Here is a 110,907-nt window from a genome sequence, read left to right as displayed (position 1 = left end):
TCCTATCCCAAACCGTGGTGCACTGCACTACACCAGCCAACAGGATTTCATCATGAAGCTGCACGAAGCCAAAACTGCAGGTGCCAACCTGTTTACCGCGCACGGCGCGGGCTATGTCGAGATCAACCGTGAACGCCACGAAGGCAGCCTGATCGTGAGCGCCGACAGCATTACGCCGTGGGCGCCGGCCAACTTTGCGGCGCTGGAAGAAGCGCACTTTACCCAGCTGCTGGCACTGCAGCCGGAGCTGGTGATTTTTGGCAGCGGCCCCACGCTGCGCTTCCCGCACCCGCGCCTGAGTGCGGCGCTAACCAACGCCGGTATCGGTGTGGAAGTGATGGACACCAGCGCGGCCTGCCGTACCTACAACATCCTGCTGGCAGAAGACCGCAAAGTCGTGGCCGCCCTGCTGGGCAGCTGATGGATATCGCCCTGCTGGGCAAGTGCCTGCTGGGCGCGCTGGCGGTGCTGCTGATCCAGTGGCTGTCCGGCAGCCGCTATTTCTTTGTGGCCGGGTTGGTACCGCTGTTTCCCACCTTTGCGCTGATTGCACACTACATCGTTGGCCGCAGCCGCAGTGCGGCCAACCTGCAGCAAACCGCTTTGTTCGGGCTATGCGCCCTGCTGCCCTACGCCCTCTACCTGCTGGCCGTATACCTGCTGAGTGTGCGCCTGCCGCTCGCTGCTACCCTGTTGCTGGCCACCCTGTGCTGGCTGGTGGCTGCCGCCCTGCTGCTGTGGGGCTGGCAGCACTGGCATGGCTAGCCCGGCCGGCAGCGCCGCTGGCTAGGCCGCGACTTTTTCCCCACCAAATGTCTCGTAGGCCAGCAGCGCCTCGGCGGCGGTCATCAACGATGGCCCGCCGCCCATATACACCGCCACTTGCAACATCTCCATGAATTCGGCGCGGCTACAGCCCAGCTCCACTAGCGCCTTGGCGTGAAAACCCAGGCAGCCCTGGCAGCGGGCGGCAATGCCGATACCCATGGCGATCAGCTCCTTGTGCTTGGTGCTTAGCGCGCTGTCGGCCAGCGCGGCACGGCTCATCTGGCCAAAGCCTTTCATGGTGTCGGGTATCTCGCGGCGCAGGTCGGCCAGCTTGGTGGACAGGGTGGCGGTAAGGTCTTGGTAGTCGTGCTGCATGCTGGCTCCTGATGATTAAGTGGCTTACGTTTTATATTTTTATATATTGTATGCCACATAGCAAGCATGCGGCCAACTCTGGCGCACAAAAGCGACAAGGCCGCCCATGGGCGGCCTTGTCGCTTTTGCCGGTCACACCCGGCTACAGGTAGCGCTGCAGCAGCAATACCAATAGCAGCAGTGCAATGAGCTTCAACAGGAAGTTCTGCGTTTTTTGTTCGCGCATCAGCTGGATATACCCCTGCACCACCAGCTCGGTCGCCTGGCCAGACAGCGCCTCGCTGAGCTTGCGCGGGATGGCCGGCAGCGTGGTAGCCCACTGCGGGGCCTCATGCTTGAGCGTACGCAGCAGGCCGCGCCAGCCGATCTGCTCGTTCATCCACTTGGTCAGGAAGGGCTTGGCGGTATCCCACAAGTCCAGCTCCGGGTCCAGCTGGCGGCCCAGGCCCTCAATATTCAGCAGGGTTTTCTGCAGCAGCACCAGCTGCGGCTGGATTTCCACATTGAAGCGGCGGCTGGTTTCAAACAGGCGCAGCAGCACCATGCCAAAGCTGATCTGCGACAGCGGCTTGTTGAAGATGGGCTCACACACGGTACGGATGGCCGCTTCCAGCTCCTCGGCCCGCGTGTCTTTGGGCACCCAGCCGGATTCGATATGCGCGGTGGCCACGCGGTGGTAGTCGCGGTTGAAGAAAGCCAGGAAGTTCACCGCCAGATAGTGTTTGTCGGTGTCTGTAAGGCTGCCGACAATACCGAAATCCAGCGCGATGTAGCGGCCATCGGCCGCCACCAGAATGTTGCCCGGGTGCATGTCGGCGTGAAAGAAACCGTGGCGGAACACCTGGGTAAAGAAGATTTCCACGCCAAAGCGGCTGAGCTGTTTCAGGTCCACCCCGGCGGCGCGCAGGCGGTCTATCTGCCCCACCGGGATGCCGTCCATCCACTGCATGGTCATCACCTCGCGCCGGGTATAGTCGTAGTACACCTCGGGCACCAGCAGCATGTCGCTACCGATAAAGTTGCGGTGCAGCTGGCTGGCGTTGCCGGCCTCGTGCATCAGGTCCAGCTCGTCGTGCAGGTGGCGGTCGAATTCGGCCACCACTTCGCGCGGTTTCAGGCGTTTGCCGTCGGGCAAAAAGCGCTCCACCAACCCGGCCAGTACCGCCATCAGCGCCAGGTCCTGCTCGATCACCGGCAAGATGCCGGGGCGCAATACTTTTACCGCCACGTCTTTGCCCGGCTGGCCGTGGCTGCCGTGCAGGCGCGCGCGGTGCACCTGCGCCACCGAGGCGCTGGCCACCGGCACGTTGTCGAACTCGGCGTAAATATCGGCCAGCGGCTGGCCAAAGCTGCGCTCGATCACCTCGCGCGCAATGGCGCTGTCAAACGGCGGCACGCGGTCTTGCAACCGCGCCAGCTCGTCGGCGTAATCGGGCGGCAGCAGGTCACGGCGGGTAGACAGCACCTGGCCAAACTTGATGAAGATCGGCCCCAGATGCTCCAGCGCCAGGCGCACGCGCTGCGGTAGTGGCGCAGCGGTGTCGCGCGGCACAGGCAGCAGGCGGAACAGCTTGGCAAGCAGCCCTACTTTGGGGCGGCCGGCCAGGAAGTCGTCCAGGCCAAAGCGGTAAAACACGGAAACAATCTTGAACAGACGCGCAATACGCATGATGGGCTTTATTGTTATGGTTGGCGAAGGTTGGCCGCACGCGCTTCCAGCAGCGTCAGGCGTTTTTGCAGGCGGTCGGCGTCTTCGCGCAGGGTATCTACCGCGCTGACAAAATCGGCCACGTCGGTTTTCTTGGCCAGCAGCGGCGCTTCTTCGCGCAGGTGCTCTACCCAGGTTTCCATCAGGCGGCCGCCGATTTCACCCTTGATGCCGAACAAGCCGCGCAACCAGCCCTGCACACGGTGGGCGGCCACGTCGCCTACCACACGCGACAGGTCTTCGGTGGCATCCCACTGCAGCTGGCGCACGATGCGGCCAACGCTGGCGGCCAGCTCGGTATCGCCTTCCAGTACGATGTCGCCCATGGCAGGCTCCTGGCCGGATAGCTGCGCCAGCGCCACGCTGTGCTTCAGGCGCAGGCGCGCTTCCGGCTCACCCTCGCAGGCGGCCAGCCAGCCATCGCTGGTCACGACTCCTGCCAGGTCGAATGGTGGCAGGCTGATACCGATACGCCGCCCGGCGTGCTGTGCCAGCTCGGCACGTACCGCCGGGTGCTGGTTCAGCACGTGATTAAACGCTGCAATACGCAAACCCATGTCAGTGCCCCTTGCTGGCCAGACTCAATAAAACAGTGCCAATGATGATGGCCACGATGCCGGCCAACTTCAGCGGCGGCATGCCTTCGCCGTAGTAAAACACACCCACGGCCGCGACAACCGCCATGCCCACGCCACACCAGATGGCGTATACCACGCCCAGATCCAGCCGCTGTACCACCTGTGACAGCAGCCAGAACGCCAGCACGTAGCCCGCCACCACCACCAGCGAGGGCAGCGGGCGGGTGAAGCCGGCGGCCAGCTTCAGCGACGACGTCGCGGCGATCTCTGCCGCTATCGCCGCCGCCAGCATCAGCCAGGCGTTCATGCCTTACTGCACCACCGGCACGATCTGGATTTCCACACGGCGGTTCAGCTGCTTGCCGGCTTCGGTCTTGTTGTCACCACGCGGGCGGCTGGCGCCGTAGCCGGCGGCGCTCATGCGCTCCGGCTGTACGCCCAGGCTGGCCAACTGGCTTTGCACGGCGGCAGCGCGCTGTTCGGACAGCGGCTGGTTGATCTTGTCGTTACCGCTGGCGTCGGTATGGCCTTCGATATCCAGCGTGGTCTTGCCGTAACGCTTCACGATGCTGCCGATGGTGGACAGCGTCGGCAGGAAGGCCTGTTTCAGGCTGGCGGAGTTGGTATCAAACGCGGTGGCCGAGGTCATGGTCACAGTCAGGCTGTGGTCGGCGTTTTTTCTCAGCTCGATGGCGCCAGACTGGATCTGCGGTGCCAGCTGTTTTTCGAAATCCTGCGCTTGTTTATCCATATAAGCGCCCACGCCGGCACCGGCCAGGCCGCCACCGATAGCACCAATCACCGCGCCCTTGTTACGGTTTCCCTTGCCTGCCACGGCTGCGCCCAGTACGGCGCCACCGATGGTGCCTAGTACGGCACCCTTCTGGGTATTGGTGTATTGGTCCAGGTCTACCGAGGCGCAACCACTGGCCAGCAAGGCAGCGGAAACCACGGTCACGATGCCGAGTTTGGAGAGGTGTTTCATGCGGTAAGTCCTTTCGATGTAGGTTGGGTGGCAGGGTCTTGCCAGCACCAGTGCCAGGGCTCGTACAAGTAGCCGCTGGCGTTGTCCCGGCCAAAGCTCATGGCAAAGCCATGGTTGGCCGCATGCTGTTGCAGCCAGGTAAAAGCCGGGGTGGTTTCAAAATCTTCTTCCAGTACCGGCGAACCGGGGGTACCGATATCGATGGCACAGCCGGTGTGGTGCTCGCTGTAGCCGGGGGCAGCGCTCACGGCCAGGATGGTATCCAGGCACTGACCACGCGCCAGCTTGGCGGCCACGATCTCGTGCTGCCGCGCCACACTGCGAAAGGCCGATACCAGAAACAGCGTGACGCCGTCCGCGGCAGCGGCGTCGCGCATGGCCTGCCAGGCTGCGGCAGCGCCGGCTAGCAGGTGGAACTCGCGCCCGGCGTCGTTCACATCAGCCAGCACCAGGCTGGCGGCGTCGGCCTCGGCGTAAGGCTGCAGGCCACGTGCGGCCAACCTTTCGGTATCGATGCCCAGCTCGGCCAGGCGCACGGCCAGCGCGTCCTGCATCAGAACTTGATGCCTTTATGCAGTGCTACCACGCCGCCAGTCATATTGTGGTAGTCCACGCGGCCAAAGCCGGCGTCCAGCATCATCTGCTTCAGGGTTTCCTGATCCGGGTGCATGCGGATGGATTCAGCCAGGTACTGGTAGCTGTCGGCGTCATTGGCCACCAGCTTGCCCATCACCGGCAGCGCCTTGAACGAGTAGAAATCGTAGAACGGCGACAGCGGCTTCCAGACCTTGGAAAATTCCAGCACGAACAGTTTGCCGCCCGGCTTCAGCACGCGGAACATCTCTTTCAGCGCGGCATCTTTATGCGTCATGTTGCGCAGGCCGAAGGCCACCGACACCGCATTGAAGTAGTTGTCTGGGAACGGCAGCTTTTCGGCATCCGCCAGCGACACCGGCAGGATCATGCCCTCGTCCAGCAGGCGGTCGCGGCCAACGGTCAGCATGGAGCTGTTGATGTCGGTGAGCCACACTTCGCCGCTCTTGCCCACACGCTTGGCCCAGCCACGCGCCAGGTCGCCGGTACCGCCGGCGATGTCCAGCACCTTGTCGCCGGCACGCACGCCGGACGTGGTCAGGGTGAAGTGCTTCCATACGCGGTGCAGGCCGCCCGACATCAGGTCGTTCATCACGTCGTACTTTTGCGCTACCGAGTGGAATACCTCGGCCACCTTGCCCGCCTTTTCGCTTTCGTCGACGGTTTTAAAACCAAAATGCGTCTGGTTGTCCATGCTTACTCCCTGCTCGCGCCTGCGGCGGCGAGGCGATTCAGATAATCCTGCCAGTACTGGTCGTGCTTCACGCCCAGCTCGTATAGGTAGGCCCAGCTATACAGGCCGCTGTCGTGGCCATCGTCAAAAACAATCTTCAGCGCATAGTGCCCTACCGGCTCCAGACCGGAAATGGCCACGTGCAGCTTGCCGGTTTGCAGTACCTCGTTGCCCACACCGTGCCCGCGCACCTCGGCAGACGGCGAGTACACACGCAGGTATTCGGCCGGCAGCGTGAAACGCGCGCCGTCGTCAAAGCTGATCTCCAGCTGGCGCGATACAGCGTGCAGGATGATGTCCTGCGGGCTGGCGCTATCGTGAGTCAAACCGCTCATGGGCTTAGTCCTTGCGGGTCAGCAGCATGGCATCGCCATAGCTGAAAAAACGGTATTGCTGCGCCACCGCGTGCGCATAGGCAGCACGCATTTCGGTGTAGCCGGCAAAGGCCGACACCAGCATCAGCAGGGTGGATTTGGGCAGGTGGAAGTTGGTCAGCAGCTTGTCCACCACGTTAAAACGGTAGCCGGGCGTAATAAAGATATCGGTCTCGCCACGGCCCGCTTTCAGCACGCCATCGCCACGGGCGGCAGATTCCAGCGCGCGCATGCTGGTGGTGCCAACGGCCAGCACCTTACGGCCGGCCGCATGCGCGGTGTGAATGGCATCCACGGTAGCTTGCGGAATATCGTAGATCTCGCTGTGCATCTTGTGATCGGCAATATTATCCACCCGCACCGGCTGGAAAGTGCCTGCACCAACATGTAGCGTCACATTGCACAGTTTTACGCCCTTTGCGGCCAACTGCTGCAGCATGTCGTCGGTAAAGTGCAGACCCGCGGTCGGCGCGGCAACCGCGCCTTTTTCGCGCGCATACACCGTCTGGTAACGCTCGTCGTCGTCACCGTCGGTATCGCGCTCGATATAGGGTGGCAGCGGCAGCTTGCCGGAGGCATCCAAAATATCGAATACGTTGGCCGCATCCAGAAAACGCAGGCGGAACAGCTCGCCCACGCGCTCGACCATCTCGGCCTGCCAGCGGCCGGCAAAAACCAGCAGCGTGCCCGGCTTGGGCGACTTGCTGGCGCGCACGTGAGCCAGCACGTGATGTTCGTCCAGTACACGTTCTACCAGCGCCTCGATCTTGCCGCCGCTGGCTTTTTCGCCAAACAGGCGCGCCTTGATCACGCGGGTATCGTTAAACACCATCACGTCGCCGGCCTGCAGGGCGTCGGCAAAAGCGGAAAACTGCGCATCAGCCAGCGTAGTACCGTTGACCAGCAGCAAGCGGCTGGCACCGCGCACGGCCGGCGGGTGCTGCGCGATCAGGTTGTCGGGAAGGTGGTAGTCAAAGTCGGAAACGTGCATGGCGGGTATCTTTTGGAAAACGTGGCGATTATACCTTTCGAGCGCCATCCCGTGGCAGCGTTCCCGGCACACCTTCTGCTTGTGCCAGATCAACAAGCGTTTTATTGCACCTCGCTAAAGTTTACCGGCTGCTTACAATGTGCCGATTTGTTAGTGCTTTCACTCGAAAGCGCAACATTTTTCCAACACGACCGCAACTTAAACACACGTTTGAAATGCGGCAATTGCTGGACATCTTGCTGACAATTGCGGCAAACTCGCGCCCATATCAAAACAGGGACTGACACCTTGACCCGAAAAATCCTCGTGCTGCACGGCCCCAATCTGAACCTACTCGGACTGCGCGAGCCACAGCACTACGGCCGGGACACCCTGGACGACATCAACCAGCGCCTGCGTGCGCAAGCCAGCGATGCCGGCTTTGAGCTGGATGTTCTGCAAAGCAACGCCGAACACGTGCTGATCGACCGCGTCCACGCTTGCCTGACCGACGGCACGGCTTTTGTCATCATCAACCCGGCGGCTTTCACCCATACCAGCGTCGCCCTGCGCGATGCCCTGGCGGGCGTCAAGGTGCCATTCATTGAAGTCCACTTATCCAACGTCCACGCTCGCGAAGCTTTCCGCCACCATTCGTATTTTTCGGATCTGGCGGTAGGTGTGATTTGCGGTCTGGGCGCTGATGGCTACGCCCTGGCACTGGCTCACGCGATGAAGCGTCTGAGCCTGCCGGCATAACACCCGAATACTATCCGAAGGAAGACCATGGACCTGCGCAAACTGAAAAAGCTGATCGATCTCGTCGAGGAATCCGGCATTGCTGAACTCGAAGTGACCGAAGGCGAAGAAAAAGTCCGCATCACCCGCGTATCCGCCAATGCGGCGGTCAACTTCGCACAACCCATGCAGGTACACCTGCCACAGCAGGCCGCCCCGACACCAGCCCCGGTTGCTGCAGCCCCTGCGGCACCCGCCCCGGTAGCCGCTGCAGATAACGCCAACGCGGTGAAATCGCCGATGGTCGGCACCTTCTACCGCCGCCCGAGTCCGGGCTCCAAGCCTTTTGTAGAAGTTGGCCAGCAAGTCAACGTAGGCGACACCCTGTGCATCATCGAAGCGATGAAGCTGATGAACGAAATCGAAGCCGAGCGTAGCGGTGTGGTGAAAGCCATCCTGATCGAAGAAGGCCAGCCGGTAGAGTTCGGCGAGCCGCTGTTCATCATCGAATAAGCAGCGATCTGCCGTGAATTTCAAATGACAGGGCACGCCAGCGTGCCCTGTCGTTTTCGCGTGAATTGAAGGGCTGCCAACAGCCCGAGCCCGATGCCCGCATGACGGCATCCGGGCTGCGGAGAAACCGACATGTTTGAAAAGATCCTGATCGCTAACCGCGGGGAAATTGCCCTGCGTATCCAGCGCGCCTGCCGTGAAATGGGCATCAAGACCGTGGTTGTGCATTCCGAAGCCGACCGCGAGGCCAAGTACGTAAAGCTGGCCGACGAGTCGGTCTGCATTGGCCCGGCATCCTCCGCGCTGAGCTACCTGAACGTACCGGCACTGATTGCTGCCGCAGAAGTCACCGACGCCCAGGCGATTCACCCTGGCTACGGTTTCCTGTCTGAAAACGCTGATTTTGCAGAGCGCGTCGAGCAGTCCGGCTTTGCTTTCATCGGCCCGCGTGCCGAAACCATCCGCCTGATGGGCGACAAAGTATCGGCCAAGCAGGCCATGATCGAAGCCGGTGTACCGACCGTACCCGGCGTGGCGGGTGCACTGCCGGACGACCCGGTGGAAATCACCAAGATTGCCCGCAAGATCGGTTTCCCGGTGATCATCAAAGCCGCTGGCGGTGGTGGTGGCCGTGGCATGCGCGTGGTGCATACCGAAGCCGCGCTGATCAACTCGGTGAACATGACCCGTACCGAAGCCGGTGCCGCTTTTGGCAACCCCACCGTGTACATGGAAAAATTCCTGGAGCAGCCGCGCCACATCGAGATCCAGATTCTGGCCGACCAGCACGGCAACGCCGTATACCTGGGCGAACGTGACTGCTCCATGCAGCGCCGCCACCAGAAGATCATCGAAGAAGCACCGGCACCCGGCATTACCGCCGAGCAGCGCCAGCGTATTGGCGAAGCCTGCGCCGAAGCTTGCCGCCGCATTGGCTACCGCGGCGCCGGCACCTTTGAGTTCCTGTACGAAAATGGCGAGTTCTACTTTATCGAGATGAACACCCGCGTGCAGGTAGAGCACCCGGTTTCCGAGCTGATTACCGGCATCGACATCGTGCAAGAGCAGATCCGCATTGCTTTTGGCGAAAAGCTGCGCTTCACCCAGGAACAGATCGTGTTCAAAGGCCACGCAATGGAATGCCGCATCAACGCGGAAGATCCGTTCAGCTTCATCCCGTCGCCAGGCAAGATCGAGAGCTACCACCCGGCAGGTGGCCCGGGCATCCGCATCGACTCGCACATCTACCAGGGCTACACGGTTCCGCCCCACTACGACTCGATGATTGGTAAACTGATCTCTTATGGTGATACCCGCGAACAGGCAATGGCGCGCATGCGCGTGGCCCTGTCCGAAATGGCCATCACCGGCATCAAAACCAATATCCCGCTGCATCAGGAACTCTTCATGGACAATGCCTTCCGCCAGGGCGGCACCAGCATCCATTATCTGGAAGAGCGCCTGGCACAGCTGAAGAAAGGCAGTTAATTCCATGGCATGGCTGCAAGCCACCATTCACGCTGACTCGGCTATCGCCGAGAAACTGGCCGACGTCCTGATGGACGTTGGCGCCCTGTCCGCCACCATCGAAGATGCGCTGGCGGGTACCGATGAAGAGCAGCCGATCTTCGGCGAACCCGGCGAGCCGGTAGACCAGCTGTGGCACCACAGCCTGATCAACAGCCTGTTTGCCGAGGACGCCGATGTGGCCCTGCTGGTGACTGCTGCGGCCAACCAGTGCCATATCGATGTGCCCAGCTACACCGTATCGCGGGTAGAAGAGCAGGACTGGGTACGCCTGACGCAAAGCCAGTTCGACCCGATCCGCATCTCCGACCGCCTGTGGATTACCCCGACCTGGCACACCTCGCCAGACCCGGCTGCCATCAACCTGCAGCTGGACCCGGGCCTGGCCTTTGGTACAGGTAGCCACCCTACTACCCGCCTCTGCCTGCAGTGGCTGGACCAGCAGATCCAGGGCGGCGAAACGGTACTGGACTACGGTTGCGGCTCCGGCATTCTGGCCATTGCCGCGCTGAAACTGGGCGCTGGCGCGACGCGCGGCATCGATATCGATGCACAAGCGGTGCGCTCCAGTATCGATAATGCCCAGCAAAACAGCGTGAGTGCCGACTTTGGCTTGCCCAATACCCTGCAGCCTGGCGAGTACGACGTCGTCGTGGCCAACATTCTGGCCAACCCGCTGCGCATGCTGGGCGAATTGCTGGCTAGCCACGTGAAAACCGGTGGTAAAATCGTGCTTTCCGGCATTCTTGCCGAGCAGGCCGAAGAACTGTCTGCCATTTACGCCAAATGGTTCGATATGGACGCCGCCGTGTTCGACGAGGGCTGGACCCGACTATCCGGAACCAAACGCCCGTAAAACATGAGCCAAACCACACAGTGCCCCAGCTGCCAGACCAAGTTCAAAGTCTCTGACGCCCATCTCGCCCTTGCCGGCGGCATGGTACGCTGCGGGCGCTGTAGCCATGTTTTCCACGCACCGAGCCATCTGGAAGCCGCCGTACCGGAGGTGCCACAAGCGCCCCCGGCTCCCCCCGCCCCACCCGTGATGTCGCAACCGGCCAGCGCCGCAGAGATGCCGCAGCCTGGCAGCCTCGACGACGATTTCGAGCTGGAGCTACCCGACTTTCAGCCGGCGCCCGCCCAGCCTGCACCCGCCGCGGTGAGCCGCACACCGGCACCAGCGCGACAGGCCACCCCCGTTAATGACGACGATTTTGACCTGCCGGATTTCGACCTGCTGGACAAACAGCGCATCGCTGCCGCCGCCGTCAAACCAGAACCGCCGGCTCCGATAGCCACACCAACGCCAGATATCGCACCCGATTTCCGCGCCGCCGCGGCCGAAGCAGAAGCCAGCCGCCAGGAAATAGCCGCCTTTCAGCAGGCACTGGCAGAGGCACTACGTAGCCCGACCAGCAATAAAAAGCTGTCGGCCTACCAAAGCGAGCCCGAGCCCGAACCTGCAGAACCGGACGAGCCAGTTGCCCCAAGCCCTGCACCAGCCATGGCAACGCGCACAGAACCGGTGTTCACCACCCCGGCTGCAGCGGCCTTGCCCGAGCAGGACGACGCTGCGCCAGAAGAGCCGCCTGCGGCCAACCCTAGCGCGCTGAAAACCACCGTGCAAAGCCTGGTTGCCATTTTGCTAGGCTTGGCACTCCTGGGGCAGATTGCCTTCTTTAACCGCACCCGCATCAGTGCCGAAGCGCCAGAGCTGCGCCCGGCGTTCGAAGCGCTGTGCGCCAGCCTGGGCTGCAGCGTACCGCTGCCGACCGACCGCCAGCTTATCCGTACCGAATGGTCCGAGCTGTCTTTTGTGCCACAGAACGACCATCTGATCCAGCTGAATGCCACGCTGAAAAACCTGGCCAACTACCCGCAAGCCTTCCCGGTAATGGAGCTGACGCTGAAAGATGCCGAGGACAAGGTCGTGGCACGCAAAGCCTTCCGCCCGGAAGACTACGTGCCCGCCAACGAGCTGAAGCTGGGCCAGTTCAACGGCAATAGCGAGCTCAAACTGCAGCTGCGCATGGAAATGACCCAGGGCAAGGCACTCGGCTACAGCCTGCACTTCTACTACCCCTGAGTATTACCTCTGCGTGCCGGGCGCCCTGCTCGCAGCACGCGTCGCAATACCTGCTTGAAATTCCTCCCGGATAAGCCACGATAGTAAAAAGCCGGGAGGATTCGATGGCACTACACCCCTTTATCTATAAAGAAGAAACGCTGGAAGTGGGCGGCAGCTTCCCTGAAGCCGGTCAGACCCTGCCCAGCTTCATGCTGGTAGACGAGCAGCTGCGCGATGTCTCGCTGGAGCGCTATCTGGGCCGCGTGAAGCTGGTCATCACCCTGCTGTCCATCGATGCGGAATCGGCTGGCCTCGCCATGCTGCAAGACCTGCGCCGGGCACTGGAAGCCTGGCCACTGCTGCAGTTTATCGTGGTCACCGTAGACTCACCCTTCAGCCTGCAGCGCGCACGGCGCGAACACGGCTTGCCACAGGTGGTGTTGCTATCTACCCTGCGCGGGCGCGACTTTCACAAACACTATGGCGTGCTGCTGCAGGATATTCCCCTGGCAGGCGTCACCTGCCCGGCACTATGGCTGGCCGATGAGCAGGACACCATCCATTTCGCCCAGCGGCTGGATACCGACGAGCACGAGTTTGATCTGGCCAGCCTGCGCGAAAAACTGGCCTCCGTGTTTGCCCCGCAGCCGGCGCAGGCGGCAGACGAAGACGGCTAAGCCCAGCAGCCCGCCGCGCCAAGCAGCTGCGGCATGACAGCGCGGTTTCATATTGCACCCCATAAAAACAAACCCCTTTCAGCAAGAAAGGGGTTGTGCGGGCAGGATGCGGCCAACCTTGTCAGGCTGTGCCGAACTCCGGCTTGGGCGTACGGCCCAGCAGGCGCTCTACCACACTCTGCGGCTTGGCCTGGTGATACAGCAGCTCGCACACGGCGGCGGTAATCGGCATATCCACTTCCAGCCGTTCGGCCATGCGCAGCACCTCGCGCGCGGTGGGCACGCCTTCAGCCACATGGCCCAGCTCGGCCAGAATGGTGTCCAGCGACTTGCCTTCGGCCAGTTTCAGGCCCACCTGGCGGTTACGCGACAGCGCGCCGGTGCAGGTCAGCAGCAAATCACCCACGCCAGACAAGCCCAGCATGCTTTGCTGGCTGCCACCCAGCGCCACGGCCAGGCGAGTGATTTCGGCCAGGCCACGGGTAATCAGCGCGGCACGAGCGTTCATGCCAAAGCCCAGGCCATCGGCCACGCCGGTGGCAATGGCCATCACGTTTTTCACTGCGCCGCCTACTTCTACCCCCACCAGATCATCGTTGGCATAGATGCGCAGCAAGGGGCTGTGCAGCTCGCGGGCGAAGTCGCGGGCAAAGGCGTAGTTTTCCGAGGCGAGCGTAACGGCTGCCGGCAAGCCCAGCGCCACTTCTTTGGCAAAGCTGGGGCCAGACAACACGCCGACGGTTTTCAGGCGTGGAAACTCTTCGGCCACGACCTGGTGCGGCAGCAGGCTGGAGCCGGCTTCAAAGCCCTTGCAAGCCCACAGGATGGGCGCATCCACTTTCAGGCGGGCCAGCTCTTTCAGGCTGGGGCGCAGGCCGGCTATCGGCGTGACCACCAGTACCAGCTCTACCCCCATCACTGCTTCGGACAAATCTGCAGACAGGTGCAGGTTGTCGGGGAAGGGGCATTCGGGCAGGTAGCGGCGATTGAGGCGGTTGGCCTGCATATCTATCATTTGCGCCGCATCACGCCCCCACAGGGTAACGTGGTGCTGGCGGCTAAATGCCAGTGCCAGCGCCGTACCCCAAGCACCGGCACCAAGAACGGTAATCTTCATCACGGCTTTCTTACAGGCCCCACAGGCCGCTAATACGGGCGTAACCCACGCTGCCGTCACGGTGCTTGACCTTGACCCAGCTGCTTTGCGGTGCTTCCTGCATATCCAGCACCAGGTCTTTTTCGGCCCAGAACAGCAGCTTGGCACTGTCTTGTGCGCTATCGCGTACCGCCAGTTTGTCGCTGGTCACCAGCAGCGTACGGCGCGCAGACAGGGCGGCAGACGGTATCCACGCGATGCCGCCGGTAGCGTCACGCACGCGCGACCAGTCTTTCTGCGCGGCCAGCACTTCTACCGGGTAGTAGCGGCTCACCACAAACAGCTTTTGTGCCGACAGGGTGGGCGCGTCGTACAGGGCCACACCGGTTTCTTTGACCGAGCGGAATTCCAGTGCAAAAGCCGTACCGGCCAGCGAGGCCAGTACGGCAGCAGCAACAATTAGGTGTCGCTTCATGAGGTTCAGGCGTTACCGGCTTCGGCCTGCTCTGCACGTTGCTGCATGTACAGGGCTTCGAAGTTGATCGGGGTCAGCAGTACTGGCGGGAAACCGGCGCGGCCAACCAGGTTGGACACGGTTTCGCGGGCGTACGGGAACAGGATGTTCGGGCAAGCCACACCCAGGATCGGGTCGATGTCTTCTGCGGGTACGTTGCGGATCTGGAAAATACCTGCCTGGCTGACTTCGCACAGGAACATGGTTTTATCGCCCAGTTTGGCGGTCACGGTGATGGTCAGCGACGATTCGAAGAAGCCGTCTTCCAGCTGCTGTGCGCCATTGGCCAGCTGCATGTCGATTTCTGGTTGTTCCTGCTCCAGAAAGATGGCGGGGGCGTTAGGGATTTCCAGCGACAGGTCTTTTACGTAGATTTTTTCGATGGAGAAAACCGGTTGCAGCTCTTGTTGTTCGCTCATTTTTTACGTCTCTATGGCACCAGGCAGGTGCGGGGTTGGAATCAGCTGTCATCATCGCATGAATAGATGACAGCGACGAGATACAGATCAATCTGCCAGCAGTACGTCCAGCTTGCCGGCACCATTCAGTGCCACCAGGTCGTCGCAGCCACCCACATGGGTGTCGCCAACGAAGATTTGCGGCACAGTGCGGCGACCGGTGATGCTCATCATTTTTTCACGCTCGGCCGGGTCCAGGTCGATGCGGATTTCCTTGATATCGCTCACGCCCTTGCTAGCCAGCAGCTGCTTGGCACGAATGCAGTAGGGGCACACTGCGGTGGTATACATGGTAACGGGTTTCATGGCGGTATCCGGTAAGGTTTGGGTCGATTATAAGCGTGTGCCGTGGCGGTGTGCTACCGCTCACGGTGCCAGTAGCAAGCTGGCCTGGTAACGGCGAATCACGTCGCCCACCGCGGCATCCAGCGCCGGGGTCAGCTCGCTGGCACGTGGCGAATTCACCACGGCCACAATCACCAGACGCTGGCCGGTGGGGGCCTGCCAGTAGCCGGCCAGGGCACGGGTATCGTCCAGCGTGCCGGTTTTCATGCGCAAGCTGCCGGCAAAGCTGCCAAGGCGCTTGCGCAGGGTGCCGTCTTCGCCCGCCAGCGGCAGGGTTGCGGCCAGCTCGGGGCCGTAGGGCCCGCGCGCAGCGTCGCGCAGTACCTCGCCCAGCAAGCGCGCACTGATACGCTCGCGCCGCGACAAGCCAGCGCCGTTTTCCAGCACCAGTGTATCTGCGGCCAACCCTTTGCTTTGCAAGAGGCTGCGCACCTGGGCGATGGCATCGTCCAGCGTGTTGCCGCTTTGTGGCTGTTGCACGCCCAAGGCCAGCAACACGCTGCGGGCCATGGTGTTATTGCTGTATTTGTTGACGTCGGCCAGCACATCGGTCAGCGGGTCGGACTCCTGCTGCAACAAAGTGCGCGCCCCCGCCGGTGCCGCGGCGACGCCCACGGCTGACGGCCCCTCCCCCCCCAGCCCGCGCCACAGCGCACGGAAGCTCTGGCTGGCAAAGCTGTTGATATCCAGCACGTTGACGTAGTTGGCCGCACCATCGCAGCCCTGCGGCAGCTTGCCGCTGACACGGATGGTGCGCTCTTCTACCGTCACCCTCACGTGCTGGCGCACGTCACCGCAGCCCGCGGCACTGCTGGCCTGCAGCTGGTTATCCAGCGCAAATTGCGGCAGCGGCGGGTCTAGCTGCACAGCAGGTTTGCCGCCATCAAAGCCATAGCGCAGCCAGGCCACTTTCAGGTTAAGCAAATGGGTATCCGGCGGCACGGTAAACACCCGGTCGGCGTCGCCGGCAAAGCCGTCGGCACTGCCAATATCGCTATAGGCGCGTTTATCCAGCAGCAGGCGGCCTTCTATGCGCTGCACACCGCGCAGGCGCAGCTGACGCAGCATTTCGGCCAGCCGCGGGCTATTCAGGCGCGGGTCGCCGCGGCCAACCCAATAAAGATCGCCGCGCAGCACGCCGTTTTCCAGCGGGGCATCGCTCTTGAACTCGGTTTTCCAGCGGAAGTTTGGCCCCAGGCGGTTTAGCGCGGCCCAGCTGGTAAGCAGCTTCATGGTTGAGGCCGGGTTGACCGGCGTATCGGCACGCCAGGCATCAAATACGCTGTCGTTTTCTACCGGTGCCGCCCAGATGGCCACTTCATTGGCGCGAAAGCCAGCTGGCACGGCGGCCTGGGCGCTGGCTGCGCAGAGCAATAACAGGGTCAGTGTGCGTTTCACTTAGAGCTCCAGTGGGTCGACATCCAGCGACCAGCGTAGCTGGCGCGATGCCTTGCGGGCCAGGGCCTCGATGGTGGGCAGGGCTGCCCGTAACCAGCCGTGCAAAGCTGCACGGGCGGTGGATTCCAGTGTGAGCTGGGCGCGCTCGCGCCCGGCCAGGCGTGCCATCAGTGCCGGGGCCGGGCCAAATGCGCTGATACCGTCCGGCGGCGTACCCAGCTGCAGCAGTACCGCCTGCAAAAACTGCTCGGCGTCGGCGTACAAGGGGGCATCGGCGCGCAGCAGTATCTGGTAGGCCGCAGGCGGGAAGCCTGCCTCGCGCCGCTCGGCCAGCTGGCTGGCGGCAAAACCGTCAAAATCGTGTTGCTGTAGCGCCAGGTAGAGCGGGTGGTCTGGCCACTGGGTCTGAATCACCACGTGGCCAGGCACGCCGGCACGGCCGGCGCGGCCGGCAACCTGCATCAGCTGCGCAAACAGGCGCTCGCTGGCGCGGAAGTCCGCCGAGTACAAACCGCCGTCGCTGCCCAGCACCACCACCAACGATAGCGCGCCGAAATCGTGCCCCTTGGCCAGCATCTGCGTACCCACCAGGATATCCACCTGGCCACTGTGTACGCGCTGGTAAATGCTGTCCCACGCCGCCTTGGTGCTGGTGCTGTCGCGGTCGATGCGCAAGATGCGCGCCTCGGGCAACAAGCGCTGCAGCGCCGCCTCCAGCCTTTGCGTGCCCTCGCCCAGCGGCTTGATATCCGGGTTGCCGCAATCCGGGCACTGCACGGGGATGCGCTGCTGCGCGCCGCAGTGGTGGCAGCGCAGCTGGCGGGCAGTCAGGTGTAGCACCATGCGGGCACTGCAATGACGGCAGGCGGATGTCCAGCCGCAGTCGGTACACGCCAGTACCGGCGAGTAACCGCGACGGTTGATGAACACCAGGCTCATCTCGCCCCGGGCCAGGCGCTGGCGCAGCGCCGCGATCACCTCTGGCGCCAGGCCATCGTCCAGCTTTTGCCGCCGCACGTCCAGCAGGCCGATCTGCGGCAGGCTGGCACCGTCGTGGGCACGCTGGTTCAGTACCAGCTTGCGGTAGCGCCCGGCTTCCACATTGGCCACGGTTTCCAGGCTGGGCGTGGCGCTGCCCAGCAGCACCGGCACCTGCTGCCGGTGCGCACGCCATACCGCCAGGTCGCGCGCGTGGTAACGCAGGCCGTCGTGCTGCTTGAACGAGCCATCGTGTTCCTCGTCCACAATCACCAGGCCCAGCTGCGGCAGCGGGGTAAATACCGCCAGGCGAGTGCCGATGACAATGCCAGCGCGGCCCTGCCAGGCATCCAGCCAGCCTTGCAGGCGCTCGCCATCGGACAGGCCGCTGTGCAGGCAGGCAATGCCGGTAGCGGGAAAGCGCCGGGCAAAGCGGTCGATCAGCTGCGGGGTCAGGTTGATTTCGGGAATGATCACCAGCACCTGGCGGCCTGCGGCCAACACCTGGGCAATCAGCTGCAGGTAGACCTCGGTTTTGCCGCTACCGGTAATGCCGTGCAGCAGAAACGCGGCAAAGCCGCCGAGCGCTGCTGCCACGGCCGCGCGTGCCACCTCTTGCTGGGCATTCAGCGGCAGCGCGCCTTCTATCCGCAGCGCGGCAGGCTGCCATGGCAGCACGGCAATATCGCCGCTAGCCAGGCCGGCTTTGAGGTAACTGCCTGCCTGAGGGTGCAGCTGGCGCAGGGTGTCACGGCTGAGCGGCTGCTGCAAAGCCTGCCATAGCAGGGTTTTGACGGTACTACGCGCTGGCGGCGGGCTGGCCAGCCCCTGCGCGCTGAGCTGGTAATAATGGTGGTCGGCCTGTTTGACCGGCCGAGCCTCGCGCAGGCTGGTAGGCAGGGCAGTAAACAAGGCCTGCCCCACGGGGTGCAGGTAGTAGCGGGCAGCAAACTGCACTTGTTCCAGCAACAAGGCCGGCAGTGGCGGCAGCTCGTCCAGCACCGCCAGTATGGGCTTGAGTTTGTCCGGCGCCACGGCGGGGGGCGGTATGCTGTTGTCGATAACGCCACACATCTCGCGTGGGCCAAAGGCTACTTTTACCCGGGTACCATCCGGCAGCGGGCTGTCATGCAGGTAGCTGAAGGCGGCGCGTAGCGGCACATCCAGCCACACACCCAGTATCACGTGCTCAGTCAAATGAACTCCCGTTTCCCCGCCAGGCCACGCCGGTATTGGCTTGGCGCAAGCTGTGCACAGATGCTGTGGATAACTTTGTGAACAAGCTGTAGTTCAGTACACCCGAAGGCCGCCAAACCGGCCTCTGCGTTAGATTGCACAAAAATTAATCTAAATATTTTATCTTTTAAAATCAGACGCTTACGTTTTTAGCGGTTTTTTTATCGCCAGCGCTTGACAGAAAGCTCACAAACTTATCGAGCGTGTGAATAAGTACAGGAACAACACTGCCCGCAGCTGTCAAGCCCCCTGCGCAAAGGGCGGCCAACAATAAAAAACGGCCACCGCATCATACGATGGCCGCCGGCAAAATGCAGTGTTGTTACAGGTGGTACTGGCGTGACAAACGGTGCACGGCGTCTACCAGCGCACCGGCGTGTGCCGGGTCGGCAAACTGCGAAATACCGTGGCCCAGGTTGAACACATGGCCGCTACCGTGGCCGTAAGCGGCCAGAATGCGCGCGGCTTCCGCCTCGATCGACGCCGGGCTGCCAAACAGCGCGTTCGGGTCGAAGTTACCCTGCAGCGCCACCTGCTCGCCCACGCGGGCACGCGCCAAGCCAATGTCGGTGGTCCAGTCCAGCCCCACGCAATCGGCACCGATACCGGCGATGGCTTCCAGCCACTGGCCGCCACCTTTGGTAAACACGATCACCGGTACGCGGCGGCCATCCACCTCGCGGGTCAGGCCGGCAATGATCTGCTGCATATAGGCCAGTGAGAACTCGCGGTAGGCCGCGTGGCTGAGTGCGCCACCCCAGGTATCAAAAATCTGCACGGCCTGCGCACCAGCAGCAATCTGGGCGTTCAGGTAGGCCGTTACCGACTGCGCAGTAATCTGCAAAATGCGGTGCAGCAGTTCCGGGCGGGCGTACAGCATGGCTTTCACGTGGCGGAAGTCAGCCGAGCCACCGCCTTCGATCATGTAGCAAGCCAGGGTAAACGGGCTGCCGGAGAAGCCGATCAGCGGCACGCGGCCATCCAGCGCACGGCGGATGCTGCTGACGGCATCAAACACATACTGCAGTTTTTCCAGCGGAGCCACTTCCAGCGCCTGGATGGCGGCTTCGTCGCGCAGCGTGCGCTCGAACTTGGGGCCTTCGCCTTCGGCAAAGTACAGGCCGAGGCCCATAGCGTCCGGCACGGTCAGGATGTCGGAAAACAGGATGGCCGCATCCAGCGGGAAGCGCTCCAGTGGCTGCAGAGTGACTTCGGTCGCGTAATCCGGGCTGGTACACAGACCCATGAAACTGCCCGCCTTGGCGCGGGTAGCGCGGTATTCCGGCAGGTAACGGCCAGCCTGGCGCATCATCCAGATCGGGGTGTAGTCAACCGGCTGCTTCAGCAGCGCGCGCAGGAAGGTGTCATTCTTGAGCTGTGTCATGTCGGCCTGAGTGAGTCTGATAAGTTGGCCGCATTATACCGCGCCCGCCCCGCCCCGTGCTTTGACATAAGTCGCCCCGTTGTGGACAAAACGCCGGCAACACCCTGCACCGGATTTATTGCCATTAGTAATGCGCTTGTGAGTGCCCACCCCGTGTGCTTAACTGGAACAGCTGTAATGCCTATTAAACAGACTTTAAAGGAATAGCACATGAATCAGACCGACATTTCGCAGTGGCAACAGGTACTGGGTACGTACGCCATCGACGTAGGCGTAAAACTGCTGGCCGCCATCCTGTTCTGGGTACTGGGCCGCTGGCTGATCGGCGTAGTGGGCAACCTGGTGCAACGCGCGCTGGCACGCCAGCATGTCGACGCTACCATCATGCGTTACATGGGCACCGTCATTAACGTTACCCTCAACATCATGCTGGTGGTCGGCATTCTGGGCTATTTCGGTATCCAGACCACCACCTTTGCCGCGCTGTTTGCCGCTGCCGGCGTGGCCATCGGCATGGCATGGTCCGGCCTGCTGTCCAACTTTGCGGCCGGCGTGTTCCTGATCGTGCTGCGCCCGATGAAGGCCGGTGACTTTGTGACCGCTGGTGGTGTGACCGGTACCGTGCGCGAAATCGGCCTGTTCACCACCGCGCTGAATACCCCGGACAACGTACTGACCATGGTGGGTAACAGCAAAATCCTGGGCGACACCCTGCAAAACTACAGCAGCAACCCGCACCGTCGTGTCGAGCTCAAGGCCCAGCTCTCCGGCCATGCCGATTTCCCGGCTGCCGTCGCCGTGCTGAAACAGCGCATTGCCACCATCCCCAATGTCCTAGCTACCCCAGCGGTAGAGGTGGAAATCCTGGAGTTCAACCTGGTGGGCCCGGTACTGGCAGTACGCCCGTACTGCCATAACGACCACTACTGGCAAGTGTATTTCGACACCAACAAAACCATCCGCGAAGCGCTGGGCGGCCAGGACTTCCCTGCGCCAATGCCGGCACAGCTGGTTTACGTCAAGCAATAAGCTGCAGCAAACCTGCCGGGGGCGCTGCGGCGGCTACCCGGCAGGCCAGCATGGCTTCACAAAACCGGACGGCATGCGCACAATGGTAAAAAACATGCCACCACGCCATGCACGCCCTCTTACGCCCTACCCTCCCCCTGCTGTGCCTGATGCTCGCCTTGTCAGGCTGTGCCCACAACAAGGCACGTGAAGAGGCCAGCCGAGCCACCGTTACCCTCAGCAGTGATGGCAAACGCCTGGTGTACAACGGCAAGATCAAAGCCAGTACGGTAGACGACGCGCTGGCGCTGTACCAGGCGGCCAACCCCAAACCCGACACGCTGGATATCTCCAGCCAGGGCGGCAGCCTGTACGATGGCATCCGCCTGGGCATGCTGGTCTACAAGCAGCAGCTAGACGTGCGCGTGTTTGGTGAATGCGCCTCGTCCTGCGCCAACTATATTTTCCCTGCCGGCAGAAACAAATACCTGCTGCCAAACAGCCGGCTGCTATGGCATGGCGGCATGCTGCAGGCAGACTGGCGTGCACGGATACAGCAACGCTACCCCGATGACGCCCAGGCCCGGCTGCGTGCCATCGAAGAAAACGACTGGATGCAGCAATACGAAGCGGCGTTTTTTCGCCAGATCGGTGTCAACCCGCTGTTAACGGTATGCGGCCAACACCCCGCCTGGCGCCAGCAGTTTCCCGATACGCACGGCTTTGACTACTCGCTGGAAGACCTGGCGCGCTTCGGGGTCAGCCATATCCACATGGTTGGCCGCAGCTGGCGGGCAGCCATTGGTGATAGCACCATCTTCCGCGCCAGCTACTGCGATAGCGCCCCGGCTATCAGCAACGAGCTCATCAAAAACGCCAGCCGTTATGAAGAAGACGACTAGCGCCGGCCAGGCGCCATGCACGCGCAGCGCCCCGGCTATCAGCCACGAGCTCATCAACAATGCCAGCCGTTACGAAGACAACGACTAGCACAGGCCAGGCGCCATGCACGCGCAGCGCCCTGGCCCGGCACGCAAGACAAAGCCACCCGCACGCGGGTGGCTTTGTTGTGGCCGTTACAGCAGGCTAGTCGTGTGCCTGGGCAACCTTTTGCCCGCTCAGCCGCGCCAGCAGGCGGCGGATGCGGCTACGCAGGCCATCCATATACGTGTACACCACCGGCACCACGATCAGCGTCAGCACGGTAGACGTAATCATGCCGCCGATAATGGCGTGCGCCATGGGGCGCTGTGTTTCCGAGCCCGCCCCGCTGGCCAGCGCCAGCGGCAGCATGCCAAAGATCATGGCCAGGCTGGTCATCATGATGGGGCGCAGCCGCACGCGGCCGGCCTCCACGATGGCATCCAGCCGCGACATGCCCTCGCGCCGGCTCTGGTTGATGAAGTCCACCAGCAAGATACCGTTCTTGGACGCCAGGCCCATCAGCATGATGATGCCGATCACCGAGAACATGTTCAGCGTGGAGCCAAACAGCAGCAGGGCCACAAACACGCCGACAAAGGCCAGCGGCAGCGCCACCATGATGGTGATGGGCAGGGTAAAGCTGCGGAACTGCGCCGCCAGAATCATGTAGATAAAGATCACCCCCATGGCCAGCGCCTGCACGGCGTAGCCCAGCGACTCCTGCATATCCTGGCGCTCGCCCTGCTGCGACAGAACCACGCCGGCCGGCAATGTCACCGCCTTCAGCGCCTTGTCGACATCGGCAAACACCTCGCCCGAGCTACGGCCGCTGATGTTGGCCGTGACACTGATCTCGCGCATCAGGTCGGTACGCTCGATCTGGCGCGGGCTAGTGGCCGGCACAATGCTGGCCACCTGCGACAGCGGCACCATCTGCGCCTCACCGGTGTCGGCACGCCGGCCGGGCACCATCAACACGTCCAGTAGCTCGGCGGCGCGTTCATCACGCGGGATCTGCAGCCGCACGCTGTAGTTTTCCCCGTCCGGCGCTTCCCAGGTGGTGGCGGTACTGCCACCCAGCAATACCGACAGCGTATTGCCCACGCGCGCCAGGTCTACCCCCAGCGTAGCGGCTGCGTCGCGGCGCAGCTGCACGTTGAGTGCCGGGTCGGCGTCGTTCAGGCTGGATTCCACATCGCTCACGCCCTTCACCTGCTTGATGGCCGCCATGATGTCGGCCGTGGCGCGCTGCAGGCTTTGCAAGTCGCTGCCGCGCACACCCAGGTTCACCGGTTTGCCCGGCGGGCCGTGCTGGCCGGTTTCCTGTACCGAATCCAGCTGGATGCCCGCTACCGGCTGCGCGGCACTGCGGGCGGCGGCCATCAGGGCAAACAGGTCACGCTCGCGCTCTTGCTTGTCACCGACATCTATCGACAGCTGGGCCTCGTTGCGGCCGGCACCAAAGCTGCCGCCGCCGATCTTGCTATCGATGGATTTCACCTCGGGCACCACGGCACGGATACGCTGCTCCACCTCGCGTGCCTTGCCTTCGGTGTACTCCAGCGTAGAGCCGGCGGCCGTTTTGAAGGTCAGGCGGAACTCGCCCTTGTCGGCGGCCGGCATGAACTCGCCACCGATAACGGGCACCAGCATGAAGCTGCCCACGGTCAGGGCCAGTGCACTGGCTACCACGGTTTTGCGGTGTGCCAGCGACCAGCGGATGGTGGCCACATAGCCATCGCCCAGGCGGTCCAGCGAGGCTTCGAACCAGTCCAGCATGCGGCCAACCGGCCCCTTGTGCTTGTCGCCGTGGCGGTGCGGGTCGTGCCAGATGGACGACAACATCGGGTCCAGCGTAAACGACACCAGCAGCGAAATCAGCACCGCTACCGTCACTGCCAGGCCAAACTGGTGGAAGAACTTGCCGATGATGCCGCCCATAAAGCCCACCGGCAGGAACACCGCCACAATGGTGAGCGTGGTGGCCAGCACCGCCAGACCGATCTCGTTGGTACCGTCCAGCGCCGCCTGAAAGTGCGTTTTACCCAGGTTGGCATGGCGCACGATGTTCTCGCGCACCACGATGGCGTCGTCGATCAGCAGGCCCACCGATAGCGACAGCGCCATCAGTGTCATCATGTTCAGGGTGAAGCCCATGGCCTGGATGGCAAACAGCGTGCCGATCATGGAGATGGGCAGCGTCAGGCCGGTAATCACCGTGCTGCGCCAGCTGCCCAGGAACAGGAACACAATCAGCACGGTGAGCGCTGCGCCTTCCAGCAGGGTTTTTTCTACCTCGTGCAGCGAGCCTTTTACCTCTTCCGACTTGTCGTAAGTCAGGCGCACGCTGGTACCCGCCGGAGCCTGCGGCTGGTATTCCGCCACAATGCGTTTCACGCCGTCGGCCACGCTCACCACATTGGCGCCACGCGCGGCGCGGATATCCAGGCCCACGCCAGGCTTGCCGTCGATCAGCGTAATGCTGTTGCGCTCGGCTTCGGCGTCGTCTACCTCGGCCACGTCGGCCAGGCGGATGTCACGGCCATCGCGGCTGGCAATCACCAGCGCACGGAAATCGTCCATGGTCTTGAGCTTGCCCGCCACCCGCACCGACAGCTCGTTACTCTGCGTGCTGACCTGGCCGGCCGGGTAGTCGCGGTTGGCCGTGGCGATGGCATCCGACACCTCGCTCACCGACAGGCCCAGCGCCTCCAGCCGGTATGGGTCCAGCTGTACGCGTACCTCGCGCTTGCTGCCGCCGACAATCTTCACCTCGCCCACGCCGGCTACGGTTTGCAGGCGCTTTTTCAGCACGTTTTCGGCCCAGGTGGACACGTCTCGCTGGCTGCTCTGCGCCGAGCTGAGCGTGTAGGACATCAGCGGGTCGTCGTTGGGGTTCATCTGCGAAATGGTGGGGGTATCCACTTCGCGCCGCAGGCTGCCCTGCACCGCGCCCACTTTATCGCGCACCTCTTGCAGACCCTGCGCGGCGTCGGTAGACAGCTCGAACTCCACCACCACCACCGAGCTGCCCTCAAACGAATAGGAACGGATGTGCTTGACGCCGTTGATGGTATTGACCGCTTCTTCGATAGGGCGGGTCACATCGCTTTCCACCACCTCGGGCGAGGCGCCCTGGTACGTGGTGGACACCACCGCTACCGGAAAGCGGATATCGGGGAACTCCTCTACCGGCAGGTTGCGCCAGGCAAACAGGCCCAGCACCGTGAGCAGCAACATCAGCACGGCGGCAAAGTAGGGGTTTTGTACACTGACGCGTGTCAGCCACATGGCCGTGTCTCCTTAAGGTTTGGGCAGGGTCACGGCATCTCCGGGCTTCACGCCCAGTAGCGCCGCCGCCAGGATGGTCTGCCCGGGGGCCACGCCTTGTACCGCCAGTACGCGCTCGCTATCCGAGCGCAGCACAATGCGCACCGGCTGTTTTACCAGCCGCCCGCCCTGCACCAGCATCACCCACGGGCTGGCGCTGTCGGCCTGCTGGACTGCGGCTTGCGGCAGGCGCACGGCGTCCAGCACCTCGCGCTGCACAATACCGCCCTTGGCAAACTGCCCGGCTTTCAGGCGGCCATCCTGGTTGGCCACACGCAGGTAAACGCTAAACGTCCGCGTGGCGGTGGCCGCTACCGGGTTGATGCGTACCAGCTCGCCACGGAACTCGCCGGCCAGCCCTTCTACCGTAAAGCGGGCAGCCTGGCCGGGCTGGAGCTTGCCGATGTCACGCGCCGGCATGTTGGCCGCGGCCTCCAGTACCGACAGGTCGGCAATGGCAAACAGCTTCTGGTTCTTGCTGGCTTGCTCGCCCGGCTGGGTACGCCGTGCATACACGGTGCCGGTCATGGGGGCGCGCACCTCGGTTTCACCCAGGCTGGTTTTGGCCCGCGCCAGCTGGCTGCGCCGCGCGGCCAGCTCGCCCACGCGAATCTGGTAGTCGTTGTCTATTTCGTCGAACGCCAGCTTGGAGATAAACCCCTGCTGGTACAGCTCGCGCTGTTTGTCCCGTTTGAGGCGGGCCAGCTTCAGCCGCGCTTCGTCGTTGGCCAGCTGGGCCTGCATTTCCAGGACGTTCTGGCGCAGCGCTTCGGCGTCGATGCGCGCCAGCAGCTGGCCTTTCTGTACGGCTTCGCCCTCGCGCACCAGCACGGCCAGCACGGTGCCTTCGCTTTGCGCGGCCACCTCGGCGCTGTTTAGCGGGTTCAGCGTGGCAGTAAACGGCAGCTGCTCGGCCACCGGCGCTACCGCCGTGACAAGCAAATCGGCCTGCGACAGCGCGCGGGCAGGGGTGGTGGCTGCCGCGGCACTGGCGGCCTTGGCAGCATCGGTATCGCTTTTATTGCAGGCGGTGCCCAGCACGGCCAGGCCCAGCAGCAGCATGGCGGCCCGGGGGCGGAGTGGATAGCTATGCATTACACAGTCCTTCAAGGCAGCTGCACCAGCAGACGCAGCCGGTTTGATCGGGTATTTCAGAGGTTGGCCGCAGGCTGCATGCCCCGCGGCAGCAGCAGCCACAGGCGGCCGCTCTGTTTCATGCGGCCTGCGTACAAGCCGGCTTCAGTACCAAAACCAAAGAAAAAGTCGGCACGGACACCGCCACGAATGGCGCCGCCGGTATCTTGCGCGTGCACCAGGCGGTTGAGCGGCCGGGGCGCACCGTCCAGCGGCCAGGTGGTAGACAGGTACACCGGTGCCCCCAGCGGGATATAGCGCGGGTCGACGGCCACGCTGTAGCCACCCAGCAATGGCACACCCATGGCCCCTAACGGGCCGTTGTTATCTGCCGGCAGCGTTTTGAAAAACACATAGCTGGGGTTGGCATTGAACAGCTCCTGCTTGCGCGCAGGGTTGGCCGCAATCCATTCCTTGATGCTTTGCATGGACACATCAGACAGCTTCATTTGGCCGTTATCCACCAGCCAGCGGCCAATGGACTTGTAACCATGGCCGTTTTGCTCGGCATAACCGGCGCGCACATAGCTGCCGTCTTCCAGCTGGATACGGCCGGAGCCCTGCACCTGCAGGAAAAACAGCTCGGTATCGTCCTCGGCCCAGGCCAGCACCGGCGCGGTGTTGATGCCCTTGCCGGCGTTGATTTCGGCACGAGTGTAATACGGCAGCAGGCGGCCGTTGTCGATACGGCCTTTCAGCGCGCGCGTGCGGCTATCCACCACAAAATCTTTCGGGTTCACCAGCACTTCGCCCGCGTCAGCGCGGGTTTTGCCGGGCACCACCTGCAGGCGGTTGCCAGCGCCCGGGCGGGCTACCAGCACGCTGGCCGCCAGCTGCGCGGCGCTGGCATCCAGCACGCGCAGGTCGGCTGGTACGCCGTACACGGCATAGGGTGTTTGCGCGGAGTACTGGTGGCTACCGGCCAGCAGTGGCTCGAAATAGCCGGTAATCAGGCCGTTGCCAGGCTCCACAATGCGCCACGGGGCAAAGCGCGCCTCATAAAAGCGGGTAATGGCCGGCAGGTTGGCCGCATCCAGCGTGGCGGCCTCGGCGCAGATATCTTTCCAGGCTGCCCTGCCCTGCAGGCTGCGGCAGCTCAGGCGCAGGCCTTCCAGGCTTTGCGACGCCATGCTCTGGCCCCAGTCGGGCAAGTCGGCAAAGCTGGCTGGCTGATAGCGCACGGTACCGCTCGCCGGGGGCGGGGTGGTGCTCAGGGTGGTACAGGCAGACAGGGCCAACAGCGCGGCCAACGGCAAGAGGTGCTTGAGCATGGTGTGGGTATGGGACAGCAGGGTCGGTAAGCGGGTTAGCGGTAGACAGCAGACCGGGCTGTGTCGACGAAGTTCAGATGGTAATGAACCGCCGGTCAGAAAGGCAAATGACAAATACCAGCCTGTCGCACTTTTCGCCCTGTCCGACAGCACAAGGGCCAGGCGATGGCCTGGCCCTTGTGCCGTGAAACGATCCGGGCTTAACGCGGCAGCGCGGCGTTCAGCGCCTTGAGAAACTCTGCCGAGTCCGGCTTGGTCAGCGAGCTGAACGCCGTCACGGTCTTGCCATCGGCCGAAATGATGTACTTGTAGAAGTTCCACTTGGGCGTGGTGCCGCTGGCCTCGGCCAGCGCCTGGTAGAACGGGTGGGCATCGCTGCCGCGCACATGTACCCGGCTGGCCATGGGGAAGCTCACGCCAAAATTGCTCTCGCAAAACTGGGCCACCTCGGCGTCCTTGTCCAGCTCCTGGTTAAAGTCGTCGCTGGGGAAGCCCACCACCACCGCACCCTTGGCCTGGTAGCTCTTCCACACGCTTTGCAGGCCTTTGTATTGCGGGGTAAAGCCGCACTGGCTGGCGGTATTCACCACGACCACGGCCTTGCCGCTGTAATCGCACAGGTTGATCTTGCCGCCCATCAGCGCGGGTACCTGATGGTTCAGCAGTGGCGGGCAGGCAGCCAGTGCGGCCAACGGTGCCGCCAGGCATAACAGGGCAAGGCGTGGTGTCATGGTGCAGCCTTTCAGTCTTGCTGCGCAGCCATCTCGGCGCGCACTTTGTCCATATCCAGGTCGCGGATGGCCTGGATCAGCTGGTCAAACTGGCCAGCCATCATTGCCCCCGCCTGATGAAACACCACGATACCGTCTTTCAGCGCCATCAGCGTGGGGATGGAGCGAATCTGGAAATGCCCGGCCAGCTCGCGCTCGGCTTCGGTATCGATTTTGGCAAACACGATATCCGGGTGCTTTTCGGCGGCAGCCTCGAACACCGGGCCGAACATCTTGCACGGGCCACACCATTCGGCCCAGAAATCCAGCATCACGATACCCTCGCGCTCGGCGTAGTCGTTGAAGGTATCGGCGGTAAGGTTGATATGGCTCATGCTTGTTTCCTGATCGGTTAAACGACGGCACTGCCGTCCACAGCCTGCAAGATGGCTACCTTTGCGGCCGAATACAAGCGCACGGAGATGGTATTTTTTTATCGGCTTGATAGCCAACAAGTGCAATGCTAACGTCCTGAGTCAAATGTTCACTTCACATTACGAACCATTCAGCACATAGCATCTTGACTAGCCGTTAGCGCCAACGAAAAAGCAAGGGAAATCGTCAGCATGATTAAGAAAATCAAACCTATCACATCATTGGTTTTGCTGATGTCTACGCAGGTAATGGCATCTCCTCAGTGCTGGGAGATTCATAACCTCCGAGGCACAGTGGCATTTGCCGATGAAAATTACAAATTCAGTCCTGATGGATTCAAAAACAAAGTCATCAGGGTTGTACTCAACGGGAAGCAGTCAACAATTACTGACTGGGAAGTCAATTGCCTAGAGGTTCCAGGAAATGCGGTGATGTGCATACAAGCCAAAGCAAGCAGCACTGCCATCGAAGTCTGGCGAATTGATCAACTCCGCCAGAAAGCAACTATGTCCAGAATTCGGACAGGCTTTGATATATACGACTCGGCAGGCACCTTCGTCGGCGATATCAAAGCATGTGATTCCTAGAACATCCTTTTGTTAGAGCAAGCATCTACCAAGACGTCCTTACACTTAGCTACTGCGCCCTTCCGATCAAGTTGGCCGCAACGGTCAATCTGCGGTCAACATTACCGTGACAGCTAAGCGTAGCATCAGGCGCGATGGGTGATGCGCCAGCACTGGTGGATTTTCTTGTTGCGGAAGTCTTCCGGCACCGACTGCGCGCTGATGTCGCGCACGGCGTAGTCGGCTACCAGGCGTTCGTCCAGCGTGAAGCTGCGCAGGTTATTGCTGAAGTACAGCACGCCGCCCGGTGCCAGCAGGCGCATGGCGCCGTCTACCAGCTTGAGCTGGTCGCGCTGTACGTCCAGCTCGTCCATCATTTTCTTGCTGTTGGAAAAACTCGGCGGGTCCATCACGATCAGGTCGAACTGCTTGCCGGCTACCCAGGCGTCTTCCAGGTACTGGAACACGTCGTCACGGATCAGCACGTGCTTGGCCAGGTCCAGGCCATTCAGCTCGAAGTTGCGGCGGCTCCAGGCCTGGTAGGTGTTGGACAGGTCGACCGTTTCGCTGGACACCGCACCGCCACTGGCGGCGTAGCAGGTAAAGCTGCCGGTGTAGGCAAACAGGTTGAGAAAGCGCTTGCCGGCGGCCTCGTCACGCACGCGGCGGCGGGTGTTCCGGTGGTCCAGAAACAGGCCGGTGTCCAGGTAGGCATCCAGGTTGACCCAGAAGCGCTGGCCTTGTTCTTCCACAATGAAGTCTTCGCCTTCGCGGCCGGTTTTTTCGTACTGGCTTTCGCCTTTCTGGCGGCGGCGGGTTTTCAGCGAGATCTGCCACAGCGGTACGCCGGTAACGTCGCAGATGGCCTGCTGCACGGCGGCGATCCAGGCCTGGTAGTCGGCGTCTTCGATCTGCCAGCCGGTGTCGTATTCCTGCAGGTGGATGCGGCTACCGTACAGGTCGATGATCAGCGGAAACTGCGGTACGTCACGGTCGTACAGGCGCCAGGCGTCCAGGCCGTTGCGGCGCGCCCATTTGCTGTAGTGCTTGTAATTTTTGGCCAGGCGGCCAGTGAAGGCCGATACGTCTACCATGAAAAACCTCTTTTGAAATGCAGCGCGCCGGAGGGCATCCGGCGCGGGGGAATGCGGGGTGGCCAGGGTTGGCCGCAGGCTAGCCTTGCTGCTGATAGTAGTTCACCAGCTTGCGGTACACCGGCTCGGGTACGTACTGGCGAATCATCTGCTCCCAGCCGGCGGGGCCCATCAGGCCTTTTACCATGGTAGACGATACCTCGGCATATTCACGCGGTGGCAGCAGGAAAATGGTGGTGATGTCGGCGTGCAGGTCAGAGTTGATGTAGCGCATGGTGCGCTCGTATTCGTAATCGCTGGCGGTACGGATGCCGCGCACGATGTAGTTGGCGTCGATGCTTTGCGCGTAGTTCACCAGAAACTGGTTTTCGAACACTTCCACCTTCAGCTTGGAAAAGCCGCGCGTCACGGCGCGCAGCATGTCCAGGCGCTCTTCCACATCGAAAGTGCAGCGCTTTTCCGGGTTCACCCCGATGGCCACCACCAGCTCGTCGAACAGGTCGACGGCTTCGCGGATCATCCACAGATGACCATTGGTGACCGGGTCGAAACTACCGGCGTAGACAGCTCGCTTCAATTGACGCTTTCCTTTGTGGGTATGAGGCATGGCGGAATGTATCCTGCTTGAACAGGGGGGAACAAGGCATTTATTGCTGCACTGCAGTAAAAAAGCGCCGCCGCGGTGTTTTCACCACGGCGGCGCCATTTTAACGCAGGCAGGTCAAGCGTTGATGGTTTCTGCGTGGTGGCAGGCGACTTCGCGCCCCAACAGGGTGCGCAGCTGCGGTACGTCCTGGCTGCACTGCGCCGTGGCATACGGGCAGCGCTTGTGGAAAGCGCAGCCCGTAGGCGGGTTCAGCGGGCTGGGCAGCTCGCCCTGGATCTTGATCTTCACGCGGCGGTCTTCTTCGTGAATGGACGGCGTGGCCGACAGCAGCGCTTGCGTGTACGGGTGCAGCGGCTTGTCGTAGATCGCCTCCTTGGTGCCCACTTCTACTGCGCGGCCCAGGTACATCACCATCAGGTCGTCGGCCACGTGCTCTACCACGGCCAGGTTGTGCGAGATGAACACGTAAGCGGTGTTGAACTCGTCCTGCAGGTCCATGAACAGGTTCAGTACTTGTGCCTGGATGGAGACGTCCAGCGCCGAGGTGGGCTCGTCGGCCACCACGATCTGCGGCTGCAGCATCATGGCGCGGGCGATGGCGATACGCTGGCGCTGGCCACCGGAGAACATATGCGGGTAGCGGTAGTAGTGCTCGGGGCGCAGACCGACGCGCTGCATCATGGCGCGTACTTTTTCCTCACGCTCTTTGGCGCTCAGCTTGGTGTTGATGAGCAGCGGCTCGCCCAGCTGGTCGCCGATTTTCTGGCGCGGGTTCAGCGAGGCGTACGGGTTCTGGAACACCATCTGCACCTTGCTGCGCAGCGCCTTGAGCTCGGCTTTGCTGGCCTTGGCAATATCTACGCCTTCCAGCACCAGGGAACCGGCAGTGGGGGCTTCGATCAGCGTGAGCTGGCGTGCCAGCGTGGACTTGCCGCAGCCGGATTCGCCCACCACGGCCAGCGTTTTGCCGGCTTTCAGTTCGAACGAGACGCCGTTCAGCGCCTTGACCATGGCCTTGGGCTTCAAAAAGCCCTGCGAGACTTCGTAGTGACGGGTCAGGTCGCGAGCCTGCATGACGGTATGGCTCATGAGGCCTCCTTATCGAACAGCGGGTAGAAGCAACGCACGGCGCCGTGCTGGTGCGGGGTAATGGCCGGGCGCTCGTCACGGCAGCGCGGCTGCACGTGCGGGCAACGCGGGCTCAGCAGGCAGCCTTTGGGGCGGTCGTACTGGCCGGGCACAATGCCGGGCAGCGTGGACAGGCGATGCGCACCCTTGCTGTGCTCGGGAATGGACGACAACAGCGCATGGGTGTACGGGTGCACTGGCTGGCGGAACAGCTGCGGCACCACGCCTTCTTCGGCCACCTGGCCGGCGTACATGACGGCCACGCGGTGCGCCACTTCGGCGATGACCGCCAGATCGTGAGTGATCATCAGCAGCGCCATATTGCGCTCTTTTTGCAGGTTCACCAGCAGGTCCATGATCTGGGCCTGGATGGTCACGTCCAGCGCGGTGGTGGGCTCGTCGGCGATCAGCAGCTTGGGGTTACAGGCCAAGGCCACGGCAATCATCACGCGCTGGCTCATACCGCCGGACAGCTGGTGCGGGTAGGCTTCCAGCCGGCTCTTGGGTGCGGGGATTTCTACCAGCTCCATCAGCTCCAGCGCACGGGCTTTCAGCTCGGCGCCGCGCAGGCCCTGGTGGACTTTCAGTACCTCCATGATCTGGTAACCCACGGTGTAGCTGGGGTTGAGCGAGGTCATCGGGTCCTGGAAGATCATGGCAATGTCTTTGCCCACGATCTTGCGGCGCTCTTTGGCACTGATGGTCAGCAGGTTTTTACCGTCGAATTCCAGCTGGTCAGCCACGATGCGGCCCTGGCCTTCCAACAGGCCCATCATGGCCATCATGGTCACCGATTTGCCCGAGCCGGATTCGCCGACAATGCCCACGATCTCGCCCTGGTTGACGGTCAGGTCCAGGCCTTCTACTGCGCGGAAAGGGTTGGCCGCATGGCCAAACTCTACCGACAGGTTCTTGATTTGCAACAGACTCATGATTTCCCCTTACGCCGCGCGCTTCATTTTCGGGTCCAGCGCGTCACGCAGGCCATCACCCATCAGGTTGATCGATAGCACGGCCAGCAGAATGGTGAGGCCAGGCATCAGCACGACCCACCAGGCGCTGGTCATGTAATCCCGTGCGCTGGACAGCATGGTGCCCCACTCCGGGGTAGGCGGCTGTACGCCCATGCCCAGGAAGCCCAGTGCCGAGATTTCCAGAATGGCGGCCGAGAAGCTCATGGTGGCATGCACGATCAGCGGTGCCATGCAGTTGGGCAGCACGGTGACAAACATCAGGCGCAGCAGGCCGGCGCCGGATACCCGGGCAGCGGTCACGTAGTCGCGGTTCAGCTCGGTCATGGCCGAGGCACGTGTCAGGCGCACATAGCCGGGCAGGCCCACCACGGCAATAGCGATCATGGCGTTCACCAGGCCAGGCCCCAGAATGGCCATGATGGCGATGGCCAGCAGCAGCGACGGCAGCGCCATCATGATGTCCATCAGGCGCATGATCAGGCCGCCCATGACTTTGGGGAAAAACGCGGCCAACAGGCCCAGGATCACGCCCGGTACCAGCGACAGCAATACCGAGATCAGGCTGATCAGCAGCGACATCTGCGCACCGTGGAACAGGCGCGCCATGATGTCGCGGCCCAGCTCGTCGGTACCCAGCAGGAACTGGCTGCTGCCACCTTGCGCCCACGATGGCGGGGTCAGCAGGTGGTCGCGGTACTGCTCCAGCGGGTCGTGCGGCGAAATCAGGCCGGCAAACAGTGCACAGAACAGCACGATGGACATAAAGACCAGGCCGGCTACCGCGCCCTTGTTCTGGCTGAAGCTTTGCCAGAATTCCTTGAAGGGCGACGGGTAGGTCAGTGCCGGGTCATCGTTGGCCGCAAGCTGCGGCGATGTATTCACATTAGCCATGTTTCTACCTGCTTATTTGGCGTGACGGATGCGCGGGTTGGCGATGCCGTACAGGATGTCAACGACGAAATTGGTGAGGATCACCAACGTGGCCACAATCAGGATGCCGTTTTGCACCACCGGGTAATCGCGGCGGCCAATGGCCTCAATCAGCCATTTGCCGATGCCCGGCCAGGAGAAAATGGTTTCCGTCAGCACCGCACCACCCATCAGCGTGCCTACTTGCAGGCCGATCACGGTCAGCACCGGAATCAGCGCATTACGCAGGGTGTGGATAAAGATCACGCGGGCTGGCGACAGGCCTTTGGCGCGGGCGGTACGCACGTAGTCTTCGCGCAGCACTTCCAGCATGGACGAGCGCGTCATCCGGGCAATGGTGGCCAGCGGAATGGTACCCAACACGATGGTGGGCAGGATCAGGTGCATCACCGCGTCCTTGAAGGCGCCAGTGTTCAGGTCAGGGTCCAGCGCCTCGGCACGCCAGGCATCAATCAGCATGAAGCCGGTTTGCGGCTGCACGTCAAACATCAGGTCGATACGGCCCGATACCGGTGTCCAACCCAGAAATACCGAGAAGAACATCACGGCCAGCAGGCCCCACACGAAGATCGGCATCGAGAAGCCGGTCAGGGACAAGCCCATTACGCCGTGGTCGAACATGGAACCACGCTTGATGGCGGCCACCACGCCGGCCAGCAGGCCAAAGACCGTGGCAAACACCAGCGCACAGAGCGCCAGCTCCAGCGTAGCGGGGAACAGGGTCGTGAACTCTTTCCATACGCTTTCCTGGGTCTTGAGCGACGCGCCCAGATCACCGTGGAACAGCTTGGAAACGTAGTCGAAATATTGTACGTACAGCGGCTGGTCCAGGCCCAGACGCTTCATGGCCGCGGCGTGCATCACCGGGTCCAGCGTGCGCTCGCCGACCATGACTTCGATGGGGTCACCAGGAATCATGCGGATAAGCGCAAAAGTAATCAGCGTAATGCCGAAGAAGGTGGGGATCAGTACACCCAGCCTGCGCAGAATGAATGAAAACATGTTGAATGAGTCTCCCGTGCATGCCCTTGTGAGGCACGACGCGTACAGCCAGAAAACGCAGACAAACGGGAAACTATCAGCAGAACAGCAGAAAGGAAGGGTGCCGGGCAGCTTGCAACTGAACCACCCACCTATACCAGCAACAAGGCCGCCACGGCAGAACGCACTTTAGCGCTGCCCTGCCCTTGCCACCTTGATACAGATCAACCCACCATAACTAACTATCTCGATAGTTACCGTTTGCATAAACGGCTCGCCAATGAGCAAACAAGGAGGCCGAAGCCTCCTTGTGCCAGACAGGGGCCTAGGCCCCGTCTATTAGCTTACTTAACGCTAACACCCACGAAGGAGTAGTCGCCGAACGGGCTGATCTTGAAGCCGTTCACTTCTTTACGCATTGGCTGGTTCACTGTCGAGTGAGCGATGGTGGACCATGGCAGATCTTTCTTGAAGATCTCCTGGGCTTTCTGGTACAGCGCAGTACGCTCTTTCAGGTCGGTGCTCTTACGTGCTTTCAGCACGGCAGCATCGAAGTCCTTGTTGCAGTAGCGCGCGTAGTTGGAGCCACCTACTGCTTCGCAGGTCAGCAGCACGCCCAGGAAGTTGTCCGGGCTGGCGTAGTCGCCGGTCCAGCCGATCAGGCCGGTGTCGTGCTCGCCGTTTTTCATGCGCTTCAGGTACTCGCCCCACTCGTAAGTGGTGATCTTGGCTTTCACGCCGATTTTGGCCCAGTCAGATTGGATCATTTCGGCCATCAACTTGGCGTTCGGGTTGTACGGGCGCTGTACCGGCATGGCCCACAGAGTGATCTCGAAGCCGTTCGGGTAGCCAGCCTTGGCCAGCAGCGCCTTGGCCTTGGCCACGTCTACCGCCGGGTTACGCAGCTTGTTGTTGTACGACCACAGCGAAGCCGGGAACGGGTTGGCCGCTTCCTGGCCTTGGCCTTGGTATACCGCATCGATGATGGCTTTGCGGTTGATGGCCATGTCCAGTGCCTGGCGTACTTCCAGTTTCTTGAACAGTGGCTTCTCGGTGTTGTACGACAGGTAGCCGATGTTGAAGCCCGGTGCAGTGGTCACTTTCAGTGCCGGGTCGGTTTTCATGCCGGCCAGGTCTTGTGGCTTCGGATACGACATGATGTGGCACTCGCCCGCTTTCAGCTTCTGGGCGCGTACCGAGGCGTCGGTGGTGATGGCGAAAATCAGGTTGTCGACTTTCACGTCGCCCTTTTTCCAGTACTGCTTGTTAGCCTTGTAACGGATCTGGGCGTCTTTCTGGTAGCGCACCAGAATGAACGGGCCAGTACCTACCGGCTGCTGGTTGATCAGGGAGGCTTTGCCTTCTTTTACCAGCTTGTCGGCGTACTCGGCCGACAGGATGGACGCAAACGGCATGGCGACTTTGGCCAGCAGGTCGGCATCCGGGTCTTTCAGGGTGAACTTGACGGTGTTGGCGTCAACTTTCTCTACCTTCACGATGTTGGCGTCCAGGCCGGTGTCGGAAGCGTACGGGAATTCAACCGGGTAGGCTTTGTTGAACGGGTGATTCTTGTCAACCATGCGGCTGAAGCTGAATACCACGTCGTCAGCGGTGAAATCACGGCTAGGGGTGAAGTAGTCGGTGGTGTGGAACTTCACGCCTTTGCGCAGTTTGAAGGTGTATTCCTTGCCATCGGCAGACACGGTCCAGGACTCGGCCAGGCCAGGGACGGTCTTGGTGGAGCCTTTTTCGAATTCAACCAGGCGGTTGAACATGGCGTGGCCAGCAGCATCGAAGGTGGAACCACCGGTGTACTGTGCCGAATCAAAGCCTTCCGGGCTGGCTTCGGAGCAGTAAATCAGGGTGCCGGCAGCGTTAGCGGCAGTGGCAGCGGCGGTCAGGCCGGCTGCAAACAGCAAATGTTTGGCAACTCGCATGGTTTCTCTATTCCCTATTTCTACTTTGATGGAAGTGATGCTTGGGCATCGCACGTCATGACAATGCAAACGCCGTGCCGGTTTATCGTTAGCCCCCGGCGTATACATTATGCAAGGCAATAAAACGCCAACAAGGCTTGCTTGTTATTTTTCACTACAAAACCAGGTGCTGGCAGCGCGCTTGTTGTGTTTTTGGCGCTTTATTGATGCAAAACACATTTATGCATGACGTGTTGTTGCACCAAGTGTAGACAAGCTGCAGCCCAGGCTGTCAGACAGTGTCCCTGTCCGATCGCGGCTGAGTATTTCACAGCACGGATATCACATCCACTGAGGAAAATTGATGTTCTATGTGATTTTGTTATAGCCTAGGTATCTATCGCCATCTGCGGCCAACCTTGACCCACCCAAACAAAAATGATTCGTTTTCGACAGATAGAGGCATTTCGTTGCCTGATGAGCTGCGGCACCACAGTAGCGGCCGCGCGGCGCATGCACATTACCCAGCCCGCCATCAGCCGGCTGATCGCCGACCTGGAAGACGACCTGGGCTTTCGGCTGTTCAACCGTGCCAAAGGCCGGCTGGAGCCCACCACGGCGGGTATCCGCTTTCAGCGGGCGGTAGAAGAAAACTTTCTGGGGCTGGAGCGCCTGCGGCAAGCCGCAGAAACCATCCGCGCCGAGGAAAACGAAGGCCTGGCCATCGCCTGCATGCCGGTGCTGTCTACCAGCCTGCTACCGCAAATCCTGAACGAATTTTTCAAGCTGCGGCCCGATGTACCGGTACGCATCGACACGGTCGGCAATGCCGAAGTAACGGTCAAACTGCAAGACCTGAAAGTGGACGTGGCGATTAGTCTGGCGTTTCCCGCCATTGCCGGCATCGAGGTAGAGCCGCTGCTGGAAGCCGACGTGCTGTGCGCGCTGCCAGCTGGCCACCCACTGGCCGAGCGCGACTTCATCACCCCACAGGACCTGGCCGAAGAGACAGTGATTGGCTGGATGCCCAACTACCCGCTGAGCCAGAATCAGGAGCAAAAGTATTTTGGCCATGCCGGGGTGTCGCCACGTTACAACATTCGCACCCATACCTCACACACGCGTTACGCCATGGTGGCCAACGGCTTTGGCGTGTCCATCGTGGAGCCGTTTGCGTCCGACTTCTGGGCAACCCAGGGCGTGGTCACCCGCCCGTTCATGACACCGGCCAAACACGAATACGTGATCGCCTACCCGTCTAGCGGCAGCCGCTCGGCGATCTTGCAGGACTTCCGCCTGGCTACCCTGCGGGTGGTCAATAACCCAGAACTAGTGCCGTGGGGCCGCGCACTGACACAGGAATAGAAAAAGGCGCCCATAGGCGCCTTTTTGATACCTGCGGCCAACCATAGGCCTTAGCGTTTGCGCAGAATCACCGAGCCTACCGAGTAGCCGGCGCCGAACGACGACAGCACACCGATATCGCCGCTTTGCAGGTCGGCGTGGTGCAGGTGCAGGGCAATCACGCTACCGGCGGAGCTGGTATTGGCGTAGCTGTCCAGAATCACCGGCGCTTCGCTGCCTTCGGCATCGCGGCCCAGCACGCGGCGGGCGATCAGCTGGTTCATCGACAGGTTGGCCTGGTGCAGCCAGAAGCGCTTCACGCCCTGTGGCTCGATACCATTAGCTTGCAAATGGGCCACGATATGCTCGCCCACCATCGGGCACACTTCCTTGAATACCTTGCGGCCTTGCTGCACGAACAGCTTGTCCAGCTGGCCGATGCCGCTTTCGTCGCAGCGGTTCAGGAAGCCGAAGTTGTTGCGGATATTGTTGGAGAACACGGTAGCCAGCTTGCAGCCCAGTACCTCGAACACGTTGGCCGCGGTGGCGGTGTCGGCCGCCTCCAGTACCACGGCGGTGCAGGCATCGCCAAAGATAAAGTGGCTGTCGCGGTCGCGGAAGTTCAGGTGGGCGGAGCAGATTTCCGGGTTCAGCATCAGCACGGCGCGCGCCTGGCCGGCGGCAATGGCGTTGACGGCGGTCTGGATGCCGAAGGTAGCCGACGAGCAGGCCACGTTCATATCAAAAGCGTAACCGTTGATACCCAGTGCCTGCTGTACCTCGATGGACACTGCCGGGTAGGGGCGCTGCAGATTGGAGCAGGCCACAATCACCATATCGATGTCGGCAGCGGTCTTGCCGGCGTTGGCCAGCGCCTCGGTGGCGGCGGCCACGGCCATCTCGGCCTGCACCGACAGCGCGTCATTACTGCGCTCCGGCAAATAGGGTGCCATGCGCGCCGGGTCCAGCACGCCGCTGGCGTTCATCAGATAGCGCTGCTTGATGCCGGAGGCTTTTTCGATGAACTCGGCGCTGGATTCGGCCAATGCGGCCAACTCGCCACGGGCGATGGCATCCTGGTTGTCTGTATTGAATGCGGCAACGTAGCTGTTAAAAGCCACCACAAGCTGCTCATTGCTCACCGCATGCGGCGGGGTAAACAGGCCGGTACCGCTGATCACCACTTTATTCATGGCTGTTCCTTCTGTCTGGGCAGCACAGCTGCCCGCAATTCAAACAAGTGTTTGCGCGAATCATACACCAAGGCTACCTGGCATGCCGGTTTTCACCCGCATATCCAGCCCCGAAACGGGCAAAAAACCCTGTCAAACTAGGTAAATACAGGTAAAATCGTTGGCCTCTCAAGTGGGCATGGCCCACTGTCTGCACCCCACCGCTTTATTTGCTTTTACCCGGAACTTCCTGCTGGCAATACTTGACCAAATTACTCGGGATTGAGTTATAATCCGGTCAACCACTCAGGGAGCCCAAACACATGCGCTTAACCACCAAAGGCCGCTTTGCCGTCACTGCCATGCTGGACCTCGCCCTGCGCGAAGCCAATGGCCCCGTTACGCTGGCCGGTATCAGCGAACGCCAGGGTATCTCCCTGTCTTACCTGGAGCAGCTTTTCGGTAAACTGCGCCGCGCACAGCTGGTAGACAGTGTACGCGGCCCCGGCGGTGGCTACACCCTGGCCCGCACCATCGAAGAGATTTCTGTTGCCGATATTATTGTTGCCGTGGATGAACCCGTCGACGCCACCCAGTGCGCCGGCCGTGAAAACTGCCACGACAACCACCGCTGCATGACCCACGACCTGTGGACTGACCTGAACGTGACCATCTTCGACTACCTGTCCAAGATCAGCCTGGCCAGCCTGGTCGTAAAGCAGCGCGCCAAAGAAACCACCGTAGTACAAGATCAAAGAACCCTGCGTCGCAACAGTACCTGTAGCGAGGCTGTCGCTGGCAACCCTGTGTAAGCGACACCTGGAGAACCCGATATGAGCGAGCTGAAGCAACCGATCTACCTCGACTATTCCGCCACAACGCCGATCGACCCGCGCGTGGCCGAAGCGATGATCCCTTACCTGACCGAGCTGTTCGGCAACCCGGCCAGCCGCAGCCACAGCTACGGCTGGACTGCCGAAGAAGCCGTAGAAAACGCCCGGGCCAATGTGGCCCAGCTGGTGAACTGCGACCCGAAAGAAATCGTGTGGACCTCGGGCGCTACCGAGTCCAACAACCTGGCCATCAAAGGCGCCGCCCAGTTCTACAAGACCAAGGGCAAACACCTGATTACCCAGCGTACCGAACACAAAGCCGTACTGGACACCATGCGTGAGCTGGAGCGCCAGGGTTTTGAAGTGACCTACCTGGACGTACAGGAAAACGGCCTGATCGACCTGGCCGCATTTGAAGCTGCCATCCGCCCGGACACCATCCTGGCGTCCATCATGGCCGTGAACAACGAAATCGGCGTGATCCAGCCTATCGCCCAGCTGGGCGAGCTGTGCCGCGCCCGTGGCGTGCTGTTCCATGTGGATGCCGCCCAGGCTACCGGCAAGATCGCCATCGACCTGGCTGCGCTGAAAGTGGACCTGATGAGCTTCTCGGCCCACAAGACCTACGGCCCGAAAGGCATTGGCGCGCTGTACATCCGCCGCAAGCCGCGCGTACGTCTGGAAGCCCAGATTCACGGTGGCGGCCACGAGCGCGGTTTCCGCTCCGGCACCCTGGCGACCCACCAGATCGTGGGCATGGGCGAAGCGTTCCGCATTGCCCGTGAAGAAATGGACAGCGAAAACGCCCGCGTGGGCGCCCTGCGCGACCGTCTGTGGGCTGGCCTGCAAACCATCGAGGAAACCTACCTCAATGGCGATATGGACCAACGCGTACCGCACAACCTGAACGTGAGCTTCAACTTTGTAGAGGGCGAAAGCCTGATCATGGCGATTCGCGATCTGGCCGTATCGTCCGGCTCGGCCTGTACTTCTGCGTCGCTGGAGCCATCCTACGTACTGCGCGCGCTGGGCCGTAACGACGAGCTGGCACACAGCTCCATCCGTTTCTCCATTGGCCGTTTCACCACCGAAGCCGACATCGACTACGCCGTGAACCTGCTGCAAGGCAAAATCGGCAAGCTGCGCGAGATGTCCCCGCTGTGGGAAATGTTCAAGGACGGCATCGACCTCAACACCATCGAGTGGGCAGCCCACTAAGACCCCATTTTGACGATGCGGCCAACCTTGGCCGCACGCAGGAGACAGCATCATGGCATACAGCGACAAGGTAATGGACCACTACGAAAACCCCCGCAACGTGGGCGCTTTCGAAAAGGGTGACGACTCGGTAGGCACCGGCATGGTGGGCGCACCGGCCTGTGGCGACGTAATGAAACTGCAGATCAAGGTAGGCGAAGACGGCGTGATCGAAGACGCCAAATTCAAAACCTACGGCTGTGGCTCCGCCATTGCCTCCAGCTCGCTGATTACCGAATGGGTAAAAGGCAAGTCGCTGGACGAGGCCCTGGCCATCAAGAACACCGATATCGCCGAAGAACTGGCCCTGCCCCCGGTGAAAATCCACTGCTCCATCCTGGCCGAAGACGCCATCAAGGCCGCAGTAGCCGACTACAAGCAGAAGCACGGTAAATAACAGACGGCGGGCCCACGCCCGCCAGCAGCACAAGGCAGACGCAATCATGGCAATCACGCTCTCCGAAAGCGCAGCAAAGCACGTCAGCAACTTCATCGCCAAACGCGGCAAGGGCCTGGGCATCCGCCTGGGGGTAAAAACTTCCGGCTGTTCCGGCATGGCCTACAAGCTGGAGTTTGTCGATGTCGCCACTGATGACGACATCACCTTCCAGAGCCACGGCGTCACCGTGTTTACCGACGCCAAGAGCTTGGCCTACCTGGAAGGCACCGAGCTGGACTACACCAAGGAAGGCTTGAACGAAGGCTTCAAGTTCAACAACCCGAACGTGAAAGACGAGTGCGGCTGCGGCGAAAGCTTCAACGTCTAAGCCCCTGCTGCCACCGGCCCTGCCTGCGCGAGCGCGGGCTGGCCGGTGTTGTCGTTTCATCCTTACCCGGTTTTTGCAGAAAGCGTTCATGAGTACCGACTTCACGCAGGATCACTTTGCGCTGTTCAACCTGCCGCGCCGTTTCGCCATCGACACGGCCCAGCTGGATAGCGCCTGGCGCACCGCCGCAGCCGAAGTGCACCCCGACCGCTATGTCAGCGGCCAGGACGCCGAAAAGCGCGTGGCCCTGATGCGCGCCACCCGTGTGAACGAAGCCTACCAGACGCTGAAATCGCCGGTCGCCCGTGCCCGCTACCTGTTGCAGCTGGCTGGCGTCGACACCGCCGAAGAAACCAATACCAGCATGCCGGCCGCTTTTCTGATGGCGCAGATGGAATGGCGCGAAGCCATTGCCGACGCCCGTGCCGCGGCCAACGTTGACCAGCTGGAAGCACTGTCGCAGCAGCTGCGCGGCGACGTAAAAGGACTGGAAGCAGAGCTGGGCAGCGCGTTGGACGAGCAGGCAGACCACGCTGCGGCCGCATTGGCAGTACGCAAGCTGCGCTTTCTGGAAAAACTGGATCAGGAAATCGGCGACGCCATCGAAGCGTTGCTGTACTAAACATACCGCGCCAGCCCACGCTGGCCACTGCATAGAGTAAGCAAGCAGCCATGGCCCTATTGCAAATTGCCGAACCCGGCTTGTCCGCCGCCCCGCACCAACACCGCCTGGCGGTAGGCATCGACCTGGGTACCACCAACTCGCTGGTCGCCACCGTCAAGAGCGGCTCCGCCACGGTACTGCCCGACGAGCACGGCCGCAGCCTGCTGCCATCGGTCGTGCGCTACACCGAGCAAGGCGAAGTTGTTGTCGGCTACGCCGCGCAAGCCGAGCAAAGCCGCGACCCCAACAACACCATCGTGTCGGTAAAACGCTTCATGGGTCGCGGCCTGGCCGATATCCAGGACGTTGGCCGCAGCCCCTACCGTTTTGTGGACGCCCCCGGCATGGTGCAGCTGCTGACCCGCGCCGGCGCCAAGAGCCCGGTAGAGGTATCGGCCGACATCCTGCGCACCCTGCGCAGCCGCGCCGAAGACAGCCTGGGAGGCGAGCTGGTGGGTGCCGTGATTACCGTACCCGCCTACTTTGACGACGCCCAGCGCCAGGCCACCAAGGATGCCGCCCGCCTGGCCGGGCTGAACGTGCTGCGCCTGCTGAACGAACCCACTGCTGCAGCCATCGCCTACGGCCTGGACAACGGCGCTGAAGGCACCTACGTGGTGTACGACCTGGGCGGCGGTACCTTCGACGTATCGGTGCTGGCGCTGAGCCGTGGCGTGTTCGAGGTGCTGTCTACCAGCGGTGATTCGTCGCTGGGTGGCGACGACTTCGACCACCGCATCTATTGCTGGATTCTGGAGCAAGCCGACCTGCACGGCCTGAACGCGCACGATACCCGCCTGCTGCTGACCCGTGCCCGCGAAGCGAAAGAAGCGCTGACCGAGCACGCCGACACCCGCATTACCGCCCTGCTGTCCGACGGCCTGACCGTGGACCTGCTGCTGACCCAGGCCATCTTCCACGACATCAGCAAAACGCTGATCGACAAGACCCTGCTGCCGGTACGCAAAGCGCTGCGCGACGCCAAAATCGGCGCCGCAGACGTCAAAGGCGTGGTGATGGTAGGCGGCGCCACACGCATGCCGCACGTCCAGAAAGCCGTCGGCCAGTACTTTGGCCAGACCCCGCTGACCAACCTGGACCCGGATAAAGTGGTGGCGCTGGGCGCGGCCATCCAAGCCAATGTGCTGGCCGGCAACAAGGGCGAAGACGAATGGCTGCTGCTGGACGTGATTCCGCTGTCGCTGGGCATTGAAACCATGGGCGGTCTGACCGAAAAAATCATCCCGCGCAACAGCACCATTCCGGTAGCGCGCGCGCAGGAATTCACCACCTTCAAAGACGGCCAGACCGCCATGTCGGTACACATCCTGCAAGGCGAACGCGAGCTGGTAAGCGACTGCCGCAGCCTGGCCAAGTTTGTGCTGCGAGGCATACCGCCGATGGTGGCGGGGGCCGCCCGCATCCGCGTCACCTACCAGGTAGACGCCGACGGCCTGCTCTCGGTCACCGCCCGCGAGCAGACATCGGGCGTGGAAGCCAGTATCGAGGTAAAGCCTAGCTACGGCCTGTCCGACGACGACATCAGCCGCATGCTGACCGACTCGCTCGCCCACGTGCAGGACGACATCGCCGCGCGCAAGCTGCGCGAAGCGATTGTGGACGCCGAAGGCCTGATCGCCGCCACCACCGCGGCCCTGGCTGCCGATGGCGACCTGCTGACAGCCGACGAGCGCAGCCAGCTGGACGATGCCATCGCCGGCCTGCACAGCGCCATTGCCACGCAAACCACGCGTGAGGTGAACGCCGCGACGCAACGCCTGAGCCAGGCTACCGAAGAATTCGCCGCACGCCGTATGGACCGCAACATCCAGCAAGCCCTGAAGGGCAAACACATCGGCAACCTGTAAACCCGCTGCGGCCAACGTGCCGTAGCGGCAGCAAACACCTAAAGGAACACACCATGCCGCGTATCATCGTGCTGCCTCACGCAGACCTGTGCCCCGATGGCGCCGTTATCGACGACGTTGCCACCGGCACCACCGTGTGCGATGCCCTGCTGGCGAGCGACATCGAAATCGAACACGCCTGCGAAATGTCCTGCGCCTGCACCACCTGTCACATTGTGGTACGCGAAGGCTTCAACTCGCTGCCACCGTCCGACGAGCTGGAAGACGACATGCTGGACAAGGCCTGGGGTCTGGAGGCCCAGTCGCGCCTGTCGTGCCAGGCCATCGTGACCGATGAAGACCTGGTGGTAGAGATTCCACGCTACACCATCAACCACGCCCGCGAGCACCACTAAGGAGCCTGGCCATGAAATGGACCGACATCAACCAGATTGCCATCGAGCTGTACGATAGCCAGCCGGACACCGACCCGAAAACCGTGCGCTTTACCGACCTGCACAACTGGGTGGTAAACCTGCCAGGCTTTGACGACGACCATAGCCGTGGCGGCGAGAAGGTACTGGAAGCGATCCAGCAGGCCTGGATCGACGAGGCAGAATAAGCCCTGCTGCCACGCACCGCGCCCTGCTTCAGGCAGGGCGTTTGTCATTCTGGCCAGGAAAATGCCTGCACAAGCGCTATAAACAGCTCAGGCCTATCCGCGCCACCGCGCTTGCCTTTGGCATGTTGTGCCAAGACTGACAAAAATAGTGGTGGCCAGCGCGCCAAGTCATTAGAATGGCGCGTTTTTTTTCACATTCAGGCAAGGTTATTATGTCGACACCGTTCATTATCGGCGTCGCTGGCGGCAGCGGCAGCGGCAAAACCACGGTGACCCGCAAGGTGCTGGAAACCATCGGCACCGAGATGGCCGCGGTCATCGTGCAGGACTACTACTACCGCGACCAAAGCCACCTCACGTTTGAACAGCGCCTGAGTACCAACTACGACCACCCGCATGCCTTTGACTGGCCGCTGCTGATCGAGCACATTGACGACCTGCGCAACGGCCGCGCCATCGAGATGCCGGTGTATGACTTTTCCAACCATACCCGTGCCGACACCACCGTCACTGTGCAGCCCGCCCCGGTGATCGTGATCGAAGGCTTGTTCCCGCTGTACGACGCTGCACTGCGCGACATGATGTCGCTGAAGATTTTTGTGGATACCGACCCGGATGTACGCTTTATCCGCCGCCTGAAGCGTGATATTGCCGAACGTGGCCGCACCACCGACAACGTGATAGAACAGTACCTGAGCACCGTGCGCCCGATGCACAACCAGTTCATCGAGCCGACCAAACGCTTTGCCGACGTGATCCTGCCGCATGGCGCCAACGACCCGGCGGTGGATATCATTACCACCAAAGTCGCCAGCCTGATTCACCAGGCCGGCTAACCCCCGCCAGGTTGGCCGCATGCGGCCAACCTGGCTGATCACCCACAGGAGCACGCATGAGCACCCTGAAACCGCGCAATCCGTTTGCGCACAGCCCTTTGCTGAAAAAAGGCGGCGCCCACCAGCGCAGCCAGAGCAGCGCCCGCTTTGCCGGCAAACAACACCTGCTGGCCGAGCTGGACGACTGGTACGACAGCCAGCACGACCATACCCTAGATACACAGTGCCACCACACACAGAAAGGCACTGCCGGCAAACCGGGCTGCGGCCCGGTTTTTTTACGCCTGCCGTTTCCCGTGCGCCAGCCAATAACCCTGCACTGCCAAGGGTAGCCAGCCGGCGCGCTGCGCTTTACCATGCCGTTTTTTGCACCAACCCTGTCATGCCTACCCGTAAACACACCCTGCTTTTTGCCCTGTTCATGTCCGGCTATATGGCGTTCTTCATGTCCGGCATTCTCACTGGCATCAATACCGGCCTGGACGCTGGCTTTCCTGCGCGCTGGCTGCACGCCTGGCTGCTGGCATGGTGCTGCGCCTTCCCGCTGATGCTGATTGGCGCCCCGCGCGTACGCGCGCTGGTGAGCCGCCTGCTGGACAAATAAGCCGCTTCCGCCTGCAACACGGCACCACACACCTATCCGGCAGCCGCGGTATCCCCCCTGCGTGAGGCACCCGCGCGGCCGCGTGGGAAATAGTCACACATTCACAATTGAATATTTAGTTTCAAATCCACTAGCAATTTGCCATAAATCATTGCTTTTACTGTCATTTTTTTCACTTATGAGCGCATACAATGTACAACTGCGCTATGATGGCGCCCCCGAAACGGGGAAAGTTCCTTACCGAAAATAACAAAGACCGGAAAACCGGCACTTAACAACACCTTCATTCTTGAGGAGTCCGAATGGAAATGCTGCACAGCCTGATTAATGCAGGCAATGACCTGGTTTGGGGTCAGCTACTTATCTATATCCTGATTGGCGTAGGCCTGTTCTTTACCGTGCGTATGGGCTTTATGCAGATTCGCCTGCTGCCGCGCGGCTGGCAGGAAATGCTGGGTGGCCGCGGCCACAACAGCGAAGGCAGCGATATTTCCTCCTTCCAGGCTTTTGCTACCGGCCTGGCTAGCCGTGTGGGTACCGGCAACGTCGCCGGTGTGGCCACCGCCATTGCCTTGGGCGGCCCAGGTGCCGTGTTCTGGATGTGGATGACCGCGCTGCTGGGTATGGCCAGTGCGTTTGCCGAATCCACCCTGGCTCAGCTGTTCAAGGTAAACCACCACGACGGTACCTTCCGCGGCGGCCCGGCTTACTACATCCAGAAAGGTCTGGGCCAGCGCTGGCTGGGTATTGCTTTCTCCATCTCGCTGATTATTGCCTTTGGCCTGGTGTTCAATGCGGTACAAGCCAACTCCATCGTGGCTGCAACCGAAGGCGCGTGGGGCTGGGACAAAAACCTGGTGGCCATCGGCCTGGTGCTGATTACCGCACCGATCATTTTCGGTGGTATCCGCAAAGTGGCACAGGTTGCCGAGTGGATGGTGCCGGTGATGGCTGCGATCTACCTGGGCATGACCCTGTTTGTGATCTTCACCAACCTATCCGCCGTACCAGGCATCTTCATGCTGATCGTGAAGAGCGCCTTTGGTCTGGAACAAGCGGCGGGTGGCTTTGCCGGCTATGCCGTGAGCCAGGCCATGATGATGGGTATCAAGCGCGGCCTGTTCTCCAACGAAGCCGGCATGGGTTCTGCCCCTAACGCAGCGGCCGCGGCGACCACCGCCCACCCGGCTAGCCAGGGCATCATCCAGATGTTTGGCGTGTTTATCGACACCATCATCGTCTGCTCTTGCACTGCCTTTATCGTATTGCTGTCGGGTGCGTATGTACCGGGTGCCGAGCTGAAAGGCGTACAACTGACCCAGGCCGCGCTCAGCGCGACACTGGGCAGCTGGGGTGGCCACTTCCTGGCTGTTGCGTTGTTCCTGTTCTGCTTCAGCTCCATCATCGGTAACTATGCTTACGCCGAAGGTAACGTGGAATTCATCAAGAACAACAAGGGCGTGATGCTGGGCTTCCGCCTGTTGGTACTGTTCATGGTGGGCTTCGGTGCCATTGGCAGCTCGCCGCTGGTATGGGACATGGCCGACCTGGCCATGGGCGTGATGGCGCTGATTAACCTGTTTGCCATTGTGATGCTGTCCAAGTACGTCTTCGTGCTGCTGAAGGACTACCAGCAACAGCTGAAAGCGGGCAAAGACAAGCCGGTATTCGACGTGAAGAAATACCCGGAAATCCAGGCCAAGATCCACAAGGACGTGTGGAAGTAATATCTGCTTAGCCCCTATCGCCCTGCCCGCCTACGCCGGCAGGGCTTTTTGCTTTTCTGCGCCCCGTCTGTGCATATGGGTTGGCCGCAGGTGTAAAAAAACCGGCCTTGGCCGGTTTTTCGTACAAAGTGCTGCACCACTAAGCTGCTTCGATCACCGCTGCAATGCGGCTGGCCCAGTCATTCGCTAGCGCCAGATCATCAGCCTCTACCATCACGCGCACCACCGGCTCGGTACCAGAGGGGCGCAGCACGACGCGGCCATGCCCTGCCAGTGCCTGCTCGGCTTCTTGCAGTAGCTGCGCGCTAGCGGCTTTCCAGTCCTGGCCGTGCAGGCGCACATTGATCATCTTCTGCGGGAACGGTGTCCAGTCGGCGCAGACCTCGGCCAGCCCGGCTTTCAGCTCGTGTACTGCGGCCAACACCTGCAGCGCGGAAATAATGCCGTCGCCAGTAGAGTGCTTGTCCAGGCACAGTACATGGCCGGAAGCTTCGCCACCAACCTGCCAACCATTTTGACCCAGCATCTCCAGCACGTAGCGATCGCCTACCTTGGCGCGGCCAAACGGCACGCCCTGGCGTTGCAGTGCCAGCTCCATAGCCATATTGGTCATCACCGTACCTACTACACCACCACCAAGCTGGCCGCGCGCTGCGCGTGCTTTGGCAATGACATAGATCAGCTGGTCACCGTCGTACACATTGCCGTGGCGGTCGGCCATCATCAGGCGGTCGCCATCGCCATCCAGCGAGATACCGTAGTCGGCACCATGCGCTTGCACAGCCTGGGCGATGGCCTCGGGGTGGGTAGCCCCCACGCCGTCATTGATATTGTAGCCACTGGGCTTGTCGCCAATGGCAATGACTTCGGCGCCCAGCTCGTGGAAAACTTTGGGGGCAATGTGGTAGGTGGCACCGTGGGCACAATCCACCACCAGCTTCAGCCCTTTCAGGTCCAGCTCGTTGGGGAAGGTGCTCTTGCAGAATTCGATATAGCGCATGTCCGCGCCTTCGATGCGCTTGGCACGGCCCAGCTCGCGCGAAGGGCTGGTTTCCATCGGGGAGTCCAGCATGGCCTCGATCTGCAGCTCCAGCGCGTCGTCCAGTTTTTTGCCGCCTTTGGCAAAGAACTTGATGCCGTTATCCTGATAGGGGTTGTGCGAGGCGGAAATCATCACGCCGGCAGACAAACGCAACGCACGGGTCAGGTAGGCAATGCCCGGCGTGGGCAGCGGGCCGGTCAGCAGCACATTCACACCGGCGGCAGTAAAGCCTGCCTGCAGGGCGGCCTCCAGCATATAGCCGGAAATACGCGTGTCTTTACCGATGATCACGGTAGGGTGTTCTTCGTGAGCATGGTCTACCAGCACCTTGCCGGCGGCATAGCCCAGGCGCAATACGAAATCGGGGGTAATCGGTGCCTTGCCCACCTCACCACGTACGCCATCGGTACCAAAATACTTGCGGCCCATCTGCCTTCCTTTACATGACATTTTTATAATATTTTACCTGCACTGAGGCAGATATAACATGCATTCATCGCCATATTAGCGCACTTCGTGCAGGGCACGGAGTACCTGCAGCGCTTGCACTGTTGCTTTCACATCGTGCACGCGTATTACCCTGGCGCCTTGCTGCGCGCTGACCACGGCTGCGGCGATGCTGGCGCCCAAGCGCTGGTCTGCCTGGCTTTCGCCGGTAATGGCACCCAGCATGCTCTTGCGTGACAGGCCTACCAGCAGGGGGACGCCGGCTTGCTGTTCCAGCTGCGGCAGGGCACGCAGCAGCGCCAGATTGTGTTCTAGTGTCTTGCCAAAGCCAAAGCCCGGGTCGGCCAGCAGGCGGGCCTGATCGATACGGGCATCCAGGCACAGCTGCACACGACGCGCCAGATAGCCGCCCACCTCGTCTACCACGCTATGGTAGCTGGGCTGCTGCTGCATGGTGTCGGGGTTGCCCTGCTTGTGCATCAGACAGATGCCTACGTTGGCCGCGGCCAACAAAGGTAGCGCGCCGTCGTCTTCCAGTGCCGATACATCGTTGATCAGATCGACCAGATCTTCGGCCAGCGCAGCCTGCATCACGCTGGTACGGCGGGTATCGAGTGACAGCGGCACATTCAGCCCCACCAATTCGCGCAGCACCGGCATCACCCGCTGCAGCTCTTCTTCGGGGCTGACATACGGTGCACCCGGGCGGGTGGACTCGCCACCGATGTCCAGAATATCCGCGCCATCGGCTATCAGGGCCTGGGCGTGCGCAACAGCCTGCGCCACCGTATCGTAACGGCCACCATCCGAGAACGAGTCCGGCGTGACATTCAGGATGCCCATAACCAGGGGGCGGGACAGATCCAGGTTGAAGCGGCCACAAACAAAGCGGGACATGGTGCCATCCAGAAACAAAAGAGCCGCAGCTTAAGCTGCGGCTCGGGCAATTGACAAGAGGCTTACAGCTCTTGCGCCGGTGTGGCGCTGGCCTCTGGTGCTGGCGGTGCCGGCGGTTTGTTTTCCGGCTTGGCAAAGCCGCCACCCGGTTTGGGCGCACGCGGTGGCTTGCCGTCCATGATGTCGTTGATCTGCTCGGCGTCGATGGTTTCCCACTCCAGCAGGGCAGCGGTCATGGCTTCCACTTTGTCGCGGTTTTCGTCGAGCAGGCGGCGCGCCAGCGCGTATTGCTCGTCGATGATCCGGCGGATTTCCTGATCCACCTGCATCATGGTGGCTTCGGACAGGTTCTTGTGCGTAGTAACCGAGCGGCCCAGGAACACTTCGCCTTCGTTTTCACCGTAGACCATCGGGCCCAGCTTGTCGGACATACCGTAGCGGGTCACCATGTCGCGTGCCATTTGCGTAGCACGCTCGAAGTCGTTGCTGGCGCCAGTGGTCATCTGGTTCATGAACAGCTCTTCGGCAATACGGCCGCCGAACAGAATGGCCAGACGATCCAGCAGATAACCACGGTCGTAAGCAAAACGGTCTTGCTCTGGCAGCTGCATGGTCACACCCAGGGCACGGCCACGCGGGATGATGGTGACCTTGTGTACCGGATCGGACTTGGGCAGCAGCTTGGCCACCACGGCATGGCCGGATTCGTGATAGGCGGTATTACGCTTCTCTTCCTCGGACATCACCATGCTGCGGCGCTCGGCACCCATCATGATCTTGTCTTTGGCGGATTCGAAATCCAGCATGTCCACCAGGCGCTTGCTGCGGCGAGCGGCAAACAGCGCAGCTTCGTTCACCAGGTTAGCCAAGTCGGCACCGGAGAAACCAGGCGTACCGCGGGCAATCACCGGTGCATCCACGTCAGCGGCAATCGGCACCTTACGCATGTGCACATTCAGGATCTGTTCGCGGCCACGGATATCCGGCAACGGCACCACCACCTGGCGGTCGAAACGACCCGGGCGCTGCAGTGCAGGGTCCAGTACGTCCGGACGGTTAGTGGCAGCGATCACGATCACGGTCTGGTTGGTTTCAAAGCCATCCATTTCCACCAGCAGCTGGTTCAGTGTCTGTTCGCGCTCGTCGTTACCACCACCCAGGCCAGCGCCACGCTGGCGACCTACAGCGTCGATCTCGTCGATAAAGATGATGCACGGCGCGTTTTTCTTGGCTTGCTCGAACATGTCGCGCACGCGGGACGCGCCCACGCCGACAAACATTTCTACAAAGTCGGAACCGGAAATGCTGAAGAACGGCACCTTGGCTTCGCCGGCAATGGCCTTGGCCAGCAAGGTTTTACCGGTACCCGGGCTACCTGCCAGCAGGATGCCGCGCGGGATGCGGCCGCCCAGGCTCTGGTATTTGGTCGGGTCACGCAGGTAATCCACGATCTCCTTCACCTCTTCCTTCGCTTCGTCGCAGCCAGCTACGTCGGCAAAGGTCACGGTGTTGGTGTCCTGGTCCAGCATGCGCGCCTTGCTCTTGCCAAACGAGAACGCACCGCCTTTGCCACCGCCCTGCATCTGGCGCATGAAGAAGAACCACACGCCGATCAACAGCAGCATCGGGAACCAGCTGATGAAAATGTTCATCAGCATGGACGGCTCTTCTTCCGGCTTGGCGGAGAAGCGCACGTTGTTCTGGATCAGCACGTCTACCAGCTTGGTATCCAGCGGGGCAAACGAGCTGAAGGACGAGCCGTCGGTACGCTTGCCGCGTATCCACTGGCCACGCAGCGGGTTGCCTTCGATGGTCAGGGACTGCACCTTGCCGGTTTCAACGTCGCTGATGAATTGCGAGTATTCAAGCTGGTTTTGCGTTTCCCGGGGTTGAAACTGTTTGAATACCGTCATCAGGACAAGCCCGATGATGACCCAGATAGCGATGTTTTTGCCGATATTGTTCACAAGAGCGTGCTCCTATGTGCCCTGACTTGGAGAATGGTTTATTTGATTGTAACCCCCGCGTGGCAGGCTGTCAGCGACGGCCCTTGCCAAGCAGGTAAATTTCACTGGAGCGATCACGGGAGGCCTTGGGTTTGCGCGTTACCACTTCGGTAAACAGCTCGCGCATGGACTGCAGATAAGCCTGGAACTCGCTACCCTGAAATACCTTGACCAGAAAATGGCCACCGGGTTTCAGGTGATCACGGGCAAATTCCAGCGCCAGCTCGGTCAGGTGAAAGCTGCGGGCCTGATCGATAGCGCTCATGCCGGAGATATTGGGGGCCATGTCGGAAATTACAAGGTCCAGCTGACGCCCGCCCAGCAAGGCAACAAATTCGTCCAGCACTTCCTGCTCGCGAAAGTCACCCTGAATGAAAGACACATCGGCAATGGCATCCATGGGCAGGATATCCATGGCAAAGACTTTGCCTTTGTCACCCACGATGCGTGCTGCCACCTGCGACCAGCTACCCGGAGCAGACCCCAGATCGGCCAGCACGGTTCCCGGCACGATCAATTTATCTTTTTCATTGATCTCCAGCAGCTTGTAGGCAGCGCGGGCACGGTAGCCATCCTTCTGCGCCATATGCACATAGTGGTCGTTGACGTGCTCTTTTAACCAGGCGTTACTTGTCCTGCTGCGTGCCATGCTTCTTTCCTGATGAATGGGGTTGGGTTCTACTGGGAACTATAAATACAATTGCCGTACATGCCAGTATGGCTTGCAGATAGTGCACTCCACACAGCGGCAGCCACGGATGGCGGGCGCTGACGAAACTACTGTGAACAGCGCCTGAATTTTAGTAAAATCTTTTTTTAATCTGAAACTTGAAGCAACACATGAAAATCGAACTGACAGCCGTCGAGCGTACTTACCTGAAGGGCCTGGCCCATTCACTGAACCCGGTGGTAATGATTGGCAACAACGGCCTGACCGAATCCGTGGTACGTGAAATAGCCATCAGCCTTGACGCTCACGAACTGATCAAGGTTCGCGTTCTGGGCGATGACCGCAGCGCGCGTGTCGCCATGTACGACCAGATCTGTGACGAACTGGGCGCCGCCCAGGTGCAACACATCGGCAAACTGCTGGTGCTGTACCGCCCATCCGACAAGGCACTGATCGACCTGCCAAAAAGCAAGAAAGCGCTGAAAGCCCGCCCGTAAGCGCCGCAGCTGGCAATACATGATAAAAGCGGTGGCTTGCCACCGCTTTTTCTTTGCCTGTCAGTTATCGCTGCGCAGCAGGTACACCAGGCCCATCAGGCTTTGTACCAGATAGATCAGGCTGGAAATGGCATGCCAGGTGGCAAAGCCGCCCCCAAACAAGCCCTCTGCTGCGTGATTCATCTGCATTTTCAAGGCAGCAATGATAGGGGTAACAGCAAAATGGTTGATCACGATGCAGGCCAGCATGCCCAGCAGCAGCCAGAACGGTGCCTGCTTCAAGCCGCGCGCGCCTTGGCGCATCACGTAATCCGCCATCAGGAACACACTGCACACCAGCCCTACCCAGGCGATGGAGGCAAACAGCCTGCCTGCCACCATGCCTGCTGTCACGTTATCCAGTGCCGAAAACAGCACCGGCGTCACAATAATGCCGATAACCCACAAGCCGCCAATCCAGAAAGTACGGGCGATGGCGCGTAAACCGTTCATGCTTCCCCCTGATCATTGCTGCTCAAGGTTGGCCGCAGCCCATGCTGCAGCCTGCCTCAGGCTTAGATATACAGTACGTCCAGGATTTCGTATTCGCGAATGCCGCCTGGTGCCACCACCTCGGCCACGTCACCGGCTTCCTTGCCGATCATGGCACGGGCGATAGGCGAGTTGATCGACACTTTGCCTTCCTTGATGTCGGCTTCGTCGTCGCCCACGATCTGGTAGGTCACTTCGTCATCGCTCTCCATATCCAGCAGCTTGACGGTGGCAGCAAACACCACACGACCATCCGCGTTCAGCTCGTTGGGGTCGATGACCTGCGCATTGGAAATCTTGGCTTCCAGCTCGGCAATGCGGCCTTCCACGAAAGCCTGACGCTCTTTGGCAGCTTCGTACTCGGCGTTTTCCGACAGGTCACCCTGGGCGCGAGCCTCGGCAATGGCCTCGATCACCGACGGACGCTCCACACTCTTGAGGCGCTGCAGTTCGGCCTTGAGCATTTCCGCTCCACGTACGGTCAACGGGACTTTGATCATGTGTCTATTCTCCGGGGGCCTCTGGCGGCCCCATGATAAAAGCGCAAGCCGCCGTACAAGACGGCGGCTTTGCGGGACGATTGTGTCAGACGGGATTGTAACGGGATTTCACGTGCGGTTCAAAGGTTGGCCGCACGTGAAGCCCATCAGCCCTTCAGGTCGGCGTGCAGCTGCTGCACGCTGTACACGTCAAACGCATCCACGTGCGACAGGCCGGCACACACCGCCTTGGCACCGGCCAGGGTGGTGTATTGCGGTACACGCATCTGCAGCGCGCTGCGGCGGATGGTGTGACTGTCCTGGATAGCCTGGCGTTTTTCGTCCACGGTGTTGATCACCACGTCGATTTCGCCGTTCTTGATCAGGTCCACGATGTGCGGTCGGCCTTCGTTCACCTTGTGCACGATCTGCACGATGATGCCGGCAGCTTGCAGTGCCTTGGCGGTGCCACGGGTAGCACACACGCCAAAACCCAGCTGCTGCAGCTCGCGGGCTACTTCCACGCCACCCTCTTTGTCGCCTTCGCGCAGCGACATGAATACCTTGCCGGTACGCGGCAGCTTGTCGCCGGCCGCCAGCTGGGCTTTCACGTAGGCTTCGGCAAAGGTGCGGCCAACGCCCATCACTTCACCGGTGGACTTCATCTCCGGCCCCAGGATGGTATCCACACCAGGGAACTTGATGAACGGGAACACAGCTTCTTTCACGGCGTAGTACGGCGGTACCACTTCGTGGGTGAAGCCCTGCTCCTTCAGGCTGATACCGGCCATGGCACGGGCAGCGATCATCGCCAGCGAAGCACCGCTAACCTTGGACACAAACGGCACGGTACGCGAGGCACGTGGGTTCACTTCCAGTACATAGATGGTGCTGCCCTGGATGGCGAACTGCACGTTCATCAGGCCTACCACGTTCAGCGCACGCGCCATGGCGATGGTCTGGCGGCGGATTTCGTCCTGCAGCTCGGCCGACAGGCTGTACGGTGGCAGCGAGCAGGCGGAGTCACCGGAGTGCACACCGGCTTGTTCGATGTGCTGCATGATGCCGCCGATCACCACGTCGGTACCGTCGGAGATGCAGTCCACGTCCACTTCGATGGCGTCGTTCAGGAAGCGGTCCAGCAGCACCGGGCTGTCGTTGGACACTTTCACCGCTTCGCGCATATAGCGTTCCAGGTCTGCCGGCTCGTGCACGATTTCCATCGCGCGGCCGCCCAGTACATAGGACGGGCGCACCACCAGCGGGTAGCCGATTTCTTCAGCCAGACGCATGGCGTCTACCGGGTTGCGCGCGGTACGGTTTGGCGGCTGTTTCAGACCCAGGTCTTGCAGCAGGTGCTGGAAGCGCTCGCGGTCTTCGGCAGCGTCGATCATGTCCGGGCTGGTGCCGATGATAGGCACGCCGTTGGCTTCCAGCGCGCGCGCCAGTTTCAGCGGGGTCTGGCCGCCGTACTGCACGATCACACCGAACGGTTTTTCGATGCGGCAGATTTCCAGCACGTCTTCCAGCGTCAGCGGCTCGAAGTACAGGCGGTCGGAGGTGTCGTAGTCGGTGGACACGGTTTCCGGGTTGCAGTTGACCATGATGGTCTCGAAACCGGACTCGCGCAGGCTCAGCGCGGCGTGTACGCAGCAGTAGTCAAACTCGATACCCTGGCCAATACGGTTCGGGCCGCCACCCAGTACCATCACCTTCTTGCGGTCGGTCGGCTGGGATTCGCACTCTTCCTCGTAGGTGGAGTACATGTAAGCGGTGTTGGTAGCGAACTCGGCCGCGCAGGTATCCACGCGCTTGTACACCGGGTGCAGCTTCAGTGCCCAGCGGTGGGCACGCACGGCGGCCTGGTCGGTGCCCAGCAGCTCGCCCAGACGGCGGTCAGAGAAGCCTTTACGCTTCAGGCGGCGCAGCTCGTCGTAGCTCAGGCTGTCAACCTTGCGGCCAGCCAGGGCTTTTTCTTCGCCCATCAGGTCTTCGATCTGCGCCAGGAACCATGGGTCGATCTTGCTGATGGCAAAGATTTCGTCGCGGCTCAGGCCGATACGGAAGGCGTCGGCTACCGACAGGATGCGGTCCGGACCAGGGGAACCCAGCTCGTGGCGGATCGCGGCTTCGTCGGTGGTACGCGGGTCGAAGCCGGACAGGCCGGTTTCCAGGCCGCGCAGGGCTTTCTGCATGGATTCCTGCAGCGTGCGGCCCATGGCCATCACTTCGCCTACCGATTTCATCTGGGTGGTCAGACGGTCGTCAGCCTGCGGGAATTTCTCGAAGGCGAAACGCGGGATCTTAGTGACTACGTAGTCGATGGACGGTTCGAACGAAGCCGGGGTCGCGCCGCCGGTGATGTCGTTCTTCAGCTCGTCCAGGGTAAAGCCCACGGCCAGCTTGGCGGCGATCTTGGCAATCGGGAAGCCGGTGGCTTTGGATGCCAGTGCGGACGAACGCGATACACGCGGGTTCATCTCGATCACGATCATGTCGCCGGTGTCCGGGTTCACGGCAAACTGCACGTTGGAACCGCCGGTATCCACACCGATTTCACGCAGTACCGCCAGGCTGGCGTTACGCATGATCTGGTATTCCTTGTCGGTCAGCGTCTGCGCTGGCGCCACGGTGATGGAGTCGCCGGTATGCACGCCCATCGGGTCGAAGTTTTCGATGGAGCAGATGATGATGCAGTTGTCGTTGCGGTCACGCACCACCTCCATTTCGTACTCTTTCCAGCCCAGTACCGACTGCTCGATCAGCAGCTCGTGGGTGGGGGAGGCTTCGAAGCCGCGCTCGCAGATGGCCAGGAACTCTTCCTTGTTGTACGCAATACCGCCGCCGGAGCCGCCCATGGTGAAGGACGGGCGAATCAGCGTTGGGTAGCCTACCTTGGCCTGGGCTTCCAGCGACTCTTCCATGGTGTGGCACACGAAAGACAGCGGGCAGGACAGGCCGATCTTGGCCATGGCTTCCTTGAAGCGGCCACGGTCTTCTGCTTTGTCGATGGCGTCTTCGGTGGCACCGATCAGCTCGACTTTGTATTTTTCCAGCACGCCATTACGTGCCAGGTCCAGTGCACAGTTCAGTGCGGTCTGGCCGCCCATGGTCGGCAGGATGGCGTCCGGGCGTTCTTTATCGATGATCTTTTCGACCACTTGCCAGGTAATCGGCTCGATATAGGTTACGTCAGCCATGTCCGGGTCGGTCATGATGGTGGCCGGGTTGGAGTTCACCAGAATGACTTTGTAACCTTCTTCACGCAGCGCCTTGCACGCCTGGGCGCCGGAGTAGTCAAACTCGCAGGCCTGGCCGATGACGATCGGGCCAGCGCCAATAATGAGAATGCTCTTGATATCAGTACGTTTAGGCATGGTTATCGCTCAATTCAATTCAATTATTCAATTCACAGACTGGCTGCGGCCAACTTGGCACCAAAGCCAATGAACATCGCCCCTACCGAGCCACCCATGGCTGCCGACAAGCGGCGGCGGCGGCGGAAGGCGGCGGCCAGGTGGTTGCCCGCCAGAATCACAACGGTCAGGTACAGCAGGCTGAAACACTGCACGATGGCGCCCAGCACGGCAAAGGTCAGCGCCGGGTAGGCGTAGGCCGGGTCGACAAACTGCACGAAGAACGACACGAAAAACAGAATCGCTTTCGGGTTCATCAGGCTGATCAGCATGGCCTTGCGGAAAGGGCTGCTGGCGTCTACCTGCTGTGCAGCCCCTTGCGGTGCAGTGCCATGGCGGGCGTTACGCCAGCCCTGCCAGGCACCTTTCAGCATGTTCAGGCCGATCCAGGCCAGGTAACCGCCACCCAGGTATTTCACGATGGCAAACAGCGCCGGGTTGGTCTGCAGCAAGCCGGCCGCGCCGGTGGCGGCCAGTGTCATCAGGATCAGGTCGCCGGTGAACACGCCACCGGCGCCGGCAAAACCGGCCCGCACGCCGCGCTGGGCAGCCACGGACAAGACATACATCGAGTTGGGGCCCGGCAGCAAAATGATGAAAATGGTGCCGAGGATGTAGGTCGTGAGGTCGGTTATACCAAACATGATGGGCTCCTGATCAGGCGCGCTCGGCCATGGCCGCGATGAAACGGTCAAACAGATAGGCTACGTCTTCCGGGCCCGGGCTCGCTTCAGGGTGGCCCTGGAAGGAGAATGCCGGGCGGTCGGTCAGCGCAATGCCCTGTACGGTGTGGTCAAACAGCGAGCGATGAGTCACGCGCACATTGGCCGGCAGGCTGGATTCGTCTACCTGGAAACCGTGGTTCTGGCTGGTGATCATCACGCGGCCGCTGTCCAGGTCTTGCACCGGGTGGTTGGCACCGTGGTGGCCGAACTTCATCTTGGACGTTTTGGCACCGGTAGCCAGGCCCAGCAGCTGGTGGCCCAGGCAAATGCCGAATACCGGCAGCTTGGTGTCCAGAATCTCGCGGATGGCGGTGATGGCGTAGTCGCATGGCTCCGGGTCGCCCGGGCCGTTGGACAGGAACACACCGTTCGGGTTGAGCGCCAGCACATCTTTGGCAGGCGTCTGGGCCGGTACCACGGTGAGCTTGCAGCCACGTTCGGCCAGCATGCGCAGGATGTTGTGCTTCACGCCGAAATCGTAGGCCACCACGTGGTACGGGGTGTCAGTCTGCTCGGTGTAGCCCTGGCCCAGGCGCCATTCGCGCACGTTCCACTGGTAGGCTTCCTTGCTGCTGACGACCTTGGCCAGATCCTGGCCGGCCATGCTGCCAAAGCCGCGGGCCAGTTCTACCGCACGGGCTTCGTCGATCTCACCGGCCATGATGCAGCCTGCTTGTGCACCTTTTTCGCGCAGGATGCGGGTGAGTTTACGGGTGTCGATGTCGGCGATGGCGACGACGTTGTTCTTAACCAGATAATCGGACAGCGAGTCTTCCGCGCGGAAGTTGCTGTGCAACAGCGGCAGATCACGAATGATCAGGCCGGATGCAAAAACGGCGCCGGACTCGGTATCTTCCGAGTTGGCGCCGACGTTTCCAATATGGGGATAGGTCAGAGTGACGATTTGCCGGGTATACGATGGATCGGTAAGGATCTCCTGATAACCGGTCATGGCGGTATTGAATACCACCTCTCCTACGGTGTGGCCGCTGGCTCCGATGGCTACGCCTTTGAAAAGCGTGCCGTCAGCCAAGGCTAGAATCGCGGGTACGGTTGTCACTGGCTGGCTCCTGAAATAATGGTGTTTTGAATCACTTATATAACAAACGGGACACCACGCCGCAGCGCTTGTCCCGTTCGGTTAAACTTTTCGATTATACCGCGACTTTGCGTTTTTTCAATGATATGGCCGGTATTTTTTTGCGTAACTCAATAAAAACAAGCACTTGAAATAACGCACCACCAGCTTGACGCCAACGTCAATCGAGCCGCCAGGCGACACTATTTGGCCCATCCGGCTTGCCCAGCATCAATAAAACCGGTTTAAGCGCTTCGTATTGCGCCGGCTCGCTGCTGGCCGTGCCGGCAAACTGCAAGCCATTGGCGTCATAACGCCCCTGCCCCTGGATTTGCAGCGGCCCTTGCACGGTACGCATGACCAGCTGCACCTGCTCGCCCTGACCTTGTACATCCAGCGCGTAGCTGCCAAACGGCTGGATGCGCGACAGCGGCGAGCTGGCCGCTACCCAGGCCAGCGCAGCCTGGCCTTCTACACGCCCAGCCTGCCACGCCATCTGCCCCAGCTGTAACTGTAGCTGGCCGCCCAGCCGCGCGCTGTGCCATTTCGATGAAAAGCCTGTCAGTGCCGCCACCGGCAGCTGTAGCTGCAGGTTGTGCAGCGCGACGCCAGCGGCTTTCAGCTGCAGGCTGCCGGTCTGGCCGTCGGCGTCGATATCCCACTGCATGGCCAGGCTGCGCAGTGCGGCAGGCTGCCAGCGCCAGGCCAGCGTGCTCATGGGCAAGACCTCGCCCTGGCGGCCGGCGTACATCAGCTGGCCGCTACCCTGCCACAGCGTACCCTTGGCCGATGCCAGCCGCCAGCGCCCGTCCGTGGCCGCGGCCAACCTGGCGTCCAGCAAGCTGGCTGGCAGATGCGCCACGGCAGACAGCAAGCCCACCGCCACCAGCCCTACCCATAAGGCGCGCTTCATGCCTCACCCCCTGCGTGCACCAGCACGGCGTCCAGCTTTACCCGCCCTGGCGTGGTGGCGTCGGCCTGCAAGCGAAGCACCCGTACTTGCTGGCCGGCCAGCTGGCCACTGGCGCGCACCCAGTCGTCAAATGCCACCTCGCCCTGCACCCGCACACCAAACTCGCCCTCGGCCTGCAGCTGCAAACCGGCCAGGCCTGCGTCACGCAGCAGCGGTGCCAGCATGGCTTGTAGCTCGGCAGCGGGCAGCGGTGCGACCTCGGCCTGCGGTTTCAGGCCCTGCGCCTCGCTAGCCAGCGTGGCCACCAGGCGCGCCTCGGCCTGCAGGCTGGCCACGCTATTGGCCAGCCGGGCAGACTGCTGGTGCGCCGGCACCCACAGCGCCAGATAGAACAAGGCGCCCCCCAGTACCAGAGCCATCAGCCCCAGCAGCCGCTGCTCGCGGGCAGAAAGCTGTTGCCAGCGCTGCATGGCCTGCGTTGTCAGCTTGTTCATGCCGGCTCCCTCGTCAGTACCCATTCACGCTGCCCTTGTTCATTCTGGCTGCTAGATAGCAGCCATTGCCGTGCGGCCAACTGCGCCTGCCAGGCTTGCGCCTGTTCGGTGGTCAGCGCCGGTGCCTGGAACGCCAGGCGGCCACTGTCGTAGCGCAGCGACACCAGCTTGAGTTGGCCGCGGTTGACCTCGGCCAGCTGCGCCATGGCGGTCACCATATCGTCGCGTGCGGGCAGGCCGCGGCTGACACGCAAACGGTCTACCGCCCGCAGCATGGGCAGGGCGCTGCTGCCGGCCACGGCTTGCGGCGCCCACGGCTGTACTTGCTGGCGGATCTGCTGCTGCAGGCTTTTCTTCTGCCAGGCGTACCAGCCCCACTGCCCGCAAGCCAGCAGGGTTTGCGCCAGCACCACGGCGGCAACGATAACGCCGGCACGCCGTAGCGTGGGGGCGAGTGCCCGCCACTGGCGGTCTGCGGCCAACTCGCCGTGGGCAAAGTTCACCCCCACGGCACGCCCGTGCTGCCATTGCCAGGCCTCGCCCTGCTGTACCGGCCATTGCTCGGGCAAACCCGCTGGCCGCTCGCCCAACAGCAACACCCCGGCTGGCGGCGCAGTTGCGGCCAACCTGGGCAGTAATACCGCCGCGCTGGCCGCCGGCAAAAAGCTGGCCTCGTCCAACCCGCTACGCAGCAGCCAGCCCTGTGGCTGTGCCGCCAGCACCCACTGCCCGGCGTCCGGCAGCGGCAGCAGGGTTTCTTCTGGCACGATGCGGTCGGCCAGCCGCCCCAACTGGCGCAACATGGCCACGGCGCGGCGTACCGGCGCGGCCTCGCATACCGCCACACTGCGGCGGCCATCGGCCAGCTTGCCGCCTACGGCGTACAGGTTGGCCGCGGGGTCGTTAGCTAGCTGTTCTTCCAGCGCATAGCCGATAACCGCGGGCTTCAGCTCGCGCCCTGGCGGCAGCGCCACGGCGGTAAACAGGGCACTGCCGGCGGGCAATACCAGCTCCAGTTGGTCGGCACGCGGCCAGGTGGACGGGCTGCCATCGCCCTGCTGCAGGCACTGGCCCTGGCTACCCAGCAGCGCCCACGGCAGGCCGGGCTCGCTATCGGGCCAGCCTGGCCGCAGATATAGTCTCAATACACTCATGATTCCCCGTTGGTGGCCGGTGTGACCGGCACCACTCCTTCTTCTCGCCACAAGACCTTGCTGGCTTGTTCGTTACGCAACAGCAAAGCGTCTACCCGCAGCATGCTGCGCGGGTGGCGTATTTCACTTTGCAGCAGAAAATAGTCGCTACGCACACCGTACGCCACCGCCAGCGGCACCAGACCGCCGGTAAGGCGCAGGCCAAAGTCGGCCTTGTCCTTGAAATACGTAGTGGTGCGCTGGTTGATCAGTGCCTGCGCCTGGCCCCGCCCCAAGCCGGGCACCAGCGCCATCATCAGGGGCAGGCTGATGGTGTTTACATTCAAGGCACTACGCTGCGGCAGTAGCGCCAGGTGCGGGGCCAGCCTCGCCAGCACTTGGCTGTCGTAGCCTTTGACCCAGCGCAGCTGTGCCAGCTTTTGCAGGCTGGCGGCCGGTGGTATGGCATAGGGTGGCTGCTGCGCGGCATACCAGGCGGCTTCGGCTCCTTGCGGGCGCTGCTCGTCGTCGGCATCCAGCCAGTCCAGCAGGGTGTCGGCCAGTGCCGGCGGCAGCTGTAGCTGGGCGAGCAGGCGGCGGTACAGCTGTACTTGCGCTTCATCTTCTTTGCCATCCGGCAGCAGCAGGTTGTGTACGTTAAAGCGCCCTTGCGCGTCGTACAGCTGGCCGCTGATACGGGTGCTTTCCGCCTCGGTTTGCGGCAGCGGCTGCGCCCACAGCTCCCCCGGGTAATCCACCGCACCGCTACTGCGCGCGTCGAATGCCAGAATATCTCCGGCCCAGCCCACGCCTGCGTCGGCAATCAGCCTGATGTCGGCACGGGCACGGTCGTTATCTGCCTGGCGCCACCACAGGCTTTGCTGCCACAACACGGTTGAGGCTGCGGTAGCAGCCAAGGCCACAATCAGCAACGCCATGATGATGGCCATGCCTTGCTGTTGTGTTTTCATGGCAGCGCCCACACACGGTGGATGGTTTCATCACCGGGCACCACTACGCGCATTTCCAGTGCACGCGGGTGCGGCGAACCGGCGGCCGCCGCAGGCCATTGCGGGTACCACTGGCCATTGGCGGCCAGCACGCGCCACTGCACGCGGTAGTCACCAGCCAGTAGCGGCAGCGCCTCGCCATCGGGCGGGGTGGTGCCCGGGCCGGCCAGCCAGCCTAGCCCGGCCGCGGCGCGGTATTGCACGTATTCCTGCCCGTCCGGGTAGCGCGACGAGGCCAGCCGTAGCAGCAGCTGCTGGCCCTGCCCTGCTGGCTGCAGCTGCAGGGCGGGCTGTTGTTGCTCGCCGGGGGCTTGCCGCGGCAGGCGCTGCAGGTCGGCTTCTACCCGGCGCAACACACGCGCCAGCTGCACCCAGCGCTCGCCGGTTTGCATGATGTGCTCGCGCGCGTTCAGCAGGTTGCCAAAGGCGCGGTAGCCCATCACAGTAAGAATGGCCAACAGGCTCATGGCGACCAGGATTTCGATCAGCGTCATGCCGAGCTGGCGCCTCATGGCTGCACCTCGGGGCTACGCACAAAGCCGGTGATCTCGGCCAGCACATAGCGCTGGCTGCCAGGCTGCAATACGCGCAGCACCACTTTGCGGAAGTTGCCGTTTGGCGTATCGCTGATTTCACGCTCCCAGCGCAGGCGCCGGCCGTCACTTTCCATTTCGCCTTCCTGCAAGCCCGGGCCTGGCCACTCGCGCCGCGCCTGCATCAGGGCCAGCTGGTTTTGAGCTTCCCAGGTGGCGATCATGCGCTGCTTCATCTGCTCGCTATTGTCTGCCGCTACCCCGCTGGCGCGCAGCAGGGCGGCCAGCGCCACGGCCATGATGGCCAGCGCCACCAGCACCTCGAACAGGGTAAAACCGCCCTGCCGCCTCACGGTGTGGCCTCGACCGTGACGGTACCGACCGGCGAGAGCATCACGCTACGCGCCCCGCTGTCGCTACGCAGGGTCAACACCAGCGCCGGCGGGCGGCCATCCTGCCACAGCCGTACCGGGCCGCTGGCCGGGCGGCCATCTTGCAGCAGGCCATCGCCACGCAGCCCATCCGGCAAGGCATGGTCGGCAAAGAAAGCATCGGCGCTGGGCTGCCAGCCACCCTGGCTATCGGCCACGCGCCAGCGTGCGCCGCCTGCCTGCCAGTCCAGCGCCAGCGCCTCGCCCATTTCGGCGGCGTCCACTGCCTGTTCCAGCACCCGCGCCAGGCGGTAGCTTTCGTCTTCCAGCTGGCGATGCGTATCGGGGCGCAGACTAAAGCTGACGGTGGTGGCCATCACACCAATGATGAGCAGCACCACCATCACCTCGATCAACGTAAAGCCGCCTTGCGGCCAACGTTGGCCGCAGCCTGCGCGCGTCATGCCTGTTTACAGCGCCCAGGAGCCGATATCGGCGTCGTTGCCTTCGCCACCAGGCTCGCCGTCGGCGCCCAGGCTCCAGATATCCACCTCGCCGTGGCTACCTGGCGCAGCGTACTGGTAAGGGTTGCCCCACGGGTCGTTGGGCAGGCGTTCCAGATAACCACCCGGCTTCCAGTTTTTGGGGGCGGGGCCGCTGGCTGGCTTGCTTACCAGCGCCTGCAGGCCTTGCTCGGTAGTGGGGTAGCGCGTGTTATCGAGGCGATAGAGCTTGAGGCCCTGCAGCATGGCGCCGATGTCCTGTTTGGCGGCCACGATGCGCGCCTCGTCCGGGCGGCTCATCACCTTGGGCACCACCAGCGCGGCCAGCACGCCCAGGATGACGATCACCACCATGATCTCGATCAGGGTAAAGCCGCGCTGGGCGGCGTGTTTCATATGTTTCATGCTTGCTCCCTTATGCAATGAATCGCCGGCCGTATCGGCCAGCGTGATATCAGCGAGTGGTCGCAGCCTCATCTGGCAGCAGCGCCAGCAAGTCGGTCACGCCCACATCCACACCGGCCTGGGTCAGCAGCGTGCTGGCCTGGCCGCGATGGTGAGTCTGGTGGTTGAAAAAATGTAGCAGCACGCCACCCAGTGCTTTGACACAGGTGTCGCCACGCATTGAGCGGTAGGCCAGGTCTTGCGCCAGCACGCCTTCGTCCAGCGTGGTGGCCCACTGCTCGATAGCGGTATCCAGCTGGTGGCGCAAGGCGGCGAGCTCGGCAAGGTTGGCCGCAGGCCGGGCGTCCAGCGCTGCCGGTTGCGGCCAAAACAGTACAGGCTGCAATACCTCGGCACCGTATGGCAAGGTGGCAAAACGTCGCAGCCAGACGGTGTCGCCCACGACGATATGGCTGAGCGTGCCGAACAGCGAACCGAAAAAGGCGCTACGTTCAGCGTGCAATGCGTCGTCCGGCAGGCTGGCGGCAGCCTGGTACAGCTTGTCGTTCATCCAGCGGTTGTAGGCGGCCAACTGGCGGGCGGCGGCAGGGGTCATCATGGCGTGGCTCCGGCTTGCGCGCGCAGTTCGTCCAGCTGGCGGCGGCACGCGGCCAACTGCGCTTGCCGGCTGGCGTAACGCTGCCAGCGCCACAGCCGTAACGACAGCTGCACCGGCAGACACAAGACCAGTGCCAGCAAAGCCAGCCACAACAAGGGTTCGGCCACGCTGTGACGCTGCCCGTATAACCACGCCAGCGCAGCCAGCTGAAACAACAAAGGCCAGACCAATGCGGACAGCGTTAGCGTGGCCGGCGGCGATACCGCCTCGGCCAGCAGCCGTTGTTCCTCTGCCAGCAAGCGGCCCGTGCGTTCGGCATCTATCGGGTTCATGCGTCACCTCACCATCTGGTTCATGTCGATAATCGGCATCATGATGGCCATCACGATCAGCAACACCAGCCCGCCCATCACCAGAATCAGTAGCGGCTCCATCAGCGTGGTGAAGGTGGCCAGCTTGCGTTCTACTTCTTGCTGCTGCTGTAGCGCGGCGCGGTCCAGCATGTCGGCCAGGCGGCCGCTGGCTTCGCCACTGCCGATCAGGTGGATCAGCACTGGCGGGAACTGCCGCGTGCTACCCAGCGCACGCGATAGCGCCATGCCCTCGCGCACCTTGCTGGCGGTGTCGGCAATGGCGTCCTGCATGGGGATAAGGCTGACGATACCGCGCGCGGTGTCCAGCGCGGTCAGCAGCGGCACACCGGAACCCACCAGAATCGACAGCGTACTGGCCATGCGTGCGGTATTGAGCGCCTGCAGCAGGCGGCCGACCACCGGCAGGCGCAACAGTTGGCTATGCCAGGCGCGGCGTAGCGCCGGCACCTGCAGCATGCGCCAGAGGGCCGCGGTGGCGGCGACGACCAGCAGTAACAGCACCACGCCCCAGTCGCGCAGAAAGTGGCTGCTGGCCACCAGCATGCGCGTCAGCAGCGGCAGCGTTTGCTTGCTCTGGGCAAACACACTCACCACCTGCGGCACCACATAGGCCATCAGGCCACCGACGACCAGCAGCGCCACCACAGTGACCACCGCCGGGTAGGCCATGGCCAGCGCTACTTTCTGCTGTGTGTGCTGGCGCTGGTCCAGATAATGCGCCAGCTTGGCCATGACCTGACCCAGGTGGCCGGACTGCTCGCCGCCCTGCACCAGCGAGCGGTACAGGCTATTGAATACGGCGGGTGCGCCGGCCAGTGCCTGCGCCAGCGATTTGCCTTCCAGGATATCGCTACGGATTTGCGCCAGCACGGCACGAGTACGCGGGTGCTCGCTCTGCTCGGCAATGGCGGCCAGGGCGCGCTCCAGCGGCAGGCCGGCGTCCAGTAGCGTCGCCAGCTGCTGGGTGAACATCACCAGCTCGGCACGCGGCAGGCCACGCGCCAGTACCGAGCTCCCCTGGCGCGGCGCGGCCACGCTGTCGATTTCCAGCGGCAGCAGGCCGCGCTCGCGAAGCTGGGCACGGGCGGCACGGACGGAATCGGCTTCCAGCAGGCCGCCGTGTTCCTTGCCGGCGGTATCGAGGGCGGTGTACTTGAATGCGGCCAACTCAGCTCCTCGTCACGCGCAGGATTTCTTCCAGGCTGGTCTCGCCGCCACGCACCCAGCGCAAGCCGTCGTCGCGCAGGCTGCGCATGCCGCAGGCAGTGGCGTGGGCGCGCAGCTGGGCTTCGCTGGCGCGGTCGTGAATCAGCTTTTGCAGCGTGTCGTCCACCTGCAGCAGCTCGTACACGCCGTAACGGCCACGATAGCCGCTGTTGCTGCAGGCCGGGCAGCCCGCTGGGCGGTAGTGCAGTACGCCGGGCTCGCCGTCCAGTGGCAGCGCGTGCGGCTGCTTGCACTGTGGGCACAGGCGGCGCACCAGGCGCTGCGCCATCACACCCAGCAGGCTGGAGGCCAGCAGGAAGGGCTCCACGCCCATGTCGGTGAGGCGGGTAATGGCGCTGGCGGCGTCGTTGGTGTGCAGCGTGGCCAGCACCAGGTGGCCGGTGAGCGAGGCCTGCACCGCGATCTGCGCGGTTTCCAGGTCGCGGATTTCGCCGATCATCACCACGTCCGGGTCCTGGCGCAGGATGGCGCGCAGCGCCTTGGCAAAACTCATGTCGATCTTGGTATTCACCTGTGTCTGGCCTACGCCGTCCAGGTGGTATTCCACCGGGTCTTCCACCGTCATGATATTGGTGTGGCGCGCGTCCAGCCGCGATAGCGCGGCGTAGAGCGTGGTGGTTTTGCCGGAGCCGGTGGGGCCGGTGACCAGCAAAATGCCGTGCGGCTGGCGAATCAGGCCATCTACCTGCCCCAGCGTGTCGGCGGCCATGCCCAGCGTGGCCAGGTCCAGCCGCGCCGCTTCTTTGTCCAGCAGGCGCAGCACCACGCGCTCGCCGTGGCTGGTGGGCAGCGTGGACACCCGCACGTCTACCGGGCGGCCGCCCAGGCGCAGCGAGATGCGGCCATCTTGTGGCAGACGCTTTTCGGCAATGTCCATGCTGGCCATGATCTTCAGGCGCGACACCATGGCGGCGTGCAAGGCGCGGTGCGGGGTGACCACGTCGCGCAGCGTGCCATCCAGGCGGAAGCGCACCAGGCTGCGGTCTTCGAAGGCTTCGATGTGGATGTCCGAGGCGCCATCGCGCAGCGCCTGCGTCAGCAGCGCGTTGATCATGCGGATAATGGGCGCATCGCCTTCGGACTCCAGCAGGTCTTCCACCTCGGGCAGCGAGTCCACCATGGCGTTCAGGTCCAGGCTGTCGCCGATGTCGTCCACCACACCCGCGGCGCCATCGCTGCGGTTGGCGTACAAGCTGGACAGGCGGCGGTCCAGCTCGTCTGCGGCCAACGTTTCCACCTGATCGGGGGCTGCGTGCAGGCGCAGCACTTCGCTGATGGCGCTGGCGGGGGTCTGGCTATCGACCAGCAGCACACGGCCATCGGGGCCGTCTTCCAGCACGATGCGCTGGCTACGGGCAAAGGCAAAACCCAGTACCGGGTGACGGGCCACGCTCATGGTTTGGCCACGCCCTGGCTAGCGGGCTGCGGTAGTTGGCCGCTTTGCTGCAGCTGCTGCAGCAGGCCGCCGGCCGGCGACGACTGATAGGCGTCGGCTGCGTTCAGCGGCAGCTTGCCGTCCTGGCGCTGGCGGTCGCCGATTACGTAGTCGTAGCGGTCGCTGGCCAGGCCGCGCGCGCTACCGTCATCACGCAGAATGGTGGGTTTGAGGAACACCATCAGGTTGGTTTTCTTGCGCTGCTTTTGCTGGTACTTGAACAGCCAGCCCAGCACCGGCACATCGCCCAGCAGCGGTACTTTGTTTTCGCCGTCGCTGACCGACTCCTGGATCAGGCCACCAATGGCCACGATGCTGCCATCGTCCACCGTGACGGTGGTTTCGATGGCACGTTTGTTGGTGGTGAGGCCGGCGGGGTTATTGCGGCTGGTTTCTTCTACCGACGACACTTCCTGCAGGATTTTCATCTTCACCAGGCCGCCTTCGGAAATCTGTGGCGTCAGCTTCAGCGTCAGGCCCACGTCCTTGCGCTCGTAGGTCTGGAACGGCGACGACACGCTGCTGCCGCCGTTGCTGTTACCGGTATTGCTGTAGCTGCCGGTGAGAAACGGTACGTTCTGGCCAATGACGATCTTGGCTTCTTCGTTATCCATGGTCATCAGATTGGGCGTGGACAGCACATTGCCTTCGGCTTCTTTTTCCAGCGCACGGGCCAGCAGACCCAGGTTCAGCACCTGGCCGATACCCGGAATATTGACGGTACCCTTGCTGATGCCCACCGTCAGGCCACTGCTACCGGCCAGCGCGCTGATACCCGCGGTACCGCCGGTGGCCACGTTGAGGATGCCTGGGTTGCCGGTGGCGGGGAAATTGGTGCCACCGATCACACTGGTACCGCCATTGCCCAGGCCGGAGAGCGACTGCCACTGCATGCCGACTTCTTGTGCCCGCTCGGCAGACACCTCAACCACCAGCGCCTCGACAAACACCTGCGCGCGGCGGCGGTCCAGCATGTCGATCACGTTGCGCAGGTTCTGGTACATGGCGTCAGGCACGTTCATGATCAGCGCGTTGTTGGCCACATCGGCCTGGATAGTGCTACCCAGCGCGCCACTATTACTATCAGTAGCCTTGGCGGTGCCCGACGCGCTGGCAGCCTGGCTGCTAGCCGGCGCGCTGGTAGTGGCGGCAGGCGCATCGGCGGACAGCAGGCTGCGCAGCGTTTGCGCTACCCGCGTGGCCTCGGCATTGCGCAGGTACACCACGCGCACATTGGCACCGGCCTGGCTGGGCTGGTCCAGCAGGGTGAGCAGGTTTTTCACCTTGGCCAGGCGGCCACTGCTGTCGGCACGCACCAGCAGTACATTGCTGCGCGCATCCGGCACGATGGTGACACGGCCACCATCGGCAGCGTTGGCCGCACCGGTGCTACCTTCCTGCAACAGCTTGTTCAGCTGGCTGGCCATCTCGATCGCCGAGGCGTACTTCACCGGCAGCACCATGCTGTCGGCGGCGCTGGCACTTTCTATGCTGTCGATGATGGCTTCGATACGGCGGATATTGTCGGCGTAGTCGGTGACCACCACCGCATTGGCCTGCGGCATGGCGGCCACGGTGTTATTGGGGGAAATAATGGGGCGGATCACCGGCACCAGCTGGTTGGCGCTGCCATGGCGCAAGATAAATACCTTGGTGATCAGGCGGTCGCCGTCGCCACGGCGCGCATTGCCCACCCGTGCGTGCAGCTTGGCGTCGGCCTCCGGCACAATCTTGATCACGCCGTCGCCCTCTACCGCACTAAAGCCCTGCATGCGCAGGCTGGACAACAGTATCTGGTAGGACAGCTCGCGTGGTACCGGGCGCGCCGACACGATATTGACCGTGCCTTTCACGCGGGGGTCCAGCACGAAATTCTTGCCGGAAATCTCGCCAATGGCCTTCACCACGGTGTCGATATCCACATTGACGAAGTTCAGCATTACCGGCTCGTCGGGCGCGGCAAAAGCGTGGCAAGCAAACACCAGTGCCAGGGCACCGGCCAAACGGGCTATCTGCATGATTGTATCGATCTGCTTTTCTATTGTTCAGATACCGTGGCGTCTTGCACCACACCTGCTAATGCGCCAGCGTATCGCCAACGCAAAACTTCGATAAACACACTACCACCTGCCGCTCAGTCCTTCTGGACTGGTGCCTCCCTTGGATGCAGGCTTTCCACCACCGCCGGCGCAGTCGGCACCGGTGCGGGCATGGCCGGCTGTACCGCAGGCGCGCTAAACAGCTGCAGCTGCACTGCTGCCTGGCTCGGGGGCGCATCCGGCACCGCCTGGCGGCTTAGCGCCACACTCAGCTCCCTACCATCTGGCTGGCGCAACACCACTCCGCTGCCATTGACCCTTAACAGCAGCCAGCCCCCCGGGGTTTTGTCCCCAGCACGCACGGCAATTTTCTGGCCGTTCTCCAGCAAGATGGCGAAGTCCAGGCGCGAGCCCTGCCCCCCTCCCAATACACCCAGCACGCTAACCGGCGGGGCCACCTGGCTGGCCACCGCATCTTGCATCACACCAAACCACGACTGCTGCGCTACCGCCCCGGCCGCCGCCACGTGCTGCGGCTGTGCCAGCACCCGCAGGGTAGGTGCGCCAGGCAACATGGTCAGTACGGTCGCAACCAACCACCAGCTGGCAAACAGGGCAGCCAAGCAGGGCAATAGTGCAGGCAGGCGGGCCGCCTGGCGCAAGACACGTTGTGGCATGAACATAAACGGAACGTACCGGAAACGACCAAAAGTGGAAGAGTAATGAAGGCAGCATGGATGGGCAAGCATCCTACACCAGCCGCATTGCCGGCATATGAAAAGCCCCCAGTCATTTGAAAGGGAGTTCAAGGCTCATCGTGCTACGTAGCCAGTCAAGTCCGTGCCGATACAGCCCGACATCAGCAATGCGACAAAACCGATACCAAGCGCAACACCAATGGTAATTCCATTGGTATTTTTTTATTTGAATAGTCATCATGCCTTGGCATGCTTACCTAGCAAACCATTGATTTTCATGAACTATTCAAAATGACTTCAATAGTAATTGTACGAATTAAACCATTCCAAATGTAATGCTATTGTACGCCACAATGCCAAATTGCATGAAATGCATTTCTCAAAGGGAGCAATAATGAGCACTTTCAATAAAAAGACACTCGCAGCAGCCGTCGGGGTTGCCTTGCTGGTAAGCGCTTGTGGTGGCGGAGGCGGCGCTGCGGGTAGCGCTAGCAGCAGCACCAGTACTTCTAGCCTGACCGTTGCCCCCTCGCTGGGCCAGATTGCTGCAGGCACCAAGGTATTCCTGAAGGATCACAAGGGATTGACCGTGACATCCGGCACCATCGGTAGCGATGGCATGGTGACCCTGACCTATGACCCTGCCAAACTGGGTGCGGAAGTGTTCGTTGTTCAAGTGGGCGATGGCACCACCTTCAAGTACTTTAACGAAGCCACCGGGCAGGAAGAAGACTACACCGGCACGCTATCCAGCACGGCCATGGTGAGTTCGTCCAATCAAACCGTCGGCGTCTCCGCGCTGACCGAAATGGCCTACCAGGCGGTAGCCACTGACCTGCCGACACTGGCATCCACCGAGCTGAAAACCCGCATCACAACCGAACAGAAACAGGTAGCCAAGCTCTTCTTGGGCAGCGAAGACTTTGACATTACCCGTGCACCGGCCATTCTGGGCAAGAACACGACCGGCCTGGGTACCGGCGATGCGGCCACTTATGCCGCCACACTGGCCGCCTTTGCCAAAGCCGCCAAGGACGCAGGCCAATCGCTGGATAAAGTCATCAAAAACACGGCAGACGACTATAAAGACGATCAGACAATCAGCGCTGGCAATAGCGATGGCAAAGTAGCGCCATCCGAAGTGAAAGCCGCCGCTGCCAGCCTGGACAAACTGAGCCCGGCCATTGCACAAGCCATCAGCAACATCATGGTGGCCATCCCTGCCAAAGATGGTTTGAGTACTGAAGACAAGTCCGCCATCAAAGACGCTGCAAACAATACCGTTGTAGAAAACTCTGAAGAAGGCAAGAACGCCGTTGCTTCTGCCAAGCTGCTGCTGAACGACCTGCGTGCCAACCTGGATGGTCTGGAACAGGCGGTCGTCACGTCCGACATGGAAAAGCAGATGAACCTAGCGGTGCTGCCAGAGGGCCAGAGTGCTACTGATCAGCTCAGTGTCACGATCAACATGCTCAGCACTGGCGTGAATATCATTGCAGGCAAACAGCCACTGGAGAGCTATGAAGATAACTACGAAGGCAAAGTCTACTCTCTGCAAGGCATGCAGACAGCTCGGTTCTGGTGCGACTCTGCCAAAGGCTATGACGACAACTACCCAGCTGCTGGACTGAAACCAACAATCCAAACTGCCAAAGATATGAACGGCGTCTGGACCAGCGATAAGGTCGCCACTTGCCAAGCCACCTTTCCAACAGGGCAGTGGTTTAATAATCGTCCAGTCTTTAGCAGGGTATACATCCTGCTGGAGGAAACCACAGCAGGCAGTTATGCATGGCAAAGCTATACCCGACTTAGCTACAGGCCAACAGTTAATGCCGATTGGGTTAGCATCATTCGCTATCCCAAAAACACCGGCACTGGCACCTACAGCTTCCCAGAGAAATATGCCACCAGCGCCACCGCCAAAGGCAACCTGGGCTACATCAATAGCTATCTCCCCTCGCCTAAAATTGACCTAGGCTTCAGCCTGGACCAGGCCGCAGGCAATGCTTCCATGCACGGCAGTATCAGCGCCAACTACCAAGACAAGGTACTGGTACAGCAGTATGTGAATAACAGCTGGCAAGCTGCCGCGTACCAGGATGTAGATCTGAGCTACGACAGCCGTACCGATGGCGAGCTGCCGGGCCGCATCAAGACACTGGCCGGTGCGGGCAAAGCTTTCAGCCTGAGCCTGGACAACGCAGCCATCCAGTTCAAAGCCAATAGCAACCACCCGAGCGACATCAGCAAGTTCACCATGGCTGGCAGCATGCAGGCTGGCGATGTGCAGTGGAAGCTGAAAGAGCTGACCATCGATGAGCCGGTAAACTGGGGCAGCGACGCCAACCCGGATATTCGCCCGCAGCACGCCGTGTTCCACGGCAGCTTCCTGATGAACAACCAGCTGGTATTCGACGGCAAGTTCGAAGCCCGCCAAGACAGAAACGGCATGGACCCGCTAAAAGCGCTGTCTGCCAGCAACTATGCCAAAACCAGCGGTAGCTTCCTTGGCACCGTGATGGCGGCGTCCCGCCCTCTGGAAGTCAATGTAAGCTATCAGCAGACTGCTTACGAAGACTTTACCCTGGCGTTGGGCTACAAGTACACCAATGCGGCTGGCCGTACCGTGCAGCTCACAGGTAACGGTAGCCGGGTCAATAAGGTTGACACCTTCAGCGTGAATTCGGCGGGTGGTACCCAGATCATTTACAAAGCGGTTGCCGAGAAAGGCGTCATCGGTGAAATCCGCAGCAAGGGTGGCCTGCTGATCGGCCGCTTGTACAAAGGCCGCGCCGAGTTTGTCGATGGCACCAGCGTATCGCTAGGCTAAGCCAACACCCGGTCTGCCATACCATGGCAGTGCGTACCCTACCCCTCCCGGATACCGGGAGGGGTTTGTCATGTACGGCAGGCCTGACAAATACACCCCGTGCACTTCTGCAGTCCTGCCTGCAGGACCTGCCCTCGCCATGAGCACTTTCATGAAAAAGCCCTTCTTGTGCTGTGCGCTGCTGCTCGGCACCCACGCTAGCGTGGCCGGACCACTCGCCCTGCATAACCCGGCGCAGGCACCCGCCGATAGCATCCAGTTTGCTAGCCAGCTCTTTGCGGCCAACAATGCTTTGCCGTTAAAAGACCTGCTCAATGATCGCTGGCACCAGCCAGACCTTTCCCATGCCAACAGCACAGCGCTACTCAGCGCACGTAGCAGCATGGCTGTCAGCATGGACTCGTGGCAGCTGCAGCTTTTCTATCGGGCAGATGCCTACGCCAAGGCCAGTAACGATGCCATGATGCTGATTTATCTGGAGAAGCAACACGCCAAGCCGGCTGCTGGCAAAACCTATGACCTGGATTACGATCTGCAAGGCTTTACTGCCCAAGGGGTAAGCCTGGGGCACAGCCTGCAACTGGGAAGTGCCGAAAAAGGGTGGCGGCTGGGTGCCGCCGCCAGCCTGCTCAAGGGCATGCGTCTGAAAGAGGACGAAGTAACAGGCCATGCCAGCCAGACTGGCCCGAATAGCTATACGCTGCAGGCCAGCAGACTGCAACACGACAGCAGGCTTGATGCATCGCACGGGTTTAACTCGTTTATCACAGGGGACAAAACCACAGGCCAGGGTTACAGCCTGGATATCGCCGCCGAGTACGAGTGGAGCCCGCAATGGCTTGCCAGCCTGGTCGTTAACGATGCAATCGGTCGTATTCACTGGAAAGCCATGCCCACCAGTGCCTGGCAGGCAGACAACGTCAACGCACTCTACGACGGCAATGGCAACCGTACGGCCAGTATCAACAAGACTGACAGCAAGTCGCGTTATACCCAGCGACTGGCGCCGAAAAGCGAAGCCAGCCTTTACTACCGGCAGCCGGCCTACCAGTTGGCCGCATCAGTCGCCAACACGCATGGCATGCTGCTACCCGAGCTGTCTGCTAGCCTTCGGCTAACAGACACGTGGCGGCTACACACCCGCTACGAGCAACGCTTTGGCAGTGTCGGCCTGGGGCTGCAACATGACTATGGCGAACTAGCGATACAGACCGACGGGAAGAGCCCGCAAACCAGCCGCGCTTTCGGGCTGAAAGCCAGCCTCACAATACCGTTCTGACCCGCCCATGATAAAAAACGCCCCTGCGCCAAAAGGCACAGGGGCGTTTGCGTACGCTATCCGGTTTAGAACAATGCAGCGTCCAGTGCCAGCACGCTATCGGCACCGCTAACGATGGCCGCGGCCAGGCCACCGGTTTGTGGTAGCAGGTGCTCGGCGTAGAAGCGCGCGGTAATCTGCTTGGCTGCCAGGAAGTCGGCGTCTACGCCTTCGTCGCCTTGCTGTGCTTTGGCAATCAGTGCAGCACGGCCCATCATCCAGCCGCCCAGCGTAATGCCCATCAGCTTCAGGAACGGTACCGAACCGGCAGCGGCCAACGCTGGCTGACTGCCGAAGGTGCCGACGATAAAGTCCACGCAGCGCTCTGCATCCTTGGCAGAGGCTTCCAGGTTGGCCGCAATGGTGTCGAAACCGGCCGCCGATAGCTTGGCCACGGTGCTGCGTACTTCTTCCAGCAGCCAGCGTGCGGTAGCACCGTTTTCGCTGGCGGTCTTGCGGCCGATCAGGTCCAGCGCCTGGATGCCGGTGGTGCCTTCGTAGATGGCCGTAATGCGCGCGTCGCGGCAGTACTGCGCTACGCCGGTTTCTTCGATGTAGCCCATACCACCGTGAATCTGCATGCCCAGGCTGGTGATCTCGTTCGCCTGCTCGGTGTTCCAGCCTTTGACGATAGGAATCAGGAAGTTCACCAGCGCCTGATTACGTGCGGCTTCGCTAGCCACCGGGTGACGGGCGGCGCGGTCGAGCGCGGTGGCGGCGTAGAAGGCCAGCGCGCGCTGGGCCTCGATCTGCGCGCGCATGGTCATCAGCATGCGGCGTACGTCAGGGTGCTGGATGATGGCGACACCGGCCGGGTCCGGGCTGCCTACCGCACGGCTTTGCACACGGTCGCGGGCGTACTCAACGGCCTTCTGGTAGGCACGTTCAGACACCGCCATACCTTCGATACCCACACCCAGGCGGGCGTGGTTCATCATGGTGAACATATAGCCCAAGCCTTTGTTGGCCTCGCCCACCAGGTAGCCGATGGCGCCGCCTTCGTCGCCAAAACTCATCACTGCGGTGGGGCTGCCGTGGATGCCCAGCTTGTGTTCCAGCGACACGCAGCGCACGTCGTTACGCGCCCCCAGGCTGCCGTCGGCATTCACCAGATACTTGGGTACGATAAACAGCGAGATGCCTTTCACACCGGCAGGCGCATCGGGCAGACGGGCCAGCACCAGGTGGACAATATTGTCCGCCATGTCGTGCTCGCCCCAGGTGATGAAGATTTTCTGGCCGCTGATCTTGTAGCTGCCATCGCCTACCGGAATGGCCTTGCTGCGTACCTGAGCCAGGTCGGAGCCGGCTTGCGGCTCGGTCAGGTTCATGGTGCCGGTCCACTCGCCGGTGGACATGCGCGGCAGGTAGACGGCTTTCAGTTCGTCGGAAGCGTGGTGGTTGATGGCTTCGATGGCACCCAGGGTCAGCATCGGTGCCAGCGAAAATGCCAGGTTGGCCGAGCACCACATTTCTTCTGCGGCCAAGGCCACCAGCGCCGGCAGCCCCTGGCCACCGAATTCGGCCGGGGCACGCAGGCCTACCCAACCGGCTTCCACGTACTGCTGCCACGCTTCCTTGAAGCCTTCGGCGGCGGTAACGGTGAAATCCGGCGACCATTTGGCGCCCTTGTCGCCCTGCTTGTTGATGGGGGCCAGCACGCCTTCGGCGAACTTGGCGCCTTCTTCCAGAATGGCGTCAACCAGCTCGACCGAGCAGTCTTCGTAGCCTGGCAGGCTGCACACGGCGGGCAGCTCGGCCAGCTCGTTCAGGGCAAAACGGATTTCCTTGGCGGGTGCCTTGTAGATCATGAAATTACTCCTCGATTAACTCGTCATCGTGCAAAAAAACCGGTCACCGATCCGGCTGATGGCAAGCCCACGCGGCGCAGGCAGCGTGCATTTCCCCAGACGAACCGGTAAACCGGCTTTCTTGTGTGGCGTGGCACCGTAGCACCACGCCTTGTTTTATGGTGAACCGGCTCACGACCCGCAGTGCATCGGCGAAACGGCGTTAAAAACGCCTTGTCTCGCCTTAGCTCGAGGGATCGTGAGCAAATTCAAACAGCAATATTACTTGGACAGCTCGGCCAGCAGCTCCGGCACCACGGTGAACAGGTCACCTACGATGCCGTAGTCGGCTACCTGGAAGATCGGCGCTTCTTCATCCTTGTTGATCGCCACGATCACTTTGGAATCTTTCATACCGGCCAGGTGCTGGATGGCACCGGAAATGCCCACGGCTACGTACAGCTGCGGAGCCACGACTTTGCCGGTCTGGCCTACCTGGTAATCGTTTGGCGCATAGCCGGCATCGACCGCAGCGCGCGAAGCACCCACGGCAGCGCCCAGCTTGTCGGCCAGCGGCTCGATCACGGCTTTGAACTGCACATCCGAACCCAGTGCACGACCACCGGAAACGATAATCTTGGCAGCGCCCAGCTCCGGGCGGTCGGACTTGGTCAGCTCCTGGCCCACGAAGGACGACAGGGTAGCGTCGGCTGCAGCAGCAATGCTTTCCACGTTGGCCGCACCGCCTTGTGCCGCCGCTTCGAAAGCGGTAGTACGTACGGTGATCACCTTGATGGCATCGGCAGACTGCACGGTGGCCAGCACGTTACCGGCGTAAACCGGGCGCACGAAGGTATCGGCAGACTCGATAGCGATAATGTCGGAGATCTGTGCCACGTCCAGCAGCGCGGCAACGCGCGGCAGCAGGTTTTTGCCGTAGGAGGTCGCCGGGGCCAGCACGTGGCTGTAGCCGGAAGCCAGGCCAACCACCAGCGGGGCCAGGTTTTCGGCCAGGCCATGCGCGTAGGCCGCGCTATCAGCGACCAGTACCTTGGCCACACCGGCCACGGCCTTGGCGGCGTCGGCAGCGGCGCCAGCGTTGTGGCCAGCCACCAGTACGTGCACCTCGCCCAGCTTGGCAGCGGCGGTAACGGTATTGAGGGTGCCTGCTTTCAGGCTCTGGTTGTCGTGTTCAGCGATAACGAGAATAGCCATGGCTTACAGCACCTTTGCGTCGTTTTTCAGTTTGGCTACCAGCTCGGCAGCATTGGCAACCTTGATACCGGCAGAGCGCTTGGCTGGCTCGGCCACTTTCAGGGTTTTCAGGCGCGGGGTCACGTCTACGCCCAGATCGGCCGGGGTGGTTTTATCCAGCGGCTTTTTCTTGGCGGCCATGATGTTTGGCAGCTTCACGTAGCGCGGCTCGTTCAGGCGCAGGTCGGTGGTCACCACGGCTGGCAGGCGCAGCTTGATGGTTTCCAGGCCGCCGTCCACTTCGCGGGTAACGTCGATGGTTTCTGCAGCCACGTCCACTTTGGAAGCAAACGTACCCTGACCCCAGCCCAGCAGGGCGGCAGCCATCTGGCCAGTCTGGTTGGCATCGTCGTCGATCGCCTGTTTGCCCACGATCAGCAGCTGTGGCTGTTCTTTTTCAGCCACGGCTTTCAGCAGCTTGGCCACAGCCAGCGGCTGCAGCTCAGCGTCGGTTTCTACCAGAATGGCACGGTCGGCGCCCATGGCCAGGGCGGTACGCAGGGTTTCTTCACACTGCTTCACACCCATGGATACCACCACGATTTCGGAAACCTTGCCGGCTTCTTTCAGGCGCACAGCCTCTTCCACGGCGATTTCGTCAAACGGGTTCATCGACATCTTGACGTTGGCTACATCTACATCCGTGCCATCGGCTTTGACGCGCACTTTCACGTTGTAATCGACAACGCGTTTCACAGCGACTAGAGCTTTCATATTCCTCCAGCAGACTCTTCAGGTTTCAACGACTCGCCGATACAGCAGCAGGCGCTTTATTGATACTAGCACCACACTTTAATCAAACGAGCGTTTAATTGGTAGACTGACGACAATAAAAATGCAGTACAACAGGGGTGTGCAGATATTACGCCATTTCCCCGCAATTTGCATTTGGGGCAAAGCGTGTCAGAATGCAGCGCAATATTGAGCATGTCATAAGCAGAAAAACAGGCAGGAACACCGCAAAAGCAGTGCCGGCAGTGGGCTGGCGCTGCAACCAGCAGCCCGCAAAGGAGTTTTCATGACAGTTTATTTCGAAGACATCAAGCTTGGTGACACCGCCGAGTACGCCAAGACCATTACCGAAGCCGATATCCTGATGTTCAGCGCGGTATCCGGTGACGACAACCCGGTGCACATTAACCAGGAATACGCCGAAAGCTCGATGTTCCAGACCCGCATCGCGCACGGCATGCTCACCGCCAGCCTGATTTCTACTGTGGTCGGCACCCGCCTGCCGGGTAACGGCACCATTTACCTGTCGCAATCTACCCGCTTCAAAGCGCCGGTGAAGATTGGCGAAACCGTCACCGCCCGCGTCACTGTTACCGAGCTGGACCCCGTCAAGAAGCGTGTGAAGTTTGCTACCGCCTGCCTGGTGAAAGGCAAAGCCGTTCTGGAAGGTGAGTCGCTGGTGATCGCCCCGTCGCGCGAAGCCTGATATGAGCAGCCTGCAGCTTATCCCGCTGACGGATGATGCAGGGCAGATCATCGAGCCCGAGCTGCTGCAAAGTGCAGCGGCACTGCACCGGCAGCTGCGCCCCATGCTGCCGGAAGAAGGCGTGGCCTACCTGGTAAAAATGCAGCGCGTATGCCGCTACGGCGCCAGACTGGTGCTGGCGTGTAATGACCAAGGCCAGCCACTTGGCCTGGCACTGTATCGTTTGTACGAAAATACCTACGAGGACCTGCGGCTGTACGTGGACGACCTGGTCACCGACGAGGCCGCCCGCTCGCAAGGTGTGGGCAGCCAGCTACTGGCCTGGTGCGAAGCCCGTGCCAAGGCCGCCGGCTGCAGCTATATCGTGCTGGACTCTGGCACCTGGCGAACCCAGGCGCACAAGCTGTACTTCCGTCTGGGCTTTGTGATTTCTTCCTTCCACTTCACTAAAGCCCTGTAATACCCAGGTTGGCCGCATGCGGCCAACCTTACGCCCCTCCTGCCCTGCCACGCTGCTGCTGCAGCGCCCACTGTACCGACTCGCGCAATACCTCGTCCTCTGCCTGGCTCTGCTGTTGCAGTGCAGACACAATATCTGCGCTATACGGGGTATTGCCGAGCGCAATGGCAATATTGGACAGCCACTTGCTGTAACCGATACGGTAAATCGGGCTGCCCGCCATGCGCTGCTGGAAGTCCTGCTCGCGCCAGCCAAACAGCGCCAGCAAGCTGACTGCATCCAGGCCATGGCGCACGGCAAAGTCAGCCTCGGCGGTCGGCACGGCAAAACGGTTCCACGGGCACACCAGCTGGCAGTCGTCGCAGCCATAAATACGGTTGCCGATGAGCGGGCGTAGCGGCTCGGGGATGGCCCCCTTCAGCTCGATGGTGAGGTAAGAAATGCAGCGCCGCGCATCCACGGTATACGGTGCCACAATCGCCCCCGTCGGGCAGGCATCGATACAGCGGGTGCAGCTGCCGCAGTGCCCCTGCTCTGCCGGGTCTTCCGGCAAAGGCAGGTTGGTCAGGATTTCCCCCAGGAAAAACAGCGAACCCTGCTTTTTGTTGAGTAGCAGCGTGTGCTTGCCGCGCCAGCCCTGCCCCGCCTGCGCAGCCAGCGCCACTTCGGCCAGCGGTGCACTGTCGGTAAACACACGAAACTGGTGCTCGGGCACTGCTGCGCTGATCTGCTCGGCCAGCTTCTGCAGCCGGTTACGCAGTACCTTGTGATAGTCACGCCCCAGGGCGTAGCGCGAAATATAAGCCTGATCAGGCTGCTGCAATATCGCCTCGGCATCGGCGGCCGGCTGCGGCCAATAGTGCATACGCAGGGTGATCACACGCAGGGTACCCGGCACCAGCTCGGCCGGGCGCACCCGCAGTGCACCATGGCGTGCCATATAGTCCATCTCGCCGTGATAAGCTGCGGCCAACCAGCTAGCCAGCTGCTGCTCGGCTGCGGGCGGCAGCGCAGCCTGCGTGATGCGCGCCTCGGCAAAGCCCAGGTCCTGCGCCCACTGCTTGATTTGGCTGGCCAAATGGCGATAATTCTCGTTTTTACAGGATATTCCACTCATGGCAACGGATGATACCAGTGTCGGGGCCGGCTACCTTGCCGATGAAGCCGCTACTTTGCAGCTGGGCCATCAGCTAGCCAGCGCGCTGTCCGGCGGGCTGCAGCTACAGCTGGATGGCAACCTGGGGGCCGGCAAAACCACGTTCACGCGCGGCCTGCTGCAGGGCCTGGGCTATCACGGGCGGGTAAAAAGCCCAACCTACACGCTGGTAGAAAGCTACACGCTACCGGCACTCACTCTGCACCATTTCGACCTTTACCGCTTTAACGACCCGGAAGAATGGTACGACGCCGGCTTTGCCGATTACTTTGCCGACGATACCCTCTGCGTGATCGAATGGCCCGACAAAGCCGCCGGCGTGCTGCCCGAGCCGGATCTGGTACTGAAACTTAGTGTGGATGGCGATGGTCGCAGCTATCGCCTTCATGCCCACAGTGAAACAGGACACGTATGTCTCAAGCGCTTCATGACGCACTGCGCCGCAAGCTGATCGGCGCGGCAGCGGCCACCTTTCTGCTTACCGTCAGCCGCGCTGGCCTGGCTGCCAGCAGCCAGATCGTGGCGGTACGGGTGTGGCCATCGTCTACCTACACCCGCCTGACCATCGAGGCGGGCAGCGAGATCCGCTACAAGCACTTTGCCCTGGCCAACCCGAACCGGCTGGTCATCGATCTGGAAGACGTACAGCTCACCGGCGTCCTGCAGGATATCAGCGGGCAGATCCAGTCTGCAGACCCGTTCATCCGCACCGCACGCGCCGGCCAGTTCAACGGCAACACCGTGCGCCTGGTGCTGGACCTGCGCAACGAGGTAAAGCCACAGATTTTCTCGCTCAAACCGGTGGGCGAATACCAGCACCGCCTGGTAGTAGACCTGTACCCGGCCAACGCGCAGCAGGATGACCCGCTGCTGGCCCTGCTTCAGGACTACAACAAAGGCCAGCTGGACAACAACGCCCCGCGCGGCAACAAGGGCAAGACCGACCCCGCCCGACCCGTGGTGATCATGATCGACCCGGGCCACGGCGGCGAAGACCCTGGTGCAGTCGGCCCGAGCGGTACACGCGAAAAAGACGTGGTGTTGCGCATTAGCCGCCAGCTGAAAAAGCTGGTGGATGCCGAAAAAAACATGAAGGCCTACCTGACGCGTGACGAGGATGTCTTCCTGCCACTGGGCGTACGGGTAGCCAAAGCACGCAAGATCGGCGCCGATCTGTTTATCTCGGTGCACGCCGACGCGGTAGAAAACCGCACCGCGCGCGGCTCGTCCGTGTTTGCCCTGTCGGAAAACGGCGCGACCAGTACCATGGCGCGCCTGCTGGCCAAAACACAGAACGATGCCGATATGATTGGCGGGGTAAAAATTGCCGGCAAAGACAAATACCTGGCACATACCCTGTTCGACCTGACCCAGACCGCCACCATCAACGACAGCCTGAAGCTGGGCAAAGCCGTACTGGGCAAAATGGGCAGCCTGAACAAGCTGCACAAGGAAAAGGTAGAGCAAGCCGGTTTTGCCGTACTGAAAGCACCGGATATTCCGTCCATCCTGGTAGAGACCGCCTTCATCAGCCACCCGGAGGAAGAGCGCAAGCTGGTTGACCCGGCGTTCCAGCAGGACATGGCCGAAGCCATCATGTCCGGCGTACGCACCTACTTTGCGCAGGGCGCGGTCATCGCCCGTACCTGAGGTTGGCCAGATGCGGCCAACCATGAAAAAGCGCTGCCCAGGCAGCGCTTTTGCTTTTGTGCGGTGCAATGCAGCCTAGAGCGAGTCCAGCTCTTTCATCGGGTCATCGCCGGACACCGGCACACGATATTCTTCATTGGCCCACTGGCCCAGATCTATCAAGCGGCAGCGTTCGCTGCAAAAGGGGCGGAACGGGCTTTGCGGGCCCCACGGCACGGCTGCCTTGCACTGCGGGCACGCCACGGTACGTGTTGTTGTCATGGTCAAAACTTGCAATAGGTCAGAGTGAAATCCACGTCATCCTCTACCTGGCGCGCACGAACTTCGCCAGTGGCAGCGTGGATGAAACGGACATTGATGGCGTATTTGTTGGCCGATACTTCCGGCACGATCTGCAGGCTACGGTCGAAACCCACACGGATCAGCTGCACGACTTTGCCACCGGACATCTGCTGGAACGCCCCCCGCCGGGCGGTGTAGGCGTGCGTCTTGCCACTATCACGCAGCAGCTTCAGCAAAATGTTGGCCGCAGCCGCCGTCGGCATCAGTGGCGCAGCCCAACGCTGCAAGTCGGCACGGCGCTGCTCGCTATCACGCTGTAGCCACAAGTGGTACGACGGCAAATCATACTGGCAGGTACCACCCGGAATCACGGAGCGCTGCTTGATCGCCATCAGCCATTCGTTCTCGCGCAAATGCTGGCCAAACTTGCCGGTGATCTCCAGCAGGCTGCTCATGGTGCGCTCGATCTCTTCCAGCTGCGCTTCCAGCGCTTCCTGCTGCACAACCGGGTTATCACGCAGTGATTCGAGATTCAGCTTCTGACGCTCCAACTCTTGCAGCAGGTCAGACTTCAGCTCGGTACGCCCGGCAGCCTCCAGCACCTCGAACAGCGACATCAGCGCAGCATGGTGTGCATAGCTTTCTTGCTGGGCAATGAAAAACACCAGACGCTGGTATACCTGCTCCAGTCGAAGCAAAGTGCGAGTACGTTCTACTAAGGGAAACTCGAAACTGGTCACAGCAGCTGTCCGTTGATTAGATGTCATGCCGGATCGGCAATGCCAAAGCAGGCTAGATAATAACGATGTTTGGCAGCAACTAGAAGCGCAAGCTCGGCCAGATCGCCATTGTTGGGTAAAACATCGTCCGCCAAGGCCAAACGCTGCTCCCGGCTCATCTGCGCAGCGATGATGGCACGCACTTGCGCCTCGGTCATGCCATTGCGCGCCATGACCCGTTCTATTTGCGTGGGTACCGCACAATCCACCAGCAAACTGCGGGCAATATGCTGCTGGTAACGCTGGCTTTCAAACAGCAAAGGCACCGCCAACAAACAGTAAGGTGCCGACAGCTGTGCCAGCTGACGCAGGCTTTCGGCATGAATCATCGGATGCAAGATACCTTCCAGCACTTGCCGCTGTGCTGGCTGGGCAAACACGAGCTCGCGCATGGCTGCACGGTTCATCGCACCGTCCGCCTGCTGCATGCCGGCACCGAATGCCGCCACGATGGCAGGCATGGCTGCACCACCCGGCGCGGTTAGCGTGTGGGCCACGGTATCGGTATCCACACAGGGGATGCCATGCTCGCCAAACAGCCTGGCTACGGCACTTTTGCCACAGCCAATGCCGCCCGTCAGCCCCACTACCGGGCTAGGCACCGGCATACCAAGCCACTATCGGCTTGCCCCAGACAAAAGCAATCATGCCGGCTGCCGCCAGATAAGGGCCAAACGGCATGGCTTGACCACGATCGTGGCGCTGCAGCGCCATCATCAGCAGGCCAAACAGCGCCCCGACCAGCGAAGAGAGCAACACGACCAGTGGCAGCATGCTCCAGCCTAGCCAGGCCCCCAGTGCGGCCAACAGTTTGAAGTCGCCATAGCCCATGCCTTCTTTACCGGTAACCAGCTTGAACAGCCAGTAAATACCCCACAGGGTGAGATACCCGGCCATGGCGCCCACCACCGCATCGGCTAAAGGCACTGTCACCCCAAGCAGGCTGAACAGCAAGCCCGCCCACAGCAACAACAGGGTCAGGTCATCAGGCAGTAATTGTGTCTTGGCGTCGATCAGCGCTAGCGCCAGCAACAACATGCTGAAGCAACATGCGGCCAACCATGGCCAGCCCAGCCCCAGCTGTGCGGCAAAAGCAGCAAACACCACACCGGCAACCAGTTCTACCAGGGGATAGCGCCAGGCAATGGCCCCGCCACAGCTAGCACAGCGCCCGCGCTGCCACAGGTAGCTCAGCACCGGGATGTTCTGCCAGGCACGGATAGGCGTGTGGCAATGCACACAGGCGGAAGGTGGGTAAAAAAGGTTGTAGTTGGCCGCAGCCGGTAACGCCTGGCCCTGCAAGGCCGCACACTCTTGCTGCCACTGGCGCTCCAGCATCAATGGCAAGCGATGTATCAGCACATTCAGAAAACTGCCTACCAGCAAGCCCAGCACCAGCGCAAAAGCAATCTGCCACGCAGCAGGCAATAACATCAGTCCATCCAGCATTAGCCCACCACCTGACCCATCTTGAAAATCGGCATGTACATTGCCACCACCAGTCCACCAATCAGCACGCCCAGAATCACCATGATCATGGGCTCCAGCAGGCTGGACAGCGCGGCTACCGCGTTATCGACCTCTTCTTCATAAAAGTCAGCCACCTTGTCCAGCATGTCATCCAGCGCACCGGACTCTTCGCCGATCGAGGTCATTTGCAGCACCATATTGGGAAAGAGGTTGCTGCGCTGCATGGAAAAATTCAGCGTAGAGCCGGCACTGACATCAGCCTGGATAATTTTGGTGGCATCCGCGTACACCTGGTTGCCGGCCGCACCAGCCACCGAATCTAGTGCCTCTACCAAAGGCACACCAGCGGTAAACAGCGTAGACAGGGTGCGAGACCAGCGCGCAATAGTGGCTTTACGCACGATCTCGCCAATAATGGGCACGCGCAGCAGCAAGCGGTCTGCGCTGACCTGCATGGACGGCGAGCGCTTGTAGGCGGTCACCAGCGCCCAGATCGTGCCGCCTATCCCGCCGAAAATCAGCCACCAATACTCGACAAACAAGTCGGACAGCCAGATCACCAACTGGGTTGGCGCCGGCAAATCGGCACCAAAGCTGGAAAACAGCTCTTTGAACGCAGGAATAACGTAGATCAGGATCACGGCAGTGATCACAAAGGCGGTAACGATAATGGCCGACGGGTAAATCATCGCCGACTTGATCTTGCCCTTGATGGCAATGATTTTTTCTTTGTAAGTCGCCAGCTTGTCAAGCAGCGAATCCAGCACACCACCGGTTTCACCGGCAGCAATCAGATTACAAAACAGGTTATCGAAGTACACCGGGTATTTGCGAAAGGCATCGGCCAGGTTGCTACCGGTTTCCACCTCGGAGCGCACATCCAGCAAAATCTTGGTAAAAGCCGCGTTACTGTGCCCCTTGGCGCTAATGTCAAACGCCTGCAACAGCGGTACGCCAGCTTTCATCATGGTGGCCAGCTGCCGGGTAAACAGGGCTACGTCCCGCTCGGTAATGCGCTTGCCAAAACCCGCCCGTTTTTTGCTGACCTTGGTGGCATTGATACCCTGGCGGCGCAACTGCGCTTTGGCCACCGTCTCGGACTCGGCACGAATCTCGCCCCGGATCACCTTGCCGGTCTTGTCCTTGCCTTCCCAGTTCCAGATCGCCGAGGAGGGCTTTTTCAGTGCAGCTTCCGCCATAGTGCCGGTTTACTTTCTGTTATTCGTTGGTAACGGCTTCAATTTCAGTCAGCGAGGTCACCCCCCGCTTCACCTTCAGCAAGCCTGCGTGACGCAAATCGACCATGCCCTCTTTTTTGGCCAGATCGGCAATGTCGATAGCGTTACCGTCCGACATGATCAAACGCACCATGGCATCGGTAATCGGCATCACTTCATAGATACCGGTACGCCCTTTATAGCCGGAGCCACGACACTCATCGCAGCCCACCGGACCATAAGGCTGCCAGCTGCCATCCAGCTCTTCCTCGGCGAAACCGGCACGCAGCAGCGCCTCGTGCGGGATATCCACCGGCTTTTTGCAGTGGCTGCACAGCTTGCGCGCCAAACGCTGTGCCATGATCAGCAAGACCGAGCTGGCAATATTGAAAGGTGCCACGCCCATGTTCAACAAGCGGGTCAGCGTGGCGGGTGCATTATTGGTATGCAGGGTAGAAAACACCATGTGGCCGGTCTGGGCGGCCTTGATGGAAATATCCGCTGTTTCAAAGTCGCGAATCTCACCCACCATGATCACATCCGGATCCTGACGCAGAAACGAGCGCAAGGCCGAGGCAAAGGTCAGACCCGCACGCTCGTTCACATTCACCTGATTGATACCCGGCAAGTTGATTTCCACCGGGTCTTCTGCAGTAGAAATATTGGTATCTGGCTTGTTCAGAATATTCAGACAGGTATACAGGGAAACCGTCTTACCACTACCCGTCGGCCCGGTGACCAGCACCATGCCATAGGGTCGCTCAATGGCACGCAACAGCAAAGCTTTCTGGCTGGGCTCAAAGCCTAGCTGCTCGATATCCAGCGAGGCGGCCGAGGCGTCCAGAATACGCATCACGATTTTCTCGCCGTACAGCGTGGGCAGAGTACTCACCCGGAAGTCTACCGCTTTGGTACTGGAAATCTTCAGTTTCAGACGGCCATCCTGCGGTACGCGCTTTTCGGAAATATCCATGCGCGAGACCACCTTGATACGCGAGGCGATCTTTTCTTTGATCGACAGCGGCGGCTGCACGATCTCTTTCAGGTTGCCATCAATACGGTAACGCACGCGGTAAAAACGCTCGTAGGGCTCAAAATGGATATCCGAGGCGCCGCCGTTAATCGCATCCAGCAAAATCTTGTTCACGAACTTCACCACCGGCGCATCGTCGACGTCCGGCATGCCATCCGGCACCGCCTCGGTATCCGGGTCGGCAATTTCCAGCTCGCCGAACTCGTCCGCCGCCATGCTGTTGAACGCCGCTACCGCAGCATTTTCGCTATAGCGGCCAACCAGCTTGCCCAGCTTGTCGTCTTCCACCACCACCACATCAACGGTCAGCCCGGTCTTGAAGGTAATGGCGTGAAACGCAGCGGTCTGCGTGGGGTCCGACGTGCCCACAAACAAACGCGTACCGCGCTTATACAATGGCAATAAGCGCTTGCCCGCTACCAGCTCATCATCCACCACCCCTTTGGGCAGGCTGTCACTACTGACGGTAGATAAATCCAGCAACGGCAAACCAAACATGCTGGAAGCAAACTTGGCGATCACCAGCGGGGTCAGCTTTTTGCTGAGTACCAGTTGCTCGACAAAGGTTATACCGGATGCCTGCGCCTGGCGCTGGATACTTTCAGCATCCTGCACCAACAGATGTTCGCTTTGCACCAAAGCACGACCGAGACCGGAAATCGAAGCAGCGTCCATAGACATCAGTACTTGAAAGTGAGTTAAGCCGATTATACGACTGAAGCGGTCAGCCATCAGCAGGCATTGTGTACTTTACTGCAAAGCCAATTGGATTTCGCCATAAAAAAAGGCTGCCGAAGCAGCCTTTTTACAGTCAAACCGTTTGCAAGAAACGATTAGAAGCTGGTACCCAGGTAAACAGCGAACTTGCGAACACCGGTATTGGTGGTGCTGCCTTTGTCGGACTGTTTCTGGAATTCAACGCCAGCGTTGGTACGCTTGGACAGTGCGTAGTTAACACCCAGAGTAACTACATTGAAGTCGTCGTTTGCCTTCAGGCCGTTAGTCTTGGAGTCTTGCTCTTTCCAGTAGCCGATTGCAGGAGTTACGTTACCCATAGCGTAGGTAGCGCTTACACCGTAACCAGCAGTCTTCTTGAAACCACCAGCAGCTTGTGCAGTTTTAGTTTTAGCATAACCAAATGCCACACCTACATCACCAAAAGCACCGGATGCGGAGAACTGGTCATTGCGATCGGTTTTACCAACAACACTGCCGTCTTTGCGGCTGTCGCTAGCGTAACCCAGCTCGACACCAGCTACCGAGTAAGTCACACCCAGACCAGTAGCGTGCTTTTGCAGATCAGTTGTACCAGCTTCTTTAATACCGTGAGCTACGGACACTTTCAGGCCAGCCACTTCAGGAGCGTCAAAACGGATGGAGTGCTTGTAGCGAGCTTCACCGGCTTTGTAAGAACCGTCATCACCACCGTCAACAGCCAGTTCGGTAAACACGTCAGCTGCTGCGCCAACGCCGGAGTTGGTCGGGTTGGAGTTCAGACCCAGTTTCACGGTACCGAAGCTGCCTTTTACACCAACGAAAGTGTCACGGTTGCCCCACTGAGCCTTGGTGCCGCTTTCATCGCCAGCCGGGTCAACGCGGTTGGCAACTTGCCAGATGGATTTCAGGCCGTTGCCCAGATCGTCGCTACCAGCGAATACGATCTGACCAGCGTTACGGCCCATATCGTTTTGGGAAGCTTGGCCGTCAACTTTGGAGTTAACAGTAACAACAGCCAGGTTACCGGAGATAGTTACGTCAGCCATTGCAGCAGCAGGCAGAGCAGCCAGAGTAGCCAGTACGATCAGCTTCTTCATGTGTGTTCCTTTCGAGGTCATGTACACTGCCCGATAAGTAGCCGACACGTTTTGTGGGTGCCGGGCGGGCTGTCTTGACCACCGGTTAACCGGCGGTATCTGGATTGGAATATAAATGCACCGTTGCAAAAAAACAAAGCTTTAGTGAGGTTTTTTTGGTCACTGCAGTTTGTATACAAGCAGAAAAAACACAGTAAGCTCATGTTTTTAATAGACATTAACCCCTCAGCAACAGTTGCACGGCAGCAACAAAAAACATGCTTGCAGACCAAGCTGTTGCATTTGACACACAAGATCAATCCAACATGACTCTATCGAAATCACTAGTTTGGTTCCGGCGCGACCTACGTCTGTTTGATAACGCCGCCCTGCTGGAAGCGTGCCATCACGCCGACGTAGTCTATGGCGTATTCGTGTTTGACAGCACGATCCTGACGCAACTGCCGCGGGATGATGCGCGGCTGGGGTTTATTCACCATGCCGTTGGCGAACTCAAACTGGCGCTGCAAGCGCGAGGCGGTGATCTTTTAGTGTTGCACGGCGACCCGGCGGTGCTGCTCCCCGCTCAAGCGCAAGCTCTGGGCTGCCAAACCGTTTACGCCAATCGCGACTACGAGCCCTACGCGCGCAGCCGGGACGCGCAGGTGGCCAACAGTCTGATGGCTGGGGGTAGTGCGCTGGTTTTGTGCAAAGACCAGGTGATTTTTGAGTGCGACGAACTACTGACCGGCCAGAACAAACCCTACACGGTGTTCACGCCGTATATGCGGGCTTGGCGCAAGCGCTTTCATAACGGTCTGGCCTTACCCTACCCGGATTCGGGCAAAGCACAGTGGGGCAAGCCAGGGGAAGCCATATCACCTATGCCCACACTGAGTGAGCTCGGTTTTGGTGCACCATCGATCACCCCTGCGGCCAAGCCTGGGCGCGAAGCCGGGCTGGGCTTGCTAGCCCGCTTTGCTCGCAAGTTGCCGCACTACCACACCCTGCGCGACTTTCCGGGCGAACCCGGTGTCTCCGGCCTGTCGGTACATTTGCGCTTTGGTACCGTATCGGTACGTGAAGCGGTGTCGCTGGCCATTTCACAAGACAACGAGGGGGCAGGCTGCTGGCTCAACGAGCTGATCTGGCGCGAGTTTTACCAGCAGCTGCTGTGGCACTACCCACAAGCTGCCACCGAAAGCTTCAAGCCTGCGTATCGCACCTTACAGTTCCCGGGTGAGCCGCACTGGTTTGAAGCCTGGTGCGAAGGGCGCACAGGTTATCCGATTGTGGATGCTGCCATGTGCCAGCTAAACCAGACTGGCTATATGCACAATCGGCTGCGCATGATTGTGGCCAGCTTTTTGGTAAAAGACTTGCTGATAGATTGGCGCTGGGGAGAAGCCTACTTTGCGGCAAAGCTGATGGATTTTGACTTGGCGGCGAACAATGGTGGCTGGCAGTGGGCGGCATCCACTGGCTGCGATGCCCAGCCATATTTCCGTATCTTCAACCCGGTCAGCCAATCAGAAAAGTTTGATCCGGAGGGGAAATTCATCCGGCGCTACCTGCCACAGTTGGCCGCACTGGATAACAAAGCTATCCACGCGCCATGGCTGGCCAAACAGCTACCTCTTGGTTTCGTACTGGGCCAGACCTATCCGGAGCCGATTGTGGATCACGCCATCCAGCGCGAGCGTGCGCTGGCTTTGTTTGGCAAGCAGGACTAGTTGCCTGGATGTACGATGCTGCCCGTCGCGTGCGCGGCATAACAAAAAAAGCCCGGCATGCCGGGCTTTTGTCTGAAGCACATACGCATCAGGGCTTTTTAGCCGCAGGCGCCGGTGCTGCGGGTGCTGCCGGCTTGGCCTGCTTGCCTGCCTGTTGCGCAGCCGCAGTCGTTGCCGTGGTAGCAGTACCTTTTGCAGCGACTTTGGCAGCGGCAGTACTGGTACCGCCGCTGACTGCCAGATCAGCCTTCAGCTTTTCTACCGTCTTCTCGCCGATGCCTGGCACATTCACCAAGTCAGCCTGGCTTTTGAACGGGCCATTTTTGCTACGGTAATCAATAATGGCCTTGGCTTTCACCGGGCCAATGCCTTTCAACGTTTCCAGCTCTTGCTGAGTAGCCGTATTCACGTTCACTGCGGCCAGGGCAGCTACCGACATCAGCATGGCAAACAGGCCAATAATCCATTTCTTCATAACTACTCCTTATAGAAACATGTGATTACGGCACAGATGCCTGCCGCTGACCCAATATGCCAAAAGCTCAATAGCGGTGTAAAACAAACTCCAAAACAATCTTGCTACCGATATAGCCAAAAAGTAACAGTGCGAAGCCAGCCAGCGTCCAGCGTATGGCCAGACGGCCGCGCCAGCCATGCAGCTTGCGGCCAACTAGCAGGCTGCCAAACACCAGCCAGGACAACAAACCGAAGATCACTTTGTGATTCATCGGCACCGCCCTGCCAAATACCTCTTCGGCAAAAAACACCCCACTGACCAGGCTCAGGGTCAACAGGATAAAACCGGTACCTAGCGTCTGGAACATCAGGTTTTCCAGCACCAACAGAGGAGGCATCTGTCTGGCCAGGGCAAAACGCTTATGGTGCAAGGCGCGCTCCTGCAACAACATCAGCACCGCCAGCATGGCACCAATGGCAAACAGGCTATATGCCAACAGCGACACAAGCAGGTGCAGCATGAACGGCAGGTTATCCACGGCGTACAGCGTATGCGGTATAGGCAGCACCTCGGCCATCAGGATGCCGATAGCAGCCAGCGGCACCAGGAAGATCTGCAACCCTTCCATGCGGGCAAAATAGCTGCCCGTCCAGAAAATCAGCAGCATGATCCAGCTCAGCAGTGACAATACCGATCCAACGCCCAAACGCACGCCACCGTCTTGCAGCACCGGCATGGCCAGCATGGCGGCATGCATGAGCAACAGCACACCCAGCAGCGAATGCTCGCTCACCGGCAGGCGCTGCCAGCTTGCGACACCGCGCCAGTGCGCCAGAAAATGCCAGGACAGCCCCAGGTAACCGCAGGCCAGCAGAATTAGCAAAATGAAGAGGAATCCGCTCATGGAATGTGGGAGCTCAACGAACCGGAACCGGGTCGTGGTAAAATGAACGATTGCAGAAGTCTACACCAAGCCGGGAGTGCTTGGCAGACCATAAGGATATCCCATGCTTGACAACCTTACCTCACGCCTCACCAGTGCGCTGAAAACCTTGCGCGGTCAGGCACGGATCTCGGAAACGAATATACAAGACGCCTTGCGCGAAGTGCGCATGGCCCTGCTGGAGGCCGATGTCGCCCTGCCAGTGGTAAAGACCTTCATTAACCAGGTCAAGGAGCGGGCACTGGGCCAGGAAGTCCTGGGCAGCCTGACCCCGAGCCAGGCGCTCATCGGCGTGGTGAATGAAGAACTCGTCAAACTGATGGGCGAGAAAAACGATGCGTTGAACCTGGCCGCCGTACCGCCAGCCATTATCCTGATGGCGGGCCTGCAGGGTGCCGGTAAAACCACCACCGTGGGCAAGCTGTCCAAACTGCTGAAAGACACCCAGAAGAAAAAGATTCTGGTGGTCTCGGCCGACGTCTACCGCCCGGCAGCCATCGAGCAGCTGAAAACCCTGGCCGAGCAAGTGGGCGTAGAGTGGTTCCCCTCTGCCGGCGACCAAAAGCCCCTGGCCATTGCCCAGGCCGCACTGGACTACGCCAAACGCCACTTCTTTGACGTGCTGATGGTGGATACTGCCGGTCGCCTGGCCATTGACGAAGCCATGATGGCCGAGATCAAGGAGCTGCACGCCTTCCTGAAGCCGATTGAAACCCTATTCGTGGTGGATGCCATGCAAGGCCAGGATGCCGTGAATACGGCGCAGGCCTTCAACGAAGCCCTGCCGCTGACCGGCGTGGTGCTGACCAAGATGGACGGCGACTCGCGCGGCGGTGCTGCACTGTCGGTACGCCACATTACCGGCAAGCCGATCAAGTTTATTGGCGTGGGCGAAAAAATCAGCGGCCTGGAGCCCTTCCACCCCGACCGTCTTGCCAGCCGTATTCTGGGCATGGGTGACGTACTGTCGCTGATTGAAGACGTCCAGAAAGGCATAGACCAGGACGAAGCCGCCAAGATGGCGAAGAAGCTGAAGTCCGGCAAAGGCTTTGATCTGGAAGACTTCAAAGCCCAGATGCAGCAGATGAAAAAAATGGGCGGCATGACCAACCTGCTGGAAAAAATGCCGGGTGAAATCGGCCAGCTGGCCAAAGGCGTGCAAGGTGCCGAGGCAGAGAAATCCATGCGCCGCATCGAAGGCATCATCAACTCGATGACCATGGAAGAGCGCCGCAAACCAGAGCTGATCAAAGCCAGCCGCAAACGCCGCATCGCCACCGGCTCTGGCGTGTCAGTGCAAGAAGTCAACCGGCTGCTGGCGCAGTTCGAGCAGACGCAGAAAATGATGAAAGCCTTTTCTTCAAAAGGCGGCATCATGAAACTGATGAAGGGCATGAAAGGCATGCTGCCGGGCATGTAATCGTTGGCAACGGGCGTCGTGTACGCCCGTTTTTCATGTGTAGCAGAAAGCTAACCGATGCAATTCGATATCGTTGTACTCACCGACAACGCCCTGCTCGCACTGGACGAGCAAGACTGGTACAGCCGCCAGGTACACCTGGAAGACGGCCTGGTGACCAGCGCACTGGCAAAGCAGGGGCTGAAGGTTGGCCGCAAAGACTGGGCCGAACCGGGTTATGACTGGACACAATGCCGTGCTGCCGTGTTTCGTACCACCTGGGACTACTTCCACCGCTTTGACGAGTTTGCCCCCTGGCTAGCCAAGGTTAGCCAGACTACCCGTTTGTTCAACGAGGCCGGGCTGATTCACTGGAACCTCGACAAACACTATCTGGCCGACCTACAACAAGCCGGTATCAATACCGTACCCACCTGCTATATCGAAGTGGGCGACAAGCGCACGCTTGCACAAGTGATTACCGATAGCGGCTGGCCAGACGTCATCCTCAAACCTGTCATTTCCGGCGCCGCGCGTCACACCTACCGGCTGCAAGCCGATGGTGCCCCCGCGCTGGAGTGCACGTTTGCCGAGCTGGTGCAGCAAGAAGCCATGATGCTGCAACCCTTCCAGCACGACATCCTGAGCCAGGGCGAGCTGTCGCTGATGGTCATCGATGGCCAATACACACACGCTATCCGCAAGACCGCCAAAGCCGGCGACTTCCGCGTGCAGGACGACCACGGTGGCACCGTGCACCGCTACGAGGCCAGCACCGAGGAAATCCGCTTTGCCGAGGCCGCCGTCGCGGCCGTACCGTTTGATGTGCTGTACGCACGGGTGGACATGGTGTGCGACAACCGCGGCCAACTGGCCATCATGGAACTGGAAATGATTGAACCCGAGCTGTTCTTCCGCTTCAAAGCAGAAGCGGCAGACACCCTGGCCGCAGGCATTGCGCGCCGGCTGGCAGCCTGAGCCAGCACCGAAGATTTCTTTTTGAAGCAACCGGCCAGCCCGCGCTGGCCAGCAACCTGGAAGCACTGAGTGATGAACCTGACCACGCTGACCGCCCTCTCCCCGCTCGATGGCCGCTATTCTGGCCAAGCCGAACCGCTGCGCACCATCTTCTCCGAATACGGCCTGATGAAAGCCCGTATCAAAGTAGAGCTGGAGTGGCTGAAAATGCTGGCTGCCGAGCCGGGCATCGAGGAGGTAAAGCCGTTCTCTGACGCCACCATCCGTGAAATCGACGATGTGATCGCCAACTTCTCCATCCAGCATGGTGAAGAAGTCAAAGCCATCGAAGCACGTACCAACCACGATGTAAAAGCCATCGAGTACTGGCTGAAAGAGCGCCTGTCCGGTAACCCGGAAGTCATGGCCGCCAGCGAGTTCATCCACTTCGCCTGCACCTCGGAAGACATCAACAACCTCAGCCACGCGCTGATGCTGAAAACCGCACGCAACACCGTGATGCTGCCGGCGCTGGACGAAGTCATCACCAAGCTGAGCCAGCTGGCCCACGACCAGGCCGCCATCCCGATGATGTGCCGCACCCACGGCCAACCTGCCACCCCGTCCACCATGGGTAAAGAGCTGGCCAACGTGGTTTACCGCCTGAAGCGCCAGCGCGAACAGCTGGTAAAACAGGAGCTGCTGGGCAAGATCAACGGCGCCGTGGGCAACTACAACGCCCATATCGTGGCCTACCCGAACGTAGACTGGGAAAGCCTGGCTGGCCGTTTCGTCAGCGGTCTGGGCCTCACCTTCAACCCGTACACCATCCAGATCGAACCACACGACTACATGGCCGAGCTGTACCAGACCCTGAGCCGCGTGAATACCATCCTGATCGACCTGGACCGCGATATCTGGGGCTACATCTCGCTGGGCTACTTCAAGCAGAAAGTGAAGAAAGACGAAGTGGGCAGCTCCACCATGCCGCACAAGGTCAACCCGATCGACTTCGAAAACTCGGAAGGCAACTTCGGTCTGGCCAACGCCATCCTGCAGCACCTGGCCGAAAAGCTGCCGGTATCGCGCTGGCAGCGTGACCTGACCGACTCCACTGTGCTGCGCAATATGGGCGTGGGCTTTGGCTACACCCTGCTGGGCTTCAAGGCGCTGATGAAAGGCCTGAACAAGCTGGAAATCAACCCGGCCATGCTGGCATCGGATCTGGATGCTACCTGGGAACTGCTGGCCGAGCCGATCCAGACCGTGATGCGCCGTTACGGTGTGCCTAACCCGTACGAGCAGCTGAAAGAGCTGACCCGCGGCAAAGACGGCGTTACCCGTGACACCCTGGCTGCCTTCATCAAAGGCTTGGAGATTCCGGAAGCCGAGAAAGTACGCCTGCTGGCCCTGAGCCCGGATAGCTACCTGGGCAAGGCAGAAGAGCTGGCTCGCCGCATCTGATGCTACCTGGTGCCACCGCCTGCGCGGCGGTGGCGGCCAAAAACAAAACCCCTTTCGCACTGAAAGGGGTTTTGTTTGCAACGTATCCACGCTTAGCCGCTACGGCAAATGAAAAAACCGTCAATCAACGATTGACGGCTTTTTTGAAACTTGGTTGCGGGAGCAGGATTTGAACCTACGACCTTCGGGTTATGAGCCCGACGAGCTACCAGACTGCTCCATCCCGCGACAGAGAGAACGCATAATAGATGATCTCTATAATAACGTCAAGCTTTTTTACACGTGCCAGGCCACCAAGCCAAAATGCCATGTCGCCAGAATCACCAGGCCAAACGCAATGCGATACCAGGCAAAGATTTCATAGGTGTGGTTGGCCACAAACTTGACCAGGGTACGCACCGCCAGCAGAGCACTCAGGAAGGCCGCCACGAAGCCCACGGCAAACATGGGGAAGTCGGCCATGGAGAGCAGGTCGCGGTGCTTGTAGAGGTCGTACACGGTCGCGGCGAACATGGTTGGCACAGCCAGGAAGAACGAAAACTCGGCGGCGACTTTGCGGTCCAGGCCAAAGAACATACCGCCAATAATGGTAGCGCCAGAGCGGGACGTGCCAGGGATCATGGCCACTACCTGTGCCAGCCCTACTTTCAAGGCATCGCGGCCACGAATCTCATCCACACTATGAATGCGCGCCACCTGCTGACGCCGCTCGGCCAGCAGAATCACGAAACCACCGATAATCAACGCCATGGCGACGCTTAGCGGGTTAAACAGGTAAAACTTGATCTGTTTGATAAACAGCAAGCCCATCACCGCGGCAGGCATGAAGGCAATCAGCAAGTTGGCCGCAAAACGTTGCGCCTTGGCATCGTGGGTAATGCCGGTGGCCAGCGAGACAAAACGCTCCCGATATTGAAACAGTACGGCCAGAATGGCACCAAACTGGATGGCAATCTCAAATACCTTGCCTTCGTTCTGGAAATTGATCAGGTCAGCCACCACGATCAGGTGGCCGGTACTGGACACCGGCAGAAACTCGGTCATCCCCTCGACAATACCCAAGAGCAGTGCCTTGGCGAGCAATAGAAAGTCCACAGAAAACCTTTTGTCTTGAGTAAAGAAACAGGCCGCCCATCGCGGGGCGGCCTGCCACGTCACAGCAGCTTACTTGCCGCGAGCCTTAACGATCAGCTCATCCACCACTTGCAGCAATCGGGCAGGTTCCGCAGCCATCGTCGCATACTTGCCCGCCACTACGATGGTCGGCGTCCCCTGAATAGCGTAGTCGCGGGTCATTTTGCTGGCGCGGCCAACCTGGGCATTGATACCAAAAGATTTATACGTCTGCATGAAGGCAGGCACATTCACGCCAGGCTGTGTGGCAAGCCATTTGGTCAAGGCAGCTTCGTCCGCCAGGTTGATTTTTTGCTCTACCATGGCTTTCAGTGCGGGTGCATGCAGCTTCTCCATGGTTTTCGTCGCATTCACCGTGGCAAACAGCCGCGCAAGTGGCTCCATCTGCGCGCCCCACACAATCTGCTCACGACGGAAGCTCACCGTCGCAGGCAGTTTTTTTGCCCAGGGCGCCAACACTGGCTCCAGATGGAAGCAATGTATGCAGTGATAAGAGAAAAACTCGATCACTTCCACTTTGCCCGGCGTCGCTACTGGCTGGGGCTTGGGCAGGACAACGTAGTCTTTACCCTCTACGATCGCAGCATGGGCAACACCGGTAAGGGTAAACATCAGAGCAAGCAACCACTTCTTCATGACAGGTCTTTCGTCTTATTTGGCGGGTAATTTTACAAGCGATGCATCGACACCTTCCTGACGCAGGCGGGCCTTCAGCGCATCAACATCCTCCTGGCGCTCAAACGGGCCAACACGCACCCGATGCACCAAACCTTTTTCAGGCAAATTCAGCGACTGAATCTTGGCTTCTACACCCATCAATGCCAGCTTTGCCTTCATATTGTCTGCATCACTTTCCGACTGGAAGGCGCCAGCCTGCAAGAACAACCTCGGCGCTTGTGTCGGGGTGGCCGCGTCGGCCGATTTGCCATCTTGCTGAATCGCCTCTTGCTGACCAGGAAGAATCTTGTAGAAGTCGAAACGCTGGCCATCGCTGTCAGCCGGAGCGGGCTTGGGTTGTACCGCCGCAACCGGAGCCGAGGCAGGCGTCACGGCAGGCACGGCAGCAGGCACCGGCGCCGGGGCGGGCACCGGCGCAGTCGTCGTAGCCAGTTTGGCACCGGGCTCCAACAGCTCGGCTGCCGGCAAGGAAGCTTCCTCTTTGCCCTGCATTTTTTCCAGATTGCTGAAAGGCGTAGAAGCACGGTTCAGGTACATGGTCATGCCCACGGCAATGCCCACACCCACAATCAACCCTACCAGTACACCCGTCATCAAACCGCCACCACCTTTGCCTGCTGGCGCACTTCGGCCACCCGAACGGGTAGCATGCTTCAAATCTCTGTTACTCATAAGCCCACTATATTGATTTTAATCTTGCCAAGCTGGTTATTTGCTAGCACCAAAACCGGCCAGCCCTCGCCGGAACTGTACCGCCTGCAAGATATGCTGGCGCGACAGTTCCTGGCTTCCTGCCAGATCTGCCAATGTGCGGGCCACGCGCAAAACACGGTGGTACGCACGAGCAGACAGATCCAGCTTTTCCAGCAGCTGATTCAGCTGCTGCTGTAATGGTGGCGACAACGCGCAGTGCAAGGACAACTCTGCACCGTGCAAGCTGGCATTGCTCTTGCCCTGTCGTTCCCACTGACGCTGTCGCGCAGCATCCACACGCTCGCGCACCGTGGCACTACACTCCCCTTCAGGTAGCGTCTGCAGCTCATCCAGCGACAATGACCCCACCTCTACCATCAGGTCAAACCGGTCCAGCAAAGGGCCCGACAGTTTACCGCGATAGCGTAAAACCTGCTCCGGCGTACAGCGACAAGCTCGCCGTGCGTGGCCCAGGTAACCGCATGGGCAGGGATTCATTGCCGCCAGCAGCTGAAAACGCGCTGGATAACATACCTGGCGCGCGGCACGGGATATATGAATCTCCCCGGTCTCCAGAGGTTCCCTCAGCACCTCCAGGACCTTGCGATCAAACTCCGGCAGCTCATCCAGAAACAGTACACCATGGTGCGCCAAGGTAACCTCGCCAGGGCGAGGATCCGGCCCGCCCCCGACAAGTGCCACAGCCGAAGCCGTATGGTGCGGGTGGCGATAGGGCCTGATGCACCACAAACGCACATCAAACCCCTGACTGCCCAAAGACTGCACCGCAGCACTCTCCAATGCCTCATCCTGGGTCATGGCAGGCAAAATACCGGGCAAGCGTGCGGCCAACATGGATTTCCCCGTACCTGGCGGCCCCTGCATCAGCAGGCTATGCCCGCCTGCCGCAGCCACCTCAAGAGCCAGCTTGGGCAGCCCCTGCCCTTTTACCTCATTCAGGTCGGGATACACCGGCTGGGTAGGCACACTCTGGCGATGGCTGCACAATCTAAGCTGACTAATACCGGCCAGGTGGGCACATACCTCCACCAGGCTATCGGCTGCATAAATTTCAACCCCCTGCACCAATGAGGCTTCTTCTGCACTAATTCTGGGCAGGATAAAGCGCCGTCCACTGCCACGTGCGGCGGCCACCATGGCCAATGCACCACGGACAGGCCTCAGTTCACCGCCAAGGCCCAATTCTCCGGCAAGCTCGTATTGTGGCAAAGCCAGCAAAGGTAGCTGACCATCCGCAGCCAACAAGCCTACGGCAATAGGCAAATCAAAACGGCCCGACTCTTTAGGTAAATCGGCTGGCGCCAGGTTCACCGTAATGCGACGGGCCGGGAAATCAAAGCCGGACTGAATGATCGCTGCCCGCACGCGCTCACGACTCTCCTTCACCTCGGTATCGGGTAAGCCGACCAAGGTAAAGGCGGGCAGGCCATTCGCCAGATGCACTTCGACAGCGACTTCCTGTGCACTGACGCCGGCAAGCGCGCGGCTCAGACAGACCGCGAGCGACATACAGATCTAGAGAGGCTCTGCCGGTGCATCCGTACTGGCAGGCGCGGCACTCTGGGCTTCCAGCGCAATCAGGCGGCGCTCCAGCGCTGTCAACTGGGCACGCGTCTGCGCCAGTACTTCCTGCTGGATATCAAACTCCTCGCGGGTCACCAGATCCATACGGCTGAACGTGGCAGCCATCATGGCTTTGACGTTTTTTTCCAGATCTTTTGCCGGACTGGCAGCGATGGTTTCGGAGATTTTGTTGCTGATTTCGTCGAACAGTTTCTGGCTAAGCATGATGGCGCCTTGACTTTGGCATGATGAATGCTGGGCAGTTTAGCAAAAAGCGCCCTCCCCTGCATAAGCGCAAACGCACCATTAACGGGCAAGCAGCACACAGACCCAACGACACTGTAAGAATATATCGAATACAAAAACAGAAACCGCTGCAATTACTTGAAATATAAAACAAATACGATTCTGGCACAGTTCATGCATAGGCAAATTTGTCACACTCACTCATTACTGAGCACCAAGGAGCCAACATGAAACTGGTCAGCGCCATTATCAAGCCCTTCAAGCTTGACGAAGTCCGTGAAGCCCTTTCCGCCATCGGCGTGCAAGGTATTACCGTTACCGAAGTGAAAGGTTTTGGTCGCCAGAAAGGCCATACCGAGCTGTACCGTGGTGCAGAGTATGTGGTGGATTTTCTGCCCAAGGTAAAACTGGAGATCGCCATCAGCAATGAACAGCTGGATCAGGTGGTGGAAGCTATTGAAACGGCAGCCCGCACTGGCAAGATCGGCGATGGCAAGATCTTTGTATACGACCTGGAGCAAGTGGTTCGTATCCGTACCGGTGAAACTGGCGCAGATGCCGTTTAAGCCTTAGCTGAAAGGACAAGAAAATGAGCAAGAAACTACTCTCGCTAGCGGCACTCGGTGCGCTGTGTACAGCCTTCCCGGCGCTGGCCGATGGGGCCCCTACCCTGGTAGAAACCAAAGTCATCAGCGCGGGTGATACCGCCTGGATGATGACCTCCACCGCGCTGGTACTGTTCATGACCATCCCTGGTCTGGCGCTGTTCTACGCCGGCATGGTGCGAAAGAAAAACGTACTGGCTACCCTGATGCAAAGCTTTGCCATTTGTGCGCTGATGACCGTACTGTGGACTGTAGTCGGTTATAGCCTGGCCTTCACTCCCGGCAACAGCCTGATTGGTGGCCTGGACCGCATCCTGCTGGACGGCATGCTCTTTCTGAAAGACGAAGGCAAACTGACCGTTCACCCGTTGGCAGGTACCATTCCGGAAGCGGTATTCATGATCTTCCAGATGACCTTTGCCATCATCACCCCGGCGCTGATTACCGGTGCGTTTGCCGAACGCATGAAATTCTCCACCATGCTGGTCTTCATGGCGCTGTGGTCTCTGCTGGTTTATGTGCCGGTTGCGCACTGGGTATGGGCACCTGGCGGCTGGATGTTTGACCATGGCGTGCTGGACTTTGCCGGTGGTACCGTTGTACACATTAACGCAGGTATTGCTGGCTTGGTAGCTGCGCTGGTACTGGGCAAACGTGTCGGTTTTGGCCGCGAAGCCATGCCCCCGCACAATCTGGTTCTGACGCTGGTCGGCGCTTCCATGCTGTGGGTTGGCTGGTTCGGTTTCAACGCCGGCTCCGCAGTTGCTGCGGATGGCCGTGCCGCCATGGCCATGGTGGTCACCCAGGTTGCTACTGGTATGGCTGCCCTGTCGTGGATGGCGGCTGAATGGATCGCCAAAGGCAAACCTTCGGTACTGGGCATCGTATCGGGTGCTGTTGCTGGCCTCGTTGCCATCACCCCTGCTGCCGGTTTTGTGGATGCCAAGGGCGCGCTGGCCATTGGCCTGATCTCTGGTGCCGTCTGCTACTGGAGCGCCACCTCGCTGAAACACATGCTGAAGTACGATGACTCGCTGGATGCGTTTGGCGTACACGGCGTAGGCGGTATCATTGGCGCGCTACTGACCGGCATCTTTGCTGTAAAAGAAATCGGTGGTGTAGAAGGCAACCTGATGACCCAAGCCATTGGCGTAGGTGCTACTGTTGTGTATTGCGCCATTGTCACCTACATCCTGCTGAAACTGCTGGATGTGGTAATGGGGCTGCGTGTGACCGAAGAGGAAGAACGCGAAGGCCTGGATGTTGTCCTGCACGGCGAGCGTGTAGAGTAAGTAGCACCGCCAAGCCACTGGCTTGGCCGCAAAAAAACCGCCCAGCTAACCGGGCGGTTTTTTCATGGGCCTACCGTCTAGCTACGGCGCCCGGGAAAAGTAATGATCTTGGCACCCTGGGGTTCAGCATCCCGCGTCGTTTCAGGAGCAGCCACCTCGATGGGCGCGGCTGGTACTGCGGATGGGCGTACTGGCGCATCGGCAAGCTTTTCTAGCTCGAAACCCATCCCCTCGCCAGAGTCACGTGAAAAAATGGAGAGCACATTGCCAACCGGCACCCAGATTTCACGCGATATACCGCCAAAACGCGCCGAGAATGAAATCCAGTCGTTCTCGATATTTAGGCCCTGCGTTGCCCCGTAGCCAACATTCAGAACGATCTCGTTGTTTTTCACAAACTCCATCGGCACCTGTACGTTCTCATCGACCCACACCACCATATAGGGTGTCTGCCCCTGATCGGTACACCACTGGTGGATGGCACGAATCAGATAAGGCCTGGTACTGGTTGTCATGTGGGAACTCCTCTACTGGCAAGATGAAAACAGGCCAGCCTGACACCGGGCAGCAAAACTGCCAAAGTGCCCAGCTGGCCTGCCGGGTAGCGCGATTACTTGCGCATGGCCTTTTCTGCAGGCGTCAGCGAATCGATAAACGACTGACGCTGGAACAGGCGCTCGGCATACTTCAGGATTGGGGCCGCATTTTTGCCCAGATCTACGCCGTAGTGCTCCAGGCGCCACATCAGCGGGGCAATGGCCACGTCGATCATGGAGAACTCGTCACCCAGCATGAACTTTTGCTTGGCAAAAATCGGGGCAATCGTCACCAGGCCATCACGAATGGCTTCGCGTGCCTTGTTGGCTTCTTTGCCGCTGGCACCGTTTTCCAGTGTTTTCACGTGTACAAACAGCTCTTGTTCGAAACGGAACAAGAACAAACGGGCGCGGGCGCGCATTACCGGGTCTGCAGGCATCAGCTGCGGGTGCGGGAAACGCTCGTCGATGTATTCGTTGATGATGTTGGATTCATGAAGAATCAGGTCGCGCTCCACCAGCACCGGAACCTCGTTATACGGGTTCATCACGGCCAGATCTTCAGGCTTGTTGTGAATATCCACATCAATGATCTCGAAGTCCATGCCCTTCTCGAACAACACGATGCGACAGCGTTGGCTGAAAGGACAAGTACTACCAGAGTAAAGGGTCATCATGAGGCATTCATTCCTTAAACAGGCTTGTTGATCAAATAACGGGCAATTCTAGCACCTTTGACCTGCCACTTTCCACAAAAGTTGCATAAGTCAATGAATACAAAGAGAAAATAACCATACCACACAAAGTGAAAAACCGGGAAATCCATGTATCTGTCACCCAGTAAAAAACCCCCTTCGCTAGCGAAGGGGGTTTTACCGGCAGCATCAAGCCGCCCCACTCGGCACATGGCCTAGTGGATGTCTTTCCAGTATTCCTTCTTCAGGAAGTAGGCGAAAGGCAGCAGCAGAAGGAACAGATACAGCAGCACGGTGTAACCCACCTGATGACGCTTCACCTGCACCGGCTCGCCGATGTAGACCAGGAAGTTGGTCAGGTCGGCCATGCGCTTGTCAAACTCGGCAGTATTAGCCTTGCCGTTTTCCAGCTTGGTCAGCGTACCGGCTTTCACCAGTTCCAGCTTGTGCTCCTCGTGACCGTCTGCGCCTTTATGGGTACGCAGCTCTTGCTCGCCTTGCCATTCCCACAGAATGTGCGGCATGCCAACCTTGTCGAATACCAGGTTGTTCCAGCCGGTTGGGCGGCTAGGATCACGATAGAAGCCACGCAGGTAACCGTACAGGTAGTCGGCACCACGCGAGCGCGCAATCACGGACAAGTCCGGTGGAGTTGCGCCAAACCAGGCCTTGGCATCTTTCTTGTCCATGGCTACGTTCATTTGATCACCGATTTTGTCGGTAGTGAACATCAGGTTGGACTTGATCTGGTCTTCGGAAAGGCCGATGTCAGTCAGACGGTTGTAGCGCATGGCGCTAGCCGAATGGCAAGACAGGCAGTAGTTCACAAAGGTCTGTGCGCCACGCTGCAGGCTTTCGGTATCCTGGATATTGATGGGTGCTTTTTCCAGGGCAGGGCCTTCGGACGCAGCAAACGCACCAACAGCAGGAACCATGAGGGCTACGGCGGCAACCAGTTGACGGATAGTCTTGTTCATAGTGCCCCCTTTATCAGATGAATTTTGCAAACAGGGTAGCGGCCACCAGCGTTGCTACCACCAGTACTACAAAGCGTACCTGGCGAGCCGGAGTGCTCATGGTCACACGGGTCGGAACCGGTGTGCTGCCCACGTCGTTCTTGGTATAGAACGGCATGCCCAGGAAGAACGCAAAGTAGATGATGGAGAACAGCTGAGCCACGATAGTACGCAGGTTGGTAGACGGCAGCGCACCCAGAATACCCAGACCGATAAAGGCGGTAATGAACAGGGTCAGCATGATCTTGAACTTCGGACCACGATAACGGATCGACTTCACCGGGGATTTATCCAGCCACGGCAGGAAGGCGATCAGTACCACGGCAGCGCCCATCGCCAGTACGCCCCATACCTGGGTACCGGCAAACGACGGTACGGCACGCAGGATGGCGTAGAACGGGGTGAAGTACCATACCGGTGCAATGTGCGCCGGAGTCTTCAGCGGGTCAGCCTGGTCAAAGTTCGGATGCTCCAGGAAGTAACCACCCATTTCCGGTGCAAAGAACACGATAGCCGAGAACACGATCAGGAAGACTGCTACACCCAGCACGTCTTTTACGGTGTAGTAAGGGTGGAACGGAATGCCATCCAGTGGTTTGCCGTCTTCACCTTTCAGCTTCTTGATTTCCACGCCGTCCGGGTTGTTGGAACCCACTTCGTGCAGGGCGATCAGGTGGGCTACCACCAGTGCCAGCAGAATCAGCGGTACCGCAATCACGTGCAGGGCAAAGAAGCGGTTCAGGGTTGCATCGCCCACCACGAAGTCGCCACGGATGAATACAGACAGATCCGGGCCGATCACGGGGATGGAAGCAAACAGGTTAACAATCACCTGTGCGCCCCAGAACGACATCTGACCCCATGGCAGCAGGTAGCCCATAAAGGCTTCGGCCATCAGCACCAGGAAAATCAGGGTACCGAATACCCATACCAGTTCGCGAGGCTGCTTGTAGGAACCGTAGATCACGCCACGGAACATATGCAGGTAAACCACGACAAAGAACATGGATGCGCCGGTAGAGTGCATGTAGCGGATGATCCAGCCACCTGCCACATCACGCATGATGTATTCCACCGAAGCAAACGCCACCGGAATGCCAGCGCCATTCAGCGTGCCATCCGGCTTGTAGTTCATGGTGAGGAAAATACCGGTAACGATCTGGATCACCAGCACCAGCAGTGCCAGGGAACCAAAGAAGTACCAGAAGTTAAAGTTTTTGGGGGCGTAGTACTCGGTGACGTGCTCTTTCATCATCGAGGACAGCGGGAAACGCTCATCCACCCAATTGAGGATTTTTTGGCCAGTGCTCATGTATTTTCCCCTCGCTTACTTGTCATCGCCGATCAGCAGCGTGGTATCGGTCAGGTACTTGTGCGGCGGGATTTCCATGTTCTTGGGCGCCGGCACACCGTTGTAGACACGGGCAGCCAAGTCAAACTTGGAGCCATGGCATGGACAGTAGAAACCGCCAACCCATTTCGGGCCCAGGTCGGCAGGCGCCAGATCCGGGCGGTGGGTCGGAGAACAGCCCAGGTGCGTACAGATACCCACTGCTACCAGTACTTCCGGCTTGATGGAGCGGGTCGCGTTCTGGCAGTACGCCGGTTGCTGCGGCGCTTCCGATTTCGGGTCCAGCAGATCACCTTCGATAGTCGACAGGTTTTTCAGCTGCTCAGGTGTACGGGACAGAACCCATACCGGCTTGCCACGCCATTCGACGTTGATCTTCTGGCCCGGCTCCAGCTTGCTGATGTCCACTTCTACTGGCGCACCTGCAGCCTTGGCACGCTCAGAAGGTGCAAAGCTCATCAAAAACGGGACAGCCACACCGGCTGCCGCCACACCACCAACCGCGCTGGTGGCCACCGTCAGAAAACGACGGCGCCCCGCATCAACGTGTTGTTCACTCATTACAGTCATCCTCAAACGTGGAAACCGAGCTATAAACTTGAAACTTTACAATTCTACCCGATTCCATGAGGGAACTTGAAGCGCATATGCGACAAATCGCCTCATTGACAACAGGGGCTTAGTTTTCAAACCGGGTTAAAGAGATCGATAAATTGCACATCCAGGGCAAAATCGTTCGCCAGCCACTCGCCTAGCGCCTTCACGCCATAGCGTTCGGTGGCGTGATGGCCCGCCGCGATGAAGCTTACGCCTGTTTCATTAGCCAAATGCTGATTTTGCTCAGACACTTCGCCAGTAATGAACACATCCACGCCCAAAGCGATGGCTTGTTCGAAATAACCCTGCGCCCCACCGGTACACCAGGCCACGCGCTGCACGCTACGCGCCTTGTCCCCTAGTAACAAGGCTTCCCGCCCCAGGCTGCGGCCAACGTGTGCGCTCAGCGCCTCCGCCGTCAGGCGCTGGGGGAGCTCGCCGGTCCAGATCAATGGTTCGGTCAGCGACGGCGCCGCATTCTGCATACCCAACACCTGGCCCAGCTGGGCGTTATTGCCCAGCGCCGGGTGTGCATCCAGCGGCAGGTGGTAGGCAAACAGGTTGATGTTGCTATGCAGCAACGCCGCGATACGCTGGCGCTTAATACCGGTAATGGCTGCCGCCTCGCTTTTCCAGAAATAACCGTGGTGCACCAGAATGGCATCGGCTTGCAAGCGGATAGCTTCATCAATCAACGCTTGCGATGCGGTGACGCCGGTGACCACACGGCGGATCTCGTCGCAGCCTTCTACTTGCAGACCGTTGGGGGCATAGTCCTTGAAGCGCCATGGCTCCAGCTTGCCGTCCAGCGCCTTGAGCAAATCTGATCGTTTCATGTTGACGCTCCACAAGATAAAGCCGGCATTGTGCCAGACTGAGCGGGCAAAACAATGCGGCCAACCCGGTGACAGGTTGGCCGCATTGTTTTGCCGCATAGAAAAACCCCGCGCCGTGGCGCGGGGTTCAGGCTTCGCAGGGGCGAGGCAGCTTACATCATGCCGCCCATGCCACCCATACCACCCATGCCGCTCATGTCTGGCATGGCAGGCTTGTCTTCCGGCAGCTCGGCTACCATGCAGTCGGTGGTCAGCATCAGGCCAGCTACAGAAGCGGCGTGTTGCAGCGCGGAGCGGGTAACTTTGGCTGGATCCAGTACACCCATTTCCAGCATGTCGCCGTATTCGCCAGTGGCAGCGTTGTAACCGAAGTTACCTTTGCCTTCCAGCACCTTGTTCACTACCACGGATGGCTCGTCACCGGCGTTCTGCACGATCTGGCGCAGCGGGGCTTCGATGGCTTTCAGCACGATCTTCACGCCAGCAGCCTGGTCGGCGTTGGCAGTTTCCAGATCGGCCAGGGTAGAACGAGCGCGCAGCAGGGCCACACCACCACCAGGTACCACGCCTTCTTCCACTGCCGCACGGGTAGCGTGCAGCGCGTCTTCCACGCGGGCTTTCTTCTCTTTCATTTCCACTTCGGTCGCAGCGCCAACCTTGATCACGGCAACACCGCCGGCCAGCTTGGCCACGCGCTCTTGCAGTTTTTCACGATCGTAGTCGGAAGTGGCGGCTTCGATTTGCTGACGGATCTCGGCAACACGCGCCTGGATCAGTGCGGCATCGCCTGCGCCATCGATGATGGTGGAGTTTTCTTTACCCACTTCAACACGCTTGGCTTGGCCCAGCATGTCCAGGGTCACTTTTTCCAGGGTCAGGCCCACTTCTTCTGCAATCACGGTGCCGCCGGTCAGGGTAGCGATGTCTTGCAGCATGGCCTTGCGACGGTCGCCAAAGCCCGGGGCTTTCACGGCAACGACTTTCAGGATGCCACGGATGGTGTTCACTACCAGGGTAGCCAGCGCTTCGCCTTCTACGTCTTCAGCAATGATCAGCAGCGGGCGGCCGGACTTGGCGACTTGCTCCAGTACAGGCAGCAGGTCGCGGATGTTGGAGATTTTCTTGTCGAACAGCAGGATGAACGGATTATCCAGTGCGGCAATCTGTTTTTCCTGGTTGTTGATGAAGTATGGGGACAGGTAGCCGCGGTCGAACTGCATGCCTTCTACCACATCCAGCTCGTTTTGCAGCGATTTGCCGTCTTCAACGGTGATCACGCCTTCTTTGCCGACTTTTTCCATTGCGGTAGCAATGATTTCGCCGATATCGCTATCGGAGTTGGCGGAGATGGAGCCTACCTGGGCGATTTCCTTGGTGGTGGCGCAAGGCTTGGCGATCTTGGCGATCTCGCCTACCAGCGAGATAACGGCTTTGTCGATGCCGCGCTTCAGGTCCATCGGGTTCATGCCGGCAGTCACGAACTTCATGCCTTCGTGCACGATAGCTTGGGCCAGTACGGTAGCGGTGGTGGTACCGTCACCGGCAACGTCGGAAGTCTTGGAAGCGACTTCTTTCACCATCTGGGCGCCCATGTTTTCGAACTTGTCTTTCAATTCGATTTCTTTGGCCACGGATACGCCATCCTTGGTGATGGTCGGGGCGCCGAACGAGCGGTCCAGCACCACGTTGCGGCCTTTCGGGCCCAGGGTCACTTTAACGGCGTCAGCCAGAATGTTGACACCCACTACCATTTTTGCGCGGGCGGAATCGCCGAAGCGTACGTCTTTAGCTGCCATGCTTGAAATTCTCCAGAATCAGTTTGATAAGAGGGATGCGGCCCGGATTACTCAACGATGCCCATCACGTCTTCCTCGCGCATAACGAGGAGCTCATCACCGTCAACCTTGACGGTTTGGCCGGAATACTTGCCGAAGATAACCTTGTCGCCAACTTTCAGCTCCAGCGCACGGCGTTCGCCGTTTTCCAGGATCTTGCCGTT

115 protein-coding genes and 1 tRNA gene (1 of these 116 running past the window's edge) are annotated in these 110,907 nt (G+C 60.4%); 37 read left to right on the top strand and 79 right to left on the bottom strand.

The window, feature by feature from the left end:
• Positions 1-52: 52 nt before the first annotated feature.
• Both ACZ9XP_RS08010 and ACZ9XP_RS08005 read left to right on the top strand, forming a co-directional pair.
• Positions 53-421, top strand: a complete 369-nt coding sequence (locus ACZ9XP_RS08010; RefSeq protein WP_147682865.1) for an Mth938-like domain-containing protein — start codon at positions 53-55, stop codon at positions 419-421.
• Positions 421-765 carry a GlpM family protein gene (locus ACZ9XP_RS08005; protein WP_147682682.1) on the top strand — a complete coding sequence of 115 codons (345 nt, stop codon included), beginning with the start codon at positions 421-423 and terminating at the stop codon, positions 763-765. The genes ACZ9XP_RS08010 and ACZ9XP_RS08005 overlap by 1 nt, the downstream gene beginning before the upstream one ends.
• 21 nt (positions 766-786) lie before the next feature.
• Here ACZ9XP_RS08005 and ACZ9XP_RS08000 read toward each other — a convergent pair whose 3' ends face one another.
• The 9 genes from ACZ9XP_RS08000 to queA all read right to left on the bottom strand — a co-directional run bounded on the left by ACZ9XP_RS08000 (position 787) and on the right by queA (position 7,106).
• Complete coding sequence (locus ACZ9XP_RS08000; protein WP_147682681.1) at positions 787-1,143, bottom strand: carboxymuconolactone decarboxylase family protein; 357 nt, start codon at positions 1,141-1,143, stop codon at positions 787-789.
• A gap of 142 nt (positions 1,144-1,285) precedes the next feature.
• Positions 1,286-2,812, bottom strand: coding sequence for a ubiquinone biosynthesis regulatory protein kinase UbiB (gene ubiB / locus ACZ9XP_RS07995; RefSeq protein WP_147682678.1), 1,527 nt, complete (start codon positions 2,810-2,812; stop codon positions 1,286-1,288).
• 14 nt (positions 2,813-2,826) lie between these two features.
• Positions 2,827-3,408 (bottom strand): sterol-binding protein, encoded by a 582-nt coding sequence (locus ACZ9XP_RS07990; RefSeq protein WP_147682676.1) that lies wholly within the window; start codon positions 3,406-3,408, stop codon positions 2,827-2,829.
• A gap of 1 nt (position 3,409) precedes the next feature.
• Positions 3,410-3,736: a DMT family transporter gene (locus ACZ9XP_RS07985; RefSeq protein WP_147682674.1), complete on the bottom strand. Its 327-nt coding sequence runs from the start codon at positions 3,734-3,736 to the stop codon at positions 3,410-3,412.
• Between the two features lie 3 nt (positions 3,737-3,739).
• Positions 3,740-4,414, bottom strand: a complete 675-nt coding sequence (locus ACZ9XP_RS07980; RefSeq protein ID WP_147682671.1) for a YiaD family glycine zipper/OmpA-like lipoprotein — start codon at positions 4,412-4,414, stop codon at positions 3,740-3,742.
• Positions 4,411-4,968, bottom strand: coding sequence for a M15 family metallopeptidase (locus ACZ9XP_RS07975; RefSeq protein ID WP_147682668.1), 558 nt, complete (start codon positions 4,966-4,968; stop codon positions 4,411-4,413). The genes ACZ9XP_RS07980 and ACZ9XP_RS07975 overlap by 4 nt, the downstream gene beginning before the upstream one ends.
• Entirely contained in the window at positions 4,968-5,702 is a 735-nt protein-coding gene (gene ubiE / locus ACZ9XP_RS07970) for a bifunctional demethylmenaquinone methyltransferase/2-methoxy-6-polyprenyl-1,4-benzoquinol methylase UbiE (protein WP_147682666.1), read from the bottom strand. The genes ACZ9XP_RS07975 and ubiE overlap by 1 nt, the downstream gene beginning before the upstream one ends.
• 2 nt (positions 5,703-5,704) lie before the next feature.
• Positions 5,705-6,076 (bottom strand): gamma-butyrobetaine hydroxylase family protein, encoded by a 372-nt coding sequence (locus ACZ9XP_RS07965; protein ID WP_147682663.1) that lies wholly within the window; start codon positions 6,074-6,076, stop codon positions 5,705-5,707.
• A gap of 4 nt (positions 6,077-6,080) precedes the next feature.
• The gene (gene queA, locus ACZ9XP_RS07960; protein ID WP_147682661.1) at positions 6,081-7,106 is read right to left on the bottom strand and encodes a tRNA preQ1(34) S-adenosylmethionine ribosyltransferase-isomerase QueA; all 1,026 of its coding nucleotides are present in this window, start codon (positions 7,104-7,106) and stop codon (positions 6,081-6,083) included.
• Positions 7,107-7,394: 288 nt separating this feature from the next.
• Between queA and aroQ the strand changes: the two genes are divergently transcribed.
• The 6 genes from aroQ (at position 7,395) to ACZ9XP_RS07930 (ending at position 12,608) form a co-directional block, all read left to right on the top strand.
• Positions 7,395-7,844, top strand: a complete 450-nt coding sequence (gene aroQ, locus ACZ9XP_RS07955) for a type II 3-dehydroquinate dehydratase (RefSeq protein ID WP_147682659.1) — start codon at positions 7,395-7,397, stop codon at positions 7,842-7,844.
• A gap of 27 nt (positions 7,845-7,871) precedes the next feature.
• A complete protein-coding gene (accB, locus tag ACZ9XP_RS07950; RefSeq protein ID WP_147682657.1) occupies positions 7,872-8,336 on the top strand; it encodes an acetyl-CoA carboxylase biotin carboxyl carrier protein in 465 nt (154 codons plus the stop codon).
• Between the two features lie 132 nt (positions 8,337-8,468).
• Positions 8,469-9,824 (top strand): acetyl-CoA carboxylase biotin carboxylase subunit, encoded by a 1,356-nt coding sequence (accC, locus tag ACZ9XP_RS07945; RefSeq protein ID WP_147682654.1) that lies wholly within the window; start codon positions 8,469-8,471, stop codon positions 9,822-9,824.
• A gap of 4 nt (positions 9,825-9,828) precedes the next feature.
• On the top strand, positions 9,829-10,719 hold the full coding sequence (gene prmA, locus ACZ9XP_RS07940; RefSeq protein ID WP_147682652.1) for a 50S ribosomal protein L11 methyltransferase: 891 nt from the start codon (positions 9,829-9,831) through the stop codon (positions 10,717-10,719).
• A 3-nt stretch (positions 10,720-10,722) separates the two neighbouring features.
• Positions 10,723-11,949 (top strand): DUF3426 domain-containing protein, encoded by a 1,227-nt coding sequence (locus ACZ9XP_RS07935; protein WP_465188237.1) that lies wholly within the window; start codon positions 10,723-10,725, stop codon positions 11,947-11,949.
• Positions 11,950-12,053: 104 nt separating this feature from the next.
• On the top strand, positions 12,054-12,608 hold the full coding sequence (locus ACZ9XP_RS07930; RefSeq protein ID WP_147682647.1) for a redoxin family protein: 555 nt from the start codon (positions 12,054-12,056) through the stop codon (positions 12,606-12,608).
• A gap of 121 nt (positions 12,609-12,729) precedes the next feature.
• On the opposite strand, the gene ACZ9XP_RS07925 is transcribed toward ACZ9XP_RS07930, so the two are convergent.
• The 7 genes from ACZ9XP_RS07925 to hemE form a co-directional block, all read right to left on the bottom strand.
• On the bottom strand, positions 12,730-13,725 hold the full coding sequence (locus ACZ9XP_RS07925) for an NAD(P)H-dependent glycerol-3-phosphate dehydrogenase (protein ID WP_147682645.1): 996 nt from the start codon (positions 13,723-13,725) through the stop codon (positions 12,730-12,732).
• Between the two features lie 10 nt (positions 13,726-13,735).
• A complete protein-coding gene (locus tag ACZ9XP_RS07920) occupies positions 13,736-14,179 on the bottom strand; it encodes an SH3 domain-containing protein (RefSeq protein WP_147682643.1) in 444 nt (147 codons plus the stop codon).
• 5 nt (positions 14,180-14,184) lie between these two features.
• Entirely contained in the window at positions 14,185-14,637 is a 453-nt protein-coding gene (gene secB, locus ACZ9XP_RS07915; protein WP_147682641.1) for a protein-export chaperone SecB, read from the bottom strand.
• Between the two features lie 87 nt (positions 14,638-14,724).
• Entirely contained in the window at positions 14,725-14,982 is a 258-nt protein-coding gene (gene grxC, locus ACZ9XP_RS07910) for a glutaredoxin 3 (RefSeq protein ID WP_026107825.1), read from the bottom strand.
• A gap of 60 nt (positions 14,983-15,042) precedes the next feature.
• Entirely contained in the window at positions 15,043-16,419 is a 1,377-nt protein-coding gene (gene dacB / locus ACZ9XP_RS07905; RefSeq protein ID WP_147682639.1) for a D-alanyl-D-alanine carboxypeptidase/D-alanyl-D-alanine endopeptidase, read from the bottom strand.
• On the bottom strand, positions 16,420-18,594 hold the full coding sequence (locus ACZ9XP_RS07900) for a primosomal protein N' (protein WP_147682637.1): 2,175 nt from the start codon (positions 18,592-18,594) through the stop codon (positions 16,420-16,422).
• Positions 18,595-18,955: 361 nt separating this feature from the next.
• Positions 18,956-20,017 carry a uroporphyrinogen decarboxylase gene (gene hemE, locus ACZ9XP_RS07895; protein WP_438698309.1) on the bottom strand — a complete coding sequence of 354 codons (1,062 nt, stop codon included), beginning with the start codon at positions 20,015-20,017 and terminating at the stop codon, positions 18,956-18,958.
• 210 nt (positions 20,018-20,227) lie between these two features.
• On the opposite strand from hemE, the gene ACZ9XP_RS07890 reads away from it, so the two are divergent.
• Together ACZ9XP_RS07890 and ACZ9XP_RS07885 are read left to right on the top strand one after the other, a co-directional pair.
• Entirely contained in the window at positions 20,228-21,046 is an 819-nt protein-coding gene (locus tag ACZ9XP_RS07890) for a mechanosensitive ion channel family protein (protein ID WP_147682633.1), read from the top strand.
• A 107-nt stretch (positions 21,047-21,153) separates the two neighbouring features.
• Complete coding sequence (locus ACZ9XP_RS07885; protein WP_147682630.1) at positions 21,154-21,927, top strand: hypothetical protein; 774 nt, start codon at positions 21,154-21,156, stop codon at positions 21,925-21,927.
• A 184-nt stretch (positions 21,928-22,111) separates the two neighbouring features.
• Here the strand turns inward: ACZ9XP_RS07885 and ACZ9XP_RS07880 are convergent, their stop codons facing one another.
• The 5 genes from ACZ9XP_RS07880 to trxA form a co-directional block, all read right to left on the bottom strand.
• Positions 22,112-25,240 carry an efflux RND transporter permease subunit gene (locus tag ACZ9XP_RS07880; protein WP_465188236.1) on the bottom strand — a complete coding sequence of 1,043 codons (3,129 nt, stop codon included), beginning with the start codon at positions 25,238-25,240 and terminating at the stop codon, positions 22,112-22,114.
• 12 nt (positions 25,241-25,252) lie between these two features.
• Positions 25,253-26,374 carry an efflux RND transporter periplasmic adaptor subunit gene (locus ACZ9XP_RS07875; RefSeq protein ID WP_170253520.1) on the bottom strand — a complete coding sequence of 374 codons (1,122 nt, stop codon included), beginning with the start codon at positions 26,372-26,374 and terminating at the stop codon, positions 25,253-25,255.
• A 56-nt stretch (positions 26,375-26,430) separates the two neighbouring features.
• A complete protein-coding gene (gene mltA / locus ACZ9XP_RS07870) occupies positions 26,431-27,684 on the bottom strand; it encodes an MltA domain-containing protein (protein ID WP_147682626.1) in 1,254 nt (417 codons plus the stop codon).
• 200 nt (positions 27,685-27,884) lie between these two features.
• Positions 27,885-28,415 (bottom strand): glutathione peroxidase, encoded by a 531-nt coding sequence (locus ACZ9XP_RS07865; protein WP_147682624.1) that lies wholly within the window; start codon positions 28,413-28,415, stop codon positions 27,885-27,887.
• Positions 28,416-28,426: 11 nt separating this feature from the next.
• Entirely contained in the window at positions 28,427-28,789 is a 363-nt protein-coding gene (gene trxA, locus ACZ9XP_RS07860; RefSeq protein ID WP_147682622.1) for a thioredoxin, read from the bottom strand.
• Positions 28,790-29,020: 231 nt separating this feature from the next.
• On the opposite strand from trxA, the gene ACZ9XP_RS07855 reads away from it, so the two are divergent.
• The gene (locus tag ACZ9XP_RS07855; RefSeq protein ID WP_147682620.1) at positions 29,021-29,416 is read left to right on the top strand and encodes a hypothetical protein; all 396 of its coding nucleotides are present in this window, start codon (positions 29,021-29,023) and stop codon (positions 29,414-29,416) included.
• 125 nt (positions 29,417-29,541) lie between these two features.
• On the opposite strand, the gene ACZ9XP_RS07850 is transcribed toward ACZ9XP_RS07855, so the two are convergent.
• The 7 genes from ACZ9XP_RS07850 to ACZ9XP_RS07820 form a co-directional block, all read right to left on the bottom strand.
• Positions 29,542-30,489, bottom strand: a complete 948-nt coding sequence (locus ACZ9XP_RS07850) for a class I SAM-dependent methyltransferase (RefSeq protein ID WP_147682617.1) — start codon at positions 30,487-30,489, stop codon at positions 29,542-29,544.
• 79 nt (positions 30,490-30,568) lie between these two features.
• Positions 30,569-31,096, bottom strand: a complete 528-nt coding sequence (gene coaD, locus ACZ9XP_RS07845) for a pantetheine-phosphate adenylyltransferase (protein ID WP_147682615.1) — start codon at positions 31,094-31,096, stop codon at positions 30,569-30,571.
• Positions 31,097-31,210: 114 nt separating this feature from the next.
• Entirely contained in the window at positions 31,211-32,185 is a 975-nt protein-coding gene (locus ACZ9XP_RS07840; RefSeq protein ID WP_147682613.1) for a peptide ABC transporter ATP-binding protein, read from the bottom strand.
• On the bottom strand, positions 32,182-33,156 hold the full coding sequence (locus tag ACZ9XP_RS07835) for an oligopeptide/dipeptide ABC transporter ATP-binding protein (protein ID WP_147682611.1): 975 nt from the start codon (positions 33,154-33,156) through the stop codon (positions 32,182-32,184). Before ACZ9XP_RS07835 ends, ACZ9XP_RS07840 begins: the two co-directional genes overlap by 4 nt.
• Before the next feature lie 9 nt (positions 33,157-33,165).
• Positions 33,166-34,089 (bottom strand): ABC transporter permease subunit, encoded by a 924-nt coding sequence (locus ACZ9XP_RS07830; RefSeq protein ID WP_017508204.1) that lies wholly within the window; start codon positions 34,087-34,089, stop codon positions 33,166-33,168.
• 12 nt (positions 34,090-34,101) lie between these two features.
• Positions 34,102-35,130, bottom strand: coding sequence for an ABC transporter permease subunit (locus ACZ9XP_RS07825; protein ID WP_147682608.1), 1,029 nt, complete (start codon positions 35,128-35,130; stop codon positions 34,102-34,104).
• Between the two features lie 323 nt (positions 35,131-35,453).
• Entirely contained in the window at positions 35,454-37,046 is a 1,593-nt protein-coding gene (locus tag ACZ9XP_RS07820; RefSeq protein ID WP_147682606.1) for an ABC transporter substrate-binding protein, read from the bottom strand.
• Positions 37,047-37,463: 417 nt separating this feature from the next.
• On the opposite strand from ACZ9XP_RS07820, the gene ACZ9XP_RS07815 reads away from it, so the two are divergent.
• Positions 37,464-38,390 (top strand): LysR substrate-binding domain-containing protein, encoded by a 927-nt coding sequence (locus ACZ9XP_RS07815; protein ID WP_147682604.1) that lies wholly within the window; start codon positions 37,464-37,466, stop codon positions 38,388-38,390.
• 50 nt (positions 38,391-38,440) lie between these two features.
• On the opposite strand, the gene ACZ9XP_RS07810 is transcribed toward ACZ9XP_RS07815, so the two are convergent.
• Entirely contained in the window at positions 38,441-39,562 is a 1,122-nt protein-coding gene (locus tag ACZ9XP_RS07810) for a beta-ketoacyl-ACP synthase III (protein WP_147682602.1), read from the bottom strand.
• 302 nt (positions 39,563-39,864) lie between these two features.
• Between ACZ9XP_RS07810 and iscR the strand changes: the two genes are divergently transcribed.
• From iscR to ACZ9XP_RS07750, 12 genes are all read left to right on the top strand, one after another.
• Positions 39,865-40,353, top strand: a complete 489-nt coding sequence (gene iscR, locus ACZ9XP_RS07805; protein WP_147682600.1) for a Fe-S cluster assembly transcriptional regulator IscR — start codon at positions 39,865-39,867, stop codon at positions 40,351-40,353.
• 21 nt (positions 40,354-40,374) lie between these two features.
• Positions 40,375-41,592 (top strand): IscS subfamily cysteine desulfurase, encoded by a 1,218-nt coding sequence (locus ACZ9XP_RS07800; RefSeq protein ID WP_147682598.1) that lies wholly within the window; start codon positions 40,375-40,377, stop codon positions 41,590-41,592.
• A gap of 52 nt (positions 41,593-41,644) precedes the next feature.
• The gene (gene iscU / locus ACZ9XP_RS07795) at positions 41,645-42,028 is read left to right on the top strand and encodes a Fe-S cluster assembly scaffold IscU (protein ID WP_017508211.1); all 384 of its coding nucleotides are present in this window, start codon (positions 41,645-41,647) and stop codon (positions 42,026-42,028) included.
• Between the two features lie 46 nt (positions 42,029-42,074).
• Positions 42,075-42,398 carry an iron-sulfur cluster assembly protein IscA gene (iscA, locus tag ACZ9XP_RS07790; RefSeq protein ID WP_017508212.1) on the top strand — a complete coding sequence of 108 codons (324 nt, stop codon included), beginning with the start codon at positions 42,075-42,077 and terminating at the stop codon, positions 42,396-42,398.
• An 88-nt stretch (positions 42,399-42,486) separates the two neighbouring features.
• The gene (gene hscB, locus ACZ9XP_RS07785; RefSeq protein ID WP_147682596.1) at positions 42,487-43,020 is read left to right on the top strand and encodes a Fe-S protein assembly co-chaperone HscB; all 534 of its coding nucleotides are present in this window, start codon (positions 42,487-42,489) and stop codon (positions 43,018-43,020) included.
• Between the two features lie 50 nt (positions 43,021-43,070).
• Positions 43,071-44,930 (top strand): Fe-S protein assembly chaperone HscA, encoded by a 1,860-nt coding sequence (gene hscA / locus ACZ9XP_RS07780; RefSeq protein WP_147682594.1) that lies wholly within the window; start codon positions 43,071-43,073, stop codon positions 44,928-44,930.
• A gap of 53 nt (positions 44,931-44,983) precedes the next feature.
• Entirely contained in the window at positions 44,984-45,325 is a 342-nt protein-coding gene (gene fdx / locus ACZ9XP_RS07775) for an ISC system 2Fe-2S type ferredoxin (RefSeq protein ID WP_017508215.1), read from the top strand.
• An 11-nt stretch (positions 45,326-45,336) separates the two neighbouring features.
• Positions 45,337-45,531: a Fe-S cluster assembly protein IscX gene (iscX, locus tag ACZ9XP_RS07770; RefSeq protein WP_017508216.1), complete on the top strand. Its 195-nt coding sequence runs from the start codon at positions 45,337-45,339 to the stop codon at positions 45,529-45,531.
• Positions 45,532-45,743: 212 nt separating this feature from the next.
• Positions 45,744-46,367 carry a uridine kinase gene (gene udk / locus ACZ9XP_RS07765; protein WP_147682592.1) on the top strand — a complete coding sequence of 208 codons (624 nt, stop codon included), beginning with the start codon at positions 45,744-45,746 and terminating at the stop codon, positions 46,365-46,367.
• Positions 46,368-46,423: 56 nt separating this feature from the next.
• On the top strand, positions 46,424-46,699 hold the full coding sequence (locus tag ACZ9XP_RS07760) for a hypothetical protein (RefSeq protein WP_465188235.1): 276 nt from the start codon (positions 46,424-46,426) through the stop codon (positions 46,697-46,699).
• A 50-nt stretch (positions 46,700-46,749) separates the two neighbouring features.
• Positions 46,750-46,971, top strand: coding sequence for a DUF2798 domain-containing protein (locus tag ACZ9XP_RS07755; protein ID WP_465188234.1), 222 nt, complete (start codon positions 46,750-46,752; stop codon positions 46,969-46,971).
• Positions 46,972-47,273: 302 nt separating this feature from the next.
• A complete protein-coding gene (locus ACZ9XP_RS07750) occupies positions 47,274-48,698 on the top strand; it encodes an alanine/glycine:cation symporter family protein (RefSeq protein WP_465188233.1) in 1,425 nt (474 codons plus the stop codon).
• A 139-nt stretch (positions 48,699-48,837) separates the two neighbouring features.
• Here ACZ9XP_RS07750 and glmM read toward each other — a convergent pair whose 3' ends face one another.
• The 4 genes from glmM to ACZ9XP_RS07730 all read right to left on the bottom strand — a co-directional run bounded on the left by glmM (position 48,838) and on the right by ACZ9XP_RS07730 (position 53,739).
• Positions 48,838-50,169: a phosphoglucosamine mutase gene (glmM, locus tag ACZ9XP_RS07745; RefSeq protein ID WP_147682588.1), complete on the bottom strand. Its 1,332-nt coding sequence runs from the start codon at positions 50,167-50,169 to the stop codon at positions 48,838-48,840.
• 75 nt (positions 50,170-50,244) lie between these two features.
• Positions 50,245-51,084 carry a dihydropteroate synthase gene (gene folP / locus ACZ9XP_RS07740; protein ID WP_147682587.1) on the bottom strand — a complete coding sequence of 280 codons (840 nt, stop codon included), beginning with the start codon at positions 51,082-51,084 and terminating at the stop codon, positions 50,245-50,247.
• Between the two features lie 62 nt (positions 51,085-51,146).
• Positions 51,147-53,051: an ATP-dependent zinc metalloprotease FtsH gene (gene ftsH, locus ACZ9XP_RS07735; RefSeq protein WP_017508223.1), complete on the bottom strand. Its 1,905-nt coding sequence runs from the start codon at positions 53,049-53,051 to the stop codon at positions 51,147-51,149.
• Between the two features lie 70 nt (positions 53,052-53,121).
• Complete coding sequence (locus ACZ9XP_RS07730) at positions 53,122-53,739, bottom strand: RlmE family RNA methyltransferase (protein WP_147682586.1); 618 nt, start codon at positions 53,737-53,739, stop codon at positions 53,122-53,124.
• 191 nt (positions 53,740-53,930) lie between these two features.
• Between ACZ9XP_RS07730 and yhbY the strand changes: the two genes are divergently transcribed.
• Positions 53,931-54,257 carry a ribosome assembly RNA-binding protein YhbY gene (gene yhbY, locus ACZ9XP_RS07725; RefSeq protein WP_017508225.1) on the top strand — a complete coding sequence of 109 codons (327 nt, stop codon included), beginning with the start codon at positions 53,931-53,933 and terminating at the stop codon, positions 54,255-54,257.
• Between the two features lie 60 nt (positions 54,258-54,317).
• Here the strand turns inward: yhbY and ACZ9XP_RS07720 are convergent, their stop codons facing one another.
• The 19 genes from ACZ9XP_RS07720 to ACZ9XP_RS07630 form a co-directional block, all read right to left on the bottom strand.
• Entirely contained in the window at positions 54,318-54,749 is a 432-nt protein-coding gene (locus ACZ9XP_RS07720; RefSeq protein ID WP_147682585.1) for a DUF4149 domain-containing protein, read from the bottom strand.
• A 62-nt stretch (positions 54,750-54,811) separates the two neighbouring features.
• Positions 54,812-55,288: a transcription elongation factor GreA gene (gene greA / locus ACZ9XP_RS07715; RefSeq protein ID WP_147682584.1), complete on the bottom strand. Its 477-nt coding sequence runs from the start codon at positions 55,286-55,288 to the stop codon at positions 54,812-54,814.
• 146 nt (positions 55,289-55,434) lie between these two features.
• Positions 55,435-58,644 carry a carbamoyl-phosphate synthase large subunit gene (gene carB / locus ACZ9XP_RS07710; RefSeq protein WP_147682583.1) on the bottom strand — a complete coding sequence of 1,070 codons (3,210 nt, stop codon included), beginning with the start codon at positions 58,642-58,644 and terminating at the stop codon, positions 55,435-55,437.
• A 32-nt stretch (positions 58,645-58,676) separates the two neighbouring features.
• Entirely contained in the window at positions 58,677-59,327 is a 651-nt protein-coding gene (gene leuE / locus ACZ9XP_RS07705) for a leucine efflux protein LeuE (RefSeq protein WP_147682582.1), read from the bottom strand.
• Positions 59,328-59,340: 13 nt separating this feature from the next.
• Positions 59,341-60,468: a glutamine-hydrolyzing carbamoyl-phosphate synthase small subunit gene (gene carA / locus ACZ9XP_RS07700; protein ID WP_147682581.1), complete on the bottom strand. Its 1,128-nt coding sequence runs from the start codon at positions 60,466-60,468 to the stop codon at positions 59,341-59,343.
• 199 nt (positions 60,469-60,667) lie between these two features.
• The gene (gspN, locus tag ACZ9XP_RS07695) at positions 60,668-61,399 is read right to left on the bottom strand and encodes a type II secretion system protein N (RefSeq protein WP_147682580.1); all 732 of its coding nucleotides are present in this window, start codon (positions 61,397-61,399) and stop codon (positions 60,668-60,670) included.
• Positions 61,396-61,893 carry a type II secretion system protein GspM gene (gspM, locus tag ACZ9XP_RS07690; protein ID WP_170253517.1) on the bottom strand — a complete coding sequence of 166 codons (498 nt, stop codon included), beginning with the start codon at positions 61,891-61,893 and terminating at the stop codon, positions 61,396-61,398. The genes gspN and gspM overlap by 4 nt, the downstream gene beginning before the upstream one ends.
• Positions 61,890-63,047, bottom strand: a complete 1,158-nt coding sequence (gspL, locus tag ACZ9XP_RS07685; RefSeq protein ID WP_147682578.1) for a type II secretion system protein GspL — start codon at positions 63,045-63,047, stop codon at positions 61,890-61,892. The genes gspM and gspL overlap by 4 nt, the downstream gene beginning before the upstream one ends.
• On the bottom strand, positions 63,044-63,997 hold the full coding sequence (gspK, locus tag ACZ9XP_RS07680) for a type II secretion system minor pseudopilin GspK (RefSeq protein WP_147682577.1): 954 nt from the start codon (positions 63,995-63,997) through the stop codon (positions 63,044-63,046). Before gspK ends, gspL begins: the two co-directional genes overlap by 4 nt.
• Positions 63,994-64,548 carry a type II secretion system protein GspJ gene (locus tag ACZ9XP_RS07675; protein WP_147682861.1) on the bottom strand — a complete coding sequence of 185 codons (555 nt, stop codon included), beginning with the start codon at positions 64,546-64,548 and terminating at the stop codon, positions 63,994-63,996. Before ACZ9XP_RS07675 ends, gspK begins: the two co-directional genes overlap by 4 nt.
• On the bottom strand, positions 64,545-64,922 hold the full coding sequence (gene gspI / locus ACZ9XP_RS07670) for a type II secretion system minor pseudopilin GspI (protein ID WP_147682576.1): 378 nt from the start codon (positions 64,920-64,922) through the stop codon (positions 64,545-64,547). The genes ACZ9XP_RS07675 and gspI overlap by 4 nt, the downstream gene beginning before the upstream one ends.
• Complete coding sequence (locus ACZ9XP_RS07665; RefSeq protein ID WP_147682575.1) at positions 64,919-65,404, bottom strand: prepilin-type N-terminal cleavage/methylation domain-containing protein; 486 nt, start codon at positions 65,402-65,404, stop codon at positions 64,919-64,921. Before ACZ9XP_RS07665 ends, gspI begins: the two co-directional genes overlap by 4 nt.
• Positions 65,405-65,410: 6 nt before the next feature.
• Positions 65,411-65,848: a type II secretion system major pseudopilin GspG gene (gspG, locus tag ACZ9XP_RS07660; protein ID WP_147682574.1), complete on the bottom strand. Its 438-nt coding sequence runs from the start codon at positions 65,846-65,848 to the stop codon at positions 65,411-65,413.
• 49 nt (positions 65,849-65,897) lie between these two features.
• On the bottom strand, positions 65,898-66,446 hold the full coding sequence (locus ACZ9XP_RS07655; protein WP_170253515.1) for a DinB family protein: 549 nt from the start codon (positions 66,444-66,446) through the stop codon (positions 65,898-65,900).
• Positions 66,443-66,778: a hypothetical protein gene (locus tag ACZ9XP_RS07650; RefSeq protein WP_147682573.1), complete on the bottom strand. Its 336-nt coding sequence runs from the start codon at positions 66,776-66,778 to the stop codon at positions 66,443-66,445. The genes ACZ9XP_RS07655 and ACZ9XP_RS07650 overlap by 4 nt, the downstream gene beginning before the upstream one ends.
• 3 nt (positions 66,779-66,781) lie before the next feature.
• Positions 66,782-67,987, bottom strand: coding sequence for a type II secretion system inner membrane protein GspF (gene gspF / locus ACZ9XP_RS07645; protein ID WP_147682572.1), 1,206 nt, complete (start codon positions 67,985-67,987; stop codon positions 66,782-66,784).
• 1 nt (position 67,988) lies between these two features.
• Positions 67,989-69,443 (bottom strand): type II secretion system ATPase GspE, encoded by a 1,455-nt coding sequence (gspE, locus tag ACZ9XP_RS07640; protein ID WP_147682571.1) that lies wholly within the window; start codon positions 69,441-69,443, stop codon positions 67,989-67,991.
• Positions 69,440-71,500 carry a type II secretion system secretin GspD gene (gspD, locus tag ACZ9XP_RS07635; protein ID WP_465188232.1) on the bottom strand — a complete coding sequence of 687 codons (2,061 nt, stop codon included), beginning with the start codon at positions 71,498-71,500 and terminating at the stop codon, positions 69,440-69,442. The genes gspE and gspD overlap by 4 nt, the downstream gene beginning before the upstream one ends.
• Positions 71,501-71,616: 116 nt before the next feature.
• Positions 71,617-72,204 (bottom strand): hypothetical protein, encoded by a 588-nt coding sequence (locus tag ACZ9XP_RS07630; protein ID WP_465188231.1) that lies wholly within the window; start codon positions 72,202-72,204, stop codon positions 71,617-71,619.
• A 409-nt stretch (positions 72,205-72,613) separates the two neighbouring features.
• Here ACZ9XP_RS07630 and ACZ9XP_RS07625 point away from each other — a divergent pair, with 409 nt between their 5' ends.
• Positions 72,614-75,052, top strand: coding sequence for a hypothetical protein (locus tag ACZ9XP_RS07625; RefSeq protein ID WP_465188230.1), 2,439 nt, complete (start codon positions 72,614-72,616; stop codon positions 75,050-75,052).
• A 151-nt stretch (positions 75,053-75,203) separates the two neighbouring features.
• Positions 75,204-76,331 carry a DUF5723 family protein gene (locus tag ACZ9XP_RS07620; protein ID WP_465188229.1) on the top strand — a complete coding sequence of 376 codons (1,128 nt, stop codon included), beginning with the start codon at positions 75,204-75,206 and terminating at the stop codon, positions 76,329-76,331.
• 65 nt (positions 76,332-76,396) lie between these two features.
• Here ACZ9XP_RS07620 and ACZ9XP_RS07615 read toward each other — a convergent pair whose 3' ends face one another.
• The 3 genes from ACZ9XP_RS07615 to ACZ9XP_RS07605 form a co-directional block, all read right to left on the bottom strand.
• A complete protein-coding gene (locus tag ACZ9XP_RS07615) occupies positions 76,397-78,181 on the bottom strand; it encodes an acyl-CoA dehydrogenase (RefSeq protein ID WP_147682566.1) in 1,785 nt (594 codons plus the stop codon).
• Positions 78,182-78,442: 261 nt separating this feature from the next.
• The gene (locus ACZ9XP_RS07610; protein WP_147682565.1) at positions 78,443-79,375 is read right to left on the bottom strand and encodes an electron transfer flavoprotein subunit alpha/FixB family protein; all 933 of its coding nucleotides are present in this window, start codon (positions 79,373-79,375) and stop codon (positions 78,443-78,445) included.
• Between the two features lie 3 nt (positions 79,376-79,378).
• Positions 79,379-80,128: an electron transfer flavoprotein subunit beta/FixA family protein gene (locus ACZ9XP_RS07605; protein WP_147682564.1), complete on the bottom strand. Its 750-nt coding sequence runs from the start codon at positions 80,126-80,128 to the stop codon at positions 79,379-79,381.
• Positions 80,129-80,432: 304 nt separating this feature from the next.
• On the opposite strand from ACZ9XP_RS07605, the gene ACZ9XP_RS07600 reads away from it, so the two are divergent.
• Both ACZ9XP_RS07600 and ACZ9XP_RS07595 read left to right on the top strand, forming a co-directional pair.
• Positions 80,433-80,852, top strand: a complete 420-nt coding sequence (locus ACZ9XP_RS07600) for a MaoC family dehydratase (protein ID WP_147682563.1) — start codon at positions 80,433-80,435, stop codon at positions 80,850-80,852.
• 1 nt (position 80,853) lies between these two features.
• Positions 80,854-81,312, top strand: a complete 459-nt coding sequence (locus ACZ9XP_RS07595; RefSeq protein WP_206211134.1) for a GNAT family N-acetyltransferase — start codon at positions 80,854-80,856, stop codon at positions 81,310-81,312.
• 28 nt (positions 81,313-81,340) lie between these two features.
• Here ACZ9XP_RS07595 and queG read toward each other — a convergent pair whose 3' ends face one another.
• A complete protein-coding gene (gene queG, locus ACZ9XP_RS07590; protein ID WP_465188228.1) occupies positions 81,341-82,390 on the bottom strand; it encodes a tRNA epoxyqueuosine(34) reductase QueG in 1,050 nt (349 codons plus the stop codon).
• Between the two features lie 37 nt (positions 82,391-82,427).
• On the opposite strand from queG, the gene tsaE reads away from it, so the two are divergent.
• Together tsaE and ACZ9XP_RS07580 are read left to right on the top strand one after the other, a co-directional pair.
• A complete protein-coding gene (gene tsaE / locus ACZ9XP_RS07585) occupies positions 82,428-82,919 on the top strand; it encodes a tRNA (adenosine(37)-N6)-threonylcarbamoyltransferase complex ATPase subunit type 1 TsaE (protein WP_147682561.1) in 492 nt (163 codons plus the stop codon).
• Positions 82,880-84,118: an N-acetylmuramoyl-L-alanine amidase gene (locus tag ACZ9XP_RS07580; RefSeq protein ID WP_147682560.1), complete on the top strand. Its 1,239-nt coding sequence runs from the start codon at positions 82,880-82,882 to the stop codon at positions 84,116-84,118. Before tsaE ends, ACZ9XP_RS07580 begins: the two co-directional genes overlap by 40 nt.
• A 75-nt stretch (positions 84,119-84,193) precedes the next feature.
• Here the strand turns inward: ACZ9XP_RS07580 and yacG are convergent, their stop codons facing one another.
• From yacG to ACZ9XP_RS07545, 7 genes are all read right to left on the bottom strand, one after another.
• Complete coding sequence (gene yacG, locus ACZ9XP_RS07575; protein WP_147682559.1) at positions 84,194-84,379, bottom strand: DNA gyrase inhibitor YacG; 186 nt, start codon at positions 84,377-84,379, stop codon at positions 84,194-84,196.
• A gap of 2 nt (positions 84,380-84,381) precedes the next feature.
• Positions 84,382-85,167, bottom strand: a complete 786-nt coding sequence (gene zapD, locus ACZ9XP_RS07570) for a cell division protein ZapD (protein WP_240803358.1) — start codon at positions 85,165-85,167, stop codon at positions 84,382-84,384.
• The gene (coaE, locus tag ACZ9XP_RS07565) at positions 85,164-85,787 is read right to left on the bottom strand and encodes a dephospho-CoA kinase (RefSeq protein WP_170253514.1); all 624 of its coding nucleotides are present in this window, start codon (positions 85,785-85,787) and stop codon (positions 85,164-85,166) included. The genes zapD and coaE overlap by 4 nt, the downstream gene beginning before the upstream one ends.
• On the bottom strand, positions 85,774-86,628 hold the full coding sequence (locus tag ACZ9XP_RS07560) for a prepilin peptidase (protein ID WP_147682558.1): 855 nt from the start codon (positions 86,626-86,628) through the stop codon (positions 85,774-85,776). Before ACZ9XP_RS07560 ends, coaE begins: the two co-directional genes overlap by 14 nt.
• The gene (locus ACZ9XP_RS07555) at positions 86,628-87,848 is read right to left on the bottom strand and encodes a type II secretion system F family protein (protein WP_147682557.1); all 1,221 of its coding nucleotides are present in this window, start codon (positions 87,846-87,848) and stop codon (positions 86,628-86,630) included. The genes ACZ9XP_RS07560 and ACZ9XP_RS07555 overlap by 1 nt, the downstream gene beginning before the upstream one ends.
• A gap of 19 nt (positions 87,849-87,867) precedes the next feature.
• Complete coding sequence (pilB, locus tag ACZ9XP_RS07550) at positions 87,868-89,580, bottom strand: type IV-A pilus assembly ATPase PilB (protein ID WP_465188227.1); 1,713 nt, start codon at positions 89,578-89,580, stop codon at positions 87,868-87,870.
• A 152-nt stretch (positions 89,581-89,732) separates the two neighbouring features.
• A complete protein-coding gene (locus ACZ9XP_RS07545) occupies positions 89,733-90,713 on the bottom strand; it encodes a porin (protein ID WP_170253512.1) in 981 nt (326 codons plus the stop codon).
• Positions 90,714-91,018: 305 nt separating this feature from the next.
• On the opposite strand from ACZ9XP_RS07545, the gene ACZ9XP_RS07540 reads away from it, so the two are divergent.
• Complete coding sequence (locus tag ACZ9XP_RS07540) at positions 91,019-92,425, top strand: cryptochrome/photolyase family protein (protein ID WP_147682555.1); 1,407 nt, start codon at positions 91,019-91,021, stop codon at positions 92,423-92,425.
• 88 nt (positions 92,426-92,513) lie between these two features.
• On the opposite strand, the gene ACZ9XP_RS07535 is transcribed toward ACZ9XP_RS07540, so the two are convergent.
• The gene (locus ACZ9XP_RS07535) at positions 92,514-92,900 is read right to left on the bottom strand and encodes a ComEA family DNA-binding protein (protein WP_465188226.1); all 387 of its coding nucleotides are present in this window, start codon (positions 92,898-92,900) and stop codon (positions 92,514-92,516) included.
• Positions 92,901-92,967: 67 nt separating this feature from the next.
• Positions 92,968-93,786 (bottom strand): cytochrome c biogenesis protein CcsA, encoded by an 819-nt coding sequence (locus ACZ9XP_RS07530; RefSeq protein ID WP_170253510.1) that lies wholly within the window; start codon positions 93,784-93,786, stop codon positions 92,968-92,970.
• 103 nt (positions 93,787-93,889) lie between these two features.
• Here ACZ9XP_RS07530 and ffh point away from each other — a divergent pair, with 103 nt between their 5' ends.
• The 3 genes from ffh to purB all read left to right on the top strand — a co-directional run bounded on the left by ffh (position 93,890) and on the right by purB (position 97,645).
• The gene (ffh, locus tag ACZ9XP_RS07525; protein WP_147682553.1) at positions 93,890-95,245 is read left to right on the top strand and encodes a signal recognition particle protein; all 1,356 of its coding nucleotides are present in this window, start codon (positions 93,890-93,892) and stop codon (positions 95,243-95,245) included.
• Positions 95,246-95,302: 57 nt separating this feature from the next.
• Positions 95,303-96,202: an ATP-grasp domain-containing protein gene (locus ACZ9XP_RS07520; RefSeq protein ID WP_465188225.1), complete on the top strand. Its 900-nt coding sequence runs from the start codon at positions 95,303-95,305 to the stop codon at positions 96,200-96,202.
• 72 nt (positions 96,203-96,274) lie between these two features.
• On the top strand, positions 96,275-97,645 hold the full coding sequence (purB, locus tag ACZ9XP_RS07515) for an adenylosuccinate lyase (RefSeq protein WP_147682846.1): 1,371 nt from the start codon (positions 96,275-96,277) through the stop codon (positions 97,643-97,645).
• A 151-nt stretch (positions 97,646-97,796) separates the two neighbouring features.
• Here purB and ACZ9XP_RS07510 read toward each other — a convergent pair.
• The 6 genes from ACZ9XP_RS07510 to ACZ9XP_RS07485 form a co-directional block, all read right to left on the bottom strand.
• Positions 97,797-97,873 (bottom strand) — tRNA-Met (locus tag ACZ9XP_RS07510).
• A gap of 48 nt (positions 97,874-97,921) precedes the next feature.
• Positions 97,922-98,740 carry an undecaprenyl-diphosphate phosphatase gene (locus ACZ9XP_RS07505; protein ID WP_147682551.1) on the bottom strand — a complete coding sequence of 273 codons (819 nt, stop codon included), beginning with the start codon at positions 98,738-98,740 and terminating at the stop codon, positions 97,922-97,924.
• A 69-nt stretch (positions 98,741-98,809) separates the two neighbouring features.
• A complete protein-coding gene (locus tag ACZ9XP_RS07500) occupies positions 98,810-99,415 on the bottom strand; it encodes a thiol:disulfide interchange protein DsbA/DsbL (protein WP_147682550.1) in 606 nt (201 codons plus the stop codon).
• Between the two features lie 15 nt (positions 99,416-99,430).
• A complete protein-coding gene (locus ACZ9XP_RS07495) occupies positions 99,431-100,051 on the bottom strand; it encodes an SPOR domain-containing protein (RefSeq protein WP_147682549.1) in 621 nt (206 codons plus the stop codon).
• A gap of 114 nt (positions 100,052-100,165) precedes the next feature.
• Positions 100,166-101,680: a YifB family Mg chelatase-like AAA ATPase gene (locus tag ACZ9XP_RS07490; protein ID WP_147682548.1), complete on the bottom strand. Its 1,515-nt coding sequence runs from the start codon at positions 101,678-101,680 to the stop codon at positions 100,166-100,168.
• Positions 101,681-101,686: 6 nt separating this feature from the next.
• A complete protein-coding gene (locus ACZ9XP_RS07485; RefSeq protein WP_147682547.1) occupies positions 101,687-101,959 on the bottom strand; it encodes an accessory factor UbiK family protein in 273 nt (90 codons plus the stop codon).
• Between the two features lie 248 nt (positions 101,960-102,207).
• On the opposite strand from ACZ9XP_RS07485, the gene glnK reads away from it, so the two are divergent.
• Together glnK and ACZ9XP_RS07475 are read left to right on the top strand one after the other, a co-directional pair.
• Entirely contained in the window at positions 102,208-102,546 is a 339-nt protein-coding gene (gene glnK / locus ACZ9XP_RS07480) for a P-II family nitrogen regulator (RefSeq protein ID WP_017510221.1), read from the top strand.
• Between the two features lie 23 nt (positions 102,547-102,569).
• On the top strand, positions 102,570-103,877 hold the full coding sequence (locus tag ACZ9XP_RS07475; protein ID WP_147682546.1) for an ammonium transporter: 1,308 nt from the start codon (positions 102,570-102,572) through the stop codon (positions 103,875-103,877).
• A gap of 77 nt (positions 103,878-103,954) precedes the next feature.
• On the opposite strand, the gene ACZ9XP_RS07470 is transcribed toward ACZ9XP_RS07475, so the two are convergent.
• From ACZ9XP_RS07470 to groES, 8 genes are all read right to left on the bottom strand, one after another.
• Positions 103,955-104,392, bottom strand: a complete 438-nt coding sequence (locus ACZ9XP_RS07470) for a ClpXP protease specificity-enhancing factor (RefSeq protein ID WP_147682545.1) — start codon at positions 104,390-104,392, stop codon at positions 103,955-103,957.
• A 95-nt stretch (positions 104,393-104,487) separates the two neighbouring features.
• Complete coding sequence (locus tag ACZ9XP_RS07465; RefSeq protein ID WP_026108187.1) at positions 104,488-105,090, bottom strand: glutathione S-transferase N-terminal domain-containing protein; 603 nt, start codon at positions 105,088-105,090, stop codon at positions 104,488-104,490.
• 233 nt (positions 105,091-105,323) lie between these two features.
• Positions 105,324-106,085, bottom strand: coding sequence for a cytochrome c1 (locus ACZ9XP_RS07460; RefSeq protein ID WP_147682544.1), 762 nt, complete (start codon positions 106,083-106,085; stop codon positions 105,324-105,326).
• Positions 106,086-106,098: 13 nt separating this feature from the next.
• Complete coding sequence (locus ACZ9XP_RS07455; RefSeq protein ID WP_147682543.1) at positions 106,099-107,436, bottom strand: cytochrome b; 1,338 nt, start codon at positions 107,434-107,436, stop codon at positions 106,099-106,101.
• Between the two features lie 15 nt (positions 107,437-107,451).
• Positions 107,452-108,036, bottom strand: a complete 585-nt coding sequence (gene petA / locus ACZ9XP_RS07450; protein ID WP_147682542.1) for a ubiquinol-cytochrome c reductase iron-sulfur subunit — start codon at positions 108,034-108,036, stop codon at positions 107,452-107,454.
• A gap of 125 nt (positions 108,037-108,161) precedes the next feature.
• Positions 108,162-108,908, bottom strand: coding sequence for a Nif3-like dinuclear metal center hexameric protein (locus tag ACZ9XP_RS07445; protein ID WP_147682541.1), 747 nt, complete (start codon positions 108,906-108,908; stop codon positions 108,162-108,164).
• 152 nt (positions 108,909-109,060) lie between these two features.
• Positions 109,061-110,704 (bottom strand): chaperonin GroEL, encoded by a 1,644-nt coding sequence (groL, locus tag ACZ9XP_RS07440; RefSeq protein ID WP_147682540.1) that lies wholly within the window; start codon positions 110,702-110,704, stop codon positions 109,061-109,063.
• A 47-nt stretch (positions 110,705-110,751) separates the two neighbouring features.
• Positions 110,752-110,907, bottom strand: the 3' portion of a protein-coding gene (groES, locus tag ACZ9XP_RS07435; protein WP_147682539.1) for a co-chaperone GroES. 132 nt of this gene lie beyond the right edge of the window; the window shows 156 of its 288 coding nt (coding positions 133-288); its start codon lies beyond the right edge, outside the window; it ends in the stop codon at positions 110,752-110,754.

It is taken from the genome of Vogesella perlucida, assembly GCF_979366545.1.
Note: the sequence above shows the minus strand (reverse complement) of the source record. Positions and strands in the feature narration are given on the sequence as shown.

What these genes read in the sequence shown, in the direction of transcription:
- ACZ9XP_RS08010 (WP_147682865.1), top strand. Translation starts at nt 53, where the DNA reads ATGAAGCTGCACGAAGCCAAAACTGCAGGTGCCAACCTGTTTACCGCG.
- ACZ9XP_RS08005 (WP_147682682.1), top strand. Translation starts at nt 421, where the DNA reads ATGGATATCGCCCTGCTGGGCAAGTGCCTGCTGGGCGCGCTGGCGGTG.
- ACZ9XP_RS08000 (WP_147682681.1), bottom strand. Translation starts at nt 1,143, where the DNA reads ATGCAGCACGACTACCAAGACCTTACCGCCACCCTGTCCACCAAGCTG.
- ubiB (WP_147682678.1), bottom strand. Translation starts at nt 2,812, where the DNA reads ATGCGTATTGCGCGTCTGTTCAAGATTGTTTCCGTGTTTTACCGCTTT.
- ACZ9XP_RS07990 (WP_147682676.1), bottom strand. Translation starts at nt 3,408, where the DNA reads ATGGGTTTGCGTATTGCAGCGTTTAATCACGTGCTGAACCAGCACCCG.
- ACZ9XP_RS07985 (WP_147682674.1), bottom strand. Translation starts at nt 3,736, where the DNA reads ATGAACGCCTGGCTGATGCTGGCGGCGGCGATAGCGGCAGAGATCGCC.
- ACZ9XP_RS07980 (WP_147682671.1), bottom strand. Translation starts at nt 4,414, where the DNA reads ATGAAACACCTCTCCAAACTCGGCATCGTGACCGTGGTTTCCGCTGCC.
- ACZ9XP_RS07975 (WP_147682668.1), bottom strand. Translation starts at nt 4,968, where the DNA reads ATGCAGGACGCGCTGGCCGTGCGCCTGGCCGAGCTGGGCATCGATACC.
- ubiE (WP_147682666.1), bottom strand. Translation starts at nt 5,702, where the DNA reads ATGGACAACCAGACGCATTTTGGTTTTAAAACCGTCGACGAAAGCGAA.
- ACZ9XP_RS07965 (WP_147682663.1), bottom strand. Translation starts at nt 6,076, where the DNA reads ATGAGCGGTTTGACTCACGATAGCGCCAGCCCGCAGGACATCATCCTG.
- queA (WP_147682661.1), bottom strand. Translation starts at nt 7,106, where the DNA reads ATGCACGTTTCCGACTTTGACTACCACCTTCCCGACAACCTGATCGCG.
- accB (WP_147682657.1), top strand. Translation starts at nt 7,872, where the DNA reads ATGGACCTGCGCAAACTGAAAAAGCTGATCGATCTCGTCGAGGAATCC.
- accC (WP_147682654.1), top strand. Translation starts at nt 8,469, where the DNA reads ATGTTTGAAAAGATCCTGATCGCTAACCGCGGGGAAATTGCCCTGCGT.
- prmA (WP_147682652.1), top strand. Translation starts at nt 9,829, where the DNA reads ATGGCATGGCTGCAAGCCACCATTCACGCTGACTCGGCTATCGCCGAG.
- ACZ9XP_RS07935 (WP_465188237.1), top strand. Translation starts at nt 10,723, where the DNA reads ATGAGCCAAACCACACAGTGCCCCAGCTGCCAGACCAAGTTCAAAGTC.
- ACZ9XP_RS07930 (WP_147682647.1), top strand. Translation starts at nt 12,054, where the DNA reads ATGGCACTACACCCCTTTATCTATAAAGAAGAAACGCTGGAAGTGGGC.
- ACZ9XP_RS07925 (WP_147682645.1), bottom strand. Translation starts at nt 13,725, where the DNA reads ATGAAGATTACCGTTCTTGGTGCCGGTGCTTGGGGTACGGCGCTGGCA.
- ACZ9XP_RS07920 (WP_147682643.1), bottom strand. Translation starts at nt 14,179, where the DNA reads ATGAAGCGACACCTAATTGTTGCTGCTGCCGTACTGGCCTCGCTGGCC.
- secB (WP_147682641.1), bottom strand. Translation starts at nt 14,637, where the DNA reads ATGAGCGAACAACAAGAGCTGCAACCGGTTTTCTCCATCGAAAAAATC.
- grxC (WP_026107825.1), bottom strand. Translation starts at nt 14,982, where the DNA reads ATGAAACCCGTTACCATGTATACCACCGCAGTGTGCCCCTACTGCATT.
- hemE (WP_438698309.1), bottom strand. Translation starts at nt 20,017, where the DNA reads ATGACACAGCTCAAGAATGACACCTTCCTGCGCGCGCTGCTGAAGCAG.
- ACZ9XP_RS07890 (WP_147682633.1), top strand. Translation starts at nt 20,228, where the DNA reads ATGAATCAGACCGACATTTCGCAGTGGCAACAGGTACTGGGTACGTAC.
- ACZ9XP_RS07885 (WP_147682630.1), top strand. Translation starts at nt 21,154, where the DNA reads ATGCACGCCCTCTTACGCCCTACCCTCCCCCTGCTGTGCCTGATGCTC.
- ACZ9XP_RS07880 (WP_465188236.1), bottom strand. Translation starts at nt 25,240, where the DNA reads ATGTGGCTGACACGCGTCAGTGTACAAAACCCCTACTTTGCCGCCGTG.
- ACZ9XP_RS07875 (WP_170253520.1), bottom strand. Translation starts at nt 26,374, where the DNA reads ATGCATAGCTATCCACTCCGCCCCCGGGCCGCCATGCTGCTGCTGGGC.
- mltA (WP_147682626.1), bottom strand. Translation starts at nt 27,684, where the DNA reads ATGCTCAAGCACCTCTTGCCGTTGGCCGCGCTGTTGGCCCTGTCTGCC.
- ACZ9XP_RS07865 (WP_147682624.1), bottom strand. Translation starts at nt 28,415, where the DNA reads ATGACACCACGCCTTGCCCTGTTATGCCTGGCGGCACCGTTGGCCGCA.
- trxA (WP_147682622.1), bottom strand. Translation starts at nt 28,789, where the DNA reads ATGAGCCATATCAACCTTACCGCCGATACCTTCAACGACTACGCCGAG.
- ACZ9XP_RS07855 (WP_147682620.1), top strand. Translation starts at nt 29,021, where the DNA reads ATGATTAAGAAAATCAAACCTATCACATCATTGGTTTTGCTGATGTCT.
- ACZ9XP_RS07850 (WP_147682617.1), bottom strand. Translation starts at nt 30,489, where the DNA reads ATGGTAGACGTATCGGCCTTCACTGGCCGCCTGGCCAAAAATTACAAG.
- coaD (WP_147682615.1), bottom strand. Translation starts at nt 31,096, where the DNA reads ATGCCTCATACCCACAAAGGAAAGCGTCAATTGAAGCGAGCTGTCTAC.
- ACZ9XP_RS07840 (WP_147682613.1), bottom strand. Translation starts at nt 32,185, where the DNA reads ATGAGCCATACCGTCATGCAGGCTCGCGACCTGACCCGTCACTACGAA.
- ACZ9XP_RS07835 (WP_147682611.1), bottom strand. Translation starts at nt 33,156, where the DNA reads ATGAGTCTGTTGCAAATCAAGAACCTGTCGGTAGAGTTTGGCCATGCG.
- ACZ9XP_RS07830 (WP_017508204.1), bottom strand. Translation starts at nt 34,089, where the DNA reads ATGGCTAATGTGAATACATCGCCGCAGCTTGCGGCCAACGATGACCCG.
- ACZ9XP_RS07825 (WP_147682608.1), bottom strand. Translation starts at nt 35,130, where the DNA reads ATGTTTTCATTCATTCTGCGCAGGCTGGGTGTACTGATCCCCACCTTC.
- ACZ9XP_RS07820 (WP_147682606.1), bottom strand. Translation starts at nt 37,046, where the DNA reads ATGCGAGTTGCCAAACATTTGCTGTTTGCAGCCGGCCTGACCGCCGCT.
- ACZ9XP_RS07815 (WP_147682604.1), top strand. Translation starts at nt 37,464, where the DNA reads ATGATTCGTTTTCGACAGATAGAGGCATTTCGTTGCCTGATGAGCTGC.
- ACZ9XP_RS07810 (WP_147682602.1), bottom strand. Translation starts at nt 39,562, where the DNA reads ATGAATAAAGTGGTGATCAGCGGTACCGGCCTGTTTACCCCGCCGCAT.
- iscR (WP_147682600.1), top strand. Translation starts at nt 39,865, where the DNA reads ATGCGCTTAACCACCAAAGGCCGCTTTGCCGTCACTGCCATGCTGGAC.
- ACZ9XP_RS07800 (WP_147682598.1), top strand. Translation starts at nt 40,375, where the DNA reads ATGAGCGAGCTGAAGCAACCGATCTACCTCGACTATTCCGCCACAACG.
- iscU (WP_017508211.1), top strand. Translation starts at nt 41,645, where the DNA reads ATGGCATACAGCGACAAGGTAATGGACCACTACGAAAACCCCCGCAAC.
- iscA (WP_017508212.1), top strand. Translation starts at nt 42,075, where the DNA reads ATGGCAATCACGCTCTCCGAAAGCGCAGCAAAGCACGTCAGCAACTTC.
- hscB (WP_147682596.1), top strand. Translation starts at nt 42,487, where the DNA reads ATGAGTACCGACTTCACGCAGGATCACTTTGCGCTGTTCAACCTGCCG.
- hscA (WP_147682594.1), top strand. Translation starts at nt 43,071, where the DNA reads ATGGCCCTATTGCAAATTGCCGAACCCGGCTTGTCCGCCGCCCCGCAC.
- fdx (WP_017508215.1), top strand. Translation starts at nt 44,984, where the DNA reads ATGCCGCGTATCATCGTGCTGCCTCACGCAGACCTGTGCCCCGATGGC.
- iscX (WP_017508216.1), top strand. Translation starts at nt 45,337, where the DNA reads ATGAAATGGACCGACATCAACCAGATTGCCATCGAGCTGTACGATAGC.
- udk (WP_147682592.1), top strand. Translation starts at nt 45,744, where the DNA reads ATGTCGACACCGTTCATTATCGGCGTCGCTGGCGGCAGCGGCAGCGGC.
- ACZ9XP_RS07760 (WP_465188235.1), top strand. Translation starts at nt 46,424, where the DNA reads ATGAGCACCCTGAAACCGCGCAATCCGTTTGCGCACAGCCCTTTGCTG.
- ACZ9XP_RS07755 (WP_465188234.1), top strand. Translation starts at nt 46,750, where the DNA reads ATGCCTACCCGTAAACACACCCTGCTTTTTGCCCTGTTCATGTCCGGC.
- ACZ9XP_RS07750 (WP_465188233.1), top strand. Translation starts at nt 47,274, where the DNA reads ATGGAAATGCTGCACAGCCTGATTAATGCAGGCAATGACCTGGTTTGG.
- glmM (WP_147682588.1), bottom strand. Translation starts at nt 50,169, where the DNA reads ATGGGCCGCAAGTATTTTGGTACCGATGGCGTACGTGGTGAGGTGGGC.
- folP (WP_147682587.1), bottom strand. Translation starts at nt 51,084, where the DNA reads ATGTCCCGCTTTGTTTGTGGCCGCTTCAACCTGGATCTGTCCCGCCCC.
- ACZ9XP_RS07730 (WP_147682586.1), bottom strand. Translation starts at nt 53,739, where the DNA reads ATGGCACGCAGCAGGACAAGTAACGCCTGGTTAAAAGAGCACGTCAAC.
- yhbY (WP_017508225.1), top strand. Translation starts at nt 53,931, where the DNA reads ATGAAAATCGAACTGACAGCCGTCGAGCGTACTTACCTGAAGGGCCTG.
- ACZ9XP_RS07720 (WP_147682585.1), bottom strand. Translation starts at nt 54,749, where the DNA reads ATGAACGGTTTACGCGCCATCGCCCGTACTTTCTGGATTGGCGGCTTG.
- greA (WP_147682584.1), bottom strand. Translation starts at nt 55,288, where the DNA reads ATGATCAAAGTCCCGTTGACCGTACGTGGAGCGGAAATGCTCAAGGCC.
- carB (WP_147682583.1), bottom strand. Translation starts at nt 58,644, where the DNA reads ATGCCTAAACGTACTGATATCAAGAGCATTCTCATTATTGGCGCTGGC.
- leuE (WP_147682582.1), bottom strand. Translation starts at nt 59,327, where the DNA reads ATGTTTGGTATAACCGACCTCACGACCTACATCCTCGGCACCATTTTC.
- gspN (WP_147682580.1), bottom strand. Translation starts at nt 61,399, where the DNA reads ATGAAGCGCGCCTTATGGGTAGGGCTGGTGGCGGTGGGCTTGCTGTCT.
- gspM (WP_170253517.1), bottom strand. Translation starts at nt 61,893, where the DNA reads ATGAACAAGCTGACAACGCAGGCCATGCAGCGCTGGCAACAGCTTTCT.
- gspL (WP_147682578.1), bottom strand. Translation starts at nt 63,047, where the DNA reads ATGAGTGTATTGAGACTATATCTGCGGCCAGGCTGGCCCGATAGCGAG.
- gspK (WP_147682577.1), bottom strand. Translation starts at nt 63,997, where the DNA reads ATGAAAACACAACAGCAAGGCATGGCCATCATCATGGCGTTGCTGATT.
- ACZ9XP_RS07675 (WP_147682861.1), bottom strand. Translation starts at nt 64,548, where the DNA reads ATGAGGCGCCAGCTCGGCATGACGCTGATCGAAATCCTGGTCGCCATG.
- ACZ9XP_RS07665 (WP_147682575.1), bottom strand. Translation starts at nt 65,404, where the DNA reads ATGACGCGCGCAGGCTGCGGCCAACGTTGGCCGCAAGGCGGCTTTACG.
- gspG (WP_147682574.1), bottom strand. Translation starts at nt 65,848, where the DNA reads ATGAAACATATGAAACACGCCGCCCAGCGCGGCTTTACCCTGATCGAG.
- ACZ9XP_RS07655 (WP_170253515.1), bottom strand. Translation starts at nt 66,446, where the DNA reads ATGATGACCCCTGCCGCCGCCCGCCAGTTGGCCGCCTACAACCGCTGG.
- ACZ9XP_RS07650 (WP_147682573.1), bottom strand. Translation starts at nt 66,778, where the DNA reads ATGAACCCGATAGATGCCGAACGCACGGGCCGCTTGCTGGCAGAGGAA.
- gspE (WP_147682571.1), bottom strand. Translation starts at nt 69,443, where the DNA reads ATGAGCGTGGCCCGTCACCCGGTACTGGGTTTTGCCTTTGCCCGTAGC.
- gspD (WP_465188232.1), bottom strand. Translation starts at nt 71,500, where the DNA reads ATGCAGATAGCCCGTTTGGCCGGTGCCCTGGCACTGGTGTTTGCTTGC.
- ACZ9XP_RS07630 (WP_465188231.1), bottom strand. Translation starts at nt 72,204, where the DNA reads ATGTTCATGCCACAACGTGTCTTGCGCCAGGCGGCCCGCCTGCCTGCA.
- ACZ9XP_RS07625 (WP_465188230.1), top strand. Translation starts at nt 72,614, where the DNA reads ATGAGCACTTTCAATAAAAAGACACTCGCAGCAGCCGTCGGGGTTGCC.
- ACZ9XP_RS07620 (WP_465188229.1), top strand. Translation starts at nt 75,204, where the DNA reads ATGAAAAAGCCCTTCTTGTGCTGTGCGCTGCTGCTCGGCACCCACGCT.
- ACZ9XP_RS07615 (WP_147682566.1), bottom strand. Translation starts at nt 78,181, where the DNA reads ATGATCTACAAGGCACCCGCCAAGGAAATCCGTTTTGCCCTGAACGAG.
- ACZ9XP_RS07610 (WP_147682565.1), bottom strand. Translation starts at nt 79,375, where the DNA reads ATGGCTATTCTCGTTATCGCTGAACACGACAACCAGAGCCTGAAAGCA.
- ACZ9XP_RS07605 (WP_147682564.1), bottom strand. Translation starts at nt 80,128, where the DNA reads ATGAAAGCTCTAGTCGCTGTGAAACGCGTTGTCGATTACAACGTGAAA.
- ACZ9XP_RS07600 (WP_147682563.1), top strand. Translation starts at nt 80,433, where the DNA reads ATGACAGTTTATTTCGAAGACATCAAGCTTGGTGACACCGCCGAGTAC.
- ACZ9XP_RS07595 (WP_206211134.1), top strand. Translation starts at nt 80,854, where the DNA reads ATGAGCAGCCTGCAGCTTATCCCGCTGACGGATGATGCAGGGCAGATC.
- tsaE (WP_147682561.1), top strand. Translation starts at nt 82,428, where the DNA reads ATGGCAACGGATGATACCAGTGTCGGGGCCGGCTACCTTGCCGATGAA.
- ACZ9XP_RS07580 (WP_147682560.1), top strand. Translation starts at nt 82,880, where the DNA reads ATGTCTCAAGCGCTTCATGACGCACTGCGCCGCAAGCTGATCGGCGCG.
- yacG (WP_147682559.1), bottom strand. Translation starts at nt 84,379, where the DNA reads ATGACAACAACACGTACCGTGGCGTGCCCGCAGTGCAAGGCAGCCGTG.
- zapD (WP_240803358.1), bottom strand. Translation starts at nt 85,167, where the DNA reads ATGACATCTAATCAACGGACAGCTGCTGTGACCAGTTTCGAGTTTCCC.
- coaE (WP_170253514.1), bottom strand. Translation starts at nt 85,787, where the DNA reads ATGCCGGTGCCTAGCCCGGTAGTGGGGCTGACGGGCGGCATTGGCTGT.
- ACZ9XP_RS07560 (WP_147682558.1), bottom strand. Translation starts at nt 86,628, where the DNA reads ATGCTGGATGGACTGATGTTATTGCCTGCTGCGTGGCAGATTGCTTTT.
- ACZ9XP_RS07555 (WP_147682557.1), bottom strand. Translation starts at nt 87,848, where the DNA reads ATGGCGGAAGCTGCACTGAAAAAGCCCTCCTCGGCGATCTGGAACTGG.
- pilB (WP_465188227.1), bottom strand. Translation starts at nt 89,580, where the DNA reads ATGTCTATGGACGCTGCTTCGATTTCCGGTCTCGGTCGTGCTTTGGTG.
- ACZ9XP_RS07545 (WP_170253512.1), bottom strand. Translation starts at nt 90,713, where the DNA reads ATGAAGAAGCTGATCGTACTGGCTACTCTGGCTGCTCTGCCTGCTGCT.
- ACZ9XP_RS07540 (WP_147682555.1), top strand. Translation starts at nt 91,019, where the DNA reads ATGACTCTATCGAAATCACTAGTTTGGTTCCGGCGCGACCTACGTCTG.
- ACZ9XP_RS07535 (WP_465188226.1), bottom strand. Translation starts at nt 92,900, where the DNA reads ATGAAGAAATGGATTATTGGCCTGTTTGCCATGCTGATGTCGGTAGCT.
- ACZ9XP_RS07530 (WP_170253510.1), bottom strand. Translation starts at nt 93,786, where the DNA reads ATGAGCGGATTCCTCTTCATTTTGCTAATTCTGCTGGCCTGCGGTTAC.
- ffh (WP_147682553.1), top strand. Translation starts at nt 93,890, where the DNA reads ATGCTTGACAACCTTACCTCACGCCTCACCAGTGCGCTGAAAACCTTG.
- ACZ9XP_RS07520 (WP_465188225.1), top strand. Translation starts at nt 95,303, where the DNA reads ATGCAATTCGATATCGTTGTACTCACCGACAACGCCCTGCTCGCACTG.
- purB (WP_147682846.1), top strand. Translation starts at nt 96,275, where the DNA reads ATGAACCTGACCACGCTGACCGCCCTCTCCCCGCTCGATGGCCGCTAT.
- ACZ9XP_RS07500 (WP_147682550.1), bottom strand. Translation starts at nt 99,415, where the DNA reads ATGAAGAAGTGGTTGCTTGCTCTGATGTTTACCCTTACCGGTGTTGCC.
- ACZ9XP_RS07495 (WP_147682549.1), bottom strand. Translation starts at nt 100,051, where the DNA reads ATGACGGGTGTACTGGTAGGGTTGATTGTGGGTGTGGGCATTGCCGTG.
- ACZ9XP_RS07490 (WP_147682548.1), bottom strand. Translation starts at nt 101,680, where the DNA reads ATGTCGCTCGCGGTCTGTCTGAGCCGCGCGCTTGCCGGCGTCAGTGCA.
- ACZ9XP_RS07485 (WP_147682547.1), bottom strand. Translation starts at nt 101,959, where the DNA reads ATGCTTAGCCAGAAACTGTTCGACGAAATCAGCAACAAAATCTCCGAA.
- glnK (WP_017510221.1), top strand. Translation starts at nt 102,208, where the DNA reads ATGAAACTGGTCAGCGCCATTATCAAGCCCTTCAAGCTTGACGAAGTC.
- ACZ9XP_RS07475 (WP_147682546.1), top strand. Translation starts at nt 102,570, where the DNA reads ATGAGCAAGAAACTACTCTCGCTAGCGGCACTCGGTGCGCTGTGTACA.
- ACZ9XP_RS07470 (WP_147682545.1), bottom strand. Translation starts at nt 104,392, where the DNA reads ATGACAACCAGTACCAGGCCTTATCTGATTCGTGCCATCCACCAGTGG.
- ACZ9XP_RS07465 (WP_026108187.1), bottom strand. Translation starts at nt 105,090, where the DNA reads ATGATGACCCTTTACTCTGGTAGTACTTGTCCTTTCAGCCAACGCTGT.
- ACZ9XP_RS07460 (WP_147682544.1), bottom strand. Translation starts at nt 106,085, where the DNA reads ATGAACAAGACTATCCGTCAACTGGTTGCCGCCGTAGCCCTCATGGTT.
- ACZ9XP_RS07455 (WP_147682543.1), bottom strand. Translation starts at nt 107,436, where the DNA reads ATGAGCACTGGCCAAAAAATCCTCAATTGGGTGGATGAGCGTTTCCCG.
- petA (WP_147682542.1), bottom strand. Translation starts at nt 108,036, where the DNA reads ATGAGTGAACAACACGTTGATGCGGGGCGCCGTCGTTTTCTGACGGTG.
- ACZ9XP_RS07445 (WP_147682541.1), bottom strand. Translation starts at nt 108,908, where the DNA reads ATGAAACGATCAGATTTGCTCAAGGCGCTGGACGGCAAGCTGGAGCCA.
- groL (WP_147682540.1), bottom strand. Translation starts at nt 110,704, where the DNA reads ATGGCAGCTAAAGACGTACGCTTCGGCGATTCCGCCCGCGCAAAAATG.